This window comes from Microtetraspora sp. AC03309 (assembly GCF_020826795.1).
Taxonomy (GTDB): domain Bacteria; phylum Actinomycetota; class Actinomycetes; order Streptosporangiales; family Streptosporangiaceae; genus Microtetraspora; species Microtetraspora glauca.
The window spans coordinates 54251-169050 of the sequence record NZ_JADDIL010000005.1 but is presented as its reverse complement, the minus strand read 5'-3'; the positions used below and the strand labels follow the sequence as shown (position 1 = coordinate 169050).

Below are 114800 nucleotides of genomic sequence, written 5' to 3'. Positions count from 1 at the left end.
CCGCCATCCCTCCGCCATCCCCGTCTCCGTCCCGCGCCTGACTCCCGCGCCGGGACGCGACTCACCCCCCGAGTGAAGGGAAACTCCGCCATGCCCTCCAGGCGGCGAACCACGCGCGCCACCCGATGGGTCGCGCAGACCTGCGCCTTACTCCTGGCTCTCACGAGCCTGACCGTGCTCACCGTGACGATCGGCACGGCCACCCCCGCACAGGCCCACGCGGCCATCGATCCCGCCGACTACCAGCGGATCGAGCTGGCCAAGGGCGTCGCCGAGATGGGCGAGCCCATGACGATGGCCGTGCTCCCCGACCTGTCCGTGCTGCACACCTCACGTGACGGGACGCTGCGCCGTACCGACGCGACCGGGAACACCGCCGTGGTGGGCGCGCTGAACGTCTACACCCACGACGAGGAGGGCCTGCAGGGGGTGGCGGCCGACCCCGGCTTCGCCACCAACCGATTCGTCTACCTCTACTACGCGCCCCGTTTGAACACCCCGGCCGGGGACGCCCCGGTGACCGGCACCGACTTCTCCGCCTGGCAGGGCGTGAACCGGCTCTCCAGGTTCACCGTCAAGCCCGATTGGACGCTGGACACGGCCAGCGAGGTGAAGGTGCTCGACGTGGCCGCCGACCGCGGCATGTGCTGCCACGTCGGCGGCGACATCGACTTCGACGCCCAGGGCAACCTCTACCTGTCCACGGGCGACGACTCCAACCCCTTCGACTCGGCGGGCTACGCGCCGCTCGACGAGCGGTCCGACCGCAACCCGGCGTACGACGCCCAGCGCAGCGCCGGCAACACCAACGACCTGCGGGGCAAGATCCTTCGGATCAAGGTCAAGCCGGACGGTACCTACGAGATCCCCGACGGCAACCTCTTCCCGCCGGGCACTCCCAAGACCCGGCCCGAGATCTACGCGATGGGCTTCCGCAACCCGTTCCGGATGAGCGTCGACAAGGCCACCGGCGTCGTCTACGTCGGCGACTACGGCCCCGACGCGGGCAGCTCCGACCCGAACCGGGGCCCGAGCGGCCAGGTCGAGTTCGACCGCGTCACCAAGCCGGGCAACTATGGCTGGCCGTACTGCACGGGCACGAACACCCTGGCCGAGACCTACAACGAGTTCACCTTCCCGTCCGGGCCGTCGGGGCAGAAGTACGACTGCGCGGCGGGCGGGCCGACCAACAACTCCTTCCGCAACACCGGCATGGACAAGCTGCCGCCCGCGCTGCCCTCGTGGATCAAGTACGGCGGTGACGAGGGCTCCCCGCCGGAGTTCGGCGGAGGATCGGAGTCGCCGATGGGCGGCCCGCTCTACCGCTACGACGCCGCCCTGGACTCGCAGGTCAAGTTCCCCGCCGAGCTGGACGGCCACCTCTTCGCCGGAGAGTTCGGCCGCCGCTGGATCAAGGCGATCGACGTGGCCGCCGACGGGACCCGCGGCGAGATCGCGAACTTCCCGTGGACCGGCACGCAGGTGATGGACCTGGCCTTCGGCCCCGACGGCGCGCTGTACGTGCTCGACTACGGCTCGGGCTACTTCGGCGGCGACGCGAACTCCGCGCTGTACCGCATCGAGTACATCAAGGGGCGTGACCGCGCGCCGGTCGCGGTGGCCAAGGCCGACAAGACCTCCGGCAAGACGCCGCTGACCGTCGCCTTCTCCTCGGCGGGCTCCGCCGACCCCGAGGGCGAGCCGATCACCTACGCCTGGGACTTCGGCGACGGGACGTCCTCCACGGACGCGAACCCGACCACGACCTACACCGAGGACGGGGAGTACACCGCCACGCTCACGGTGAAGGACCCGGGCGGCAACGCGGGGCGGGCCAGCGTCAAGATCACGGTGGGTAACACCGCGCCGACCGTCACGATCGAGCAGCCCGGTCTCGGCCGGCTGTTCGACTGGGGCGACACCGTGCCGTTCACGATCAAGGTGACCGACCCCGAGGACGGGGACGCCGACTGCGCCAAGGTCACGATGACGTACGTGCTCGGCCACGACAGCCACGGCCACCAGATCACGTCCAAGAACGGCTGCTCGGGCGAGCTGACCATCCCCTCCGACGGCGAGCACGACGACGCGGCCAACATCTTCGCGGTGTTCGACGCCGAGTACACCGACAAGGGCGGCCTGACCACCCACACCCAGCACATCCTGCAGCCGCGCCACCGCCAGGCCGAGCACTATTCGGCGATGTCCGGCGTCTCGCAGATCAGCAAGGCGCCCGCCCATGGCGGCAAGACCGTCGGCGACGTCAACAACGGCGACTGGATCTCGTTCAAGCCGTACGAGCTGAGCGGCGCCAAGGGCGTCACCGCGCGCGTCTCCTCCGGCGGCGTGGGCGGCACGATCGAGGTTCGCGCGGGCTCGGCGACCGGCACTCTGCTCGGCAAGGTGGCCGTACCAGTGACCGGCGGCTGGGAGACGTTCGTCGACGTCTCCGCCCCGCTGGCGGGCGCCCCGGCCGGGACGACCGAGCTCTTCCTGGTCTTCACCGGCGGCTCCGGCGCGCTGTTCGACGTGGACGACTTCACCCTCCTGAAGGAGCCCCCGCCGGGCACCGGCCCGGCCATCGGCCCGATCACCGGCCCCGGCGGCCTGTGCGTCGACGTCGCGGGGGCCAACAGCGCCAACGGCACCAAGGTGCAGCTCTACACCTGCAACGGCACCGGCGCGCAGGTTTGGACGATCGAGGGGACGACCGTCAAGGCGCTGGGCAAGTGCCTGGACATCGCGGGCGGCGCCACGGCCGACGGCACCAAGGTGCAGATCTACACCTGCAACGACACCGGCGCCCAGCAGTGGACCGCCGGGCCGAACGGCGCGCTGAAGAACCCGCAGTCCGGCAGGTGCCTCGACGGCGCCGACACCGGCCAGCTCGTCATCAGGAGCTGTGACGGCGGCGCCGCCCAGAAGTTCGTCCTGCCGGCCTCGGGCGGCATCGGCGGCTCCGGCGACGTGCTCGTCTTCTCCCGTACGGCGGGCTTCCGGCACGACTCGATCCCGGCGGGCATCCAGGCGATCAAGGACCTGGGCTTCACCGTCACCGCGACCGAGGACCCGGGCGCCTTCACTACCGCCAACCTGGCGAAGTACAAGGCCGTCGTCTTCCTCAGCACCACCGGCGACGTGCTCGACGCCACCCAGCAGGCGGCGTTCGAGTCCTACATCAAGGGCGGAGGCGGCTACGTCGGCGTGCACGCCGCCGCCGACACCGAGTACGACTGGCCGTGGTACGGCAGCCTGGTCGGAGCCTGGTTCGCCTCCCACCCGGCGGTCCAGCAGGCCACGGTCAAGGTGGAGGACCGGGCACACCCGGCCACCGCGCACCTCGGCCCGGCCTGGAGCCGGACCGACGAGTGGTACGACTACCGGTCCAACGCCAGGACCACCGCCCACGTGCTGGCCACGCTGGACGAGTCGACCTACTCGGGCGGGACGATGGGCGCCGACCACCCCATCGCCTGGTGCAAGCCGTACGACGGGGGCCGGTCCTTCTACACCGGCGGCGGGCACACCGCGGCCTCCTTCGCCGAGCCCGCGTTCCGCGACCACCTGCGCGGCGGCATCGCGTACGCCATGGGCGACGCCAAGGCGGACTGCCGGCCGGAGAGCGGCTACACGCCGATCTACAACGGCGCCACGACCGGCTGGGAGCAGGCGGGGCCAGGCAGCTTCGCCAACGCCGACGGCACGCTGACCTCCCAGGGCGGCATGGGGCTGTTCTGGTACAAGGCGAAGGAGTACCACTCCTACTCGCTGAAGCTCGACTGGAAGATGAAGGGTGACGACAACTCGGGCGTGTTCGTCGGGTTCCCCGCCTCCGACGACCCGTGGTCCGCGGTGAACAACGGCTACGAGATCCAGATCGACGCCACCGATGCCCCGGAGAAGACGACCGGGTCCGTCTACGGCTTCAAGTCCGCCGATCTCGCGGCCCGCGACGCCGCGCTGAACCCGCCCGGCCAGTGGAACACGTACGAGATCCGGGTGGAGGGGGAGCGCCTGCGGATCTTCCTCAACGGCGCCCAGATCAACGACTTCACCAACACCGACCCCGCCCGCTCGCTCGAGCAGGGGTACGTGGGCATCCAGAACCACGGCGCGGGCGACGAGGTGGCGTTCCGCAACATCCGGATCAAGGAACTCGGGCCGGCGACGGGCGACGTCACCGTCCAGGCGGAGAACTGGTCGCAGGCCAACGGCGTCCAGACCTACCCGCACGCCCCCGCCCACGGCGGGACCGTGCTGGGCTACGTCAACCCGGGTGACTGGGCCGCCTACGACGACCTCGACCTGACCGGGGTCACCGGCTTCACCGCCAGGGTCGCCTCGCCCAACCCGACCGGCGGCTTCGAGATCCGTACCGGCTCTCCGACCGGTCCCGTGCACGGCCGGGTCACCGTGCCGAACACCGGCGGCTGGGAGTCGTACGCCGACGTCTCCACCACGCTCACGGACCTCCCCTCCGGGAACGCGAAGCTCTACCTGGTCTTCACCGGGGCGGACTTCGACGTGGACGACTTCACCCTGACCCGCGCGGCCGCGGACAAGGCGGCCCCGGTGACCGCCGCCGCGCTGGACCCGGAGGAGCGGCCGAGCGGCTGGCACACCGCGCCGGTGACCGTCACCCTGACGGCCACGGACGAGGGCTCGGGGGTCGCGACGACCGAATACCGCGTCGGTGACGGCGACTGGACCGCCTACACCGAGCCGTTCACCGTCAAGAAGGACGGGACGCACACCGTGTCGTTCCGCTCCACGGACAAGGCCGGCAACAAGGAGGAGGCCAAGAAGATCACGCTGAAGCTGGACGCCACCGCGCCCGCGCTGACCGTCGGAGGGCTGAACGACGACGGGAAGTACGGCGACGCCGCCGGGATCACCGTCACCGCCGAAGGCGCGGACGAGGGCTCCGGGATCGACGCGGTGACGGCCACCCTCGACGGTGCGGAGCTGAAGCTGGACGAGCGGCTCGACCTGCACACGCTGGCGCTCGGCGAGCACACCGTGAAGGTGACCGCGACCGACAAGGCGGGCAACACCGCCGAGCGGGTCAGGACGCTGACGGTGAGCGCGTCGTTCGGCGACCTGGAGAACCTGCTGGACACGTTCTCCGTCGACGGCCCGCTGCGGGCGCAGCTCGGCAACTTCCTGAAGGCGGCGAACCACCAGGACGTCAAGGAGCACCCCGAGCAGGCGATCCACCATCTGGAGAAGTTCAGGGACGGTGCCGCCGAGGTGGCCGACGAGACCGCCCGCGCGGTCCTCGTCCGGGACGCGGAGGCGCTGATCGCGGGGCTGCGCTGAGGGCGTGAACCCTGTTTAGCCGATGTGGTGCACGAGGGTATAGACCCGAAGGTATAGACCCGAAGGTCCCCCCGAACGGACAGAGCGACGAACCGTGAAGGGGGACCCGTGCACAACGAGGACGCCGTCGAGAAGGACGAGAAGCAGCGGCAACTCGACCAGTACCGCGTCGACCTGGAGGGCACCCGGCTCACCACCGACCAGGGCGTGCTGATCGACGACACCGACAACTCGCTCCGGCCCGGGGAACGGGGGCCGACCCTCCTGGAGGACTTCCACTTCCGGGAGAAGATCACCCGATTCGACCACGAGCGCATCCCGGAACGCGTGGTCCACGCGCGCGGCTCCGGCGCGTACGGCCAGTTCCGCGTGTACGAGTCGCTCGCCGAGTACACGGTGGCCGACTTCCTGTGCGATCCGTCGCTGGTCACACCGGTGTTCGTGCGCTTCTCCACGGTCGCCGGCTCGCGCGGCTCGGCCGACACGGTGCGGGACGTACGGGGGTTCGCGACCAAGTTCTACACCCGCCAGGGCAATTACGACCTGGTCGCGAACAACATGCCGGTCTTCCCCATCCAGGACGGCATCAAGTTCCCGGACTTCGTGCACTCGGTCAAGCCGGAGCCGCACAACGAGATCCCGCAGGCGCAGTCGGCGCACGACACGTTCTGGGACTTCGTGCAGTGCCAGCCGGAGACCCTGCACTTCGTCATGTGGCTGATGTCGGACCGGGCGATCCCGCGCAGCTTCCGGATGATGCAGGGGTTCGGCGTGCACAGCTTCCGGCTGGTGAACGCCGAGGGGCGTGCCACGTTCGTGAAGTTCCACTGGAAGCCCCTCCTCGGGACGCACTCGCTGCTCTGGGACGAGGTGCTGCGGATCCAGGGCAACGACCCCGACTTCAACCGGCGTGACCTGTGGGAGGCGATCGAGCGCGGCGCCTTCCCCGAGTGGGAGCTGGGCCTGCAGCTCGTGCCCGAGTCGGACGAGCACGCCTTCGACTTCGACCTGCTCGATCCGACGAAGATCATTCCTGAGGAGATCGTGCCGGTGCGTCCGGTCGGCCGGATGGCGCTCAACCGCAACCCGGAGAACTTCTTCGCCGAGACCGAGCAGGTGGCCTTCTGCACCGCGAACGTCGTGCCCGGCATCGACTTCAGCAACGACCCGCTGCTGCAGGCCAGGAACTTCTCCTACCTGGACACCCAGCTCATCCGGCTGGGCGGCCCCAACTTCCCGCAGATCCCGGTCAACCGGCCGGTCGCCCCGGTGTACAACGACCAGCGCGACGGTTACAACCAGCGGATGATCCACCAGAGCCGGACCAGCTACTCCATCAACTCCATCAGCGGCGGCTGCCCGATGTCCGGGATCCTGAGCGGCGACATGTCCGGGGTGTTCCAGCACTACCAGGAGCGGGTGGACGGCCGGACGATCCGCAAGCGGAGCCCCAGCTTCGAGGACCACTACAGCCAGGCCACGCTGTTCTGGAACAGCATGTCCTTCTGGGAGAAGCGGCACATCGTGAGCGCGTTCCTCTTCGAACTCGGGCATGTGGAGCGGCGGTACGTCAAGGAGAAGGTCGTCGACCACCTCGTCCAGATCGACCTGGAGCTCGCCACCCAGGTCGCCATCGGTCTCGGCATGCCGGTGCCCGCGGCCGGCCCGCCCAACCACGGCAGGTCCTCGCCCGCGCTGAGCCAGGCCAACTCGGCGCGTGACTCGATCGCCACCAGGAAGATCGCGGTTCTGGTCACCGACGCCACCGACGCGGGTGCCCTCACGCCGGTCAAGGAGGCGCTGGAGGGCCAGGGCGCGATCTGCGAGCTGCTCGCGCCGCACGAGGGGACGGTCGCCTCACTGCCCGTGGACCGTCAGCTCACCGCGGCGAACTCCGTCCTCTACGACGCGGTCCTGCTCGCGGACGGCGGTGTGCTCGCCGAGAACGGGCACGCCGTCCACTTCGTCCGCGAGGCGTACAAGCACGGCAAGGCCATCGGCGCGTTGGCGGGCGGCGCCGCGCTGCTGGAGGCGTCCCGGGTGCCCGGGACGCAGGGGGTGGTCGGGCCGGACGCGTCGGGCGACACGTTCGTTCAGACGTTCGCCGACGCGATCAGGGTCCACCGGCACTTCGACCGGGACGTGGCCGCGTTCTCGGCGTGAGCCGGTTTCGAGCCCGGCATGTGGGGGCGGGGACGCGGCGGGGCACCCCGGGAGCGCCCCGCCGCCCCGCCCTGGCCGCGCGGCGGTGAGAAAACGCTCTCCCGCGCCGTTCCCTATGAGGTCGCCGTTCCCCAGGTGAACGAGGGTGCCGTCGAGAGAGCGCTCTCAGACTCTTGACCGGCGGCCTCGCCGGGGTCAGGATCTGCGCAACGCGACGGCCCGGCAGGGCCGCCACGAACGCCGTTGCCGCCTCTTGAGAACGGACCCCCCATGAGCAGACCGTTCGCCCGGTTACGGGCGCGTCGACGCACCTCCGCGGTTCTGGCGGGCTTCGCCGTACTCGCGGGGAGCCTCGCCGGAGTGCCCGGCGCGAGCGCCGGGGCGGGCAAGGGCCCCGCCCAGCCGGTCGTCGGAGCGCCCGCCCTGGGCCGCGACGGATGCGCCCGCGTCGACGGGAACCTCGCCACGCTCGCCGACTGGCCGAAGGTCACCAGCCGGATCAAGCGGAACCCCGCCGACGAGAAGCGGGTGGCGAAGATCCTCGCGGGCATGACGCTCGCCGAGAAGGTCGGGCAGATGACCCAGCCGGAGATCGGCGCCGTCACCCCCGAGGAGGTCCGCCAGTACGGCATCGGCTCGGTGCTCAACGGCGGCGGCTCCTGGCCCGGCCGGGACAAGCACGCGTCCACGCGGGCCTGGCTCGACCTCGCCGACGCGTACTGGGCGGCGTCCGTCGGCACCCGGACCAAAATCCCGGTCATCTGGGGCATCGACGCCGTGCACGGCAACAACAACGTCTACGGCGCGACGCTCTTCCCGCACAACATCGGACTCGGCGCGGCGCACGATCCCTGCCTGGTCAGGGACATCGGGGCGGCGACCGCCGCGCAGATCCGGGCGACCGGCCAGGACTGGGCGTTCGCGCCCACGCTCGCCGTCGTCAGGGACGATCGATGGGGCCGGACGTACGAGGGCTTCAGCGAGGACCCCCGGATCACCCGGGCCTACGGGTACGAGATGGTCAGCGGGCTGCAGGGCGACCACCCGCGCCGCATCGGCGAGCGCGGCGTCATCGCCACCGCCAAGCACTTCATCGGCGACGGCGGCACCCTCAAGGGACAGGACCAGGGCGTCAACCCGTCGTCCGAGGCCGAGATGATCAACATTCACGGGCAGGGCTACTACGGCGCGCTGGCCGCGGGCGCCCAGACCGTGATGGCGTCCTTCAACAGCTGGACCAACGCCGACCTCGGCATCGACGAGGGCAAGTTGCACGGCAGCGAGCGGGCGCTGACCGGCATCCTCAAGAGCAAGATGGGCTTCGACGGCGTCGTCGTCTCCGACTGGAACGGCATCGGCCAGGTGGCCGGGTGCACCAACGCGAGCTGCGCGCGGGCGATCAACGCCGGCATCGACGTCGTGATGGTGCCGAACGACTGGAAGGCGTTCATCACGAACACCGTCGCGCAGGTCGAGGCCGGTGACATCCCGATGGCGCGGATCGACGACGCGGTGACCCGCATCCTGCGGGTGAAGCTGCGGGCCGGCCTGTTCGACGCGCCGAAGCCGTCCGCCCGCGCCGGGGCCGGGTCGGCGTCGGCGCTGGAGGCGAAGGCGCTGGCCAGGAAGGCCGTGCGCGAGTCGCAGGTCCTGCTCAAGAACAACGGCGGGGTGTTGCCGCTGGCCGCGGGCTCGAAGGTCCTGGTCGTCGGGAAGAGCGCGGACAGCCTGCAGAACCAGACCGGCGGCTGGACACTCACCTGGCAGGGCACCGGCAACACCAACGCCGACTTCCCGGGGGGCACGACGATCCTCGGCGGGCTGCGCGAGGCGCTCGGCGCCGCGAAGGTGACCTTCGCCGAGACGGCGGACGGCGTCGATCCCACCGCGTTCGACGCGGTCATCGCGGTGATCGGCGAGACGCCGTACGCCGAGGGGGTCGGGGACATCGGGCGGCGCTCCCTGGAGGCGGCGAAGCTCTATCCGGGCGACCTCGCCGTCCTGGACAAGGTCGGCGGCAAGGGCGTTCCCGTCGTCACCGTGTATGTCACCGGCCGCCCGCTGTGGGTCAACAAGGAGCTGAACCGTTCGGACGCGTTCGTCGTCGCATGGCTGCCCGGCACCGAGGGCGGCGGCGTGGCCGACGTGCTCGTCCGGTCCCGGCAGAGCGTGGGACAGGGCGGGGGAAGGCCCGGCGGCGGATTCACCGGCACCCTTCCGTACTCCTGGCCGAAGACCGCGTGCCAGACCCCGCTCAACGCGGGCGACGAGGGGTACGACCCGCTCTTCCCGCTCGGGTACGGCCTGCGCGACGGGCAGGCGGGCTCCGTCGGGACGCTCGACGAGACCGCGCCCGCGGCCGGATGCTCCGGCAACGGTGGCGGCGGCACCGCGACCGAGGACCTGGAGATCCACAACCGGACCGACGTCGCGCCGTACCGGAGTTTCATCGGCTCCGCCGACAACTGGGGCGGCACCGAGATCGGCGTGGACGGCGAGGCCGCGCACTCCGTGATCAACGTGGTTCCGGCCGACGTCAACGTGCAGCAGGACGGCCTGAAGGTGACCTGGACCGGAGGCGGGCCCGCGCAGATCTACATGCAGGACCCGGCGGGCGGCACCGACCTGCGCGGCTACCTGAACGCCGACGCCGCGCTCGTCTTCGACGCGATCGTGCACCAGGCGCCGGCGGCGCGGACCGTGCTCGGCGTGCACTGCGTCTACCCGTGCATGTCCGAGGTGGCGGCGACGTCGCTGTTCCAGCGGCTGCCCGCGGGGACCAAGGCGACGGTCAAGGTGCCGATCGCCTGCTTCGCGGAGGCCGGGCTCGACCTGGAGGTGGTCAACACACCGTTCCTCGTCTACACGGACGGGGCGTTCTCCGCGTCGTTCGCGAATGTCCGCTGGGTGCCCGGCGCCGCCAAGGACGCCGACGCACAGACCTGTTCCGGGCTCACCTGAGCCGCCCGCCCGGCCCGGCCGGGGTAAGGATCGCCGCCGTGGGCAGTCTCGGACTATGGCCGGAACCGAGGCCGGAGCCGAGGTCGACGCGGTGGTGGTGGGGTCCGGGCCGAACGGGCTGACGGCGGCGGTCACCCTCGCCCGTGCCGGTCTGTCCGTACGCGTGTACGAGGCGGCGGCGACCGTCGGCGGCGGGGCGCGGACCGGCGAGCTGACGCTGCCCGGCTTCCGGCACGACATCTGCTCGGCGGTCCATCCGCTGGGCGCGGGTTCGCCCGCGCTCAGCGCGCTGCCGCTGGCCGAGTACGGCCTGACCTGGGTGGAGCCGCCGCTCCCGCTCGCCCATCCGTTCCCCGACGGGTCGGCGGCGACGCTGGCCCGTTCGGTGGAGGAGACCGCGGGCTCGCTCGGCGAGGACGGCGACGCCTACCACTCGCTGGTGGAGCCGTTCCTGGGCCGGTGGGCCGACCTCGCGCCGGACGTGCTGCGCGCCCCGCTCGACGGGCTGCCCTGCCACCCGGGGCTGCTCGCGCGCTTCGGCCCCCCTGCGATGGCGCCGGCCGCGCTGCTCGCCCGCCTCTTCCGCGGCGAGCCCGCCCGCGGCCTGATCGCCGGGCTGGCCGCGCACGCCATCGCGCCGCTCGGCTCGCCCGCCACGGGCGGGGTCGCGCTGCTGTTCGCGCTCGCCGCGCACGACGTGGGCTGGCCTTTCCCGCGCGGCGGTTCACAGGCGTTGGCGGACGCGCTGGCCGGCTACCTGCGCGCGCTCGGCGGCAAGATCGAGACCGGGCGTCCCGTCGGGAGCCTCGCCGAACTGCCACCCGCCCGCGCCTACCTGCTCGATGTCATGCCCGAGGATCTCGCCGCCCTGGCCGGGGACCGGCTGCCGGAGCGGTACGCGGCCCGCCTGCGCCGCTACCGGCACGGCCCGGCCGTCTTCAAGATCGACTATGCGCTGTACGGGCCGGTGCCGTGGACGGCCGAGGACTGCGTACGCGCCGGCACCGTGCATCTCGGCCCGTCGATCGAGGAGATCGGCGCCGCCCTGCGCGCCGCCTGCCGCGGCTCGGCGCCGCGCACGCCGTTCCTCATCGCCGCGCAGCCCAGCCTGTTCGACCTGACAAGGGCGCCGGAGAACCGGCACGTTCTGTGGGTCTACGGGCACGTGCCGAACGGCTGGCGCGGCGACCTCACCGAGGCGGTCGAGGACCAGATCGAGCGCTTCGCCCCCGGCTTCCGCGAGCACGTCCTGGCCCGTGCCACCGCGGGCCCCGCCGAGATCGAGGCCCGCGACCGCAACAACATCGGCGGTGACATCGCGGGCGGCCGGTGCGACCGGCTGCGGCTGATGTTCCGCCCCGTCCTGGCCCGGGTGCCGTACGCCACCCCGGATCCGGCGATCTACCTGTGCTCGTCGGCCACGCCGCCGGGGCCGGGGGTGCACGGCATGTGCGGGCATCACGCGGCGCGCACCGCGCTGCGCCGGGTCTTCGGGGTCACGGAGTAGGTCATGGACTGGTTCACCGCACCCGACTACTGGCTGAGCCGGCTGGTCTTCCAGCGGGGCCTGGCCGCGATCTATCTGGTCGGGTTCCTCGTCGCCCTGAACCAGTTCCCCGCGCTGCTCGGCGCGAACGGGCTGACACCGGTGCCCGCGTTCCTGCGCCGGGTGCCGTTCCGCCGCGCGCCGAGCGTCTTCCACCTCCGCTACTCCGACCGGCTCTTCGCCCTGGTCGCGGGAAGCGGCGCGCTCATGTCCGCCGCCCTTCTGGCCGGGCTCGCCGACCTGGTCCCGTTATGGGGCGCGATGCTGATGTGGGCGTTCCTGTGGGTCCTCTACCTGTCCATCGTGAACGTCGGCCAGGTATGGTACTCGTTCGGCTGGGAGTCGCTGCTGTGCGAGGCCGGGTTCCTCGCGATCTTTCTGGGCAACGCGGGCACCGCCCCGCCCGTGCTCGTGCTGTGGCTGCTGCGCTGGTTGCTGTTCCGGCTGGAGTTCGGCGCCGGCCTCATCAAGATGCGCGGCGACCGCTGCTGGCGGGACCTGACCTGCCTCCACTACCACCACGAGACCCAGCCGATGCCGGGCCCGCTGAGCTGGTACTTCCACCGGCTCCCCGGACCGGTGCACCGGGTGGAGGTCGCGGGCAACCATGTCGCCCAGCTCGTCGCGCCGTTCGGGCTGTTCGCCCCTCAGCCGTACGCGAGCGTGGCGGCGGGCGTCATGATCGCCACCCAGTTGTGGCTGATCCTGTCGGGGAACTTCGCCTGGCTGAACTGGATCACCGTGGTGCTCGCCGCGTCGGTGGTGTCCTGGGGGGACCTGGCCGCACTGCTGGGATTCGCGCCGCCGCCGCACCACGCCGCCGCGCCCCCGTGGTTCGTGGGAGTGGTGCTGGCCGTGACCGTGCTGATCGTCGCGCTCAGCTACTGGCCGGCCCGCAACCTCGTGTCGCGGCACCAGATGATGAACGCCAGCTTCAACCCGTTCCACCTGGTCAACACGTACGGCGCGTTCGGCAGTGTGACCAGGACCCGCTACGAGGTGGTGATCGAGGGCACCCGCGATCCGGAGATCACGCCGGAGACCGTGTGGCGGGAGTACGACTTCAAGGGCAAACCGGGTGATCCCCGGCGGCGGCCGCCCCAGTTCGCGCCCTACCACCTGCGGCTGGACTGGCTGATGTGGTTCGCCGCCTTGTCCGCGGCGTACGCGCACCCGTGGTTCATGCCGTTCATGCGCAAGCTGCTGAGGAACGACCGGGCGACGCTGCGGCTGCTGCGGGACGACCCGTTCCCGGACGCCCCGCCGACCTTCGTCCGTGCCCTCCTCTACCGCTACAGCTTCACCACGCGGCGGGAGCGGCGCGCGACCGGCGCGTGGTGGGAGCGCGAGCTGGTGGAGGAGTACCTCCAGCCGGTCAGGCTGGGCTCCCGTCACTAGCTCTCCGCATTCCGGCGAGCGGCACATCCGGCTACAAGCGGGCGAGATCGGCGGCGATGGCGCGCATTGTCTCCCGGGCGATGAGCCCGTACGCCAGGTTCGCGATCTCCAGCAGCGACAGGGGCAGCGCCTCCGGAAGCAGCGGGCTGTCCATCAGCGGGCCGAGGTGCGCCCGCAGGACCGCCTCGGCGGCTGGCTCGGCGATCAGCTCTCCGACGGGCGTGTCCACGGAGAGGCGCGCGTCGGGGAAGTCGTCCCGGCGCGGCGACGGGAGCGCCGCCGCCTCGACCTGCGCCCACTGCTCCCGCACCAGCAGCCGGGGCGGACCGTCACCGGTGAGGCCGAGCCGCTCGTACTGCTCCGGAGGGGCATCCGACGCGCGCAGCAGCTCCACCATGAGCACCGCCATGCGGGTCTCCAGCGCGTCGTCGATCAGCGGGTTCCGCTGGTCCGGATCGCTCTCCAGGTCGTACAGCAGGCTGCCGAAGGCGTACGGGTCGGTGTAGGCGTGACCGGGCACGCGGAGCGTGGAGACGCCCTTGGTGAACGAGAACGGCGTGGCGAGCACCGCCTCACGCAACGTCTCCACGGGGAACCGGCCGCGCATCAGCGTGGGCATGAGCGTGTACTCCGCCAGCGGCCGGTTCCCGGGTTCCGCGCAGGCGCGCATGTAGACGTAGCGGCCGTCGGTCACGCTGACGTGCCCGCCGAACAGGCCGAACAGCCCGGCACGGCGAACCGGCGTGTCCGCGGCGATCGTCTCCCGCAGCGGCACCCCCCGCATGTCGGGCGTGCGGTCCACCCCGAAGAACTCCAGCAGGGTCGGCGCGAGGTCGATGGTCTGCACCAGGCTGCCGCGGCGTTCCCCGGCGACCCGGCTGCGGGGGTCCCAGACGAACAGCGGGAGGTGGATCGTCTCGTCGTAGAAGGGGGGCGCGTTCTTCCCCCACCAGTCGTGCTCGCCCAGCAGCAGGCCGTGGTCCGTGCAGACGATCAGCATGGTGTCGTCCCACATCGCCAGCTCGTCCATCAGGTCGAGCACCCGTCCGAGCGAGCGGTCGCACATGGAGAGCAGCGCGGCGTACTGGTTACGGAGATGCTCGACCTGGGCCGGCGTCTCGGTCACCTGCTTGTAGTCCGGCCAGTCGAAATGCGGCCCGTCGTAGTCGTCGGGATAGAGCTTCCGATAGTCCTCGTACGAGAAGAACGGCTCGTGCGGGTCGAAGGTCTCGATCTGCAGGAACCAGCGGTCCTCCGCGTGGTTCGTCCGCATGAAGTGCAGCCCCGCGTCGAACGTCAGCGTCTGCGGGTGGTCGGCCTCCTCGGCCATGTAACGCCGGTTGATCCAGTCCTGCCGCCGCAGGTCCGCGTTCGTCGCGTACGGGACGGTGTCGGGGACGACGGGGTAGGCGACGTGCCCCTTCCACTCGTCGCCTTCCTGGCCGCGGAAGAACTCGAACGTGTTGAACCGCGGATGATAGGTCGCGCCGCCGTCTCCCCAGTAGTGCTGGTGGTCGGTGACAAGGTGCGTGTAGACGCCCTCCCGCTTCAGCATCTCGGGCGCCGAGTCGTCGAACGGCTCCAGCGGGCCCCAGGCGCGGTGCAGGAAGTTGTAGCGGCCGGTGTGCATCTCCCGCCGGGCCGGCATGCACGGCATGCTGCCGCCGTAACAGGTGTCGAACGTCGCGGTCCGCTCGGCGAGCCGCCGGAAGTTCGGCGCGTGGGTCCAGGAGGCGCCGTACGGCGGCAGGAACCGCCGGTTGAGGCTGTCGAACATCACCACGATCGATCTCATCGGACCCCCTTGATCCGGTACACGGCGGCCGAGCCGACCAGCATGATGAGCGCCGCCACGGCGTACAGGACGCGGTAGCTGGCGACCGTGGTCAGGACGAGCCACCCCAGCATCGGCGCGATGGGGACGTTCTGCGCCGCGTTGATGATGCCCACGTCGCGGGCGCGGCTGCGCCGGTCCGGCAGGACGTCGGTGACCAGCGCCTGGTCCACCGAGAGGAACGCGCCGTACCCCATGCCGAGCAGCGCCGCCGCGACGATGGCGGCGGGCCAGCTCGGTGCGAGCGCGAGCAGCAGGGCGGACAGCGCCTGCAGCCCGCCGGACACCGCCACCAGTACGCGCCGCCGGGCCAGCCGGTCCGACAGGACGCCCCCGAGGAACCCGAAGGCCGAGCAGAAGACCAGGTAGACCAGGGTCAGGACGAGCAGCGCCTCATCCGGCCGCGGACGGTGCAGCACGTCGGAGAGGAAGTAGAGCAGGTACGCCGTACCCGCCGCGTTCCCCGCGTTGATCGCCACCCGGCAGAACAGCGCCCAGTAATAGTCCGGATGGCTGCGCGGGCGGGGGATCGGCAGGCGCGTGCCGCGTACGGGCACGTCGGCCGCGGGCGGCTCGGCTCGGCCGAGCAGGAACGGCAGGGCGCAGACCACGCCGACGAGCCCGGTCACCGCCCAGCGCGCCGGCATCGACTCGATCAGCATCGTGACGACGACCATGCCGACCGCGAGGGAGACCACCTGCGGCACGCCCATCGCCGCCGACGCGGCGCCCCGCTGGCCCGGCGGCACCTGGTCCGCGATCATCGCGCTCAGGGCGACCAGCGTCATCGCGTTGCCCGCCGCCACCAGGGCCATCAGCGCGGCGACCGCCCGCCAGTCCGTCTGCAGGCCGATCAGCGAGAGCGCCGACCCGGTGAGCAGCAGCCCGCCGAGGGCCCACGGCCTGCGGCGGCCGAACCTGCTCCGCGTCCGGTCGCAGGCCATCCCGGCGAACGGGATGCAGACGAGGGAGACGACCGCACCCTCGATGAGCAGGAAGGACAGCACGTCCACCTTGTGCTCCGGCGCCACCGTCTCGATGAGCTGCGGCGTCAGGAACTGGGGCGGCAACATCACCGTCAGCCAGTAGCCGAACCAGGCCAGCGCGAAGGTCCAGATCCACCCCTTGCCGACCGGCGTCTGAGGCTCCGCGGTGGCCGCCGACGCTTCTCCGGAAGGCGCGGAAGGCTCACCCGGGTCGGCCAGGACATCGCTCATGACGGCACCTTCCTGAAGACGACGAGGTCGCTGCGGTAGTCCGGACCGACGATGAACCAGGAGGGAACGGCGACGCCGACCGCCATCAGGGCCGCGCCGTGCCAGCGTGCCCCCTTGAGCGGGTCGTCTCCCTCCACGACCTCGTAGACGGCGTCCGGGTCGAGACCCGCGAGGCGCAGCCGCCGCGGCCCGCGCTTCCCGGTCGCGTACGGGTTGTAGGCGAGGACCACCACCAGGTCGTCCAGCGTGTACTGCAGGGCGGACCGGGTCACGCCCGGGTCACCGGTCAGCCGGTGCAGGGTCCCGTGCTGGACGACCGGCCGGATCGCCTTGTATCGGGCGACCAGCTCGCGGGCCTCGTCCGCGTCCTCCTCGCTCCACCGCCGCACGTCCGCGCCGACCGCGAGGACTCCCGCCATGGCCACGTGGAAGCGGTAGCGCAGCGGCACCTCCCGCATCGTGATCGGGTTCGGCGCGTCGGTCACCCAGGCCGCCATGACGTTCGCGGGATAGACGTGCGACATGCCGTGCTGGATGCCCTGACGGTCCCGCGCGTCGGTGTTGTCGGACGTCCACACCTGGTCGGCGCGGCGCAGTATGCCGAGGTCCACCCGGCCGCCGCCGCCGGAGCAGGACTCGATCCGCAGGCCGGGGTGGCGCCGCCGCAGCTCGTCGAGCACCGCGTAGACCCCTCGGGTGTGCTCGATCCAGAGCATGTCCGAGCGCTCACCAGGCTGGCCCGCCTGCGTGAAGCCGCGGTTCATGTCCCACTTGAGGAAGGCCAGGCGGTGCTCGCCGACCAGCCGGTCCAGCCAGCCGAGCGCCCAGTCGCGTACGTCCTCGCGGGCGAAGTTCAGGACCAGCTGGTCGCGCAGGGTGTCGCGACGCCGGCCGGGATAGTGCAGCACCCAGTCGGGATGTGCCCGGTAGAGCTCGCTGTCGGGATTGACCATCTCCGGTTCCACCCACAGACCGGCCGCCATGCCCAGATCCCGTACGCGGTCGAACAGGCGGGTCATCCCCTCGGGGAACTTGGCGCGGTCGGGCCACCAGTCGCCGAGCCCCCGGTCGTCGGAGTCGCGGCGGTGGAACCAGCCGTCGTCCACGACGAACAGCTCGACGCCGATCGCGCCCGCGCGGCGGGCCAGGTCGAGCTGTCCCTCCTCGGTGACGTCGAAGGCCGTGGCCTCCCACGAGTTGTAGAGGACGGGCCGGTCCTCACGCGGCGCCGGCGACACGTGCTCGCGCGTGTACGCGTGCCAGGCCCGGCTCGCCGCGCCGAACCCTCCGGTCGTGTGGAGGCCGAGCACACGCGGGGTCTCCAGGGACTCGCCCGGCGCCAGCCGCCAGCGTGGGCCGTCGTGGCCGAATCCGGCGGTCACCGCGAGGTCGCCCTCGGGCCGGTGCTGCGCGGTCAACCGCCACGAGCCGCTCCAGGCGAGCGCGACGCTCCAGACCTCGCCGTGCTCCTCGGTGGCGTCGCCGGCGTCGATCATGATCCACGGGTTGGCGCGGTGACTCGTCGTGCCGCTCCTGCTGGTGAACGTCGTCTCACCGACCGGCAGCTCACCCCGCTGGACCTGGTTCTCCAGCAGCTGCGCGCCGTACACGCCCGTGTAGCGGTACGCGTCCCGCTCGGGGATCTCCCAGTTGCCCGAGTCCAGCCGGCCCACGGCCACGGCGCCGGGCGCGGAGGCGTCGAGCCGCAGGGTGGTCCAGCGTTCGATCACCTCGCCGACCGCCTCCACGTGCAGGTCCGCCTCCAGGCCGAAGGCGTCGTCGCGCAACGTGACGGTGAGGCGCTCGCCGTCCATCCGCGCCGACGTGTAGCGGAACTCGACCGAGCGGATGTCGCCGGGATAGGTCACCTGCAGGGACGGCACGCCCCAGCGGGTGCCTCCCTCCACCGGCAGCAACTCCGCGGTGTCCCGGGGGTCGAAGAAGCTGCTGTCCACCCGGGGCGGAGCCGGGGGCAGGGGAGCGGCCAGTGCGTCGCCGGGCAGCCGCGGCCCCCAGTAACGCTGGAGCACCCGGGCCTCCCCGGTCGCCGGGTCGCTCTCGACGGCGACCACGTACGCCGTGGTCCCGGTGACGACGGCCCAGGTGTCGGGCCGCGTACCGGCGCGAAGGACGGGCATCGGCGGATCCTTACGTTGTCGAATCCCGGTCGAACCGCTGTCCCCGGCGCGCGCCGCCCCCACGGCACCGCGGTCCGCGGTCGCACCAAAAGGTGATTGGGGCTCATGTTATTGCGGAGCGTGGGCGGCCAGTCAAGGCACGATTGGGCATCGGCGCTTCCTCTCGGACTGCTCGGGACCCGCGACCCCCTGGCCGGCACGCTCCCGCCGAACTCAGCGCGGGTCGAAGAGCCCCGCACTCGACGCGGCGCGTGCGGCCGCCTCGGTCACGATGGGCATCAGGCGCTCCGCGTCGTCGTGGTCGTAGTCGGCGTGCTTCCGCTTGCGCACGCCGTACAGATCGAGCCGCACGTGCTCGTCGGGAGCCACGTCGTGGCGGCGCAACGCGGCGAGCACACAGGTGAGGGGACAACCGTCCAGCGCCAGGATCGGCCGGCCGGAGGTGGCGACCCGGACCAGGGAGCTGACGTCCCCGCCGACCCCGGCGATGCACGACATCTCCGCGAGCCCTTCGCGGTCCAGACGGAGGGCCAGGTCATTGGCCATCTGCGCGGCGCTCGAACAGCCGGAGCAGGAGTAGACGAGCGGTAACTGCGCTCTGCTGGGCCTGGGCACGATCCTCATCCCCTTCGTACGGGCAACGTGGTGAGCATGATCCACGTTGTCACAGGCGCCGAGGTCCGCACGCGGGACCTTCAGCCCGAATCTCCGGGGCGAAGGGCCGTTGCCGCCGCGGACCGGAGTGCCGGGGACGGCGGCACCCGGAGCGGGGCGAGGCGATGCCGGCTCCGCCCGCGGCGACCCCGCCTGACCTGCCGGTACGGCGGCTCGCGGCCGGCGGCCGTCGCGTACGCACCGCCTCCGGAGGCATGGCAAGGGGTCGTCGTCGTTTTCGATGCTCAGGGCCGTAAAGCGTCACGGATATTGGGGTTGTGCTTTGTGATCGTCAGCATTCCCTCCACACAATGCATGCCGAACGACCCAGGAGACAATCAATGGGGACAGGCAACTCGCGGCGCGGGCTGGCGGCTCTGGCTGTCTGCGCGCTGAGCCTTTCGCCGGTGGCGGGTGCCGCCGCCTTCGCCGCGCCCGCCGCGGCATCGGCCGCGTCCGCGCCGCAGGAGACCACGCTGAGAGTGAAGATGTCGGGCTCGGGCGTCGACACGCTCAACCCGTTCCTCGCCTTCTTCGACGGCGCCTACGACATTTTCGCCGGGATCTATCCCACGCTGAACTCGCTGGACGAACACGGCGAGCCGGGCCCCTATCTGGCCGAGTCGTGGACGCAGTCTGAGGACAAGCTCACGTGGACCTTCACGCTCAGGGACGGCCTGAAATGGAGTGACGGCACGCCGATCACCGCTGACGACGCCGCCTGGACGCTGAACCTGATCATGACCGACGCGGTCGCGGGCACCGCCAACGGCTCGCTGGTCAGCAACTTCGAGTCGGTCAGCGCACCCGATCCCACGACGCTGGTCGTCACGACCAAGGAGCCGCAGGCCAACGTCACCTACGTGAGCATCCCGCGCAGCGGCATCCCGATCGTGCCGAAGCACATCTGGGAGTCCCGGGCCAAGGACCTCAAGGACGTCAAGAACGACACCTTCCCCATCGTCGGCTACGGCCCGTGGACGCTCACGGACTACAAGCCCGAGCAGTACGCGAAGTTCGACGCCAACAAGGACTTCGTCCTCGGCAAGCCCGGCTTCGACCACATGATCCAGCAGAGCTTCAAGTCGGTGGACGCCGCGGTCGCCGCACTGCGCAGCGGCCAGCTCGACTACATCAACAGCATCAACCCGACCCAGTTCAAGGCGCTGCAGGCGGACAAGAACCTGCTGACCATCCAGGAGGTCGGCAACGGCTGGACCGGCCTGGAGATCAATTACAACGCCCGCACCCGCACCGGAAAGAAGATCGGCACCGGCCACCCGGCGCTGGGCGACCCGGTGCTGCGCCACGCGATCGCGCTCGCCACCGACAGGAAGACCCTTGCCGCCAAGGTGCGCGACGGCCTGGCCGTGCCCGGAGCCGGGTATCTGCCCCCGGCCTGGCCGCAGTGGAGCTGGAAGCCGGCCCCCGGCGAGGAGACGCCGTTCGACCTCGACCAGGCGAACAAGAACCTCGACGACGCCGGCTACACCAAGGGCGGCGACGGCGTCCGCGTCGACCCCAAGAGCGGCAAGCCGCTGGAGCTGCGCCTCGGCATCCACGCCGACGACACGGACGACGCGGGCATCTCCAACTACCTCAAGGGCTGGCTGGAGACGGTCGGCATCAAGCTCAAGATCCAGACCCTGAGCATGAGCGCGCTCAACAGCGACCTGGCCAAGGGCGACTGGGACCTGCTGATGGACGGCTGGACCACGGGCCCCGACCCGACCTTCCTGCTCGGCATCCAGACCTGCGCCGCGCTGCCCAAGGACGACGGCACCGCGGGCAACACCGACTCGTTCTTCTGCGACGAGAAGTACGACGAGCTGTTCAACAAGCAGCGCACCATGTTCGACCCGGCTGAGCGGGCCAAGGTCGTCGGTGAGATGCAGAGCATCCTCTACAAGGCCGACGTCAACCAGATGCACTTCAACATCAACCACCTCGACGTGGCCCGTGCCGACACCGTGACCGGGATAGTCATCGGACAGCCGGACGCGCAGGGCATGTACCCGGCGCAGAGCTACTCGTTCTGGGGCTACCTCAAGGCCACGCCGGCCACCGCCAAGGTGACCGCGGCCAAGGAGGAGAGCGGCGGCGGCAGCGCGCTGTGGATCGGCGGCGCCGTCCTGCTCGTCGTCCTCGTCGGCGGCGGGATCGTGCTCAAGCGTCGCTCGAGCGCGGACGACCGTGAGTAGCCTCACCGCAGCGGGCCCCGCCAAGGCCAAGGGGCAGGGGGTCAAGCGCTCCGACCTTCTGCCCTATCTCGGCTCCAAGCTGGCCGCGGCCCTGGTCAGCTTCATGGTCACGCTGGTCATCGGCTTCGTCATCTTCAGCCTGATGCCGGCCGACCCGGTGCGCACCCTGACCAGGGGCCGCCCCACGAGCGAGGCGCAGCTCGTCCAGATCCGCCTCCAGCTCGGCCTGGACGACCCGATCTGGCAGCGGTTCCTCACCTTCGTCGGCAACACGCTCAAGGGTGAACTCGGCTACTCCTGGCAGTTCCAGCAGTCGGTCTCGTCACTGGTGCTCGACCGGCTCGGGCCGACCCTGCTCCTCATGGGCACGGCCGCGGCCCTGTCGATCGCGCTCGGCCTGTGGCTGGGCATCCGCAGTGGCTGGCGGCACGGAAGCCTGTTCGACCGGATCGCGTCCAGCACCTCGCTCGCCCTGTGGTCGGTGCCGACGTTCTGGCTCGGCATGATCCTCCTGATCGCCTTCAGCGTGGGCGTCGGCCCGATTCCGAGCCTGCTCCCCGCGGGCGGGATGAGCGACCCCTCGCTGCCGCAGGAGGGCTGGGCCCACGTCGTCGACGTCGCCAAGCACCTGGTGCTGCCCTGCCTGACCATGGTGCTGGTGGTCTTCGCCCAGTACGTCACCGTGATGCGCTCCTCGATCATCGACGAGATGGGCAGCCCCTACCTGCTGACCGCGAGAGCCAAGGGCCTGACCGACGACGCCGTACGGCGGCGCCACGCGGTGCCGAACGCGCTGCTGCCCTCGGTGACCATGATCTTCATGCACCTCGGCATCCTGGTCAGCGGCGCGATCACGGTCGAGTCCGTCTACTCCTGGCCCGGCCTCGGCTACCTGACCTACGAGGCACTCAGGATCCCCGACCTGCCCCTGCTCCAGGGCACCTTCATCGTCTTCAGCGCGAGTGTGATCATCATGAACCTCCTGGCGGACGTGGTCTACCGCTTCCTCGACCCGAGAGTGCGGGCCCAATGAGGCGCCATGACCGAGGCGGTGCCCGATGACCGCGGCCACGTACACCTCGGCCGCTCCCGAGGCCCCGCGCCGGCACGCGTTCAGCCGGTTCTGCCGCGCCTACGCCAAGCGGCCCGCCGGGCTGGCCGGGCTCGGCCTGCTCATCGCCTTCGGCGCGCTCGCCCTGGCGGCGCCGCTGTTCATCGGCGACGACCAGCTCAACGTGATCAAGGTGGACGGACCGCAGCTCTCGCCGCCCGTCGACGGGTACCCGCTCGGCACCGACCAGGCGGGGCGCTCGATCTTGCTGCTGGTCATCTGGGGCGCGCGCGAGTCGCTCAGCATCGGCCTCATCGCCACCGCGCTCACCGTGGTCCTCGGCAGCGCGGTCGGCCTGCTGGCCGGGCACTACCAGGGCTGGGTCGGCAAGATCCTGATGCACGTGACCGACTGGTTCATCGCGCTGCCCAGCCTGCCGCTGGCCATCTCGCTCTCCGCGGTGCTCGGCCAGGGCGCGGCGTCGATCACGATCGCCATCGCGGTCACCTCGTGGACCGCGACCGCCCGCCTCGTACGCGCCCAGACGCTCGCCGTCGAGGCGCGACCCTTCATCGAACGGGCGAAGGTGCTGGGCGCGGGGAACACGCAGATCATGATCAGGCATGTGCTGCCCAACGTCATGCCGCTGATCCTCGTCTCCAGCACGCTCACCGTCGCCTCGGCGATCCTGTCGGAGGCCACGCTGACCTTCCTCGGCCTCGGCGACCCGACCAGCGTGACCTGGGGCTCGATGCTCGAGGCGGCGTTCCTGGGCGGCGCGGTCACGGCGGGCGCGTGGTGGTATCTGATGCCGCCGGGCATCGCGATCCTCATCGTCGTGCTCGGTTTCACGCTCGTCGGCCGCGCCGTCGAGCACGTGCTCAACCCGAGGATGGTGGGCCGATGACGGCGCACGAGCGGACCACGGCACCGGAGGGACAGGCCGCCCCCATGCTCGACGTCCGTGACCTGCGGGTGAGCTACCGGAGCGGCGAGCAGACCGTGCCCGCCGTACGCGGCGTGAGCTTCACCCTCGACCGCGGCCAGACCCTCGGCATCGCGGGGGAGTCCGGTTCGGGCAAGTCCACGATGGCGCTCAGCCTGCTGCGGCTGCTGCCCGCCTCCGCCCAGGTGAGCGGCGAGGTCCTGTTCAAGGGAGAGGACCTGCTGACCGCCAGGTGGGCGCGGCTGCGCGCGGTGCGCTGGTCGGCGGCCTCCGTCGTGTTCCAGGGTGCGATGAGCGCACTCAACCCGGTGCGCACGATCGGCGAGCAGATCCGCGAGCCCATCCTGCTGCACGACAAGATCGGCCAGAGGGCGGCACGCGAGCGCGCCGCCGAGCTGCTCGACAGCGTGGGCGTGCCCTCGCGGCGGCTCGAGTCCTACCCGCACGAGTTCTCCGGCGGCCAGCGCCAGCGCATCATGATCGCGATGGCGCTAGCCTGCCGTCCCGACCTGATCATCGCCGACGAGCCGACCACCGCGCTCGACGTCATGGTCCAGGCGCAGGTGCTGAACCTGCTCGGCGAGCTGGTACGCGAGGCGGGCATCGGCGTCATCATGATCAGCCACGACCTGTCGGTGCTGTCGCACATGTGCGAACGGCTCGCCGTCATGTACGCCGGACGGATCACCGAGATCGGCCCGTCCAAGCAGCTCATCGCCGAGCCCCGGCACCCCTACACGCGGGCGCTGGGCCGGGCCTTCCCGACGATCGGCGACCCGGCCTCACGGCTCGCGCCCGCCGGGCTCCCCGGCGACCCGCCCACACCGTCCGAGCTGGCCAGGCTCAGTGAGGGCAGGGGCTGCGCGTTCGCACCGCGCTGCTCCGAGGTCATGGACGCCTGCCGTACCGACACCGTGGAACTGTGGCCGAGCGGTCCGCGGCGCGAGGCCGCGTGCCTGCACGTGCTGGAAGGGAGCGGGACGTGAAACCCGTGCTCGAAGTCCGCGACCTGACGGTCACCTATCCGGCGCGCAGGGGAGCCGCGCCCGCGCGCGCCGTCGACGGGGTGAACCTGCGGGTACGGCAAGGCGAGATCGTCGCGCTCGTCGGCGAGTCGGGATGCGGCAAGTCCACGCTCGCCAGAGCCCTGGTCGGGCTGGTGAAGCCGACCGGCGGCCAGGTGCTGAGCGACGGCGAGCCGCTCGGCTACTCCGCCGCCGCGCTGAAGGCCTACCGCCGCCACACCCAGCTCGTCCTGCAGGACCCGGGCGGCGCGCTCAACCCCAGGCAGAACGTCTTCGACGCCGTCGCCGAAGGGCCCAGGCTGCACGGCCTGACCGACCGGCTCGACGAGCGCGTGCACACCGCGCTCGCCAAGGCCGGGCTGCGGCCGCCCGAGCAGTTCGCGGGCCGTTTCCCGCACGAGATGTCCGGCGGCCAGCAGCAGCGCGTCGTCATCGCGGGGGCGCTCGCGCTCGAACCTTCGGTGATCGTCGCCGACGAGCCGGTGGCCTCGCTCGACGCCTCGGTCAGGGGCGAGATCCTCAAGCTGATCCTGGAGCTGCGCGACTCGCTCGGCCTGTCCGCGCTCGTCGTCAGCCACGATCTCGGCCTCGCCTGGAACATCGCGGACAGGGTCGCCGTCATGTATCTCGGCAGGATCGTCGAGACAGGTACGGTCGAGGAGGTCCTGCTCCGTCCCAAGCACCCCTACACCAGGGCGCTGCTGTCGGTGCTGCCCGACTCGGGCGAGCCGCCCGTGCTGCTCACCGGCGAGCCGCCGGACCCGACCTCCGTACCCGGCGGCTGCCGTTTCCACCCCCGATGCCCGCTCAGGGCGGCCGAGCGGGACCCGCGGTGCGACGGTGAGGACCTGCCCGTCCTGACCGGCGACCCGTCGGCGTCCAGCCTCGCCGCCTGCCACCTCGTCCAGTGAAGGAGACTCCCTCTGTGACCGCTTTCCTCCGTCCGCCCGCCCTGCGACCCGGCGCCCGTGTCGCCGTCGTCGCCGCCAGCAGCCCGCCGAACCAGGCCAACCTGGACCGCGGCCTGGCGGCGATGGAAGAGGTCGGCCTCAAGCCCGAGGTGTTCGCCTCCTCGCGGGTCGGCGGGACCGAGTACGACTACCTGGCGGGCGGCGACGCCCTCCGGGCGGCCGACCTGACCAAGGCGCTCGGCGACCCGGCCTTCGACGCGGTCTTCTGCGCCGGCGGCGGGTACGGCATGCAGCGCACCCTGGAACTGGTCGACTGGTCGGCGATCGACGCGGCCAGACCGAAGGTCGTGGTGGGCTACTCCGACGTGACCGCACTGCTGGAGGCGATCGCGGTCAAGCTCGGCTGGGCGTCCCTCTTCGGGCCCATGGTCGCCTGCGACGGCTTCTACCAGGGACCCGGCGAGTACGACTTCGACGAGCTGATGAAGCTGCTGTTCCACCCGGAGACGGTGACCGAACTGGTCTTCCCCGACGCCAGGACCGTCGTGCCCGGCGTCGCGGAGGGCCACACGCTCGGCGGCACGGCCACGCTGCTGGCCGCCTCCCTCGGCACCGACACGTCCCTGCCCGCCAGGGGGGCGATCCTCTTCCTCGAAGACGTGGACGAGGAGCTGTTCCGGATGGACCGCTACATCACCCAGCTCCGCCGGGCCAGCTACAGCGACGGCGTGGCCGGCATCCTGCTCGGCACGTTCACCAACTGCGGCGAGCCGCGCGACGTGGAGCGCATGCTGGTGGAGCGGCTGAGCGACCTCGGAGTGCCGGTCCTCGCCGGGGCGGACATCGGGCACGGCATCTCGATGCAGACCTACCCCATCGGCGTCCGGGCCCGGCTCGACACGGAAGCGGGCAGGTTGCGCTTCCTGGAGCCGGTGCTCACGTCCTGATATCTCCGCTGCCTGATCCTCTCCGCCCCGAGCCGGTCTCAACGTCGCACCGCCGTAACCGGCACCTCGCGCACGTCGACCGGCTCGGGGCCGCTCAGGCGATGGGCCCCGGGCCGGCGGCGCCGATGTGGGGGCGGGCGCATGCGTCCCGGCTCTGGTCGGCGCCGAGCGGGAGCACGGCCTCGACGATCGTGCCGCCACCGGGCGCAGGCCCGATCACGCAGATCCCGCCCAGCTCCGCGGCGCGTTCGCGCATCGACGCGAGCCCCATTCCCGACCCCGTCGGCGGCTCCGCGCGGAGCGTTCCAGAGGCGGGCCCGGCCGCCGGGCCGCGGCCGTCGTCGGAGACCCGCACCACCAGGCAGGAGGGGTCGCGCCGCAGCGAGACCAGTACGGAAAGGGCGCCCGCGTGCTTGCGCACGTTGGTCAGGCACTCCTGCACGATCCGGTAGGCAGCCAGCTCCACGGCCGAGGGCAGCTCCGCCGACTCGCCCTCGGTCCGTACCACCGCCGGCGGCGAGCTCCCGGCGGCCAGTGCCCGCACCGCGCCCACCAGGCCCAGCTCGTTCAGGACCGGCGGGCGCAGCCCGCGCGTCAGCACCCTGATCTCCTGGCTCACCGCGTCCATGCCGCTGCGCAGGCCGAGCAGGAGCCGGTCGGCGGACGCCGGGGTGGTCAGCAGGCTGATCCGGGCCATGTTGATCGACATGGCCATTCCGGCGAGCGCATGCCCGAGCCCGTCGTGCAGGTCCCGGTACAGGCGGCGGCGCTCCTCCTCCCGCGCGATCTCCAGGGCGGCAAGGACCCGCTCGTGCGAGCGGCGCAGTGCCGCGGCCAGCCGTACGGCGTGCGCCGCGTCGGCGACGTACGGGGTGAGCGCGGCCAGCGCCCGCTCGCCGCGACCGGCGGATATCCGGCGGCCGAGCAGCAGGAGGCCCACCCGCTCCCCGTGCCAGATGAGAGGCACCTCGCGGGACACGCCGCCGAGCTCACCCGCGACGGTCAGGGTGCCGTCCACGTCCACGTCCACGTCCACGGCCGCGCCGGAGACGGCCAGCCCCTCGCGTACGGCCTCGAGCACGGCCATGAGCGCGCTCTCCGGCTCGGCGGAGGACATCGCGTGCCGGACCCGCCGGGTCAGCTCTGCCAGATCGCCGGTGCCGCGAGACGTCGATCGCGGCCACCGCCACCGCGGCAGGCGAACGGATGGGACTCCGGCGATCCAGGTCACGCGGTCACCGTTCGGGCGTCGTCGCCGAGCAGCAGCAGGTAGCCGTCCTCCATGGTCGGCTCGCCCATCCGGGCGCCCTCCGGGGCGGAGCCGATGTTGCGGAACAACCCGTCGCCGGTGCGCCACGAGAGCACGCCCGCCCGCTGCTCCGAGAACCAGACCCGACCCTCGGCCAGCGCGCGCACGTCCTCCGGAGTTCCCTCGAACTCGCACCGGCCCGCCTTGACCACGACCACGCGGGTGCACAGGGCCGCGACGTCCTCGGTCTGGTGGGTGGACAGGACGACCGTCCGGCCCGCGCCGATCGTCAAGATCAGCTCGCGGAACCGCAGCCGCTGCTCGGGGTCCAGCCCGGCGGTCGGCTCGTCGAGCAGCAGCAGCTCGGGATCGCCGAGCAGCGCCTGCGCGATGCCGAGGCGCCGCCGCATCCCGCCCGACAGGGTCCGGATACGCCTGCCGCTGACCGGCGCGAGCCCGACCTCCTCGATCACCCGGCGCACCTCGTCGTGCCGGGCCCTCCGGTCGGTCATCTCCTTAAGGATCGCCACGTAGTCGACGAACTCGAACACGGTGAAGCCCCGCTGGTATCCCGGCTCCTGCGGCAGGTATCCCAGCCGCCGCCGGATCTCCAGCCGGTCCTTGGCCGGGTCCCGGCCGAGCAGCCGCAGCTCGCCCCGGTCCGGCGCGAGCACGGTCGCCAGCATCCTGATCAGCGTGGTCTTGCCCGCGCCGTTCGGCCCGAGCAGGCCGGTGACACCCGGGCGCGCGGTGAAAGTGAACCCGTCCAGGGAACGGGTGCGGCCGAACGCCTTCACCAGGCCGATCGCCTCGATCATCGAATCTCCTTGAGCATGGAGACCTCCGCCTTCAGGCGGGGGAGGACACGCGTCACGACGCCGCGCGGTGGATGCGAACAAACGTGCGATGGCGAAGCTGATCGCATGGTAGAACGTGAGGTGTGACGCAGCTGGTGAAGCGGGCCTACAAGTTCCGCTTCTATCCGACTCCCGTGCAGGCCGATGAGCTTGCCCGGACGTTCGGTTGTGTCCGTCTCGTCTACAACAAGGCATTGGAGGAGCGGACCCGCACCTACCGGCAGGAGAGCCGTCGCGTCTCCTATGGGGAGTCCTCGGCCGCGCTCACCGCGTGGAAGCGCACCGATGAGTTGGGCTTCCTGAACGAGGTGTCGGCGGTTCCGTTGCAGCAGGCGCTCCGCCACCTTCAGGCGGCCTTCGCGGGCTTCTTCGCCAGGCGGGCCAGGTATCCGACCTTCAACGCCAGGGTGAAGGTGGCTCGGGTGTACGCGCGGATCACCGATCGCCGCCGGGACTATTTGCACAAGGTCACCACACGGCTTGTTCGCGAGAACCAAGTGATCGCCGTGGAAGACCTGACCGTCCGCAACATGCTCGGTAACCACTCGCTGGCCCGTGCCGTCTCCGATGCGTCGTGGCGGGAGTTGCGTTCGATGCTGGAGTACAAGGCGGCGTGGTATGGGCGGGAGCTGGTGGTGGTCGGCCGCTGGTTCCCCTCCTCGAAGCTGTGCTCGGCGTGCGGGACCGTGCACAAGGCGATGCCGCTTTCCGTCCGGGAGTGGGTGTGCGCCTGCGGCGCCGTCCACGACCGGGATGTGAACGCGGCCAGGAACATCCTCGCCGCCGGGCTGGCGGAGAGGTGAAACGCCTGTGGAGCTGGTGTAAGACCTCAACGGATTCCTCTCCGGGCGGGCGACCGGCGGTGAAGCAGGAAGACCGACCTGCGAGGGCTGGAATCCCCTCCCTTCAGGAGGGGAGGATGTCAAGAGAACTCCTTGCGGCGTACGACGAGAAGGGCGACGGACGCGACGGCGACGACCGCGTAGCCGGCCTGGCTCGCGGCCCCGAACAGTACCGGATTCGGCTCGTGCAGGTTGGTCACGACCACCCCGGCCAGCCAGACCGCCCCCACGGCGATTCCGGAGTGGCGCGGGTCGAAGCGGCTGGACAGCGCGAGGGTCACCCCCGTCAGGGCGAGCGAGGGAAGCAGCCACGCGGCCATTCGCCACTCCCCGGCCCGGCCGCCGTCCAGCACGGCCCATCCCGTCACGAACGCGAGCACCGACGAGGTGCCGAGCACCAGCGCGGCGCGCATCAGCATCAGCCGGAACATCGAGTACGGCGCGGCCAGGCCGATCTCGTGGGCCGGATCGCCGTACGGGCCGAAGGCCAGCGCGACCCCGGCGACCGGCAGGATCGGGGCGATCGCCAGATAGGCGAGCAGCCCCCACCGGGTGGTCTCGCCTGAGGCCAGCGCGGCGAACAGCAGCGCCAGCGAGGAGGCCGCGATCCACTGGAGGCGCAGCGAGGACGCAGCGGACAGCAGCCGGGCCGTGTGCCCGCGCATCCCGGCCGCGCGTAGCAGCCGCTCGAGCGGTCCGGGCACCGGCGCGTCCACCGCGTCGGCGACGCCGGCCCACACCCGGTCCAGGCGGCTCACCGGCACGTGCGGCGCGAGCAGGTCCCGGCACCGGTCACAGGCGAGCAGGTGGGCCTCGACCGACGCGGCAAGCGTCGGCCCCATCTCGCCGTCCAGGTACGCGACGGCCATCGCGCCGTCCATGTGCCACGCGTTCACGCCAGCTCCTCCCTCAACATCGTCCGGGCGCGCATCATCCGGGTCTTGACCGTCCCCGCCGGGATGCCGAGCAGCCGCCCGGCCTCCCGGGTGGTCAGCCCGTCAAGCACGGTCGCCTGGACGACCGCGCGCAGTTCGGGGGAGAGCCTGTTCATCGCCTGGCCGAGTTCGCCGTACTCGATGCCGAGCAGCACCTGCTCCTCGGCCGAGATCATGACCTGCTCGTACGCGGGGAGCGGCACCGCCGGGCGGCGGCGGAGCTGGTCGAGCAGCCGGCGGATGCCGATGCCCCAGATCCACGCGGCGACCTCGCCCTGGCCCTTCCATTTGCCTGCCGTACGCCAGACGGCCACGAAGGTGTCCTGCACCGCCTCGTCCACCAGGGCGGGGTCGGCGCACCGGCGGGTCAGCCGGATGACGAGCCACGGTGCGTGCCGGGCGTACAGGACTTCGAGGGCCCGGCGGTCCTGGTCGGTGACGGCGTCCACCAAGCGGGCGTCCGTCCAGGTCTCGTGCTCGTTCATGAGGGCCCGTCCGTCTGCCTGGCCGTCTGCCTGTCCATCGGTGTCACGCCTCTTTGTCGCATCCCGGGTCCCCGGCGGTTCACGAACCAGGTGCGGCATTTTTACCGACAAGCGGGACATGATGCGAAGAAGGCTGATCCCGCTAATTGTCCTGTCCGCGCTGTCCGTGATGTGCGCGGTGACATCGTGCTCGGCCGGCACGCCGCTCGACGCGCCGCCCGGCACCGGGAAGATCATCATCGACGCCGACATGGGCGAGCTCAACGACGACGCCCAGGCACTGCTCCTGCTCGCCGCGACTGCGGACGTCGAGGTGCTCGGCGTCACCACGGTCGGCGGCAACACCTGGCCGGAGGAGGGCACCGCCTACGCGCTGCGCCAGCTCGAACTGATCGGCAGGGCCGACGTCCCGGTGGTGACGGGGGAGGCCGGCACGCCCGCGCCCAGGCAGGGCTACCGGGGCGCCCTGGACCGGGCGCGGCCGAGGTCCCACCGCGCCCTGGCCGCCCCGCCGTACGGCGGATACGCGAAGGCGGAACCCACCGGGGGGAGCGCGGCGGACTTCATCGCCGACCAGGTGAGGCGGCACCCCGGCGAGGTGACCGTCTTCGCGCTCGGCCCGGCGACCAACCTGGCCCGCGCCGTACGCGAGCACCCCGACATGGTGCCCCTGGTCCGGCAGATCGTCGTACTCGGCGACGACGCGGAGAGCGAGGAGTTCAACCGCTGGTTCGACCCGGCGGCCTCGCGTGTGGTGTTCGACGCGCCGTTCCGGCGCAGGCTGGTCGTCCCGCTGGAGGTGGCGGAGCGGATCACCATGGGCCGGGACACCTACGATCGGGTGGTCGCGGCGGGGGACTCCCCGGTCGCCCGGCTCTTCGCGGCGGTCGAGGGGCCCCGCTTCGCGGCGGATCCCGGCCACCGGATGTTCGTCTGGGACGCGGTGGCCGCGGCCGTCTTCCTCCGCCCGGAGATCGTCCCGGACGCCGAGACCGACGCCGGCGGCTCGACCGTGCTCGACATCGACGAGGACCGCTTCTGGGACCTCTACACCACGCGGATCACGGGGATCACCCGGAACGGCGGAGAGCCGGCCCGGAGTCCCGGACCGGCTCGTTGAGGGCCGGCGTCCGGTCAGCGCGTCCCTTCTTCACTGCAGGTGGCTCAAGGTTCCGGTGCGCAGGTCGAGCAGGCATGTGCCGCAGGTGGAGCTGACGATCACCGCATCGGGACCTGCCCAGGCCCGTACGTTGTCGAGGCCCTCGACGGGGAAGCTTCGGCGCACCTTTCCCGTCGCCGAGTCGACCAGGTCGACCTTGTCGTTCTCCGCGAGCGCGGCGATCGTCCGGCCGTCGGGGGACGTCCTGCCGTCTCCGTAAGGCTCGTAGGGAAGGGTGCGCGCGATGGAGCCGTCGAGTCTCGTCACGGTCGTCTTCCCAACGCTGAAGGAGACGACGCCGTCCCGGCTCCAGCCGCCGAACCTGCCGCACGGAAAGCTCTCGACCTGGTCGTCACGCTGGAGGTCGATGACAACCGCGTCCTCGTCCAGATGTGGGGCGCAGGCGGCCAGGTAGCGGCCGTCGAGGGAGAAGCCCGACCAGGCGAGCAGTTTGTCGAATCGTTCCGGGAGACCTGTCACGTCGCCGGTGGCGACGTCCCTGACCACCGCGTGCTCGTGTTCGTCGCTGTAGTAGGCGACCTTCCGTCCGTCGGGGCTGATCACGAAATCGCGGGCGGCCCCGCCCGAGTCGCGGAGGACCCAGCGTCTCCCTGACGTCGTGACCACGTGCCACCGGTACTGGTCGCCGGTCTCGTCGAAGGGGTCGTCCAACTGGTAGGCGTACCGGATGGCGTCGTCGAGCAGCGGCGGCAGGTCCTCCGCTCTGGGCGGGGGCTCGTAGGAGATCGGGGGCGAATACCGCCCGGTGAACGAGGTGATCACCGGGGCGGTCCGTACGAGGATCGGCGCCAGGACGGTGACCGTCGCCACCAGGCAGGACAGCAGGATCGTCCGCCGGACGCGATACCGCTTCGTCAGGATGGCCAGCCGGGAGACATCCGGGACGGCTGGCTCTACCGCCAGCGACTGCCGTGCGTCGGCCATGCGCAGGACCTTGGCCTGGGACCAGCCGAACAGGTCGGCGACGTCTCCCTCCGACCACCCGTCGTGATCCAACGCGACCGTGATGGCACGGCGGCCGCGCGAGGGACGCAGCGGCGACAGGAAGCGGCGGTAGAGCGTGAAGTAGGCGTCCTTTCACGATCAGAGGGAGCGCGCGGTGGAACGGCGTGGTTCCTGGGAACCGCCTACGCCCGAGGCGAGCGGGCTGTGGCCCGCCGAACCGGGCGGTTGGCGGCGGATGCGCCCGATGGCCCTCGACAGGAAGCGCACGTCGTCGAGCGGGCGGTCGAGCGGGCGGTCGATCGGCTGAAGAGTCTTCCAGCCGTTGCCACCCGCTCGACGAGCGCGTCTACGTCCACCTCGGCACCGTGACCGTGGCAGCCCTGGTGATCCGGGTCCGTACGTGATCCGAGCAAGCGGCTCTAGACGGTCGTCTTCTTGGGGATGGCGTCGTCGTAGGGCGCGTCGCTCCGGCCGTAGGTCCGGTGCACCAGCATGTACACGGCGCCGATCGCGATGACGACCGCCCCGGACAGCGGCACGATGTAGTTGTCGTACCAGGGGGCGTCCGGCGTGCGGGGCCAGGACATGTTGACCATCGCGATGACGCCGTAGACGAGGGCCGCGATGTTGACTGGCAGGCCCCAGCGGCCGAGGCGGTACTTCCCGCTCGGCTGCCAGCCCTTGAGGCGGGCGCGCAGCGCGGCCAGGACGACCATCTGGAAGGCGAGGTAGATGCCGAGCGCGGCGAAGCTGATCACCTTGGCCAGGGCGTTCTCCGACGCTTTCGAGCCGATGACGATCACGGCGGGCACGACGGCCGCGACGAGCAGCGCGTACGGCGGCACGTGGCGCTTCTGGGAGAACTTCTTCAGGAACCGGCTGCCCAAGATCATGTCGTCGCGGCCGTAGCTGTAGGCGAGTCGGCTCGCGGCGGCCTGCAGGCTCATCGCGCAGGAGAGGAACGAGATCAGCACGATGGCCAGGACCATCTTGGAGGCGACGGGCCCGAACGCCTGGTCGAGCAGGGTGGTGACCGGGTCGGTGTCCTGGCCGGCGATCACCGCGGGGATGTCGGCGACGGAGAGCACGAGAGCGAGGCAGACGAACGTGGCCGCCGCGCCGCCGATGTAGATCGTGCGGCGCATGGCCTTGGGGATGAGCCGGCCCGGGTCGGGCACCTCCTCGGCCACGTCGCCGCACGCCTCGAAGCCGTAGTACTGGTAGACACCGATGAGGCCGGCCGCGGCGAAGGCCCACATGTAGCTGCCGCCGCCGCCCGCGCCGAAGGAGTCGAACAGCACGCTCAGGTTGTGGTTGCGGTGGGTGAGCAGCAGCCAGCCGCCGACCGCCAGCGCTCCGATGATCTCCGCGGTGAAACCGATGATGGCGGCGGTCGCCAGGACCTTGGTGCCCATGAAGTTCACGATGGTGGCAACGGCCAGGATGGCCAGGGCGCAGATGATCGTGGTGTCCACGGTGGGTGTGAAGCCGAACATCGTGGCGATGTAGGGGCCGGCGCCGTAGACGACCGAGGCGATCGTGACGAGCAGGGCGACGAGGTACACCCACCCGGTCATCCAGGCGTACCGGCGGCCCCACAGGCGCCGGGCCCACGGATAGACGCCGCCGACGACGGGGTACTGGGCGACGACCTCGCTGAAGATCAGCGCGACGAGGAACTGACCGACGCCGACGATGACGAAGCTCCAGATCATCGGCGGGCCGCCGGTCGCCAGGGCGTAGGCGAACAGGGAGTACACCCCCACGACGGGGGACAGGTAGGTGAAGCCGAGGGAGAAGTTCGCCCAGGGAGTCATGTCCCGCTTGAACTCGGATTGGTAACCGAGCGAGGCCAGGTGGGCGGCGTCGCTGTCGTTTCGCTCCGGTGAGATCGACGTACTCATGGGGGCTCCGATGTCTGTGCGGAGAAGGCGTGCGATAGGCGGACCCGGACGGCGGTACGGGGAAAAGGACCGGCAGGTGGTCCGTATGATTGCGGCTAGCCTCGTGGGGCCGGATGGTCGGAAAAACTACAATTTCATTTGTTATCGCACAAGTGTCACGAGGTAATTCCTTGTTCATCTCTGGCCGACGGAGGGAGTGAGAGGGTGCGGCGCGCGTCTGCGCCACGGGCGGCCCTGCTCTCCCCGCTGACCACCGCGGGCCGGGCCGACGAGGTCGTCCACCGGGTCGGCAAGGCCATCGAGCTCGGGCTTCTGGTCGACGGCGAGCAGCTCCCCACGGAGGTGGAGTTCGCCAACCAGCTCGGGGTCTCGCCCATGACCCTGAGAGAGGCGCTGGCGATCCTGCGCCGGCAGGGCCTGGTCGAGACCCGCCGGGGCCGGACCGGAGGCACCTTCGTACGTCACCCGGCCAACCCGCCCGTCGAGGAGATGGCCGAGCGGTTGCAGGCGATCCCCGTCTCGGCGCTGCGCGACCTGGCGGACGAGCAGTTGGCGGTGTCGGGGCTGTCCGCCAAGCTCGCCGCGGAACGGGCGTCGAGAGCGGGCGTTCGCCGCCTGCTCACGCTCGTCGACCAGCTCGCCTCGGCCGGCGGCCTGGGAGCGCGCATCCGCGCCGACAGCCGCTTCCACATCGAGGTGGCCATCGCCTCCCAGTCCGAACGGCTGACCCGCCTCGAGATCAACCTGCAGGCCGAGACCGCGGGGATGCTCTGGCTGCCGTACGGGACGGAGCCGCGGCTGGGCGACGTGGTCGCCGACCACCACGCCATCGCCACGGCCATAGCCGAGGAGGACGGCGAGCAGGCGAGGCTGCTCGCCGAGCGCCATGTGCAACGCAACCTGCGCAGGCTCACCGAGCTCCACCTGTTGCTTGCCGAACGAGGTTCAACGGAGGGCGAGATTGACTCCTGAAAGCCTTTCACCGCCGAGCGGTCCGGAGAACGGCGGCGCCGAGCGCGTGGCCGAGCGGATCAGGGCGCTGCTCGGAGGGGTGTTCGACGCGCTCGACGAGCTCGGCGCCGAGGTGGTCCGGCGGCGGCGCGCCCTGCTCGACGAGGGCCGCCGGCTGAAGGAGGCCCACCTCGGCATGCTGGAGCCCTTCATCAAGGAGGAGCTGGCCAGGAGGCCGATGGCCGACGGCCTGGGCTTCCTCGCCGCGCCGGACGTCATCGGCGGTGTCGAGCGCTACATCCACTGGTGGCACCGCACGGGCGACGCGGTCGCCCGGATGCGGCTGAACTTCGATCCGACCAGTGTCGACCTGTACGACTACCTCCAGATGGACTGGTTCGTCGCGGCCAGGGACCGCGGGGAACACGCGGTGTTCGGTCCGTACGTCGACTACACGGGCGCCAACCGCTACGTGCTCACGCTCACCGTCCCCGTGTCCGACGAAATCTTCCTCGGGGTCGCCGGCGCCGACCTGGCCATGAGCGACGTCGAGCCGGCCCTGCTGAGGGCCCTCCGCTCGGCCGGGCGGGACGCGTTGCTGGTCAGCGCCGAGCGGCGGGTCGTCGCGGCCAACACCCCGCGTTGGGTGGTCGGCTCCCGGCTGCCGTCGATGCCGCGCCCCCATGAGGGGGAGTTCGTTGAGGTCTGCCCGGTGGGCCTGGACAGCGGCTGGGTCGTGGCGCTCGCCGAGAACGAGTAACCCTCCAGGTCCCCCGACGTCGTCCGGGGCCGAGCCGCGCCCGGACTCCTTTACCGCCCCGATCGTGGGCGACCTCTTGACATAAAGACTCTAGTTTTAGAGTATTTCGGCCAACCTTGCTCGTCCAACGGTTTGGAGAGTCCATGACGGTCACACCGCCTGATGCCGCCCCACGGCTGGACATCGCCGATCCGAGCTTCTCGATCACGTCGGACCTCGTCCACGAGGCGCGGGAGCGCAGCTGGTACGCCCGGACCAACTACGGGATCGCGATCCTGCGCTACGACGAGGTCAGCCGGTTGCTCAAGCACCCCAAGCTCCGCCAGGGCAGCGCGGCCTGGCCGGCGCACAACGGCGTCACCGAGGGGCCGTTCGCCGACTGGTTCGCGAGCTGGGTGCTGAACAAGGAGGGCGAGGAGCACCACCGCCTGCGCCGCCTGATGAACCCGGCGTTCTCGTCCAAGCTGATCGGCGGCCTGGTCCCCAGGTTCCAGGCGCTGGCCACGGAGCTCATCGACGGGTTCGCCGAGCCCGGCCGTTGCGAGTTCGTCGCGGAGTTCGCCGAGCCGTACGCGGCCCGGGTCATCGCGATCATGCTCGGCCTGCCGGAGCACGAATGGCCGATCATCGCGCGGGAGTCCGCGACCATCGGCCTGGCGATGGGGATCACCCTGCGCCAGGACCTGCCCAAGATCGAGGAAGCCCTGCGGAGCCTCTACGCGTACGCCGACGCGCTCATCGCCGACCGGCGCGGGGCTGAGCGTGACGACTTCGTCTCCGCGCTGGTCAAGGCCAACCGCGACTCCGACAGGCTCAGCGACGCCGAGCTGCGGGACGCGCTGGTCCTGCTCATCTTCGGCGGCTACGACACCACCCGGAACCAGCTCGGGCTGGCCATGCAGACCTTCATGCGGCATCCCGACCAGTGGAGGCTGCTCGCCGAGCGCCCCGAACTCGGTGGAAAGGCGGTCGAAGAGGTCATGCGGGTCAACCCGACCGTTCGCTGGGTCACCCGCGAGGCCCTGGAGGACTTCACCTTCGCCGGCCTCGACATCGAGGCCGGTACCACCGTGCACCTCTTCAGCGAGTCGGCCGGCACCGACCCCCGGGCCTTCGGCGAGAGCGCCTTCGACATCACCGCCGAGCGCAAGCCGCACGTCGGATTCGGCGGCGGAGCCCACCACTGCCTCGGCCACTTCGTCGCGCGCAGCGACATGAGCGAGGCACTGCCGCTCCTGGCCCGCCGGATGCGCGACCCCCACATCGACGGGCGGGACGAGTGGTTGCCGGACTCCGGCAACACCGGCCCGATCCGCCTCCCCATCGCCTTCACCCCGGCACCCTGAACCGTCCACGTCCCAAGGAGCACACCATGCGGATCATCGTCGACCTGGCCACGTGCCAGGATCATGGCCAGTGCGCCATCGCCGCCCCCGCCGTCTTCCAGATGGACGACGAGGGCAGGCTCGTCTACGAGGGCGACCCCGACGAGTCCTACCGCTTCGAAGTAGAGGAGGCCGCGGACGTCTGCCCCGTCCAGGCCATCCTCATCGAGGACTGACATGTCCGCCCGCGTCGCCGTGGTCGGCGCCTCCCTGGCGGGTCTGCGCGCGGCCGAGCAACTGCGGTCGGCCGGATTCGTCGGACCTGTCACGGTCTTCGGCGAGGAACCGTATCCGCCCTACAACCGGCCGCCGCTGTCCAAGGAGGTGCTGTCCGCCCCGGGGGACGCAGACCCCCACCGGCTGCACGGCATGGTGGCGTTCCGGCGCCGCGCCGCGGTCGGCGACGTCGACTTCCGGCTCGGCCGGAGGGTGGTCGGATCCGACCTGGCCGGGGGAGTGCTCCGGCTCGGGGACGGGTCGCGGGAGACCTTCGACGCGCTGGTGGTGGCGACCGGGCTGCGGCCGCGGCGGCTGCCCCTGCCCGGTCCCGCGGCCGGCCGGTTCGTCCTCCGTACGCTGGACGACTGCGTCAGCCTGCGCGTCGCGCTCCTGCCCGGTGCCCGCGTCGTGGTGATCGGAGCCGGATTCATCGGCTGCGAGGTCGCCGCGACCGCGCTGGGCAAGGGATGCCGGGTGACCGTCGTCGAACCCGCCGGCGCGCCGATGAACCGCGTGCTCGGCGAGCGACTCGGCCAGGCGGTCCAGCGGCACCACGAGCGCGCCGGGATGACGTTCGTCATCGGCCACGCGCCCGCCGCCTACCTCGGCGACGCGGCGGTGAGCGGTGTCGAGCTCGACGACGGCCGCGTCCTCGACGCCGATCTCGTCATCGAGGCCGTCGGCTCCACGCCCAACGTCGAGTGGCTGGACGGCCACCCGGGACTCGACCTGTCCGACGGCGTCCTGTGCGACAACCGCCTGGCCGTCGTGGGCGCGGACGTCGCCGTCGCCGTCGGCGACGTCGCGCGCTTCCCCAACCCCCTCTTCGACGACGTGCCCCGCCGCGTCGAGCACTGGTCGATCCCGACGGACACGGCCAGGCGCGCGGCGGCGACCCTGACCGCCCTGCTGGCCGGGACGGAGCCGGACCCGGCACCGTTCACACCCATCCCGTCGTTCTGGAGCGACCAGCTCGACCTCCGCTTCCAGAGTTACGGCTCGCCCGGCCTGGCCGACGAGGTACGCGTCCACGAGGGCGACCTCGACGACGTGCGAGCCGGGCTCCTCGCCACGTTCCACCGGCGGTCGGCCCACGTGGGCACCGTCGCGATCAACCTGTCCCCCGCCCGTCAACGCGAGCTGCGCGAGGCGTTCACCGTGCTCGCCTCCGCCGCCTGACCCACGAACCTCGAGGCATCCATGACGGACATCACCACTCCCACCGCACTGGACCTGCACCGGCAGCGCAACACGGCCACCGGTGCCCTGGACGAGATCCGCGGCCTGATCGCCGAGTCCGGCGTCGAGTACCTCTACTACCAGGCGGTCACGATCACCGGCCGCGTCGTCGGCAAGGTCGTCCCCGCCAGGCACCTGGCCCGCAACGCGGAGAAGGGGGTGCAACTCCACCGCACGGCCGTCGCGAACCTCCAGGCCGACCGAGCCGGCAACCTCCTCGGAGGCGGCGCCGAGGCCGCGGAGTTCACCGCGCTCCCCGACCTCGACACGTTCGCGGTCCTTCCGTGGGACACGTCGATCGGCCGCTTCTTCTGCCGGCTGTACGAGCCGGACCACCGGCCCGGCGTCGGAGGGCAGCCGCTCGCCACGGACGTGCGCGGGAACCTCATCCGCCTGCACGCCGACTTCACCGAGCGGACCGGTCTGGAGCTGCGCTCCGGATGCGAGCCGGAGATGACCTGGACCGGCCCCGGCCTCGACGCGCGGTTCCGCCCGGGGTCCAGCCCGGCGTACCACGTGGACCACCTGGAGCGGTACCGCCCCATCTACCAGAAGGTCATCGCGTACGCGCAGGCGCTGGGCCTGGACATGATCGAGGGTGACTACGAGGACCCGGGACAGCTCGAACTCAACTGGATGTTCGACCACGCGGACCTGACGGCCGACCGGCTCGTCGTCTACCGGCAGATCTGCCGCCAGGTGGCCCGCGAGCTCGGCGTAAAGGCGAGCTTCATGCCCAAGCCCGCGACCGGGATGATGGGCAACGGCTGCCACCACAACCTCAGCCTCTGGCGCGGCGACCAGAACGTCCTGGCCGACCCCGGCGTCACGGAGCTGCACCTGACCGAGATCGGCAGGCACGCCCTGGGCGGCATCCTGACGCACGCCGCCGGTTCCATGGCGATCATGGGCTCCACCGTCAACTCGTACAAGCGTTACTGGGACTCCGGGCAGTTCGCCCCTTCGCAGATCAACTGGGGCATGGACAACAAGACCTGCACGGTCCGCCTGTCCGCCAACGGCCGCCTCGAGTTCAAGCTCCCCGACGCCATGGTCAACCCGTACCTCTCGCACGCCGCGTTGCTGGCGGCGATCGACGACGGCATCGCCAACCGGATCGACCCGGGGCCCGCCCAGAGCGGTTCCAGCTACACCGGCGAGACGGGATTCGCCAGGCTTCCGCTGACCCTCGGGGAGGCCCTCGACGCGTTCGAGGCCGACCAGGTCGTCAAGGAGGCCCTCGGCTCCGAGCTCGTCGAGCTCTACAGCCGGTTCAAGACCGACGAGTGGGCCCGGTTCTGCGGTGTCGTCACCGACTGGGAGCACACGATGTACTCGGAGGACGCGCCGTGAGCGAGCGACACGAGACCCTGCGGCTGGCCTGCATCGACTCCGACGCGCCGCCGCTGTTCCTCCTGGACGATCCGGTCCACGGACGCCGGGGATACGAGCCCGCGGTCGGCGAGCTCCTCGCGGCGGAACTCGGCCGCACGCTGGAGTGGGTCTACCTGCCCTGGAACGACATGATCCCCGCCGTCCGGCGGGGAGACGCCGACGGCGTCCTGTGCGGCCAGGGGATCATCCCCTCCCGCCTGGAGCAGGCCGACTTCACCCGCCCGTACGCCGTCTTCCACGAGTCCGTGCTGGTCCGCCGCGGCGATCCGATCTCCTCGCCCGAGGACCTGCGCGGCCGCCGCGTGGCCGCGATCTCCGGCAGCACGAACATGGCGCTCCTGAAGACCTTCGAGGGAGCCGTTCCCGTCGAGTTCGGCGACTCCGACGACGTCTTCGGCGACATGCTGGCCGCGCTCAGGTCCGGCGAGGTGGACGGCGTCGTCGACGACGACGTGGTGTTCGTTCCGCTGGGGCGGCACCCCGACTTCGAGCTGGCCTTCACCGTACGCACGGGGAACCGCTGGGGCATCGCCGTCTCCAAGAGCCGGCCCGAGACGCTGGCCTCCCTTGACCGGGCGCTGGGCGCGGTCATCGGCGACGGCCGCCTGGCCGCGGTGTGGGCGGAGTGGCTGCCCGACCTGGAATACCCGTTCGCCGCGGGAGGCGTGGTCTGATCATGCGTCCCCTCGTCGCCGTCATCGGTCGCCGGGCCACGACGGTCTCCGGCCTGCGCTTCACCGGGACCGTCGCCGCCGAGGCGATGTGCGAGGCGGTCTTCTCCGCGGGCGGGGAGCCTCTCGTGCTGCACGGGACCGTACGGCACGCGCCCGCCGAGCTCGCCGGGAGGCTCCGCCGCTTCGACGGGGTCGTCCTTCCCGGAGGCGGCGACCTCGGCCCGGAACGCTACGGCCAGGCCCGCGGGCCGGAGACCGAGCAGCCCGACGAGCTGCAGGACGACCTCGATCTGGCCGCCGCGGCGGCGGTGATCGCGCAGGGCATCCCCACGCTCGCCGTCTGCCGCGGGCTCCAGGTGCTCAACGTCGCCTGCGGCGGCACCCTGACCCAGCATCTCGACGAAGGGGCCATACCGCACCGGGACGCCCTGCACGAGGTCACGGCGGCGCCCGGGTCGCGGCTGCGGGGAGTCGTCGGCGCCGACGTGTTCCCCGTCTCCTCCTACCACCACCAGGCCGTCGACCGGCTCGGGCGCGGGCTGCGCGTCACCGCCCGGTCGGCCGACGGATGCGTCGAGGCCCTGGAGCACACCACGGCGGACGTGCTCGCCGTGCAGTGGCACCCGGAGGACCTGTTCGCGACCTCCGCGCAGGACGCCGCCCTGTTCGCCGACCTCATCGACCGAGCACGCAACCGGAAGGACGCCGCAGCATGACCACGATCACGGATGCCGAGGCTGCTCCGGTGGTGCGGAGGAGCGAGGTCGACCCCGGCCTGCCCCCGCCCGCGCGGCCCGGCGCCCACATCGCCGTCCTGGTCTCGCTCAACTTTCCCGACCTTACGGACCCGGTCGCGGACCTGGTCCGCCGGTTCACCCGTACGGCGTTGCGCACCCTCGTCGAGGCCGGCGCGACGTACGAGCTGTTCGACACCTCCGAACCGTCCTCGTCTCCCGAGCGGGCGGCGGAGGCCGACGGCGTCCTGCTGCTCGGCGGGGGCGACATCGACGGCGCGATGTACGGCTGTCCCGGCGTCACGGCCCCGAACTCCTACGGAGTCGACGCCCGCGCCGACCGGGACAGCGTCGCGGCCGTCCACGCCGCCGTCGCGGCAAGCCGGCCGGTGCTGGGGATCTGCCGGGGCTCGCAGCTGATCAACGTCGCCTTCGGCGGGACGATCCTGCCCGACATCGAGGACTACCGGCTGCACCGCGGGGGACCCGGGGAGCCCATGTTCCTCGACGAGCGTGTGAGCGTCATCGAGGGGACCCGGCTCATGGAGCTCACCGGCGGCCGCGACCTGGTGGTGCGGTCGGGCCACCACCAGGCGGTGGACCGGCTCGGCGACGGCCTGCGCGTCGCCGCCCGCGCCCAGGACGGGCTGGTCGAGGCGGTCGAGCACACCCGGCACTGGGTCGTGGGCGTCCAGTGGCACCCCGAGGACCCCGACGGGCCGCCGGCCGACCGGGACCGCCTCTTCCGCGGCTTCGTCGGCGCCGCGGCCCGCGCGGGCGTCCGTACCGGATCGGAGGAACGATCATGACCCGGCCGCTCGACGGCGTCCTGGTGGCCGACTTCAGCCGCGTGCTGGCCGGGCCGCTGTGCACGATGACCCTGGCCGACCTCGGCGCGACGGTGGTCAAGGTGGAGCGGCCCGGCGCCGGTGACGACACCCGCTCCTGGGGCCCGCCGTGGTCGGAGACGTCCTCGACCTACTTCGAGAGCGTCAACCGTTCCAAGCTGAGCGTGGCCCTCGATCTGGCCGACGAGGCGGACCTCGCCCTGGCCAGGGAGCTGGCCCGCCGCGCCGACGTGGTCATCGAGAACTTCAAGCCGGGCGCCCTGGACAGGAAGGGCCTCGGGTACGAGGACGTCGCGGCGGGCAACCCGGGCGTCGTCTACTGCTCGATCACCGGCTTCGGCGCGGGCGCGGGCGCGGACCGGCTGGGCTACGACTTCATCGTCCAGGCGCTGGGCGGGCTGATGTCGATCACCGGCGACGCCGGCGGTGAGCCCACCAAGGCGGGAGTCGCCCTGGTGGACGTGCTGACCGGCAAGGACGCGACCATCGGCGTCCTCGCCGCGCTGTCCGCCCGCGCGCGGACCGGCGCCGGCTGCCGGGTCGAGGTGAACCTGCTGTCCAGCCTGCTCGGCTCGCTGGTCAACCAGGCGCAGGGCTTCCTGGAGACCGGCCGCGCCCCCGGCCGCATGGGCAACCGGCACCCGTCCATCGCTCCGTACGAGACGCTGCGGTGCCGGGACGGGCTGCTCGCGGTGGCGTGTGGAAACGACGGCCAGTTCGCCCGGCTGGCGACGGTCCTCGGCGACCCCGGGCTCGCCCGCGACGAGCGCTTCGCCACGAACACCGCCCGGGTCGGCCATCGGGACGCGCTCGTCGCCGCGCTCGAAGCGCGTCTGGCCGCCGCGGACGCCGCGGACTGGGAGGCCCGGCTGACCGCCGCGCAGGTCCCCGCGGGCCGGGTCGGCGACATCGCCGAGGGATTCGCCCTGGCCGAGCGGCTCGGGCTCGGCCCGACCGTCTCACCCGGCCCCGATCACGCCCCGCAGGTGCGCCACGCGGTGACGTACTCGGCGGACCTGGTGCGTCCCGCCGGACCGCCGCCGCCTCTCGGAGCCCACGGGAGCGGCATCCGGGCCTGGCTCGCCTCCGGCTCCGCCTCGTTGTCCGACCTCGACCCCACCAGCACAGGACAGGTTTCATCATGACCAGCGCCCACCACAAGCCCCGCCCCACGCTCGACCCGATGGACCTCGCCGGCATCGACGACCTGCTCAGCGATGACGAGAAGGACGTTCGCGGCGCCGTACGCGAGGTGTGCGCCGCGCTGGTCGACCCGTACGTCGCCGAGTGGTTCGAGTCCGGGGACCTGCCGGGGATCCGCGAGCTGACGAAGGAGCTGGGCACCCTCGGCGTCCTCGGGATGCACCTGGACGGGTACGGCTGCGCCGGCATGAGCGCCGTCGCGTACGGGCTGGCCTGCCTCGAACTGGAGGCCAGCGACTCCGGCCTCCGTTCCCTGGTCTCCGTCCAGGGGTCGCTGGCGATGTTCGCGATCTGGCGGCACGGCTCCGAGGAGCAGAAGCGGGAGTGGCTGCCGCGGATGGCGGCGGGGGAGGCGATCGGCTGCTTCGGGCTGACCGAGCCCGACCACGGCTCGGACCCGGGGAGCATGCGCACCCGCGCGCGCCGCGACGGCACCGGCGACCGCGCCGACTGGATCCTCGACGGCGCGAAGATGTGGATCACCAACGGGTCCGTCGCCGACGTCGCCGTCGTGTGGGCCCAGACGGACGAGGGTGTGCGCGGGTTCGTCGTCCCGACCGGCACGCCGGGCTTCTCGGCGCCGCTGATCAAGCACAAGCTGTCGCTGCGCGCGTCGGTCACCAGCGAGCTCGTCCTTGACGGCGTCCGTCTCCCGCATGACGCGGTGTTCCCCGAGGTCCGCGGGCTCAAGGGGCCGCTGTCCTGCCTGAACGAGGCGCGCTACGGCATCCTCTGGGGTGCGATGGGCGCGGCGCGCAGCGCGTTCCAGGCGGCGTTGGAGTACTCCACGCAGCGCAGCCAGTTCGGCAGGCCGATCGGCGGCTTCCAGCTGACCCAGGCCAAGCTCGCCGACATGTGCGTGGAGCTCACCAACGGCACCCTGCTCGCGCTGCACCTCGGGCGGCGCAAGGACAGCGTCGGGTTGCGCCCCGAGCAGGTCAGCCTCGGCAAGCTCAACAACGTTAACAAGGCGCTGGAGATCTGCCGCACCGCACGCACCATCCTCGGAGCGAACGGGATCTCCCTGGAATACCCCGTGATCCGGCACATGAACAACCTGGAGTCCGTCCTGACCTACGAGGGCACTCCGGAGATGCACACCCTCATGATCGGCCAGGCGCTCACCGGCCACGCCGCCTTCCGCTGACAGCTTCTGGCGGGTGAGGGGCCGCGGTTCCGGAAACGCTGAGGGGGCGTGCCCATCAGGACACGCCCCCTCCGGCGATCGGTCATCGCGTGATCGGAAGGTCAGGGTCCGTACGCCTTGACCTCCAGGAGCCCGACGGAGGAGGAGCCGTTACCGGTGAGCAGCACCCGCAGCCGGGTGGTGCTCGTGGCGGTGAAGGTCACCGTGTTGTACTGGTTCTTCGTCAACGTGTACGAGCTCGCCCCGGGCATGTCGACGTAGGCACTGCCGTTCCAGTACTGCAACTTCCACGACGCGGGCATGTCGATGCCCTGGTCGTCGTCGAAGAAGTACACCTCGGCCTTGTTCAGGGTCCGCGCCGAGGACCAGGTCAGGTCCACCCACTGCTCGCCCGTCTGCGGCCAGCAGCCCCAGCGCGGGTTCACGGTGTCGTTGGACGACGGCGGGTCGATCCCGTCGTTGACCGCGGCGACGCTCTCCCAGGAGGAGGTGTAGGACGCCGACGGTGTCGCCGACTGCGCCAGGTTGCTCGGCGGCTGCACCCCGCCCCGGTTGTAGATCGTGATTTCGGTGAGGCCGGTCTTGGCCCCGGAGGCGTTGGTGGCGAGCACCCGCACCCGCTGCGCGCTGACGGCGGGGAACTGCACCACGTTGTAGTTCGCCCGTGGTGCCGAGGGCGTCTTGGCCTGGCTGGGCACGCTCACCCAGGAACCGCCGTTGTAGTACTGGATGTCGTACGCCGACGGAGCCCGGTACGTCGCGCTGGCCGGGCGGCTGTCCTTGAAGTGGAGGCGCACCTCATTGAGCGTGCGGGACGTGCCGAAGTTCACCTCGTACCAGTCCTGGCTGGTGCCGGTGCCGCCCCAGAACGGCTCGTTGATCGGGAAGCCGTCGGCCGCGCCGGCCACGCTGGTGCCGGATGCGGTGGAGGAGGCCGACACGGTCGCCCCCGCGGCGAGGTTGGTCAGGTCCGCGGTCAGGTCGACGCCCGCCTTGGCCAGCAGGTCCACCATCCGGGCGCCGCTGTGCACCACCTGGGTGGGGGACTGCAGCCCCGGCACGGCGGTGTTGTACGTGACGGTCCCGGTCGTGGTGACGGCGCCGGTGGCCGGGTCCCAGGTGAAGGGCACCAGCGAGCCGACAGTGGCGGCCCGGTTGCCGTTGATGTAGATCGAGTAGCCCTCCGGCACGCCGGGGTAGCGCACGATCCCGTCGGCCGGGTCGTCCCACACGATGGTCAGGTCGGCGTTGCGGTAGCGCAGGTTGTTGACGGTGAAGTGGGTCCACCCGATGTTGATCGGCGACAGCTCCACCTTCGCGTCGTTGCGCGGCCGCAGCCCGGCGACGTCCTCGATCACGGTCCAGTTGCTGCTGCCCAGGATGTTGTGGTGGATCCAGGAGCGGTAGGCGATGGACGAGCCGTTCCAGTCGGCCCAGAACTCGTTGGCGTCCGGCCACTGGGTGTTGCCGCCCACGTACTGCGCCCAGGCGTTCCAGTAGAGCAGCTTCTTGTAGTCGGTCGCGCTCATCCAGGCGTTGGGGTAGTTGCGCAGCACCGAGGAGTAGAGCCGGAACTGCACGGTCGAGTTGATGGTGGAGAAGTTGTTCGACCCCGGCGAGCCCGCCGCGGCCGCGGCCGCCTTGTCCACTTGGTTGGCGGTGTAGAAGGGGAAGATCGGATACTGGGCCGGGTCGTCGTACAGGCGCAGGGCCTGCCGGTACGTCGCGGTGGTGGGGACGGCGCCGACCGAGAACGGGTAGTAGTTGTTGATCTCCTTCCAGGGCACCCACTCGCCCGTCGACTTCAGCCGGTGCTCGAAGAGCTGCCGGTTGGGGTTCCACAACACGTCGACGATGGCGTTCTGGATCTGCGTCGCGAGTGTGCGCAGCTCGGTGGCCTTGGCGGTGTTGCCGATCGCCTCGTACGCCTGGGCGGCGGCGAGCGCGCCGCTGTACTGGTAGGCCGACTCGGCGCGGTCCATGTTGCCGCTCTTCCAGTGGAAGGAGACGGCGTCGGCGTCATTGCCGGTCAGGGCGCCCCAGTCGTACTCGATGAGCTTGTTGTTGTCGTGGTCGTAGTAGGAGAGCTGGCCCTTGACGTCCTGCTCGGCGTAGTGCGCCAGGTTGGCGGCGATCGCCGGCTGGCCGCCGTGGATCTGGTAGCTCTTCCACGCCGCCTCACCGATGTACTGGGTGTAGCTGTTCGACCAGTTCTCCGGATCGCCTGGATTGTCGAGGAAACGGCCGTTCTTGGAGATCTGGCCGACGCTGAGCCAGTCGCCGTACGCGTAGATCGGATTGCGCAGATACTTGAGGTCGTCGATGTGCATGGGCTGGGTGAGCGCGATGGCGTTGTTGTAGCCCAGCACGCCCTCGGTCGAGGTCGGGAACTGGAAGGTCTGCCCGGGGATGTCGGCGTCGAGGTTGTTGAAGCGCATCAGCCACCAGCGGTAGTAGATGTTCTTCTTGATCGCGGGCTCCGGCACGTCGATGTAGGGCACGTTCTGCGCCCACCACAGGTTGTACGCCCGCACGTGTGTGGCGAACGCGACCGCGTTGGTGTAGCCCGCGTAGGCGTTGTACTCCGTCAGCGAGTCGGGGATCTCGTTGGTGACGAAGCCCATCACCACTTTGGCCGTGACGGTCGCCCCCGCGGCGATCGTGACGGACCTGTTGAGACCGCCGCTGGAGACGGTGAAGCCGTCACCCGTGAGCCGCGGGTAGATCGTGGTGAGGTTGTTGTACGCGTTGACCTGGCCGGTGAGCTCGCTGCCGCTGCCGGACGTGGCGTACGGCGAGGTCACCCGCAGCTGCAGCGTCGTCGAGCCGGTACCACCGTTCGTGATCGACAGGTTGGTCACGGCGACGTTGTTGTTGGTGATGAACTTCGTCTGGTTCACCGTGATCGAGCCGCTGGTGTGCACGCTCTTCCAGTGACTGGGCGCCTGCCAGCGGGAGCCCACCTGCTCGGTGAAGGTGCCGGGGCTGATGGCCACGGCGTACGCGTTGGTGTTGCTGATGCTCTCCCAGTAGGCGACCTGGCCGCCGAAACCGATCGTGGCGGGATTGTGGGTCTTCATGAAGAGGGCCCGGCCACGGGACATGAGCCAGGTGCCCGCCGGGTCGTCGCCGGAGCGGGCGAGCAGCCGGTCCATCCAGAAGTCGGTGCCCGAGCTTTCGGCGTCGTAGATGGCCTGCATCATGCTTCCGGGCGTGTAGGAGCCGGGCGGGGCCGGGATCGCCGGGCCGCTGAACGTGGGGAATCCGATGGTCTGCGTGGCGTTCGCCGGAGCACCGGCGACGATTAACCCCGCGACGAGCAGCAGGGCCGTGAGGATTCGTCTCATCGAATCTCCTTGAGCGTGGAGACTTCCGCCCGGGGGCGGTGGAGGGAGCGCGGGACGGTTGTGAGAACGGGGGCCGCGCCGCTGGACGTCGGGGATTCCTACGCCTGGAAGGCCATCCACTCCAGCACGCCTGTCGAGAACCCGGACTTCGAGGTGATGTTCATCCGCAGCCGGGTCGTGCTGACCGCGGTGAACGTGGTGACGTTGTAGGTGTTGCCCGCCACGCCACAGGCCGACTGGCCGGGCACGTTGACGTAGGCGCTGCCGTTCCAGTACTGGACCTGGCAGGAGGCGGGCAGGTCGATGCCCAGGTCGTCGTCGAACCAGTAGGTGGCCACCCGGTCGATGTTCCGCGCGCTCGGCCACTGGTACTCGATCCACTCCGTGCCCTGGTGGTTCCAGTTGCCGTAGGCGCCGTGGGAGTGGTCGGCCGAACTCGTCGGGACGAACCCGTCCTTGATCGCGCCGAGGGTCTCCCACGAGGAGACGAAGGAGGTCGAGGCCGTGGCGCTCGACGCCAGGTTGGTGCCCGCCGGAGGCTGACCGCCCCCCGAACCGGTGGTCTGTACGACCTTCTGCATGGTGCCGTCGGCGTTCCAGTAGAGCTTGTCCAGCGTCACGGAGCGCCGGAAGTTGCCGCCGCCCGGGGCTCCCGCGTTGTGGTAGACCATGTACCACTGCCCGTTGAACTCGATGATCGCGGGGTGGTTGGTGGTCGAGCTGACCTGGTCGAGCACGACGCCACGCTGGGTCCACGGGCCGAGGGGGTTGCTCGCGGTGGCATAGCGGACGCAGGCGTAACCCGAGGCCGCGCAGCCTGAGTCGTTGGCCGCGTAGGCCAGGTAGTAGGTGCCGTTGCGCTTGAACATCCAGGGCGCCTCCCAGAAGTTCGTCACGCCGCTCGGGGTGATCACCGATCCGTTGATCGAGATCATGTCGGAGTTGAGCTTGGCGGCGCGCAGGCCGTAGTAGGAGCCCCAGTACATGTAGACCTGGCCGTCGTCGTCGGTGAAGACGGTCGGGTCGATGTTGAGCGGCGAGGAGCCCGGGGTGCTGTCGCTGATCAGCGGCCCGCCCTTGGCGTCGGTGAACGGGCCGAGCGGTGTGTCGCCGACCGCGACGCCGATGTCCATCCAGCCCGCGCCGTTGCCGTTGACCGGGACGTACCAGTAGTACTTGCCGTTGTGCGGTTCGACCTCGCCCGCCCAGGCGTCCGCGCCCGCCCAGGGGAAGGCCGACAGGGAGAGCTTGGCGCCCTGGTCGGTGAAGGTCGTCGCGTCGGTCGACGTGAACACGTGCCAGTCGCGCATGACGAAGTTGGTGCCACCGGCGGGCGCCTCGTCATGGCCGGTGTAGAGGTAGAGGGTGTCGCCGACGACCAGTGCGGCCGGGTCGGCGGTGTAGATCGCGGTGGTGATCGGCGCGGCGGCGGACGCCGGGCCGGTGGTGGCGAGGACGAGCAGGAGGGCTGCGGCGAGGGTGGTCACCCATCGTCGTCTCATGGGGGGCTCCTACGTAGAACCTAGCGATTGCTTGTGTTAGCGTTAACATTCGCCGCGCGGAGCGACGGCTGGGGATTCGGCGGAGACGGCGGCGGCCCCAAGGGGGCCGGTCGCGCCCGCTCATGCGCTGGTCTGCGGGAACGCTCGTACGGCACCGCGTCCAGGTGCCGGCCTGATCAACCTCTCATGATCTCCTCCTTCGCGGGTCCGAGGAGTGTTGAAACTCATATAAAAGGTTTTCGGAGAGAAACGCAATACAGAGAGGCCATGGATGATCGCGAGTGGGAGGCCTGCTCACCCTTCCTCGAATTCCCCCTGTACGCTGCGGAAACGCGCCGATGATTGATCGAATGGAGCGATCCCATCCGGAGGAAACGGTTTTCGACGGTGATCGGCTCGGCCCCCGGCGCCGCTCGGCTCAGAAGGAACTCCGCGGCGCCGTGGAGTCCCGGATGACGAGGCGGCAGGGCATGCGGTGAACGCCGGGTGTGGCCTTACCGTCGATGGCGGCGAACAGATGCTGCGCGGCCGTACGGCCCAGCGTCTCCAGGTTCATGTCGACCGTCGTCAGCGCCGGGCGCGTCTCGGTGGAGAGCACCTCCCAGTTGTCGTAGCCCACGACCGCGATGTCGTCGGGCACCCGGCGACCCCGCTCCCTGGCCGCCTCGATGAACCCGGCCGCGATCTGGTCGCTGCCGCAGAACACCGCGTCGACCTCCGGTTCGCTCATCAGCAGCATCTCGGCGGCGTGCCGTCCCCACCGCTGCGACCAGGCGCCTGACAGCGTCTCGCCCACCTGTGGGAGGCCGGCGTCCGCCAGCGCGAGCCGCAGGCCCTCCGCCCTGTCCCGCGCGGCCTTGTAGTCCGTCGGTCCGGTGATGTGCGCGATCCTGCGGCGCCCCATCGCGAGCAGGTGACGGGTGGCGAGCCCGGCGCCGTCCACGTCGTCGGGCACGAACGACACGTCGTCCGGGCTGTCGGACGCCGCGTACGCGTACACGACCGGGATCGGCAGGTCGCGGCTGATCGACGGGCGGGGATCGGTGCTCTCGCCCACCACTATGAGACCGTCCACCCGCCGGGACAGCAGGGTCCTGAGGTAGTGCTGCTCGCGGATGGCGTCGCCCCGGGCGTCGCAGAGCATCACCGCCATCTCGCCGGCGCCGAACGCGCCCTCGGCTCCCAGCAGCACGGGAATGCCGAACCTGCCCACGCTGTCACTGGTCAGCAGTCCCACCGTGCGGGTCTGACCGGACAGCAGCCCCCTGGCCAGCGCGTTCGGCTGGAAGGACAGCTCCTTGGCCGCGGCGAGCACCCGGCTCCGCGTCTCGGCTCGTACGTCGTCCTTGCCGTTGAGCGCCTTGGACGCGGTCGCGATCGACACTCCGGCCAGGGAGGCCACGTCGCCGATGGTCACCGCGCGCGAACGCCTACCCGCCATGTATCGAAATCCTTCTCGCTCGACTGATCAGCTGGTCCCAAGCATAAGTCATTGACAGTCCTAGAGGTTTCTTTTATGTTTCCGAAAACCTTTTATTCAGCGTGCGCCGCGGGGGAACGCCGGAAGGGGAGCGTCATGAATCCAGGTTCGTCCGTACGCCGTAGAGGCTGGGCGGCTCTGCTCGGCGTGTTAGCGCTAACAAGCATGTCCGCCTGCGGTGGCGGCGACAGCGGCGGCAAGGGGAACGAGCCGACGGGAGCCGGTGGGGACGCGGGTGTCACGATCAGCATGTGGACCCGCGCGGCCACACAGGCGCAGAGCGAGCGGCTGGTGGAGGCCTACAACAAGAGCCACAAGAACCAGGTGAAGCTGACCGTCATCCCGACGGACAACTACCAGCCGCGCATCGCGGCGGCGGCGGGAGCCAAGCAGCTGCCCGATGTGTTCGCGGCCGACGTGATCTTCGTGCCCAACTACACGTCGCAGGGCCTGTTCCTGGACATCACCGACCGCGTGAACGCCCTGCCGTACAAGGACAAGCTGGCGCCCTCGCACATGAAGCTGGGCACGCTGGACGGCAAGTCCTACACCCTCCCGCACACCCTCGACCTGTCGGTCTGGTTCTGGAACAAGGACCTGTACAAGAAGGCGGGGCTGGACCCGGAGAAGGGCCCGACGACGCTGAAGGAGTTCGCCCAGCAGGCCACCACGGTCCAGGAGAAGCTCGGCAAGGACGGCAAGGTCCACGGCACGTTCTTCGGCGGAAACTGCGGCGGCTGCTATGTCTTCACCTTCTGGCCGTCGGTCTGGGCGGCGGGTGGGCAGGTCATGAACGCGGACGGGACGGAGTCGCTGAACGACCGGTCGCCGATGACCGACGTCTTCTCCATCTACCGCGGGCTGTACGAGAAGGGCGCCACCGGCCCGACCGCCAAGGAGGAGCAGGGCCCGACCTGGACCGGCTTCTTCCCCAAGGGGGAGATCGGCGTCATGCCGATGCCGTCCACCACGCTCGGCTCCATGCCGGCGGACATGAAGATCGGCGTCGCGCCGATCGCCGGGCCCGACGGCGGCGAGTCCACGTTCGTGGGCGGTGACTCGGTCGGCATCTCCTCGACCACCGAGCACGCTGACGCGGCGTGGGAGTTCCTGTCCTGGACGGTCTCCGACGAGGCCCAGGTGGAGGTCATGGCCAAGAACAAGGACGTGCTCGCGCGCACCGACCTGGCCGACAACAAGTACTCGGCGGAGGACCCCCGAGTGGTGTTGATCAACTCGCTGGTGGGCAAGGGCCAGACGCCGTACGCGCTGCGGTTCGGCCAGACGTTCAACGATCCGCAGGGGCCGTGGCTGCGCCTGGCCCGCGAGGCGGTGTTCGGTGACACCGGAAAGGTCTCCCTGCTCAACACCGAGATCACCAAGTCGCTGCAGCAATGACGATGACGCTCACTCGTCCCGAAGGGAAGGCGGTGCGCGGCGCCGGCGCGCCGCCTTCCTGGTGGCGCACCCGCCGGGCACAGGGCTGGCTCTACGCGGCGCCGACCGCGCTGATCGTCTGCGTGCTGTTCGTGGCACCGCTGGCGCTGGTCGTCTGGATGTCGCTGAACCGGTGGCCGCTGCTGGGGGAGCCGCGGTTCAACGCGCCGGACAACTACACCAAGATCTCCGACAATCCGCTGTTCCTCGACGCGGTGACCTTCACGCTGAAGTACACCGTCATCACCACGATCCTGCTGTCGGCCCTCGCTCTCGGCCTGGCGCTGCTCGTGCAGGAGCGCAGGCCCGGCGTCGGGTTCTTCCGCACCGCGTTCTTCCTGCCCGGCGCGGTGGGCTTCGCCGCCGCCGCGCTGCTCTTCTACGGCATGCTGAACAACGACTTCGGCCCGATCGACCCGATGCTGCGCGCCCTGGGGATCACCGGCGAGCCGGTCAAGTGGATCGGCACGCCGAACATGGCGCTGTTCTCCACGATCGCGCTGGTGCTGTGGCGGTTCGCCGGGTTCAACATGCTCATCCTGCTCACCGGCCTGCAGTCCATCCCGATCGCGGTGTACGAGGCGGCCAGGACGGACGGCGCCACCCGGTGGCAGGTCTTCACCAAGATCACGCTGCCGCTGCTGCGTCCGACGCTCGCGCTCATGCTCATCCTCAGCGTCACCGGCTCGCTGCTCGCCTTCGACCAGTTCTTCATCTTCACCAACGGCGGGCCGGACAACAGCACCGTCTCGATGGTGATGGTCGTCTACCGGGACGCGTTCTTCCGCTTCGACCTCGGCGGCGCGGCGGCGCTGTCGGTCGTGCTGCTGATCGCCCTGGTCGTGCTCAACGTCCTGCAGATGCGGGTGCTGAGGAGATCGAAATGAGGTACTACACCACGATGTCGGCCCTGGCCGTGCTGTTCCTGTTCCCCCTGGTGTGGAGCGGCTGGTCGTCCCTGGAGGACCCGGGCAACTACGTCGAGATGGCCCGCTTCGGCGAGGGCGTCGGCGTCTACCTGACCAACAGCGTGCTCGTCTCGGTGATGACCGTCGCCGGGACGCTCGCGGTCTCCGCCCTCGGCGGCTACGCCTTCGCCCGGTTCGACTTCCCGGGCAAGAATCTGCTGTTCCTGACCACGCTGGCGATCCTGATGGTGCCGTACGCGACCATCCTGATCCCTCTCTACGTGCTGCTCGGCTACATCGGCCTGCAGAATTCGCTGGTCGGGCTGGCGCTGGTCTTCGTGATGTTCCAGCTCCCGTTCGCGTTGTTCATGATGCGCAACGCCTTCGAGGCGATCCCGAAGGAGCTGGAGGAGGCCGCGCTCGTTGACGGCTGCGGCACTTTCCGGGCCTTCTCCCGCATCCTGCTCCGCGCGGTGCGGCCGGCCCTGATCACCGTGGGGCTCTTCGCGTTCCTCGCGTCGTGGAACGACTTCTTCGCGCCGCTCATCCTGCTCAACGACGGCGCCAGCTTCACGCTCCCGGTGGCCGTGGTCAGCATGACCCAGCGCACGTTCGGCGCCATCGACTACGGCATGTTGCAGGCCGGCGTCATGGTCATGGCCGTGCCCTGCCTGATCCTCTTCGTCGTCCTGCAGCGCCACTATGTGCGCGGATTCATGTCTGGAGCTCTGCGTGGCTAGTCCCGTCCTGCCCTCGTCGGGTGTGCTGTCCCCCCTCGGACTCGACGCCGTACGGCTCGCGCCCGGGTTCTGGGGCGACCGTGCGACGCTCAACCGCGAGGTCATCATCGCCCACTGCCAGGAGTGGATGGAGAAGGAAGGCTGGATCGGCAACTTCCGGGGCGAGCGCCCCCGGCGGGGGCGGGAGTTCAGCGACTCGGAGATCTACAAGATGCTGGAGGCGATGGCCTGGGCGGACCATCCGGGGTTGGCGGAGCTGGCCGACACCGTCGCCGCCGCCCAGGAGGAGGACGGATACCTCAACACCCGGTGGAGCGGAGACCGGTACACCGACTTCGAGTGGGGGCACGAGCTGTACTGCTACGGCCACCTGATCCAGGCCGGGGTCGCCCGGCTGCGGATGCACGGCGAGGACCGGCTGACCGATGTGGTCCGGCGGGCGGCCGACCACATCTGCGGCCGTTTCATGGACACCACCGAGACCTGCGGGCATCCGGTGGTGGAGATGGCCCTGGTCGAGCTGTACCGGGCGACGGGCACGGAACGCTACCTGGAGATGGCCCAGCGGTTCGTCGAGCGCCGCGGCCTGCCCGCGCTCGGCGACATCACGTTCGGTCGCGCGTACTTCCAGGACGACCTGCCGGTGCGCCGGGCGGAGGTGTTCCGCGGCCATGCCGTGCGCGCCGTCTACCTCGCTTCGGGAGCGGTAGACGTCGCGGTGGAGACCGGGGACACCGAGCTGCTCAAGGCGATCGAGGCCCAGTGGGAGCGCACCATCGCCAGGCGCGTCCACCTGACCGGAGGGCTGGGGTCGCGCCACTCCGACGAGGCGTTCGGCGACGACTACGAGCTGCCGCCGGACCGGGCCTACGCCGAGACCTGCGCGGGCATCGGCTCGATCATGCTCGCGCACCGGCTGCTGCTGGCCACCGGTGACGTCCGCTATGCCGACCTGGCGGAACGGACCATGTACAACGTGCTGGCCACGTCCCCCGCGCTCGACGGCCGCTCGTTCTTCTATTCCAACCCGCTGCAGGTCAGGGTGCCCGCCGCACCGCCCGAGGGGGTCAACCTCGGGTCCAGCGGAGGGCTGCGCTCGCCGTGGTTCTCCGTGTCGTGCTGCCCGAACAACATCGCCCGCACGCTGGCGTCGCTGCCCGCGTACGTCGCGACGTCCGACGCGGCGGGGGTCCAGATCCACCATTACGGGACGGGCGAGATCCGCCACGGCGGGCTCGTCCTCGATGTCGAGACGCGCTATCCGTGGTCGGGCGAGGTGACGGTCCGCGTGGTGGAGGGCGGTGACGGGCGGATCTCGCTTCGGGTGCCGCCGTGGGCGACCGGCGCGACGATCACCCACAGGGCACCCGGCGAGTCCGCGACCGCGACCGGGCCCGGCGGGGACGCGCGGGTCTCTCGCGAGGTGGAGCCCGGGTACGCGGTCGTCGAGGGCGCATGGCGGACCGGTGACGAGATCCGGCTGGACCTGCCGATGGCGTCCAGGTGGACCCTGCCCGACCGTCGGATCGACGCGCTCCGCGGCAGTGCCGCGGTCGAGCGTGGACCGTTGGTCTACTGCGCCGAGTCCGTGGCCGGCGAGCCCTCGCTGGCCGACGTCTCCGTACGCCCGTCGACCGGGCACGCCGGGCACGCCGGGCACACAGAGCGGGTCGTGGACGGCGTCGTCGAGATCGACGTCGAGGTGATGCTGACGGAGCAGGGCTCGGACGCCTGGCCGTACGGCAGCCCGCGCGGTGCCGCGCCTGAACCCGCTGTCGCGGACGTGGACGCCGACCCTCAGGACGGCACGGCGGCCGCGGGCACCGCGAAGGCGGTCCTGCGGCTGGTGCCGTACCACCGATGGGGCAACCGCGGTCCCGCCGCCATGCGCGTCTGGCTGCCTGTGTCCGACTGACCCGCCTTACCCGCCAGAACGCCCCGGGACCGGCCGGCGACCTGATCCGGGCCGGTCGCCGATATTCGCGGTCCGGCCACGTAGTGAAAGGAGCAGCCCGGTGGGATCGATCCGGGACCAGCGCGCGCCGGTCATGGCCGATGTGGCCAGGGAGGCCGGCGTGTCGCACCAGACGGTCTCGCGTGTGCTCAACGCTCACCCCAGCGTGCGCGGTGAGACCCGCGCCCGGGTGCTGGCCGCGATCGACAAGCTCGGCTACCGGCGCAACCCGGCGGCGCGGGCGCTGGTCACCAGGAACTCGCGGACGTTCGGCGTGGTCAGCGTCGACACCACGTTGTACGGCCCGGCCAGCACGGTCTACGGCATCGAGCGGGCGGCCAGGTCGGCCGGATACTTCGTCAGCATCGTCAATCTCACCTCCGTCGACACGACCGGCATGCGCGACGCCCTGGACTTTCTGGCCGACCAGGGTGTCGACGGCGTCATCGTGCTCGCGCCGCAGCGCTCGGCCGCGCAGGCGCTGACCGACCTGCCGATCGGCATCCCCGCGGTCGTGATCGAGGGCGGTCAGGCCGGTGACGTGTCCGTCGTCTGCGTCGACCAGGTCGCGGGCGGCAGGCTCGCCACCGAGCACCTGCTCTCGCTCGGGTACGAGACGGTCTGGCACGTGCGCGGTCCGTCCGACTGGCTGGAGGCCGAGGGGCGGATGGCCGGATGGCGGACCGCGATCGAGGACGCGGGCCTGGAGGCGCCGGAACCGCTCGCCGGAGACTGGAGCCCCCACTCGGGTTACGAGGCGGGGGCCGCCCTGGCGCGCGAGCCGGACGTCACCGCGGTTTTCGTCGCCAACGACCAGATGGCCCTCGGCGTGCTGCGGGCGTTCAGCGAGCGCGGGATCAGGGTGCCCGAGCAGGTGAGCGTGGTCGGGTTCGACGACATCCCCGAGTCGGCGTTCTTCTCGCCTCCGCTCACCACCGTGCGGCAGGACTTCGGCGCGGTGGGCAGGCGCAGCATCGAGATCCTGCTGCGGCGGATCGAGGGAGAGGGCCCGGGCGAGCGGCTCGTGGTGCCGCCGTCGTTCGTTCATCGGAACAGCACGGCCCGCCCTCGCCCGCCGGTGTGAGTCTCTCGGCCCGCCGATGGCCACGCCGCCGGACCCGCACCGGCAGGATGAGACTTCTCCCCGGGCCGCCCGGCGACGCTGCTCGCGTCACCGGGCAGAATGAGCGGATGTCCCGACGCAGCGCACGCTCCCAGTCCCGTCCCGCTCCCGCCTCCTCCTGCCCCTGCGGGGCGGCGGCGCCGTACCGCGACTGCTGCGGACGGCTGCACCGGGGAGAGGCGGCCGCGACGACCGCGGAGGCGCTGATGCGGTCGAGGTTCAGTGCCTTCAGCGTCGGAGACGCCGACTACCTCCTGCGCACCTGGCACCCGTCGACCCGTCCGGAGCGCGTCGACCTCGGCCGCGGGACACGGTGGACGCGCCTGGAGATCTTGGAGACCACGGGCGGCAGCGCCATCCACACCGAGGGCACGGTGCGGTTCCGCGCCCACTACATCGACCATGGAATACCGGGCGAGATGGAGGAGCACAGTCGCTTCGTCCGGCACGCCGGCGCCTGGACGTACGCCGGAGCGATCTGACCGGCCACTGGGCGCGCGGCGTGCGAGGTCGAGGGAGTTCGCGTCGCGGGCGGCCGAGGCCGATCGGCGAGCCCCGGAATCGTCACCGCTCTGTCAGCCGTCGCCTTCGCCGCGCGCGGCGAGCGCCTCGCCCAGCTCGTCGGCGTGCCGCAGCGTCCTGACCAGGAACGGCACCGCGAACGCGGTCACCGAACGCTCCGCGCCACGTGCCTTGGCGGCCTCCCGTACCTCGGCGGCGACTCCGGACAGCGTGGCCACGGCCTGCAGGGTGAGCCCGATGAGCAGTCCGATCCGGTCCGGCCGGACCCCGAACCGGGCGAGCGGCCGCAGCGCGCGCTCCACCGCGGACACCACGTCGTCCACCCTGGTGGTGATGGTGAAGAGGTTCGCGGCGGCCAACGCGGCCACGATCCGCAGGCACACCACCAGCGCCTGCTCCGCGCCGAGCAGCCACCACTGCAGCGCGAACACGAACACCGCCAGCGGCCCGAGCGTACGGGCGAGCTGCCCGCAGCGCCGGAGCGAGACCCGTGCCACCGCGTACCCGAGGAGTACGGCGGCGCAGATCCCGCCGAGCCAGATCGGCGACCGTAGGACGAACACCACCGCGGCCAGTCCGAGAAGGACCAGGAACTTCGCGCCGGCAGGGGTCCGGTGCAGCGGGCTCGACCCCGGCTCGTACCACCCGCCGATCATCATGTGACGAGCGACCGGTAGTGGCGCAGCGCGGGCTCCGGCTCGTCGTCGGCCACGACGCGGCCGCCGTCGAGCACGATGACGCGGTCGAACGCGCCGAGCAGGTCGAGGTCGTGCGTGACCAGGACGACCTGCTGCTTCAACCCGGCGAGCAGGTCGACGAACCGCCGCTTGTTGCGCAGGTCGAGCAACGTCGTCGGCTCGTCGCAGACCAGCACGTCAGGGTCGAGCACGAGCATCGCGCACAGCGCGAGCAGCTGCTTCTGGCCGCCGGACAGCTGGTGCGCGGGATGGTCGGCGTAACCGCCCAGCCCGTATTCGGCCAGCACCTCGGCCGCCCGCTCGGCGCGCTCCTTCCTCGACAGGCCGCCGCGCCGCAGCGAGAACGCCACGTCCTCGCCCGCGGTCGGCATCACGATCTGGCTGTCCGGGTTGGTGAAGACGAACCCGACCCGGCGTCGTACGGCACGGCCGTCACGGCTCGGGTCGAGCCCGTCCACGAGTACGCGCCCGGTGGTGGGCTGGACCAGTCCGTTGATCATGCGGGCCAGGGTGGACTTGCCGGAGCCGTTCGCACCGACGAAGGCCACCCGCCGCTCGGGCAGCCGAAGGTCCACATCCGACAGCACGACCCGCTCGCCGTAGTGGTGCCCGACACCCTCGAACTCGATCACGACACCGCCTCCCAGGCTGTCGCCACGCCGACGCCGCCGCCCGCGGACAGCGCGGCGAGACCGGAGCCGGAGCCGCGGAGCCGTACCAGCGTGGCGAACAGCCGGACCACCAGCACGGCGCCCGACGCTCCCCACGGATGCCCCAGCGCTATCGCGCCGCCGTCGGGGCTGACCGTGTGCTCGTCGATGCCGGCGCCGTCGAGGCAGGCGAGCGTCTGCCCGGCGAACGCCTCGTTGAACTCGACCACGTCCGGTGTGCGGTCGAGCACCGATCGCATCGCCGGCACCGCGCCGAGGCCGAGCCGGTTCGGGTCGACGGCCGAGGTGGCCGAGGAGAGCAGCCGCAGGCCGGGCAGTCCGTGCCGGCGGCGCAGTGTCTCGTTCACCAGCAGCACGGCCGCCGCGCCGTCGCTGATCCCGCACGAGTTGGCCGCGGTGGCGGTGCCGTCCGAGGTGAAGGCGGGCGGGAACCTGGCCAGCCGTTCCATGGTGAACCCGGCGCGGGGCCGTTCGTCCCGCTCGACGCCGCCGATCGGCACGAGTTCGGCGGCGAACCGGCCGGTGAGCTGCGCCCGCACCGCCCGGGTGTGGCTGCGTACGGCGAAGGCGTCCTGCCGTTCCCGGGAGATCCCGGCCTCGGCGGCGACGAGGTCTGCGGCCGGGCCCATGTCCGGGTCGCCGATCTCGGCGGGCGCGAACGGTGCCCGCGTGTAGTAGCGCGGCGGTTCCCCCGCCCCCTCCGGGCGCCACGCGCGCAGCGGCGCGGTCGAGGCGCTCTCCACCCCTCCGGCGAGGTACGCCTCGCCCTCCCCGGCGCGGATCATCGCGGCGGCCAGCGTGATCGCGGCCAGGCCGCTGGCGCACTGCCGGTCGATCGTCACCCCCGGCACGCTGTCGGGGAGACCGGCGCGCAGCGCCGCGATCCTGGCCGGGTTGCCGCCCGGCCCGAAGACGTTGCCGAGCAGGACGTCGTCCACCGAGTCCAGCCCGGCGTCGTCGAGCACGCCCCGCAGCACCGGTGCGGCGAGTTCGTCGACGGTGAAGTGGCGCAGCGCGCCGCCCGCGTTGCCGATCGGGGTCCGCCTTGCCGCCACGACGACCGGTGTCAGGTCGGCGTTCACCGCATCGGCTCCGCGGCGAGCGTGCCGTCCCGCAACTGCTCGGCGACGGTGGCGCGGGCGGGCTTGCCCGAGGCGGTTCTGGGCAGCGCCTCGGTCGCCAGCCAGCGGCGTGGCCGTTTGCCGGGTTCGAGACCGGCCCGCGCCGCCGCGCGGAGTTCACGTAGCGTGGGCGGGCCGTCCGCGGTGGTCTCGATCACGGCGGTCACGATCGCGCCGAGCGTCGGATGCGGCGTTCCGGTGACCAGCACGTCAGTCACCGCGGGTACGGTGCGCAGCACCGCCTCGACCTCTTCCGCGGCCACCAGCTTGCCGCCGCTGGACACGACCGCCCCGGCCCGGCCCCGTACGGTCAGGGCGCCGGTGCCGTCCAGCTCGACCTGGTCGCCCACGGTGGACCACTCGTCTTCGGCCGGGTGGAGCGTGCCGCCGCGAAGCCGGCCGCTGAACGCCAGTGGCGAACTGACCCACAGCAGGCCGTCCCGGCTGTCGAGCCGTACGCCGGGGACGGGGCGCAGGCCGTCCGTGCCGCGCCGCAGAGCGATCAGCGAGTGCTCGGCCGAGCCGTAGTACTCGATCAGTTCGGCTCCGGGCAGCAGCCGGGCGAAGCGCTCACGCGTGTCGCCGCCGAGGTGCGCGCCGCCGCAGACGACCGTCCGCAGGGCGCAACCCTCCCGCAAATCGGGCCTCCGCTCCAGTACGGCGAGCAGCCCCGCCAGCATGGCGGGGACCAGGTGGACGGTGGCGGCCCGCTGTGCGGCCAGAGCGGCGCTCTCCGGCTCCCAGCACGACAGCGACTGGACCCCGTGTCCGCACCACAGAGCGTGAAGGGCGCCGAACAGGAACAGCGACGAGCTGAGCGGGCCGGGGATCAGCACCGGGCCGGGAAGCGGGCCGAGCGCGGCGAAGCTGCGCAGCCACGACCGGCGGGTACGGATCAGGACCTTGGGCCGTGCGCTGCTGCCCGAGGTGGTCGGCAGGTAGAAGAAGGTGCCGTCGTCCCCGGCCGGCGCGACGCCGACGTCCCCGACGTTCCCGGTATCCCCGGCGTCCCGGGCGGACGCGCACGCGACGGATTCCGGGAAGGTTTCCGGGAGGGGTTTCGTGACGCCGGTGACGACCAGGTCCGGGCGCGCGTCCGCGAGAACCGCGTCACGCTCACGTGGCGTCCACGTGGGCTCGGCCACCAGGCAGGCCGCGCCGAGCAGATCCGCGCCGAGAAACCAGGGCAGCGGGTCGGGTGAGTCCACCGCCACACGCGACCCCTCGGCGATCCGGTGCGCGGCCAGCCACCGGGCGGCCCCGTGTGCCCGCGCGAGCAGATCGGCGGGTACCGCACCGGGGCCGACGATCGGCGGTATGGCGAGCGTCATGCGGACCGTTCGGCCGATCCCGCCAGCCGGCCGGGCAGGGCGCGGTGCAGTACGGCGGCGATCAGCGCGGCGGCCACCACCTTGGCGATGTCCCCGGGCAGGAACACCAGCGACTGGACCGCGGCGGCCGGCAGGTCACCGGTGTACACGCCGAGGAACGGGACGCCGATCAGATAGTCGGCGACCAGCCCGGCCGCGTTGGCGAGCAGCAGCACCGGCAGCCGCGGACGCTTCGCCCGAGCCACGATCAGACCGGTGACCAGGGCGGAGAGAATCCATCCCAGCAGAAACCCGCCGCTCGGGCCCACGAAGGGGCCGACGCCGCCCCGCCCGCCGGACAGGAGCGGCAGGCCGATCGCGGTCAGTGCCAGGAACAGCACGACGGACATGGCGCCACGGCGGGGGCCCAGGATGCCGCCGGCCAGCAGTGGCCCGGCGTTCTGCAGCACGATGGGCACGCCGGAGCCACCGACGTAGAGCCCGGGAAAGATTCCAAGCACCGCGATGAAGGCCGCGAAGACGACCGTCTGGGCTAGGCCGGTGGCAGGGAGGGGGGCACGGGAACCTGACACAGCAGACACGATATCCCCCGGTCCCGATAGGAAAGACGGCTGGTCCGGCTGTGCTCCGATCCCGTGTCGCTGCGGCGTCGTGCCTTCGTCACGGCGAGACCGCGACGTTACGCCCTGAGCCTGCTCGCGAAGACGCCCACGGCCACCGGCGTAGCCGTGGGTGGAAGTACGCGGGCTCGACTCGGTCAGTGGCCCTGGATGTAGACATGAACCTTGGCGAAGTCACGCGCGGCCAGGTGATCCTTGCGGATGCCCCAGATCAGGTACGCGCCGTCACCCCAGACCATCCCGGTCCTGGTGTCCTCGGCCACCTGCAGCAGCGTGACCCACTGTCGCGCCTCTTCCTGGAAGGCCGGATCGCCGTACGAGCCGGTGCCGGCGGCATGTGCCACCACGGCCTCGACCGGGCTCTGGAGCGCGTCGGAGTACCCGCCCACCTGATGCGGCGGCCCGGCCTCCCACGCGCCTTCGTACATCGTGAGTTCCTGGGCGAAGGTCTCGCCGGTGGCCTCGTCCAGCACGTGGTCCCACACCGCCTCCTCCGCCGCTTCGAGGCTCCCGAAGACGTCCACCAGAGCCGGATGGTTCCGCTCCGGCCAGCTCGGCTCGGTGGACGCGGCGAGCGGCAGCTCGGAGTACACGTGGGCGCGGTCGTCGGGCGCGGCCCGCTCGGCGACGGCGGTCCCCGACGGCACGTAGATCACGTGGGACTCCTCCATCTCGGCCGCGACGAAGAACAGCAGCGTGCCGGTGTCGGGAAGAGCGATGTCCACCTCGTAACCCGCCAGCTTTCCGCAGTCGAGCTCGGCGACGAACGACATCGGCCAGGCTCCGTTCGCGCGCGACGGCCAGGCCATGCCGTCCGGCAGCTTGGCGACGCCCCCGAGCCGCCCGACCACGATCTCCCCGTCCTCAGCCGCCGACAGCCGGATGGCGGGCCGTAACAACCCGATCAGCCGCTCCGCTGTCGCCGAGGGCAGCTCCTCTCGCGCGAACTCCGCGACGTCACCGCTCCAGTCCGTCATGCCGCCATCCTGCCCCACGGGTACGACACAACCTTCGTGCCGCGAGCGGCGTCCTGACGCGGGCCGTCGCGGGCCGTCGCGGGGCGGTGGCGAGCCGCCGCGCGACGGCATCGCGCTCGTCAGCCCCGCTTCGGAGGACGCGTGCGCATGGGGGCCGCGATGCGGTTCCACAGATTGATCTGCGCCACCTGGGCGACCAGGTACGCGGCCTCCTCCGGCTTGAACGCGGCGGACACCGCGTCCCAGACCTCATCCGACACGCCGTCCGGCTGCTTCGTGACGGCCTCGGTGTAGGCCAGCGCGGCCCGCTCGGCGTCGGTGTACAGCTCAGACTCCCGCCAGGCGGACAGCTGGTAGATCCGATCCTGCGTCTCGCCGAGTCGCAGCGCCTCGTGGACGTGCATGTCGACGCAGAAAAGGCAGCCGTTGAGCTGCGAGCCGCGGATCTTGACGAGCTCGCGGACCGTGGCGGGTAGCGGCCCCTCCTGGATCGCCTGCTCCGCCTGGAGGAACGCCTTGTACATCTCGGGCGCCGACTCTGCGATGTTCAAGCGTGACATCGTGTTTTCGCCTCTCTCAGTCTCTTTCCGGTTGTCGCCAGGAAGACGAGATGGCGCCCGCCGATGTGACGGCCGTCGGCAGAAAAGATTCGCGAAGATTCAGCGCGTCGGGCCGATTTGCGGGAGTTTGTCCGGATTCAGCACCCGCCGGATCGCCAGGATCCGGCCGTCGGCCGCGACGTCGAAGGTGTCGACCAGCGTGATCCGATTGTCTCGGTACGCCACCAGCGCGGGCTCTCCGCCCACCTCGCGGAGAACGAGAGGAAAGAGCCCAAACCCCCACCGCCGGGACACGCGGGACAGCACCATGGCGATCCGCTCACCACCAGAAATGATCTTACGTGCGGCGGAGACCTTGCCGCCGCCGTCGGTGACGTACACCGCGTCGGGATGCAGCAGCTCGACCAGGGCCTTCAGATCGCTCTCCTCGTACGCGGCGCGGAACGCCGCGAGCACCCGCTCCTGCTCCGAGCGACTCGCGCGCGGCCGCTGCTTCACCGTGACCACCCGGCGCCGCGCCCGCGAGGCGAGCTGGCGGCCGGTGGCGGGGGTGACGCCGAGCACGGCGGCGATGCGCTCGAAGGGCACCTCGAAGACGTCGTGCAGCACGAACGCGACCCGCTCGGGCGGCGTGAGCTGATCCATGACGACGAGCATCGCCATGCTCACCGACTCGTCGACGAGCACCGGCTCCGCGGCGTCCGGGCCGGTCAGCAACGGCTCCGGCAGCCACGGACCGACGTACGTCTCACGCCGCACCCGCGCCGACCGGAGGATGTCGTAGGACCTGCGGGCGGCGACGGTCACCAGCCAGGCGCGCAGATCCTCGACCCCGGACAGGTCGGCGGCGGCCGCGCGCAGCCAGACGTCCTGCGCGACGTCCTCGGCGTCGCTGACCCCGCCGAGCAGCCGATAGGCCACCCCGAAAACCGCCGGCCGGTGCCGGATCCACTCTTCCTCGGTCACGCACAGACCGTACAAGCGGTGCCGGACAGGCGCGCCTACGGCCTGAGGGGCGTGGCGGCGGAGCGTTCGGCCAGGAGGTGGACCGCGAGCCCGGCGAGCACCGTGCCCATGATGTAGCGCTGGACGCTCAACCACCTCGGCCGCCGGGCCAGGAAGGCGGCGACGGTGCCCGCGGTCAGCACGATCAGCCCGTTGACCGTCAGCGCGACGCCGATCTGCGTGAGCCCGAGCAGCAGGCTCTGCACGGCGACGTGGCCGCGCCCGGGATCGACGAACTGCGGAAGCACGGACACGTACACGATCGCGATCTTGGGGTTGAGCAGGTTGGTGACCAGCCCCATCGTGAACAGCCTGCGTGGTGGGTCCACGGGCAGCTCCTTGGGCGCGAAGGCGGACACGCCGCCGGGGCGTACCGCCTGCCAGGCCAGCCAGAGCAGATACCCGGCGCCGGCCAGCTTGATCGCGGTGTACAGCACCGGCACCAGCGTGAAGACGGCCGCGATGCCCGCCGCCACCGCGGTGACGTACACGAGGAACCCGGCCGCCACGCCCGCCAGCGAGATCAACCCGGCGCGGCGTCCCTGAGTGATCGAGCGGGAGACCAGATAGATCATGTTGGGTCCCGGTGACAGGACTATCCCGAGTGCCACCGCGGCGATGCCCGCGAGAGCGGTGCTGCTGACCATGTCGCTCGCTTTCCCCGGATATCCGGCCCGTCGATGATCCGAGGCTATGGTGCGAGCAATTCCGCGTGCAATAGTTATATTGTTCTCGGTGCAATCTTGTAAATGTAGTGAGGTGTGATGGAGGAGTACCGGGTCGTCGCCGACGAGGTGGCAGCGGAGATCGCGGCGGGCCGCCTGCGGCCCGGAGACCGGCTGCCTCCCCAGCGCGCGTTCGCGCGGCGGCGCGGCATCGCGAACTCGACCGTGAGCCGCGTCTACAGCGAGCTCGCCAGGCGCGGTCTCGTCGTGGGCGAGGTCGGCCGCGGCACCTTCGTACGGGCGGCGCGGCCGCTGCCCGGTCCCTCGCTCACCGAGCCCGCCACGGCCAGGATCGACCTGGAGCTGAACTATCCCGTGGTGCCCGGCCAGTCCGCGCTGCTCTCCCAGGGGCTCGGTCCGCTGCTCCGGCCCGAGGTGCTCGGGGCCGCGTTACAGCCGCTCGGGGCGGCGGGAACGCCCGCGTTCCGTGAGGCGGCCGCCGGATTGCTCGGCCGGGCGGGATGGGAACCGGACCCCGCCCGCGTGCTGTTCGCGGGCAACGGACGACAGGCGATCGCCGCCGCCGTGGCCGCTCTCGTGCCCCCGGGGGAGCGTCTCGGAGTGGAGGCGCTCAGTTATCCCGTGGTGAAGGCCATCGCGCACCGGCTCGGCGTGACGCCCGTCCCCCTGGCGATCGACGGTGAGGGGCTGTGCCCCGACGCGCTCGCCGCCGCGCATCGCGGCGCCCCGCTGCGCGCGGTCTATCTCCAGCCGACCCTGCACAACCCGCTCGGCGTCACCATGCCGGGTACACGGCGCGAGCAGGTCGCCCGTACGCTGCGCGAGCTGGACGTGTCCGCGATCGAGGACGGCATCTGGGCGTTCCTTGACGACGGCGCGCCGCCGCCGCTCGCCGCTCTGGCCCCGGACCACGTGATCCTCATCGACAGCCTCTCCAAGCGGCTGGCGCCCGGTCTGACCGCGGGCTTCGCCGTAGCACCCGCGGGGCACGCCGACCGGGTCGCCGCCGCGCTGCGTTCGGGGGCCTGGACCGCGTCCCGGTTCGCCCTCGACGCGGCCGTCCGGTGGGCGGCCGACGGCACCGTGGCCGCCGTCGCCGAGGCCAAGCGGGCCGACGCGGCCGCGCGGCGGCGGGTCGCGGAGGAAAGACTCGCCGGTTTCACCGTACGAGCCGACCCGCATGCCTACTTCTGCTGGTGGGAGCTGCCGGAACAGTGGCGGGCCGAGACCTTCGTCGCCGCCGCGGCGCGAAGGGGGATCGCCGTCACACCCGCCGCCTCGTTCGTCGTCGGGTCGAGGAGCGCGCCCAGCGCCGTACGGCTCGGCCTCGCCTCCCCGCCCGTGGAGACCCTGTCGTACGCGCTGGACGTGTTGGCCGGGCTCGCTCGCGGTACCCCCGAGGACGCGATGGATGACTGAGCCCGTTCCAACCCATCGGTCCGGCGTCGCGGCCCGCCGGCTCAGGCGACGATAGGGGTCAGGAAGATCCAGATGTGGCCGAACGGGTCACGAAGCATCGACTGCCGGGCACCGTAGGGCATGTCGGTCGGAGAGGAGAGAAGTTCGGCCCCGGCTGCCACGGCCTGGGCGGTCAGCGCGTCCACGTCCGGCACGTAGACGTGCAGGGCAACGGACGCGCCGCCTTCACCAGTGGGCGTGAACGGCGCGTCGGCGTCACCGAGCATGAGAGTGGAGCCCTGGACGCTGATCTCGGCGTGGACGATCCGCCCGTCATCCCCGTCGAGCCGGAAGAGTTCGGAGGCACCGAACGCCTTGGCGTAGAACGTGATCGCCTCCGCGGCCCCGTCGACCATGATGTGGGGGATGACCGCGTATTTGTAATGCTCGGGAATCTCCATGCGGCCATGCTAGGAACGCTTCGATCGACCCGGCATCGGGCGAGGGACCCCCTTCGCACTCCGTCGATAGCCCTAGGCCGAGCGAAAAGGCTCACTGATTTGGGCCCGGGCGAGCGCGTTCACGTCGCTCAGGCCACCCGTGAGCATGGTGACCACGGCCTTCGGCGCGATCTTCGCGGCGCCGAGGTCGACCGCGCCGCGGACGGCCGCGTCCTCGCCGCCTTCTGTGACCAGGCCTTCCATCTCATCGTGGGGGCTCCTCCGAGTGACGTTAGCGTTCGCATTCCGAGCATGATGGAGTCAGCGCCGACAAGCGGGAATCGGCCCTCAGTCAAGGCGTTGGGCGTAGCCACGTCAATAGGCGTTACGTCCGTGTTTCGGTGTAACCGGACCGTGACCCGGGGCCATCTTGACGGTGGATCGTGTTAACGCTCACAGTCTTTTCCAAGTCGTTGAGAGGAGTAACCGGTGGGACCGAACGCCGAGCAGCGCCCGCCCGTGATGGCCGACGTGGCCAAACTGGCGGGGGTGTCGCACCAGACGGTCTCGCGCGTCCTCAACGACCATCCGAACGTCCGCGCGGAGACCCGCACCCGGGTCATGTGGGCCATCGACGAACTCGGTTACCGCCGCAATCTCGTCGCCCGGGCGCTGGTGACCAGGCACTCGCGCACGCTGGGCGTCGTCAGCTTCGACTCGACGCTGTACGGCCCGGCGAGCACGGTCTACGGCATCGAGCAGGCCGCCAGGGCCGCGGGCTACTTCGTGAGCATCGTGAGCCTGCGGACGATCGACCGCGCCGGGGTGACCGACGCCATCGGCTACCTGGCCGAGCAGGGCGTCGACGGCGTCGTCGTGGTCGCGCCGCAGCGCTCGGCGGCCCGGGCGCTCGACGACCTGCCGGCGGGCATGCCCGCGGTGGCCGTCGAAGGCGGTCACGCGGGCGACGTCCCGGTGGTCAGCGTCGACCAGGTCGAGGGTGCCAGGCTGGCGACCCTCCACCTGCTCGACCTCGGGCACGAGACGGTCTGGCACGTCAGCGGGCCGGCCGACTGGCTGGAGGCCGAGGGGCGGACCGAGGGCTGGCGCGCGGTGCTGACCGCGGCCGGGCGGCCCGTCCCCGAAGTGCTCGCCGGCGACTGGAGCCCCCGATCGGGCTACCGGGCGGGCAAGCGCCTGGCCGCGATGGCCGACCGTGTCACCGCGGTGTTCGTCGCCAACGACCAGATGGCGCTCGGCGTGCTGCGCGCCCTGACGGAGGAAGGAGTGAAGGTCCCCGAGCAGATCAGCATCGTGGGCTTCGACGACATACCGGAGTCGGAGTTCTTCTCCCCGCCGCTCACCACGATCAGGCAGGATTTCGGGGCGGTCGGCAGGCGCAGCATCGACCTGCTGGTCCGGCAGATCCAGTCAGGTGGTCCATTGCACGAGCGTCTCGTCGTGCCTCCCCAATTCATCGCCAGGGCCAGCACCTCGCCCTTGCGCTAGCCGTACGGAATCGAGAAGAAGCGCTCTACCGGCTGTGTGGTGTTAGCGCTAACAGCAAGAAAGGACCCCCCAGTGTTGAAGAGGATCTCGGCACTGTTCCTGGTCGGTGCCACCGCGTTGACGATGGCCGGGTGCGGGAGCAGCGGCGGTTCGGGCGGCTCCGGCGGCTCCGGAGACGGCAAGATCACCATGGGCTTCGCCCAGGTCGGCGCGGAGAGCGGCTGGCGCACCGCCAACACCAAGTCCGTCCAGGAGTCGGCGAAAGAGGCCGGCGTCACCCTGAAGTTCTCCGACGCGCAGCAGAAGCAGGAGAACCAGATCAAGGCGATCCGCTCCTACATCCAGCAGAAGGTGGACGTCATCGCCTTCTCGCCGGTCGTCGAGTCCGGCTGGGACACGGTGCTGAAGGAGGCCAAGAACGCGAACATCCCGGTGATCCTCACCGACCGCGCGGTGGATTCCAAGGACACCAGCCTCTACAAGACCTTCCTCGGCAGCGACTTCGTGGAGGAGGGCCGCAAGGCCGGTCAGTGGCTGGTCGACGAGTACAAGGACGGCACGGACACCGTGAACGTCGTCGAGTTGCAGGGCACGACCGGATCGGCGCCCGCCAACGACCGGAAGGCGGGCTTCCAGGAGGTCGTCTCCGCCGATCCGAAGTTCAAGATCATCGCTTCGCAGACCGGCGACTTCACCCGCGCCAAGGGCAAGGAGGTCATGGAGGCCTTCCTGAAGTCCAACCCCAAGATCGACGTGCTCTTCGCGCACAACGACGACATGGGCCTCGGCGCCATCGAGGCGATCGAGGGCGCGGGCAAGGTGCCGGGCAAGGACATCAAGATCATCACGATCGACGCGGTCCACGACGGCATGCAGGCGCTCGCCGACGGCAAGATCAACTACATCGTCGAGTGCTCCCCGCTGCTCGGCACCCAGCTGATGGACCTCGCCAAGAAGGTCGTCAATGGCGAGCAGGTGCCCGCCCGCGTGGTGACCGAGGAGACCGCCTTCACCCAGGAACAGGCCAAGCAGGCTCTGCCCACGCGCAAGTACTGACCGGACCCGGGCCGTCCCTCACCGGACGGCCCGGCCGTCGTGATCGCCTCCGCGCGAGGCGGTCCGGCCACGAGGACGAGAGGGGCGCCGCATGGCCGTACCCGCGCCGATCCTGCGGATGAACGGGATCGGCAAACAGTTCCCCGGCGTGAAGGCACTGGACGGTGTCGACTTCCGGCTTCTGCCGGGCGAGGTCCACGCGCTGATGGGGGAGAACGGCGCCGGCAAGTCGACACTGATCAAGGTGCTGACCGGCGTCTACGACATCGACGCCGGCGAGATCGAGCTGGAGGGACGGCGGGTCGCCTTCTCCAGCCCGCTCGCCGCCCGGCACGCGGGGATCAGCACCGTCTATCAGGAGGTCAACCTCTGCACCAACCTCTCGGTGGCCGAGAACATCTTCATCGGCCGGGAGCCGCGCCGCCTGGGTCGCATCCAGTGGACGACGATGCGCCGCCGGGCCGCGGAGATCCTCGCCCGACTCGACCTCCACATCGACGTGTCGGCGCCGCTGGCGTCGTACTCGCTGGCGATCCAGCAGATGGTCGCGATCGCGCGGGCCGTGGACGTCGACGCGAAGGTGCTCATCCTCGACGAGCCCACCTCCAGCCTGGACGCCGGCGAGGTGGCCCAGCTCTTCCGGGTGATGCGCCGGCTGAAGGACCAGGGCATCGCGATCCTGTTCGTCTCCCACTTCCTCGACCAGATCTACGAGATCTCCGACCGGATGACCGTCCTGCGCAACGGGAAGCTCGTGGGGGAGTACCTCACCCGCGAGCTCGGCCAGGTCGACCTGATCGGCAAGATGATCGGCCGCGAGCTGGCCGACCTCGAACGTCTGGAGGGCAGGCCGCTCGCCCGCCAGAGCGAGCCTCTGGTCGAGGCCGCGGACCTGGGGCGCGCCGGGTCCGTCCAGCCGTTCACGCTCACGATCCACGAGGGCGAGGTCGTCGGCCTGGCCGGGCTGCTCGGCTCCGGCCGCACCGAGGTCGCCCGGCTGCTGTTCGGCGCCGACCACGCGGGCAGCGGCTCGATGAAGATCGGCGGTGAGTCCGTCAACCTGCGTACGCCCCGCGCGGCGGTGCGGCGCAAGCTGGCCTTCTGCTCGGAGAACCGGCGGGCCGAGGGACTGATCCCCGACCTCACCGTCCGGGAGAACCTCGTCCTCGCCCTCCAGGCGGCGCGCGGCTGGACCAGGCCCATCCCGCGACGCAGGCAGGACGAGCTGGCCGACAAGTACATCGCCGCGCTGAACATCCGGCCGGCCGACCCCGACCGGCTCATCAGGAACCTCAGCGGCGGCAACCAGCAGAAGGTGCTGCTGGCGCGCTGGCTGATCATGGAACCTCGCCTGCTCATCCTCGACGAGCCCACCCGCGGCATCGACGTCGGCGCCAAGGCCGAGATCCAGCGCCTGGTCGCCGAGCTCTCCGACGGCGGGATGGCCGTGCTCTTCATCTCGGCCGAACTGGAGGAGGTGCTGCGGCTCAGCCACAAGGTCGGCGTGCTGCGCGACCGCCGGCTCGTCGCCGAGCTGGACAACGACGAGGCGCTGACGACCGACACCCTGACGGAGACGATCGCGAGCGGAGCCCGATCATGAGCCGGTTCCTGAGACACCGCCTGTTCTGGCCGGCGGTCATCCTGGCCGCGCTGCTGCTGCTGAACCTGGTGTTCACCGACCACTTCTTCAGCGTCGAGATCAAGGACGGCCACCTCTACGGCAGCCTGGTCGACATCGTCCGCTTCGGCGCGCCGCTGATCCTCGTCGCGCTCGGTATGACGCTCGTCATCGCCACCGGCGGCATCGACCTGTCGGTCGGCTCGGTCGTCGCGATCTCCGGCGCGCTGGCCTGCCTGCGCATCAGCGACCTCGGCGACCAGAACTCGACCGGCGGTGTGCTGGGGGCGGTGGTTCTCGCGCTGGCACTGTCGCTGGTCCTCGGCGCGTGGAACGGCTTCCTCGTCGCCGGGATCGGCATCCAGCCGATCATCGCGACGTTGATCCTGATGGTCGCCGGTCGCGGCCTGGCCCAGCTCGTCACCGACGGGCAGATCATCACCGTCAACAGCTCGCCGTACAAGCTCATCGGCGGCGGTTACTGGTTGACGCTGCCGTTCGGGATCATCATCGTGGCGGCGGTGCTGGCCCTCACCGCGTTCCTCACCCGGCGGCTGGCGCTGGGCCTGCTGATCGAGTCGGTCGGCGGCAACGCCGAGGCGAGCCGCCTCGCGGGCATCAGCGCGCGCGGCGTGCTCATGATGGTCTACGCGTTCTGCGGGTTGTGCGCGGGCGTCGCCGGCCTGATGATCAGCTCGAACGTCTCCAGCGCAGACGGCAACAACGCGGGCCTGTGGATCGAGCTCGACGCGATCCTCGCCGTCGTCATCGGCGGCACCCCGCTGGCCGGTGGCCGGTTCTCCCTCAGCGGCACGGTGCTGGGCGCGCTCATCATCCAGACGTTGACCACCACCATCTACTCGATCGGCGTCCCGCCGGAGACGACGCTGCTGTTCAAGGCGCTCGTGGTGACGATCGTCTGCCTGCTCCAGTCCCCGGCCTTCCGGGAGAAGGTGTTCCACCGCCGCAGGCGCCCCACATCGGCGCGCCCGGCGGCCGAAGAGAAGGCGACGGTCACGGCATGACGAGCACCACCGGCCCGCTTGCCGGACGCCGTACGCTCCCGCGGAAGTACATCCCGGTCCTGGTGACCGCGGCCCTGTTCGTGGCGATGTTCGTGGCGGGCGGCATCCGCTACGACGGTTTCGCCACCGGGCAGATCATCCTCAACGTCTTCATCGACAACGCCTTCCTGCTGGTGGTCGCCGTCGGGATGACGTTCGTGATCCTCACCGGCGGCATCGATCTGTCGGTCGGTTCGGTGGTCGCGCTCGCCACGATGATCTCGGCCGTGCTGCTGCAGCACGGCTGGCCGGCGTACGCGGTGATCGCCCTGGTGCTCGCCATCGGCGCGGTGCTCGGCCTGGGAATGGGCGCGATCATCCACTACTTCGAGATCCAGCCGTTCATCGTGACGCTGGCGGGGATGTTCCTCGCCCGCGGCCTGTGCTACACGATCGGCACCGACTCGATCTCGATCGAGGACGCGACGTTCACGGCGTTCGCCCAGAGCCGGATCGAGTTCGGCGGCGGCATGTGGGTCTCGCCGAGCGTGCTGATCACCGCCGTGGTCGTGCTGGCGGCGGCGTACGTGCTGCACTACACGCGGCTCGGCCGCAACGTCTACGCGACCGGCGGCAACGAGCAGTCCGCGCTGCTCATGGGTTTGCCGGTGGCCCGGACGAAGATCGCCGTCTACACGATCAGCGGCTTCTGCTCCGCTCTCGGCGGCCTGCTGCTGTCCTTCTACATGTTGTCGGGGTACGGCCTGCACGCGGTCGGCATGGAGCTGGACGCGATCGCCGCCGTCGTCATCGGCGGCACCCTCCTGACCGGCGGCACCGGATACCTGCTCGGCACGGTGCTCGGCGTGCTCGTACTCGGGCTGATCCAGACGATCATCAGCTTCGAGGGCACGCTGAGCTCCTGGTGGACCAAGATCTTCATCGGTCTGCTGCTGTTCGCCTTCATCCTGCTCCAGCGCTTGATCGGCGCCCGCCGCAGGTAGCGGGCGCTGCGGCAGGTACCTCTCCCTTCTCCCGTTTTGGAGTGATGTGTGAACGCTAACAGCGAGCGCTGTGTCGTCGGCGTCGACTTCGGCACGCTGTCCGGCCGCGCCGTCGTCGTCCGCGTCGACGACGGCGCCGAACTGGGCGGCGCGGTCCACGAGTACGCCCACCGGGTGATCGAGGACGAGCTGCCCGGCGGCGCGCGGCTCGGCCCCGACTGGGCGCTCCAGTCGCCGGGCGACTGGATCGACGTGCTGCGCAAGGCCGTGCCCGAGGCACTGGCCGCCTCGGGAGTCGACCCGTCGCGGGTCGTCGGCATCGGCACCGACTTCACCGCCTGCACGGTGCTGCCCGCGACCGCCGACGGCACCCCGCTGTGCGAGATCACCCCCGAGCGCCCGCACGCCTGGCCGAAGCTCTGGAAGCACCACGCGGCCCAGCCGCACGCGGACCGGATCAACGCGCTGGCCGCCGAGCGCGGTGAACCCTGGCTGCCCCGATACGGCGGCAGGATCTCCTCGGAGTGGCAGTTCGCCAAGGCGTTACAGGTCCTCGACGAGGATCCCGAGACGTACGGCAGGGCCGAGCGCTGGATCGAGGCGGCCGACTGGATCGTCTGGCGGCTGACCGGTGTGGAGAGCCGCAACGTCTGCACGGCCGGGTACAAGGGCATCCACCAGGACGGCGCCTACCCCTCCGAGGACTTCCTGGCCGCGCTGAACCCCGCCTTCGCCGGTTTCACCGGCAAGCTCGGTCAAGAGCTCGCGCCGCTCGGCGGTCTCGCCGGTCGGCTGACCGCGCGGGCCGCCGGGTGGACGGGACTGCCCGAGGGGATCGCGGTCGCGGTCGGCAACGTCGACGCGCATGTCACCGCCGCCGCGGCCGACGCCGTGCGGCCCGGCCAGATGGTCGCCATCATGGGCACCTCGACCTGCCACATCATGCCGTCGGACCGGCTCGCCGAAGTGCCGGGGATGTGCGGGGTGGTGCGGGACGGCATCGTGCCCGGCCTCTGGGGTTACGAGGCGGGCCAGTCCGCCGTCGGTGACATCTTCGCCTGGTTCGTGGAGAACTTCCTGCCCGCCGCGTACGCCGAGCGGGCCGCCGAGCGGGGGCTCGGCCCGCACGAGTACCTGACCTCGCTCGCGGCCGAGCAGGAGGTCGGGCAGCACGGGCTGGTCGCGCTCGACTGGCAGGGCGGTAACCGCTCGGTGCTGGTCGACCACGACCTGTCCGGCGTGGTCGTCGGCCAGACGCTCGCCACCCGGCCGGAGGACGTCTACCGGGCGCTCATCGAGGCCACCGCGTTCGGCGCCCGGATCATCGTGGAGACGTTCGAGGCCGCCGGAGTGCCGGTGGAGGAGTTCGTGGTCGCCGGTGGCCTGCTCAGGAACTCCTTCCTCATGCGGACGTACGCCGACGTGCTGCGCCGCCCGCTGTCGGCGATCGGCAGCGACCAGGGGCCGGCCCTCGGCTCGGCGATCCACGCCGCAGTCGCCGCGGGCGAGTACGCCGACATCACGACCGCCGCGGCGGCCATGGGCAAGCGGCACATCGGCGCGTACGTGCCCGATCCCGAGCGGGCCGACGCCTACGACCGGCTGTACGCCGAGTACCGCCGGCTGCACGACCACTTCGCGGACGGCGGGCTGCTGCACCGGCTCCGCGCGATCAGGAACGAGGCCGGCGCATGATGATCAGGGAATTGCGGGAGACCGTGTGCCGCCTGCACGCCGAGCTGGTGCGATACGGCCTCGTCGCGTGGACGGCGGGCAACGTCTCCGGCCGGGTGCCCGGCGAGGACCTGTTCGTCATCAAGCCCAGCGGGGTGTCCTACGACGACCTGACGCCGGAGTCGATCGTGGTGTGCGACCTCGACGGCGTCGTGGTGGAGGGCACGCTCTCGCCCTCCAGCGACACGGCCGCGCACGCGTACGTCTACCGGTACATGCCGGAGGTGAACGGCGTGGTGCACACCCACTCCACGTACGCGTCCGCCTGGGCGGCCAGGGGAGAGGCGATCCCGTGCGTGCTCACCGCGATGGCCGACGAGTTCGGCGGTGAGATCCCCGTGGGCCCGTTCGCGCTGATCGGGGGCGACGACATCGGCAAGGGTGTCGTCGAGACGCTGTCCGGCCATCGGTCGCCCGCCGTGCTCATGCGCAACCACGGTGTCTTCACCGTCGGCGACTCGCCCAGGTCGGCGGTGAAGGCCGCCGTGATGTGCGAGGACGTCGCCCGCACCGTGCACGTGGCCCGGCAACTCGGCGATCCGCTGCCGATCGCGCCCGAGGACATCGACCGTTTGCATCACCGCTACCAACACGTTTATGGACAGAGGAGTCACCTGTGAAGCTGTGGTTCTTGACCGGTAGCCAGGGCCTGTACGGCGAGGACACGCTGCGGCAGGTGGCCGAGCAGTCCATGCGGATCGCCGCCGCGCTCGGCGAGGCTCTGGGGGAGACGTCGTCGTACGAACTGGAGTGGCGGCCCGTGCTCACCGACGCCGGAGCCATCCGGAGGGTGTGCCTGGAGGCGAACGCCGACGACGAGTGCGGCGGCCTGATCGCATGGATGCACACGTTCTCCCCGGCCAAGATGTGGATCGCCGGGCTGGACGCGTTGCGCAAGCCGCTGCTGCACCTGCACACGCAGGCGAACGTGGAGTTGCCGTGGAGCTCCATCGACATGGACTTCATGAACCTGAACCAGGCGGCGCACGGCGACCGGGAGTTCGGCCACGTCCAGTCCCGGCTCGGCGTACCGCGCAAGACCGTGACCGGGCACGTGAGCGACCCCTCCGTGGCCGCGCGGGTCGGGGCGTGGGCGCGGGCGGCGGCCGGCCGGGCCGAGGTGGGCTCGCTGAAGCTGGCCAGGTTCGGCGACAACATGCGCGACGTGGCGGTGACCGAGGGCGACAAGGTGGAGGCGCAGCTCCGGTTCGGGGTCTCGGTGAACACCTACGGGGTCAACGAGCTGGTCGCGGTGGTGGACGCGGCCTCCGACGCCGACGTGACCACGCTGACACGCGAGTACGACGAGCTCTACCGGCTCGCGCCCGAGCTGCGGGAGGGCGGTGAGCGGCACGCGTCCCTCCGGTACGCGGCGCGGATCGAGCTCGGCCTGCGGCACTTCCTCGACGGCGGCGGGTTCCGGGCCTTCACCACCAACTTCGAGGACCTGGGCGGGTTGCGCCAGCTCCCCGGCCTCGCCGTACAGCGCCTGATGGCGGACGGGTACGGCTTCGGCGGCGAGGGCGACTGGAAGACGTCGGTGCTGCTGCGGACCCTGAAGGTGATGTCGGAGGGGCGGCCGGGCGGCACCTCGTTCATGGAGGACTACACGTACCACCTGACACCGGGGGAGGAGCTCATCCTCGGCGCGCACATGCTGGAGGTCTGCCCGACGATCGCGGCGGGCACGCCGTCGTGCGAGATCCACCCGCTGGGCATCGGCGGCCGCGAGGACCCGGTGCGGCTGGTGTTCGACGCCGAGCCCGGTCCGGCGGTCGTGGTGGGGCTGGCCGACATGGGCGACCGGTTCCGGCTGGTGGCCAACGAGATCGACGTGGTCGCCCCGCCGGAGCCCTTGCCGAGGCTGCCGGTGGCCCGCGCGGTCTGGCGCCCCCGGCCCGACCTGCGCACCTCGACGGAGTCGTGGCTGACGGCCGGCGCCCCGCACCACACCGTCCTGTCGGCGGCGGTCGGCGCCGAGGAGCTCACCGACTTCGCCGACATGCTCGGCGTGGAGCTGCTCGTCATCGACGCAGACACCACGCCCCGGCAGTTCGCCAAGGAGCTGCGCTGGAACCAGGCCTACCACCGCCTCGCCCGCGGCCTCTGACACCGGACGGCGTCGCCGGCACCCGGCCGTCAGCGTGCTCGCCTTCCGATGAGGCAGGTGAGCACGGCCGGCACCGGCCCCGTCAGGTGGCGGGGGCCGGTGCCGTCCTCCCGGTGGTGCCGGTGCCGATGGCGTCGAGAAGGTCGAGGCCGATGGACCGCACCTGCGCCACCACGACATGGGTGGACAGCCCGGACGAGTCGGTGAGCGCGGCGCCCACCGACTCGGCCGCCGCGACGGCGGCCGCCCGTGCGTCTCCCGGCGGCCTGGTCCCGGCGAGCTCGTCCTGCAGGAGGCGGACCGCGCTCGTCATGAGACGCAGCCCCTCGACCACCTCTTTCGGGACCTGTTCACCGTCGATCAGCGCTCTGAGGGTCCGGCGGGCGAGCACTCTGGAGTTCCGCAGCGCGTAGTCGAGCGGCGCGCGCGCCCCGACGTAGCGGTCGAGCGCCCGGCGGCTTCTCCATCGGATGGGCGAGATGATCGAGATCTCCGTCCCGGTCTCCAGCGCCTTCTCGAACGCCTCGATGGACGTGTGCGTGCCCCGTACCGCCTCCAGGGCGTCCGCGGCCTGCGTGGGATCGCGCCTCTCGATCGCCTCGGCGGTCGCGAGCAGGGTGCCGGCGAGCGCGTCGAAGATCGCGGCGGCGTGGTATCGGGCGAGAGCGACCGGGTCCGCGGGCAGCAGGGCGACCATCGCGATCCCGATGAGGCCGCCGGTCAGCGCGTCGATCATCCGGTGGAAGCCGCCCGTCCCGCCGGGAGGCAGCAGGGTGGCGACGAGTACGGCGGACGAGCCCGCCTGCAGGACGATGACGGAACCGGTGTCCAGGAAGACCGCGGTGGCGAGGGCCAGGGCGACGACCAGAGCTATCTGCCAGGGACCGGAGCCGATCTGCGAGATCAGCAGGTCTCCGACGCCCACCCCCACGGTGACCCCGATCACCATCTCCGCCAGGCGGCGGAGCCGCTGGCCGAGCGAGATGCCGACGCAGATCACCACGGCGATCGGCGCGAAGAACGGCCGCGGGTGTTCCAGCACGTCCTTCGCCACGCTCCACGCGAGAGCGGCGCCCGCGGCGCACTGCGCGATGGGCGGTGCCATGACCACCAGCCGTCGCCACCGCTTGCGGACCCCTGTGCCCGCCCTGGCTCCACTCCATTTCACGATGTAGACCCTTATATCCCTTTCATTGCGATATGCGTGTCAAAAGTAGTGTTCGCCGGAGGCGTGTCGAGACGGTAAGGCGGACTTTTCGCCCGGGTTACGGGTGATCCCCGGTCGGGCGACGGCGCCGGATCTCGGCGCGCTGCTCGCCGCCGAGGCGCCGTCGTGACGGATGTTCTCGATTGTCGGTGGGACACGGCACGATGTGCGCATGACTGACGCACTCCATGCCACGCCGCTCGCCGACCAGGCCGCATACGCCCAGGCCGTGCGTGACGCGGTCGACGCCGCCGCCGCTTACTACGGCGCGGGCGACTCCGCTCTGGACGACGACGCCTACGACCGCCTGGTGCGCGGCATCGAGGCGTACGAGGCGGCCCACCCCGAGCACGTGCTGCCCGGCTCCCCCACGGGGAAGGTCGCCGGCGGGGCCGTGGTCGGGGACGTCCCGCACACCGTCCCGATGCTGAGCCTGGACAATGTCTTCTCCGCCGAGGAGCTGGCCGGGTGGGCGGCCGGGCTGGAGCGGCGGCTCGGCCGCCCCGTCGAGATGTGGAGCGTCGAGCCCAAGCTCGACGGGCTGGCGGTGTCCGCCCGCTACCACGGCGGGCGGCTGGTCCAGCTCGTGACGCGCGGCGACGGCGTGGCGGGGGAGGACGTGTCGCACGCGATCGGCACCGTCGTCGGCCTGCCAGAGACGCTGTCGGAGCCGGTGACCGTGGAGATCCGCGGCGAGGTGCTGATGACCGCCGCCCAGTTCGAGGAGGCGTGCGCCAAGCGCACCGCCCATGACGGCACCACGTTCGCGAACCCGCGCAGCGCCGCCGCCGGGACGCTGCGTGCCAAGGACCGGCCCTACCGGTGCGAGATGACGTTCTTCGGGTACGGCGCGCTGCCGTTGCCGCCCGACGACGCGAGCGAGCTGGCCGGTCGGCTGCGGGAGCTGCCGCACAGCCGGATCATGGACCTGGTCGCCGGCCTCGGCGTGCGGACCACCGGCGCGACCCCCGTCGGCGTGATCGCCGTCGCCACGGTCGAGCAGGTCCAGACCCGCGTCGAGGAGATCGCCGCGGTGCGCGCGGAGCTGCCGTTCGGCATCGACGGCATCGTCGTCAAGGCCGACCTGGCCACCGACCAGGAGCAGGCCGGGTTCAGCTCACGGGCGCCCCGCTGGGCCATCGCCTACAAGCTGCCCGCGGTCGAGAAGATCACCAAGCTGGTCGAGGTGGAGTGGAACGTCGGCCGCACCGGCATCATCGCGCCGCGCGCGGTGCTGGAGCCGGTACTGCTGGACGGCAGCGTGGTCACCTACGCCACGCTGCACAACCCGGCGGACATCACCCGGCGCGGCCTCATGCTCGGCGATCACGTCACCGTCTACAAGGCGGGCGACGTGATCCCGAGGGTGGAGGCGCCCGTGGCGCACCTGCGGACCGGTGACGAGCGGGTGATCACGTTCCCGGACGTCTGCCCGAGATGCGGCGGCGAGATCGACGCCAGCCAGCAGCGCTGGCGGTGCGCCCGCGGCCGGGCCTGCCACGCCGTCGCCTCGGTCAGCTACGCCGTGGGCCGCGACCAGCTCGACATCGAGGGCCTGGGGGAGACCCGCATCGTCCAACTCGTCGACGCGGGTCTGATCGCCGACTTCGCCGACCTGTTCACCCTCACCCGCGAGCAGATCCTCGGCCTGGAGCGAATGGGCGAGACCAGCACCGACAACCTGCTGGCCGCCATCGAGCGGGCCAAGGAGAAGCCGCTGAACAAGGTGTTCTGCGCGCTCGGTGTCCGGGGGACCGGCCGCTCGATGTCGCGGCGGATCGCCCGCCACTTCGGCTCGATGGACGCGATCCGCGCCGCCGACGCCGAGGGGCTGCAGGCCGTGGACGGCATCGGACCGGAGAAGGCCGCCGCCCTGGTGGAGGAACTGGCCGAGCTCGCACCGCTGATCGACCGGCTCGTGGCGGCCGGGGTGACGATGACCGAGCCGGGCGTGACCGGGTCGGCCGCGACCGGGCAGGGCGCCGCCGGATCGGATGGCACGGCCGAGGCGGACACCGGACCCGCCGTGGAGCTCCCGCTCACGGGGATGGCCGTCGTCGTGACCGGCGCGATGAGCGGCCCGCTGGAGGCGCTGTCCCGCAACGAGATGAACGAGCTGATCGAGCGCGCCGGGGGCAAGGCGTCCTCCAGCGTCTCGGCCCGCACCTCCCTGCTCGTGGCGGGAGAGAAGGCCGGGTCCAAGCGCGACAAGGCCACCACCCTGGGCGTGCGCATCGCCACCCCCGAGGAGTTCGCCGCCATGGTCCACGCGTTCATCTGAGGACGGGTGAAAGCGATGATCACTCGCATCGATCGGTGTTGAATACCGGGATGACCGTGTACGACGTCGCCGCGAGGCTGCCCGAGATCCCCGCTCTGCGGGACCACTGCCGGGCGCTGGCCATGCTGGACGCCATCCTCAGCCCCGAATGGGAGTCCCGATATCACTCCTTCGACGCGCACTGGAGGCCGGGCGAGGAGATGGCCTCGATGTCCAACGGATCCGGGGACGCGTACAGCATCGTCTTCACCTCGGCCGGGGCGTACATCCGCGGCTTCGACCACGAGTCGCCGATGAGCCCGTGGGGGAACGACGACCTGGAGGTCTGGCCGGGGGTGCTCGACACCGTGCCGGAGGTCTTCCGGACCCAGGTCGCCGAGCCCGCCTTCACGAGGGACGGCGTACCCGACGTCACCGCCTGCCTGTGGCGGACGGCGACCGGAACCCGCTGGCAGACCGGTGAGATCGACTTCGCCGGTCATTCCGACGGCGCCGACTGGTTGTTCGGCCTGCTCACCGAGCGATCCGCCGATGCCTATCGGACGTGGGCGTGCGACTACTTCGAGACCGAGGTGCCTCTCGCGGCGGTCGAGCACGTCCACGCGCTGCGGCCGCTGACCGGAGACATCATCTGGGCGCTCAACGCCGACGTAAGTCTCGCGGATCTCGCCGACGACATCGCCGAGATCGGCTACCCGACCGACTGATCCTTTCGTTTCCACCCCCTGACTGGGGCCGGCTGCCCGCGAGTGGTGGCGGGTTGTCGACGCAGGAGTGGGGCGGCGTCGTCGAACCCGAGGTTGTCATCGTGGCTTGGCCCGGAACGCCCGTCGGGTGATTCCGACGGTGGCCGATCGAGTGGTTCGGACGGCGCTGAAGCCGGCGCTGGAACATCTTCGAGACCGAGACCGAGACCGAGACCGAGACCCGAGCCGGCCGCGGCTTGACGTTCACGTGCTGCCTCGCTGACGCTTGCAGGAGCAGGTGTCGCGACCTCGGCGGCCACAGAGGCTGTACGGGCTGAAACGTCGACTCTTCACGAAGGGATGACGTGGATGCACCCCATGCTGCGACGGCTCGACGACCTCGCCGCCCACCTGGCCACACGCGGTGACGCTCTCGCGCTGCTCGGTCTCGGCTCGGCCGGCGCCGAGCACGACCGGCTCGACGAGCACTCCGACCTGGACTTCTTCGTCGTCGTCGAGGACGCCGCCAAGCCCCGTTACCTGGAGTCCATCGACTGGTTGCAGGCACCTTGCCCGGTGGCGTACAGCTTCGCCAACGACCGGAACGGACGCAAGGCGCTGTTCGCCGACGGGATCTTCGTGGAGTACGCGGTCTTCACGCTTGGGGAGTTGGCCCGGGTCCCCTTCCACGGCGCGCGGGTCGTCTGGCAGCGCGACGACGCGCCCGCTGGCCTGGCGGAGGACGGAACGCCACCCGTCGGCCCGTCGTACGACACGGTGGAGTTCCACCTGAACGAGGCCCTGTCCAACCTCTACGTCGGCCTGCACCGCGAGTTGCGCGGCGAGCGGCTGACCGCGGCCCGCTTCATCCAGTCATTCGCCGTCGACCGGGTGATCGCACTGCTGCACCTCACTTCCGCTCGGGCGCACCACCGCCGTGACCCGTTCGAGCCGAGCCGGCGTGTGGAGCAGGCGTATTCGCCGGAGGTGTTGCCGTTGGCCGAGATGGTCCCCGGTTACGCGCGCAACAGGCAGGCCGCCGCGGTAACCCTGGCCTGGCTGGAGGAGCGGTTCGCGGTCGACCTCGTGATCGCGGACGCCATCAGAGGGCTTCTGTCCGGTCCTCGGTAGGACCCCGCCCCCATGAGGGCCGCACTGGTCCCCGCTCCTCGACCCGGCCATGTTGGGCGACGCCGCGGTGGCGCGGGGGCTCGCCGGAGCGCTGTGCGGGTACCTCGTCATGTTCGGGGCCGCCGGTGCCGATCCCGCAGGTGGATCACGGTGACAGTGCCGCGGGGGCGGGCTGTCGGCCCGCCCCCCGGGTCGTGGCCCTGGTCAGCCGTTCGCCGCGGCGAACGCGGCGGCTCCGCCGACGATCGGCAGCATGACGGTGCTCTTCGTCGTGTCGAGAGACAGTGTCGCGCCGGGGGCGGGCCGGATGGTGTAGTCGTAGTCGCTGGACAGCAAGACGACGCCGAGACGGTGTCCGGCCGCGAAAACGTAGTCGTGGGGCTGCAGGTCGAAGTCGAGGCGGTAGGGCGTGCCCGGCTTGACCGGCTCGGTCCGCGAGATCGACTTACGGTTCTGCGGATCCACCCAACCCCGAGTGATGATCTTCGCCTTGCCGTTCTGGTCGTAGTCGACGAGCAGCGCCGTGACGTTCGCGGCCGGCTGGCCGAAGGACATCCGCAGCGAGACCCGCGGCGTGCCGCTGAGCCGGACCGCGCCGGTCAGCGTCCCCGACAGGTAGGCGAGGCGGTTGGGAGACGTCGCGGCATCGGCGAGGGTCTGCGCCCGCTTCGACGCGTCGTCGACGATCGTCTCGGTCACCGGCTTGCCCTGGCGGGTCTTGTCGTCGGTGAGGACGCCGGCGGCTCCGTTCGTGCCGGGCGCCAGATTGAGCTCGGTGTCCGCCGCGGCAGGCTCGGGCCACTCGGGATACTCCACCAGCGTCCTGTCCTCGCGCTGGATCAGGGCCCGCGGGTCGTTCTCCACGCCGTTCTCGTAACCCCACAGGTAGCGGGTGAACCAGCGGTTGAGCACGTTGACGCTGGGGGAGCCGCCGTGCCCGCCCTGGTGCAGATAGATCTTGTGCGGCACCCCGCGCGCCTTGAGCGCCTCATACCACTGCGCGGCGTGCTTGGTCTTGACGTTCCAGTCGTTGAGCCCGTGCGCGACCAGCACGGCGGCGTGGACCCTGCCGACATCGTTCATGTAGTTGCGCTCGTCCCAGAAGGCGCTGTAGTCGCCGGTGACCCGGTCCTGTGCCTTCGCGAGCTCCTCGATGACACTTCGGCAGATCTGCTTGTCCGCGCGGGTGTAGACGTACTCCGCGAGTACATCGGCGTCCTCGCCCTGGTAGCCGCCCGGGGCCACCACGGCGCCGTTCGCGCGGTAGTAGTCGTACCAGCTCGAGATCGCCGAGATCGGCACGATGGCCTCGAGACCATCGACACCGGTGCTCGCGACGGCGTTGGGCAGGGTTCCGTTGTACGACGTGCCGATCATGCCGACCTTGCCGGTCGTCCACGTCGCGTCGACTTCCCTGCCGATGGCGTCGTATGCCTTGGCGCGGCCGTTGAGCCAGTCGATGACGGACGTCGCGCCGATGGTCTCGTTCCGCCCACCGGTGGTGGGACAGCCGTCGGACTTGCCGCTGCCCAGCGACTCGGCGTGGACCACCGCGAAACCGCGCGGCAGCCAGTTGGACTCGTGGCTGGTGCTGATGGCGGGCTGCGGCCCGGTGCCCGCAGCAGAAGCGTCGGCCCCGTCGGCCGTGTCGGTGGTGGCGGCGTTGAGCCGCTCGTCGGACGCCGGATCCTTCAGCGAACCACCTCGGTTCATCCAGCCCTTGCCCGGGCGGAGCGCCTGGTTGAGCTCGTGATCGACGTTGTGGTTCGTGACCGGATTGCCCCCCGCGTAGTAGGGGCTGGCCTCGTACACGACGGGCGACTTCAGGCCGGCCGTCTCGGTCTCTCTGAGCCGGGTGACCTCGGCGTGCACCCGGTCGTTCCGGCCGTCGCCGTCACTGTCGACGGGAGTCTCGATCCACACTTCCTCGCGGATCCAGTCGTTGCGGTTCGACGAGAACACCGGCTGGGCCATGCCGTCACTGAAGACCGGTCCCACGGACGGGGCGGCGGCCGCGCCGACGGGTGTCGAAGTCGCCGCGATCCCGGCGAGGGTCATGCTGGCGGCGAGACCCAGCGCGGCCGCGCCGCGACGTACGGATTTCGGACTGCGGAACGCGGTTGGTGCGACAGGGCCCGTCACCTGGCGGGGCATCGACATCGGCAAACCTTCCCGAACGATCATCGCGGGGCCGGAAAACGGCCCCAAAAAGGGGGCACGGGACCGAAAAGGATGGCCCCGGGAAGGCTCGATGCTAGGGGCACAGGTGCGGAATGTCTTCGGACGGCTGCCTTATCTCGATCGCGGTATTTCCGACAAATGTCGAGCAAGGTCTCGGCGGCGGTCGACCACCGCGCGCCCGGCGCCAGCCACCGGTGGCACCCCCGGGACGGCCTGTCCCTCTCTGGGGGAGGATCGGCCGTCCCGAGAGCCCCGGTTCGTACGGACTCCCGTCAGGGGGCGCACCGGGCACCCCGCGCCGGCGCCGGCTTCCACGTCTCCTGCATGAACAGCGTGTTCCACGGTCGGCCGGGCGTATTAGGGGGTGAGCTGAACCGGGACGCCCTGGCGGAAACTCCCCGCCAGGGCGTCCTCGTGGCTCACTTCGTGAAGGCGACGCTGATCGCGTGGCTGTCCTCGTGCATCCGGTAGCCGGTGATCCTGCCGTCGGCGACGGTGAAGTGCAGGGCGAACTCGTTGGTGAACGGCTTCCCCGTGGACACCACGCCGAAGCGGCTGCGACCGGTGACCACGGCGTGCCCGTCCTCGATCACGGTGGCGTCGATCGTGAACTCCTCGGCCGGGGTGAGCTCCTTGCCGAGCAGGGTGAAGAACTCGGCGATCTCGTCCTTGCCGGATCGGGCCCCGGTCCAGGGCACGTTCGGCGCGCCGGGGACGAGGAAGTCCACGCGGTCCGCGAACAGGTCGAGCAGGCCGGGCAGGTCCCCCTCCGCGAAGCGGGCGAAGAAGGCGTCGACGATCTCGGGTGTGGTCTGGGGTGCGACGGTCATGTCCGGTTCCGATCTCTCGTGGGACGCGCGCGTCTCAGGGGGAGGCGCACGGCGAATTTCCAACTGAATGGTTGGAGTATGGCACGCCCAGGATTGGATTTCCAACCAGTGAGTTGGAGTCCGGTAGTCTTGCCGCATGGCATGGGACACCGCGAAGACGAGACGGCTCCTCCTCGAGGCCGCCGTGGAGGAGTTCGCCGAGCACGGCCCCCAGGGCGCGCGGGTGGACCGCGTCGCCGCCCGCGCCGGAGTGAACAAGGAGCGGATCTACCAGTACTTCGGCGGCAAGCAGCAACTCTTCACCGCGGTGCTGGAGGCCGAGCTGGCCAAGGTCGCCGCGGCCGTGCCGCTCACCGACGACGAGGTCGCGCACCTGGGTGAGTACGCGGGGCGCGTTTTCGACTATCACTGCGCGCACCCGCACTTCCTCCGGCTTCTCGCCTGGGAGGGCCTGCAGGACGACCAGGTCACGGTGGCGGCCGAGGACGAGCGGGCCGCGCACTACGCGGACAAGCTCGCCGCGTTCGCCAAAGCCCGGCACGAGGGGACGATCACCGGCGAGGTGGACGCCGCGCACCTGCTCTACGCGGTGTACGCGCTCGCGACCTGGTGGTTCACCGCCCCGCAGGTCGTACGGATGATGATGGCCGGAGCCGACGACGACACCCAGGAAGCGAGGCGGGCCGGGCTGGTCCGGATGGTGAACCGCCTGACCTCCTGAGACGGCCCTCCTCCGGCGAGGGGCGGAACGGCCGACGAGCGGGTGCGGTTCGTCCGACCGGACCCGGGCGGGGCCACACCGGGCCTGCCTCCGGCTCCGGCTGGCCCCGGGAACATCCCGGAGACCAGCCCGACCCGACGACCGTCACCGGCGCCGAACGGGCCGGCGTCGGAGACGCCACGCCGTGACGGCTGCCGGGATGAAGACGGCCGGCCGTCAGGGAAGGTTCAGCTGCCAGGAGACGCCGAAGCGGTCGTTGGTCCAGCCGAAGCGCTTGCTGAAGCCGTAGCAGTCGAGCGGCATCAGCGGCACGCCGTCCTGCGACAGCGCCGCGTACAGGCGCTCGAGCTCCGCTTCCGACTCACACTGCACGTACAGCGAGATGGACGGGGTGAAGGTGAAGGCGTGCGATACGTGGCTGTCGATGGCCATGTACTCCTGGCCCGCCAGCGTGAACACGGCGTGCTGCACGGTGCCCTCCGCGCCGGGCCCCTCGGAGCCGTAGCGGACCAGGCTGAGGACCTCGGCGTCGTCGAACAGCGACGTATAGAAGGTGATCGCCTCCTCGGCGACGCCCTCGAACATCAGGAACGTGGTGATCTTCTGCGCCATCGGATGGACTCCTGTCAGCGGTGTGGAAGGTGACGGCATTCGTGTCTCGCGGAGTATCCGGCCCGAACGGAACCCTCTGATCGGCCGAGGAGGCGGAGGCGGCGGACGGTCCTCGCGCGAAAGTCAGGAAGGCCGCGCGCACACCGAGGAGGCGCGTACGGATCACCTGCCGGTGGTCTCCAGGTGCCGGACGACCTTCCTGAGGGACTCGGCGAGCCCGCGACGCTGTTCGCTGTCCAGCTCCTTGACCACGAAGGCCTCCTGCCGGTTGAAGTCGGGGAACAACGAGCGCATCAGCCGCTCTCCAGACGAGGTCAGCTCCAGCATGACACGGCGCCCGTCCGTCGGATGGGGGAACCGGCGCAGGTGGCGATAGGACTCCAGGGTCTTGAGCACGCCGGTGAGCGTGCTCTTGGAGATGCCCGCCTCGGCGGCGACGTGCCGGGTCTCACTCTCGCCCCAGATCCACACGACCCACATGACGACGAAGCCGGTCCAGGTGAGCCCGGTGTCGCGGAGCACGGTCTGCTCCAGGTGGTTGCGGATCGCCGAGGACGCCCGGTAGATGTTCGAGACCGCCCACATCGCCTCGAAGTCGACATTGAGTTCGCCGAGACGGTCGCCGATGGCGTCCTCGGTCTGGCGCAGGGTGTGGTGTCCGGTCATGGGCAGCACGTTACGGCCGGTTGGCGTATTCAGCGAAATATCCCCAACCACGTGGTCGGGACGGTGCCGGCCGTCGACCCCGCCCCAGATGCCGGACGATCTCCGGCCGTGACCTGCCGGCGCCGGTGCGCTGGGCGCGTGAGGCGGAGGACGCCGGATTCGGACTCGGTCATGATCAGCGAATGGCCGCCGCGGCGATCCCGGCTCCGCCGCCGCCCTGGGCGTGCCGGGTGGAGGCGCTCACCTCCTGACCCGAGCCCGTTCTGTTCGCGGCCGTCCGGATCACCCCTCCGCGAGGGCCAGCAGCCTGGTCACCGTGTTCCAGTTGCGTGCCGTGGCGGTGACGTTCAGCCTCTTCTCCAGCAGCGGTTGCAGCCGGGTGCGGCGCAGCCCTTCGGGGAAGTACATGTACAGCTCGCGCCTGCCGACGCGCATCTCCTCCGGTGCGTAGGCGGCCGGATCGATGCCCTCCAGCAGCGCCGGGTCGGGCGTGCCGGCCAGGAACATCACCGCGAACCTGGCCGGATCCCGCACGTCCAGCGGGTTGTCCTCGACCACCTGGCGCAGCTCCGCGGCCGTCCGCACGATGACGGGGACCGTGAGGCCCAGCTGCCCGGTGATCTCGCGTTCGATGAGGGACGCGATCCGCTCGGGCCGCTCGTCGGCCGAGGTGAACATGGCGTTGCCGCTGCGCAGGTGCGTCCGCACCTCGGTGTGCCCGAGCTTCTCCAGCAGCGCCCGCAGATCGGCCATGGCGACCGTGGTGCCCGGATTGACGTTGATCCCGCGCAGCAGCGCCACGTACCGCATCAAGCTCCCCCTTCGTCTCCTTCGATGACGAGGAAAACGCTACGGCGGGTACCTGCCGGGCCCTGTCATGTATCTGCCGCCATATTCCGCCCCCGAGCTCTGCGTGGTCGGCCGGCGGGGGAGCGCCCTCACGACCTCGTGGCGAGGGCCTGCCGGTAGGGGGCGAGCCGGTCCAGCCACTCGGTCAGCGCCCCGGACTCCTCCCACAGGTCGTACAACTCGTTGTCGTCGGGGCGCGCCGCGCGGTCCAGCGTCGCGTGGGCGAGGTCGCGCAGCGGGGCGGTCACGGCGAAGGGATGCCGCTCCAGCCACCGCGCGGCGTTGACGTCCGGCTCGGAACCGACCAGCCGCGCGCCGATCAGGCAGGCCACGGCGACGGCCGCGGACAGCTCCGGAGCATCGACATAGTCCTCCTCGGCGAGGATCTCCCTCATGGTCGAAGCCAGCCCTCCGGGCAGGTCCTCCACGTCGCCGAGATGGCCGAGAGCGTCGAGCGCCCCATCGTTGTCGAACGGCCCCATGTCCCACGCGCCCACGCTGAACCTCCGGAATCTGGTCGGTCGCACGCGAGCCTAGTGATCGCCTCCGACAAGATGATGAAGTACTTCGCCGGGTCGAGCGCCATGCCCGCGCCGATGAGCCATTCGTTGTCGTGTGCTGGCCGGAGTACCACGTCGGATAGACGATCGCGTTGGTCCTGGCCTCGTTGAGTTCGCCGTACGTCTTGTACGCCAGCTTCGCGTCGGGCAGCGTGATGCCGCAGGGAGCCGGATGTCACCCAGGGCGAAGATCTCGTAATCCATGGGGCCTCCTCGCCGACCGGGCGGTCTCGCCCGCCCGATCTCTCCCTTGATGTCCACTGGTGTCCACGTTAACCCGGTATGTCCGTGGCGTCCCTGGGCTGACATCCGCCCGCTCGCCCCGCCCCGTCCTGTGGCGTACGGCTGTGGGCGTGCCCGAGGCGTGGTCCGGGAGCGGAGCATCCGCGACAGGGCGGGGTGAGCGAGATCAGTGGTGGTAGGCGTGGACGACGGCGTGCCCGAGGCCTCTGCCGATCAGCCAGCGGTTGATCGGCACCGTCAGCACGAACGCGAGGGCGAGGGAGAACGCCAGGGCCGCCCAGAAGAGCACGGTCGCGAGACCGGCGTCCATCGCGCCGGGCACGGCGACCATCACCGTGTTGTCGATGACCTCCATGACCGCGATCGATACGGTGTCCGCGGCCAGGGCGACCTTCAGGGCCCGGCGCATTCCGACGCCGGCCCTCAGTACGCCGCGCATCGTCAGCGCGTACCCGAATACGAACGCGAGCGCGATCGACAGGGCGACGGTGACGCCGCCGTGCAGCCCGGCCGCGGTGCCGATGATCATGCCGAGGACCTCGCCGATGGCGCAGCCGGTGAGGCAGTGCAGCGTCGCCTGGGCGGCGGTACGCCAGGAGGTGCTCCCGTGGCCCGCGCTGCCGTGTCCGTGCGCGTCGTGTCCGCTGTGCGCGTGCGCGTCGTGTCCGTGTCCGCTGTGCCCGTCGTGCTCGTGTCCGTGTCCGCTGTGCCCGTCGTGCTCGTGTCCGTGTCCGCTGTGCCCGTCGTGCTCGTGCTCGTGCCCGCTGTGTCCGTCGTGCTCGTGCTCGTGCGCGTCGTGTCCGCCGGTCGAGGGGGAGTGGGTGGAATGGGCGGAGTGGTCCATGGCGTGTCGTATCCCTTCCTGCGGAGGCCGTCCGGCCCCGTCGCGCACGCCAACGATATACCCCCATGGGGTATTCCGCGAGTGGCGTCCGCCTCCGGAACGGTCAGGACGGGGCGGTACTCGCGGTCCTGCGGTACTCCCGGGGGCTGACGCCGCGAACCCGCTTGAAGGCCGTGCTCAGCGCGAAGGCGCTGCCGTACCCGACCTGTCCGGCCACCGCGCCGATGGTGGCGTCGGACTCCCGCAGCAGGTCGGCGGCCAGGGCCAGGCGCCAGCCCGTCAGGTACGCCATGGGCGGCTCGCCGACCAGCTCGGTGAAGCGCCGGTAGAGCGCGGCCCGCGAGCCGCCCACTTTCGCGGCCAGCGCGGACACCGTCCACGGGTGCGCGGGATCGCCGTGCAGCAGCCGCAGCGCCGGGCCCACCAGCGGATCGCCGGACGCGTGGTACCACCCTGGGGTATCCGCCTCCGGGCGGGAGAACCAGGACCGCAGCACGGTCACCAGGAGCAGGTCGAGCAGCCGGTCCAGGACGACCTCCTGGCCGGGGTCGTCCCTGGAGATCTCCTGTCCCAGCAGCGCGATGAGAGGGCTCTCCCACGCGTCACCGGGCCGGGCCAGCAGCGGGGGCAACGCGTCCAGCAGCCGCCTGCTGATCTCCGAGCTCGGCCGGTAGGTGCCGACGAGCAGCACGACCGGGCCGCCCGGGCTGTCTCCCCAGGTGCGTACGCCCAGGTGCATCGCCTCGGACAGGTCCTCGCCGTCGGGCGTGGTGCAGCGCTGCCCCGGATGGATCACCACCCGGGGCGGCGTGGCCGGGTCGTCGGCGAAGGTGTACGCGTCGGGGCCGCGCGTGATCGTGACATCTCCCGGGCGGAGCCGTACGGCGTCGCCGTGGTCGGGGACCACCCACGCCTCGCCGCGCACGACGGCGACCAGGGACAACGGCGCCCGGTCCTCGATCCGCACGGACCACGGTGGGGTCATGATCGTCTGGAGCAGGAACGCGCCTCGGGCTCTCGGGCCGTCCACCAGTCTCGCGAGCGCGTCCATGCCCTCACTGTAGACGCTTGAACATGAAATCGAGCTTCTGAGCCATGTAATGTCTCGGCGCGTCCTGGTTGAATCGGATCACCGCAAGGGGAACGGCCGCGGGGCCGAGATCCGGGCACGACCGAAGGAGCAAGGATGTTGTTCGCGCTGACAGCCGTCTCGGCGGCCGTGGCACTCCTCCTGACCGGCGCGATCGCCGGTCTCTTCTACGGGTACTCGGTGTCGGTGATGCCCGCGTTCGACGGGATCGCCGCCGAGCAGGCCGTCGCCGCGATGCGCAGCGTCAACGAGAAGATCCTCAACGGGCGGTTCTTCGCCTCGTTCCTCGGCACGCCCCTCGCGTCCGCGGTGACGGGCGGGTTGCTCCTCGCGCTCGGCGAGACCACGGCGGCCGTCCTGTTCTTCGCCGCCGCGGCGACGTACGTGCTGGGCGCGTTCTTTCCCACCGCCGTCGTCAACGTGCCGATGAACCGTGCGCTCGCGGCGGCGACCGTACCGGCCGACCCGGCCGAGGCCGCGCGCCTCTGGGCGGAGTTCTCCGGGCGGTGGACCCGGTGGAACACCATCCGTGCCGTGTTCTGCCTGGTCAGCCTGCTTCTCGTCGGCCTCGCCGTGTTCCTCTGGGCACGATCCTGACCGGAGAACCGGCGGGCTCAGCCGTGGGGAGGCCGCCGCGTGCGGTCGGACGTGCCGGGTGTGACCAGCCCCGACTCGTACGCGAAGACGACCAGTTGGGCGCGGTCACGCGCGCCCAGCTTCGTCATCGACCGGCTGACATGGGTCTTGGCGGTGGCGTGGCTGATGACCAGATGCCCGGCGATCTCCTCGTTGGACATGCCCGCCGCGACCAGGCCCACGACCTCGCGTTCCCGGTCGGTCAGCCGTTCGAGCCCGGGTAGGGCCACGGGCCGTGGCGGGGTGGAGACATACTCCTCGATCAACCGCCGGGTCACCGACGGCGACAGCAGCGCCTCACCCTCGGCCGCCACCCGTACCGACCGGAGCAGCTCGGCGGGCTCGATGTCCTTGACCAGGAAGCCGCTGGCGCCCGCGCGCAGCGCGGCGAAGACGTACTCGTCCAGCGCGTAGTTGGTCAGGATCACCACGCGCACCCCGTCGAGCTCGGGATCGGAACCGATGCTCCTGGTCGCCTGGATCCCGTCGAGGAAGGGCATCCGGACGTCCAGCAGCGCCACGTCCGGCCGTAGCGCGCGGGCCAGCTCGACCGCCGCGCCGCCGTCGCCGGCCTCACCCACGACCGTGATGTCCTCGGCCAGTTCGAGCAGCGCGCGGAATCCCGCGCGGATCAGCGGCTGGTCGTCGGCCAGCAGGACCCGGATCACGGCCGTCCCACCGAAGGGAGCTCAGCATGCACATGGAACCCGCCCTCCGGACGCGGTCCGGCGGTGAGAGATCCGCCGAGCGCGACGACGCGCTCGCGCATTCCGATCAACCCCATTCCGTGGCCGGCGGCGCTCCCGCCGGACCGCCCGTCGTCCACCACACGGACGACGATCTTCTCCGGATGGTATTCGGTCGTCAGGGTGATCGACGCGGGGCCCGCATGGCGCAGCACGTTCGTGAACGCCTCCTGCACGATGCGGTAGGCCGTCCTGTCGATCTCGCCGGGCAGATCGCGGCGATCTCCGACGACGACGCTGCGTACCGGAAGGCCCGCCGCCTCGGCTCTGGACACCAGCCGGGGCAGCCGGGCGAGCCCGGCCTGCGGGGTGTCCTGGTCGGCCTGCCTGAGCACGCCGAGCGTGGCGCGCAGCTCGTGCATCGCCTCGCGGCCGGACTCCTTGATCGCGGCCAGCGCCTCCCTGGCCCGCTCGGGCCGCCGGTCCAGGAGCTGCATGGCGACGGACACCTGGACGTTGATCACCGAGATGCTGTGCGTGAGCGAGTCGTGCAGCTCCTGGGCGATCCACAGCCGCTCCTCGCCCGCCCGGCGCAGCGCCGCCTCCTCGCGGGTGCGTTCCGCCTCGATCGCCCGTTGCTCCACCTCGTGCAGGTAGGCGCGCCGGTTCCGCGCCACCTCGCCGAGGACCACCATCGCCACCAGCCACCCGCCGAGCAGGTTGAAGCCGTCACCCGGAGCGGGATCGGAGTCCGACAGCGCGATCAGGCCGTAGACGCCCGCGTCCATCACCACGGCGAGGACGATCGCCAGACGGCGCCGGCCGAGGGACGCGGCCGTGTAGATCGCCGTCAGGGCGGGCGCGGCGGCGAAGATCCCGGGATAGCGGCAGGCGTAGTAGGCGACGGCGCACGCCACCGTGATCACGCCGACCGGCAGCGGGGCGCTCCGCCGGAAGGCGAGCGCGGGCGCGGACACCGAGATCAGAGCGATGCCGAGCGTGTCCAGGGGCCGTTCGAACGGGCCCGAGCTCGACAGGCCGCCGTACGTGCCGCCGACGATCCCCGCCAGCGCGGCGACCGCGATCAACGCGTCGATCTTCCGGGCTTCCATCCTCGACACACTAGGCCAGCCGTTCCGGGCGGCCGACACCCACGCGACGCAGATCGCGCGTACATCCCCCGTGGTACGCCCGGCCCGGGAGGGCGCGGCCTACAACGAACGATGTACGGCGAAGTGCCTTCCCACGGGGGACGATCTTGCGAGATCCCGGGGAGATCATGAACCGCATGAACAACCCACCCCTCGTGGCCGAGCGATCGGCCGAAGCCTCTTGTACCCGCGCGCCGGCCTGGATCGTCTGGTGGCTGCGGATCGCCGCCACCGGCCATCTGGTCGGGGTGCTCGGGCAGGCCGTGCTGGCCGGGCTGTTCGTCACCGGCAATGTGGACATGCTGACGCAGCACCGCGACAACGCCGGGGTCACCCACGCCATGCTGTACCTCCAGCTTGTCGCCGCGATCGTGCTGTGGCGCCCCGGCAGGGGGCCGAGCTGGCCCGCCTGGGCCGGCGCGGCGCTCGTCGCCCTGGAGACGGCGCAGGTCGTGTTGGGTCAGAACCGCATCCTCGCGGGACACTTCCCGCTCGGTGTGACGATCTTCGGTGCCTCCGCCGTGATGGCCGTCTGGACCTGGCGGAGCCTGCGGGTCCGGCAGGGGAGCGGCCAGGGGAGCGGCGCATGACCTCGCGGAAGACCCTTCCGTCCCTTTCCCGGCGGGGCTTCCTGGGCGTGCTCGGCGGCGGCGCGCTCGCCGTCGCCGGGTGCGGCTCGCTCGGCGCCGAGACCGCGGGCCGGAAACTCGCCAGCACCCTGCCGCTGCCCGCGCCGTTCGCCGTGCCGCTGCCGATCCCCGCGGTCGCTCGGCCGGTACGGCCCGGCTTCTACGAGGTGGTCCAGCGCCTCGCCAAGGTGGAGATCGTCCCGGGGACGACGACCGAGGTGTGGGGATTCGACGGCACCTTCCCCGGGCCCACCTTCGACCTGCGGCGCGGAAGCCGCACCGTCGTCCGGGTACGCAACGAGCTGCCCGTCCCGACGTCCACCCACCTGCACGGCGGGGTCACCCCGGCGGACTCCGACGGCTATCCGACCGATCTGGTGGTGGCCGCCGGGCGGGGGTTCCGGCCGACCGGCGGGCACTCCCCCGCCGGCATGCGCGTCGATCCGGACCAGTGGACGTTCCATTCGGGGGAGAGGGAGTACGTCTACCCCCTGGAGCAGCGGGCGGCCACGCTCTGGTACCACGACCACCGGATGGACTTCACCGGACCGCAGGTGTGGCGCGGGCTCGCCGGATTCCTGCTGGTACGCGACGACGAGGACGACGCCCTGCCGCTGCCGAAGGGCGACCGCGACATCCCGCTGATGATCTGCGACCGGGCCTTCGACGAGGACGGCGCCTTCCGCTATCCGTCGCTGGATCCCAGCCTGCTGGTCCGGGCCGGCGTCGACGACGCGTACATGGAGGGCGTCGAAGGCGACGTGATCCTGGTCAACGGTGCTCCCTGGCCGGAGCTGGAGGTGGACGCGGCCCGCTACCGGCTGCGGCTGCTGAACGCGTCCAACGCCCGCCGGTACCGGCTGGAGCTGCACCCGGGCGGCCGATTCGTCCAGGTCGGCAGCGACGCGGGGCTGCTGGCCGCGCCGGTGGAACACGACGCGATCACGATGGCTCCCGCGGAACGGTTCGACGTGGTGGTGGACTTCTCCGCCTATCCCGTCGGCAGCCGGGTGACGCTGGTCAACACCCTGGGCGCCGGACCGGCACGCAATGTGATGTGCTTCCGCGTGGCCCGCAGGGCCGCCGACGACAGCGCGGTCCCGGCCCGGCTCTCGAGGCTGGAGCCGGTCGACCGTACCGCCGCCGTCGCCACGCGGGTCTTCGACTTCCGCAAGTCCGGGCAGTGGGCGGGCGCGTGGACGATCAACGGGAAGGCCTTCACGCCCGGCACTCCGCTGGTGCGGCCCCGGCTGGGGACCACCGAGGTCTGGCGCCTCACCAGCGACTTCCACCATCCGGTGCACGTCCACCTCGCGCACTTCCGGGTGCTGACCAGGAACGGCAAGGCGCCCGCGGCCACCGACGGGGGCTGGAAGGACACCGTGGACCTGCGCCCGTACGAGGTGATCGAGGTCCTGGTGCGCTTCGAGGGCTACCGCGGGCGCTACATGATGCACTGCCACAACCTCGAACACGAGGACATGGCGATGATGGCCGACATCGAGGTGGTCTGACCGCCGCCGTGCCGCGTACCCGCCCAGATGCCCGAACCGAGGTGGTCTGACCGTGTATACGGGTGCTTCGCGTACGGGGTGCTCCGGCGCGTGGGAGGACGCCCCGAGCCACCGCGCGGGGGTCTCCGGTGGCGGCTTCCGTCACCATGCGGGAGAGTGATCGCGTGATTCGCCGATTCGTGACCGCTTTGTCGCTCGGGCTCCTGGTCGTGGCGGGTGCCTCCGGTTGCGGGACCGGTGCGCCGCTCAGCCAGGCCCTGGTGGACCGGGCCCAAGGCCAGGGCGCGGCCCCGGACCTCATCTACGTGGTCGAGATCCCCGGCTTCGAGCTCGCCGAGCAGTCCGTCGGCGTCGTCGGAGATGAGGGCTTCGGCAGCTTCTACGTCTCGCCGGAAGGCGGGCAGGTGGAGCTCCGCGTCGATCGCGGCACGTTCGGCGACGCCCTGTGCGCGGAAACGCCGCTCGCGCAGGCGGAACCGGGTTCCGTGGTCACGTGTGACCACGACGAGGCGGGCTGGTACCGGTCCGGGGGTGACCGGCACGAGTACGTCGCGGTCAGAGGCGATCACCTCATCCGGATCGGCGGCCGTACGGGCGAGGTGGACCGCGCCGCGCTGAAGTCGGCGGTGGCCGGGGCGCGCAACGCGGTCGGTGACGGGGACGGAGCCGGACCCTCCCCGGCGGACGGCGGCCGCCCCTCCGGGCCGATCGAGCGGGGCGACCTGCCGACCAGCGGTGACGGCGCGCCGAACAACGACGTCGGCGTGGGCGGCTGACCCCCTCCCGACTCGTGCGGACCCTGGTCGGAGCTGTGGCGGGGCGGGGCTAGATTCTGGTGGGCCCCCGCGTGGAAGGCGGCCGACGCCCCGGAGGCTGTGCGACCACTCGTGCGATCAGCTGGGCGATCAGCTTGGAGACGGCTACAGGAGGCCGGGCCGCGGCTCGTGCCGTTCGCCAATGGTTCGGTCAGACGTGGGCTGATTTCCTGGAACCGCACTGATTGTCGCTTTAAAGGTAAAGAGGGGGGCCGGTGGCCGTCGAGCAACGCGGCATCGAGTTGGTTTCGCCGCAGGAGAGGTACGGCAGGCCCCGTGACCTGCTCTTCCTGTGGTCGGGAACCACGCTCGGCATCTTCACCCTGGTCTACGGCACGGTCGTCGTGTCGCTCGGACTGAGCTTCCCGCAGGCCGTGGCCGCCATCGTCATCGGCAACCTGCTGGCCTTCCCGCTCGTCGGCCTGACCAGCCTGCAGGGACCGGCGGTCGGCACGTCGACGATGGCCGTCTCCCGCGCGGCCTACGGTCCCAAGGGCGCCCGCGCGCTCGGTTTCTTCGGCTGGCTGAACATGGTCGGATTCGAGGCGGGCGGCATGGTGCTGATCACTTTCGCCGCGCTCGCGCTGCTCGACAAGGCGGGCGTCCACGACCAGGGCATCGGGCTGAAGGTCGCCGTGATCCTGGTCGCCGCGCTGATCCAGCTCGTGCTCCCCCTCGTGGGACACGCGGCCGTGATGAAGGCACAGAAGTACTTCACCTGGGTGTTCGTCGCCATGTTCGCGATCATGGCGGTGCTGGTCGGCCCGAAGGTCGAGGTCGCCGCGACCGGAGGCGCCGACTTCGCCACCTTCACGGTCGCGGTCGCGTTGGTCATGTCCTGCGGCGGGCTCTCGTGGGCCCCGCTGGGCAGCGACTACTCCCGCTATCTCCCCGCCGACGCGAGCAGGAAGGCGGTCTTCGGCTACGCCGCGCTCGGCGGCTTCGTGCCGTACGTGCTGCTGATGACGCTCGGGGCGGCGGTCGCCACCGTGGTCACGGACGCGGGGGACCCGATCTCGGGCCTGCCCGGCGCGCTGCCCGGCTGGTTCACGGTGCCCTACCTGGTGCTCGCCATGGTGACGCTGTTCGCGGTGAACACCACCGACCTGTACTCCTCCGGCCTGAACCTGCAGGCGGCCGGGATCAACGTCAAACGCTGGGTCGCGGTTGTGGCCGACCTGGTGATCTGCGTCGCGATCACCTACGTGGCCGTGGTGTCCGACTCGTTCAACACGATGCTGAACACCTTCCTCGGCCTGCTGATCATCTGGCTGGCTCCGTGGGCCGGCGTCTACCTGTCCGACTGGTTGCGCCGCAGGGGCGGCTACGACGGCTCCGCGTTGTTCGACGAGAGCCCGGCGAGCCCGTACTGGGGCAGCGGCGGCGTGCGCTGGTCCGGCGTCGCGGCCCAGGTCGCGGGCATGATCGCCGCCGCGCTGTGGATCAACTCCACGGCGTTCGTCGGCCCGATCTCCCAGGCGACCGGCGGCACCGACTTCAGCATCTTCGCCGGCGTCATCGTGGCGGGCATCACCTATCTGGCGCTGGAGCGGCGTACCGCCGTGCAGCCCGCCCCCGCCGCCGCCTGACAACGCCGCCTGAGAACGAAAGGCACGACATCCCATGGCAGACCGCCACCTGCTCGACGTCGCCTACGGGCGGCGCCCCGCCGACCGCGTCATCACGGGCGGCACGCTGGTCAACGTACTGACCGGAGAGGTCTACCCGGCCGACGTCGCGATCAGCGGCACCCGGATCGCGGCCGTCGGCGACCTGCCGGACACGCTGCGCGGCCCGGGAACCGAGATCATCGACGCCCGCGGCCGCTACCTCGTGCCCGGCCTGATCGACGGCCACCTGCACATCGAGTGCAGCAAGCTCTCGGTCACCAGCTTCGCCGACCTGGTCGTCCCGTTCGGCACGACGAGCGTGGTGTCGGGCCTGGACCAGATCCTGGTCGTGGACGGCCTCCCCGGCGTGCGGCGCTTCCTGGACGAGTCCAAGAACACCGGCATGCGGATCTGGTGGGGCGCCCCGGCCAAGGCTCCGTACACGGTGCCGGAGTCCACGGTCGGCCACACCTTCGGGCCCGAGCAGCACGCGGAGGCGCACGACTGGCCCGAATGCGTCGGCGTGTGGGAGACCGTCCAGGAGATGGTGGAGCACGGCGACCCCGCCGTCATGGACGCCCTCGACCTGGCCGAACGCCACCGGCTGCCCGTCTTCGGCTGCGCGCCGCTGTCCGACGCCCGCCGGATCAGCGGGCTGGCGGCGGCCGGCGTACGGCTCGACCACGAGTCCTATTCGCACGAGGAGATGCTGGAGAAGCTGCGCCTCGGCATCTACGCGATCGTCCGCGAGTCGTCGGTGGCGCACTTCCTGGAGGAGAACATCCAGGTCGTCTCCAAGGTCGGCGCGCGGCGGGTGGCGTTCTGCACCGACGACGTACACGCGGCCGACGTGCTGGCCGGCGGCCATATGGACAAGCTGGTCCGGATGGCCGTGAAGGCGGGCGTCGACCCGGTGACCGCCATCCAGATGGCCACGATCAACTGCGCGGAGATGTACCGGATCGACCACCTGGTCGGCAGCATCGCCCCCGGCCGCTTCGCGGACGTGCTGATCGTGGACTCGCTGGACGACTTCCGGGTCCGCGAGGTCGTGGCCGGCGGCACGCCGGTCGCACGCGGAGGCGCCATGATCACCCCGACCGCGCCGCCGGAGCGCGGAGACGTGCGGCCGTTCCCCGTCCGCGAGGTCACCGCCGCCGACCTGGCGCTCCGTGCGCCCGAGGGCGCCTCGCGAGTGAACGTGCTGACCATGAACATGACGCCCGAGCAGGTGTTCGTGCGCAAGCGCCGCGACGTGACGCTGCCCGCCTCCGGCGGCCTGGTCGAACCCTCCGTGGCCGACGACGCGCTGCTGGTCACCGTGGTCGAGCGGTACGGCAAGACCGGCAACATGCCGGTCGCCATGGTCAGCGGCATGGGTCTGCGCGAGGGCGCGATCGCGACCAGCGCCGCCCCCGACGACAACAACATCATCTGCGTCGGCGCCTCGCGCTCGGACATGGCCGTCGCGATCAACGAGGTCGTCAGGGCCGGCGGCGGTCAGGTGGTCGTCGTGGACGGCGAGGTCAAGGCGCTGCTCCCGCTGCCGGTCGGGGGGATCGTCTCCGACCTGCCCGCCGCCGAGATGGCCGCCGCCGAGACCCGGCTCGACGACCTGGCGCGGGAGCTGGGCTGTACGCTGCCCGCCCCGCTGATGTACCTCTTCTTCCTGTCGATCACCGCGATCCCCGACTACGCGATCACCGACCTCGGTCTGGTCGACTGCGTGGAGCTGACCGTCATCGACCCGATCATCTCGGAGGCCTGATCATGAAGGACTTCATCGCCGGACTGCCCAAGTGCGAGCTGCACCTGCACATCGAGGGCACCCTGGAGCCCGAGCTGAAGTTCGAGCTGGCCAAGCGGAACAACCTGGACCTGCCGTACGCCACGGTCGAGGACATGCGCGCCGCCTACGACTTCGACGACCTGCCGTCGTTCCTGTCGGTCTACTACGAGGGCATGAACGTCCTGCTCACCGAGCCGGACTTCTACGACCTCGCGATGGCCTACCTGCGTAAGGCCGCCTCCCAGAACGTGCGGTACGCGGAGATCTTCTTCGACCCGCAGGCGCACACCTCGCGCGGCGTGCCGTTCGACATCGTGATCCGCGGCCTGCGCCGGGCGCTGCTCGACGCGGAGCGGCAGCTCGGCGTCCGCGCCCAGCTCATCATGTGCTTCCTGCGCGACTTCCAGGCGGAGTACGCGATGGCGACGCTGCTGGAGTCGCTGCCGTACCGCGAGTGGATCGCCGGGGTCGGCCTGGACTCCGACGAGAAGGGCAATCCGCCGGCCAAGTTCGCCGCGGTGTTCGCCCGGGCCCGCGAGGAGGGCTACCTGCTGACCATGCACTGCGACGTGGACCAGGAGAACTCGACCAAGCACATCCGCCAGTGCGTCGAGGAGATCGGCGTCGACCGGATCGACCACGGCGTCAACGCGCTGGAGGATCCGGCGCTGGTCGAGGCCATCAAGGAGCGCGGGCTCGGCCTGACCGTGTGCCCGATCTCCAACGGGTACGTCACGGACTCGATGAAGGCCGACGCCATCCGGCGGATGCTCGACCTGGACCTGCGCGTGACGATCAACTCCGACGACCCGGCGTACTTCCTCGGTTACGTCCAGGAGAACCTGGTCGCGATCCAGGAGGCGCTGGACCTGTCCCGTGAGGAACTGGTCCGGCTCCAGCGCAACGCCTTCGAGATCACCTGGCTGCCCCGCCAGGTGAAGGACGCCTACCTGGCCGAGCTGGACGCCTACGCGGCGTCCTGAGACGGGGCCGCTAGCGCATTCTGAGGGCGAGCAGGAAGTCCACCCGCTCGTCCAGCGAGGTGAGCGACCGGCCGGTCAGCTCCTCGATCCGCTTCAACCGGTATCGCAGCGTGTTGACGTGGACATGGAGCCGATCGGCCGTCGTCGCCCACCCGCCCGACTCCTCCAGGAAGATCTCCAGCGTCTCGACCAGGTCCGTCTGGTTCGCGGCGTCGTACTCCTCGAGGCGGCCGAGCAGCCGCGCGCGGAACGAGCGGCGCAGGTCACCGGGGATGGCCGCGAGCAGCGACCGGTGCGAGCTGACGTCGTCGGCGGTCATCGCGCTCACCCGGCCCTGTCCCAGAGCCGCCAGCCTGCGCGCGTGCCGCGCCTCCTCGATCAGGCTGCTCAGCCCGGCCGGGCCGGTGGTTACGCTGCTCAGGCCGAGCGTGATCCGGGCGTCCCGGAGACCGGCCTCCAGCGTCCGCGCGCCGCGCAACACGTGCTCGGCGACCTCGGAGGCGGTGTTCCCCGCCAGGGGTACCAGCGCGACCGCCTCGCCGCCCTCGGGCGCGGTGGCCACCCCCGGCGTCAGCGGCCGGAGCAGCTCGTCGAGTACGGCGGAGCCCACCTCGTCCGCGCGTTCCACGCCTTCCACCTGGAGCGCCGCCGCCAGCAACCCGTGCTCGGTCTCGACGTGCAGCGTGTGCAGCCGTGAGACGACTCCCGGCAGGTCGGCCTCCCCGGAGCCGAGCAGGTTCAGCAACTGGTCGAGCACCCGCCGCTCGATCCGCTGCGCCGCCTCCAGGCGGGACCGCTCCAGGGCGACCAGTGCGGCGAGCTCCACGATCAGGTCCTCGTGCTCGCCGCCCGCCCCCACCTGCTCTCCGGCGTAGGCGAGGAACCAGTTGGCGATGCGGTGCGGCGCACCCTTGCTCACCGGGAAGACCGACAGCACCGTCCCGTCCTCGCGGGTGGACATCCCGGGCAGGAACCGCGCCGACAGGAACGTGTGGGCCAGCCGTGTCCGGTCCTCGGGCGTGAGCGGCTGCGATCCCACGATCACCCGGCCGGTGGCCGACATCACCCAGCACGGCACGTCCAGCTCTCCGGCCACGGCGGTGACCAGCTTGTTCAGGCTGCCGCCGTCCACGAGGACGCTCGCGAGCCTGCGCCGCGAGCCGGGCCGGTGGCGCGGGGCGCTGCCCAGCTCGTCGATCAGGCGGCGCAGGACGTACTCGGTGACGGCGCTGAACGGCACCTCCACCGACAGGCAGAGCAGCGGCAGGCCGGCCTCGGCGCAGGCGTCGATGAGATCGGCGGGCGGCAGTTTCAGCGCGGTGCCCGAGCAGAGCGCGGTCACCCCCACCTGGACGAGGGTGGAGACGAACCGCCGCGAGGAGTCGGGCCCCCGATGCCAGGTCAGCTCGGTGAGGACCAGCTCTCCCGGCTGGACGAATCTGGCCGGTTCCGGCAGGTCGGTCGTGGCCACGCCACGGACTCGCCGATCCAGCAGGTCGTGCCCGGTCAGGACCTTCAACCCCAGATGGTCGACCTGGCACAGGTCCCGCAGCCGCATCTCTCCCGATCCCGTAGCCGTTCGAATCCCCCATCGAGGGTATCGGCAGCTCAGACGGGCCAGTCCTCCCGCCGCCAGGCGGCGTCCCAGAACATCCATTCGTACCGCGCCGTGGTCGTCGCGTTCGCGAGCAACCGCCCGCACTCGTCGCCGGTCAGGCCCGCCGCGACCTCGTCGAGCAGGTCGAGCACGCCCGCGACGGTCTCCTGGTACTCCTCGCCGCCGTACGTCTCGATCCACCACGCGTACAGCGGGTCGGGGGAGGAACGGTCGAGCAGGGCCTGCCCGACGCGGGCGTAGATCCAGTAGCACGGCACGATCGCGCCGAGCGCCTCGGCGAAGGTGCCGAGATGGCAGGCCCGCAGCAGGTACGAACCGTACCCGAGCGCGGTCGGCGGCGCGGGGTGGCGGCGCGCCTCCGCTTCTCCGATGCCGAACGCGTTGAGCAGTTCCACATGCAGGCTGTGCTCCACCTCGACCGTACGGGCGGCGTCCGCGGCGAACCGCTGGACCGAGGCCGGGTCGGGCGCCTTGACCGCGCACGCGGCCAGCGCGCGAGCGTAGTCGGGCAGGAAGTGCGCCTCCTGGAGCACGAAGTGCCGGAAGACCTCCTTGGGCAGGGACCCGTCGGTCAGCCCGGTGAGGAACGGGTGGGCCAGGATCTGCTGGTAGATCCCGTCCATCGCCCGCCACAGCTCGTCACGGAAGGCACGCATCCGCCGATGCTATCCAGCGGGGAGTCGGGCGGGCGCGCCGAGGATGGGGGCACAGCCAGCCGGTACCTGGATCGCGGCGCAACGGCAGGCGTATGCGAATGGTCTCACCACGCCTGCCACTTGATCGCCGGCACATCCCGTCGATGTAGAACTGCTCCCATGAGCCGACAGTGGGTGACCGGGCGCGAAGCATGCCGTCATCACCCCCGGCGTAATTCACCTCCGCTGTGACGTAAAGACCTGTACCCCTAGACCGTATGGTGCACAGGTCTGGGCCGATTGGCCGCGGTGCTCCAGGCGGCCGACGTGATCGACGGGTCTCCCGCTACACGAGAATTCGGGGGGAAGCCCCGGACAGGCGGCCCGGATCCATGGACAGGACGGCCGGGCGAAGAACGCACGAGCAGGAGGAACCCTTGGCCGGCACACGCGTACGGCCGCATCTGGCGTCGATCATCGAGCGGACCGACACCGTGTTCCTGGTCTTCGACGGCGTGGTGTGCGACCTCTTCGCGGGCGTGGACACCAGAGCGATCGCCGACCGCATCCGCGACCGGCTCTTCGCGATGGGCTACCGGATGTCGCTCCTGACCTACCTGATGTCTCCGCTGGAGATGCTCTGGTACGCCTGTGACCTCGGCACCGAGCCGTTTCTCGAGGTAGAGCGAATCCTACGAGAAGCCGAGGAAGCATCTCGCCGGTACCGGCCGCGCGGTGGTCTCCTCGTTGCCGAAGCTGGCCGCCGCGCTGATGGCCGTTCCGCCCGCTTCAGCCCGTTGAGTGGCGGACGCCTGATTTGGGGGTGTCCGCGCCCGCCCGGTCGGGCGTGCGCACGTGCTCGGGCAGGATGCCGTACACCATGATCCGCACCAGGAGCTGGGACATGAGCCGGCGGGCGCGCTCGCCGCTGAGGATCGCGGGCATCCGCGGTTCCTCACCGTCCAGGATCCGGCCGACGAGCCGGCGCTGGGCCAGCAACTGGACGAACTGGGTGCCGACGGTCGGGATCATGCGGCGCCGCTGCACCCGCTGTACGAGCCGGGGGTTGAGCGTCTTGTCGAACCTCGCCGGATCGGCCTGGGCGCGATGGAGCGGCTCGGCCAGCAGGTTGGCGGTCGCCACCGCGTCCTGCACGGCGAGGTTGATGCCCACACCGCCGATCGGCGACATGGTGTGCGCGGCGTCGCCGATCGCCAGGAGGCCGGGCCGGTCCCAGCGCCTGAGCCGGTTCACGCCGACCTCCAGGAACGCCACCTTCCCCCAGTCGTCGATCTCGTCCACCCGGTCGGCGAGGAACGGCAGCAGGCGGGCCAGACGTTCGCGGAGCCCCTCCAGGCCCTGGGCGCGGATCTCCTGGTAGGAGCCCTTGGGGATGAGGAAGGCGATCTGCCAGTAGTCGCCGCGGTCGATCGCCGCCGCCATCTCTCCCTTGCCGATGTGACCCGCGAGGCCGCCGCCCTCGTCGTCGTCGGGACGGCGCGAGACGCGCAGCCACAACACGTCCATCGGCGCCCCGAAGTCGAGAGGGATCATCCCCGCGGCCCGCCGCAGGTCGGAGCGGCGGCCGTCGGCGGCCACGGTCAGCACCGCGCGCAGGTCGTGCTCGCCGCGCGCGTCGCGGTAGCGCAGGCCGCGGATCGCTCCGCCGTGCTCGATCGGCCCGAGGGTCTCGGCGTTCATCAGCAGCCGGAACGCCGGATAGCGGCGGGCGTGCTCGACCAGCAGGGTGAGGAAGTCCCACTGCGGGATCATCGCGATGTGGCGGTATTTCCGGGTGGACGGGAACCGCCGAAGATCGGCGTCCACCAGCGTGCGGGTGAGCGTGCTCATGCGAAGCGTCGTCAGGTTCCGGTGGGGGATGCGCTCCAGGTCCTCCACCAGCCCCAGCTCGTCCAGGAGTTGCAACGTCGAGGGATGCACGGTGTCCCCGCGGAAGTCGCGCAGGAAGTCGCCGTGCTTCTCCAGGACGGTCACCTGGACTCCGGCGCGGGCCAGCAGCAGGCCCAGCATCACCCCCGCCGGGCCGGCACCGGATATGGCGCAGGTCGTGCTCTCGGATTCCGGCATTCGTCAGCTCCCTCTCGGTCGGACGAGCACGGTTCGTACTGGCAGTACATGTCCGTTCCCGGCCGAAATCCAGGTCATGCCGACGGACGCGCACACATTCGGGGGTTTCCACACCCGGAGAATCCGCCACGTCGTCGGTGGCCGCTACGGCGGTCCGGTCCGCGGTCGCCGGTGGATTCCGTCAGGAGCGCAGGCCGGCGGTGAGCTCGTCGGTACGGGCACGGCTGCCCCAGAACCACTCCACGTGCGCGTGTCGCCGTTGCTCGGCCAGCCAGTCATCGAAGACCCGCCCCTCGACCAGCCTGCGGGTCACCTCGTCGAGCACCGCCGGTTCCACGGCCAGTACGCACACGACGCAGAAGCCACCGTCCGGGAGCCGCGCGGGTCCGAGCACCTGACCGGCCCGAGCGTCCACCACCGCGGCACCGAAGAGCGCGACCAGGTCGCCCCTGCTGTTCGCCTCCATCCGGCAGGTGGCCACGCCCGCCAGCATCTCCTCGGCCGCCAGCGCGACGGGGTCGGTGTCCTTCTCCATCCCGTCAGGCGGCACCGCCCCGACCCGCAGGCGATCGGCGACGGCGGCGGCGCGATCGGGGTCCGCGTACCGCAGCCTGACCACGCGCAGCCGGTCGAACTCCTCGCCATGGGCGGCGAAGAAGTCCTCCACCCGCCCTTCGACCACCTCTCGGCGCAGCTCCGCCACCGCCGCCTCGCTCGCCACGACCTCCTCAAGGCGGGCGTGGTTCAGGCCGCGCTCGGCCATCCACTGCAGCGTCGCCTGCGGGGTCATCAGTCCCCGCGCGCGGCGGAAGGCGTCCATGGCCTTCTGGAGCCGGTCGGCGGACAGGTCCGTGTGCCGCGTGGCCAGGGCCTCCTCGACCAGGGCGGCGTTCACCAGCCGCCTGGCGAGGCCGGTGTCCGCCCACAGCACGTCGAGGATCGAGACGGCCCGCTCCATCGTCATGTCGACGCCGTTGACGCGCAGGACGAGCTGCTCGCCGGAGCGCTGACCTCCCCGTAGCGGCCAGGGGATCACCCGGTCCGGCGCGAAGGCCAGCGAGACGCTGCCTTCGGGCGAGGGGAACAGCAGGTCGTAGTGGTACTCGCCGGTGGCGGCCTCGCGCTGCCACAGCAGCCGCATCCTCACCTCCGGATAGCGGCCACGCAGGTCCGACAGCAGCTCGCCGGCGCGTTCCGGCCGCACACCGTCCAGCCCGCGCAGCCATTCCAGGGCGTCGCCGAGGAGATCGGGGGGCACCACAAGGGACACGTCAGGCTCCTTCCAGCAGCAGGTCGCAGAGCGCCTCGCTGATCGGCAGACCGGTCAGCTCCTCGACCCACAGCCACTGGCCGTTGGGGTTGATCTCCAGGAACACGTACCGGCCGTCCGGGGTCAGGACCAGGTCGAATGCACCGAAGACGAGTCCGAGACGGTCTGTCATCGCCAGGCACCGGTCGGCGACCTCGTCCGGAAGCCGGTGCACGCCGTACGGTGTCACCTCGAGGTTGTACCGGCGCCAGTCCACCCTCGACCGGTTGCTCTCCTGGGAGTGGATCTCGGCCGCGAACACCCGCCGGCCGACGACGGTGACCCGGAGTTCCAGCCGCTTGGGCACGTACTGCTGCGCGATGACCGGGCAGAACCGCAGCGCCTCCGCGTACGCCAGATCTCGGGCCGAGACGAACTCGCACTTGCGGACGACCGTGTGGCCCCCCGCGAGGTTCTCCACCCACGGCATGCCCATGGGCTTGGTGATGATGTGACCGTCATGGCGGTTGTGGAAGTCCCACAGGGCGTCCGCCTGGGTCGCGATCAGCGTCTCCGGGATCTCGAACCCCAGCTCCGCGGCCAGCATGAGCTGGGACGGCTTGTGCGCCGCCCGCCGGTACGCCGACTCGCGCGCGGGCACCATACGGCAGGGCAGATGCTCCCAGAGGTCGGTGAGCAGGTCCACGCTCTCCTTGGCCGTGTAAGCGGCCACCGATGGGTCGGTGATCGCCGGGTGGGCCTCTGGCGGTCTCGGGCGTCGCCACCACACCGCGGTCAGGGAGTCCAGGTCGAGCGTGCCGTCCTCGGTGTGCAGCAGCCGCCGGGCGAGCCCGCGAGCGGTGTACGCCAGCTCGACGTGGGCCCGGGTGAGGTAGTCCCGGTTGTCGAAGACGGTGGTACGGGCGCCGCGTCCGGCCAGCAGGTCCCGGACGTGGTCGGCGTGCGGGTCCTGGTCACGGGTCAGGACGAGTACATGCGGGGGTGACACGGATCTCCTTGGAGAGCGGGCCCGCCGCAGGTGATGGGCCACCGGGGAGAACAGGCCGCTCCGGACTCGGGACGGCGGGTTCGCCGGATGTGGGGACGGCGCGCGTCCCCAAATCCGGCGAACATCGGCCCCAGCCGCCGTTCCCTCGGGCGGGAGGGCGGCTACGGCCGACTACGCGAGCGACTGCTCACGAGTCGGGGCAGCAGATGCCGGGCGGGTCGTAGTACTCCCCTGTCACGACCGACGGCTGACCGCCGTTGATGCCGCTCAGCGCGCTCTCGTCGAGCTCGGCGCCGGCCGGGGTGATGTCCCCGAACTCGGTGCGTGGTGTCGCGTTCATGGAACGTGCCTCCTTTTCGCTGTGGAAAAGCGATCTCCTGACCAATGCTGCGGATCGTGACTTGGAGCCGACTTGGAATCCCGGGCGCGCGGCCGAGCCCCTCGAAGGGGTGCTCGCCGGGCCTCCCACGCCCTCCAGCCGTCTGGCGCGCGGTGCGTACGGCGGCACGGGCTCACAGGGAACCCGTCGGGAGTTGCGCCTGGGCGAGGCGCGTGTACAGGCCGCCCGAGCGGATCAGCGAGTCGTGGGCGCCGCTCTCGACGACCCGGCCGCCGTGCAGTACCAGGATCAGATCGGCGTCCCTGATCGTGCTCAACCGGTGGGCGATCACGATGCGCGTCTGGGGAAGGGCGCCGAGGTTCGCGCTCAACGCCGCCTCGGTGTCGGTGTCGAGGTGGCTGGTGGCCTCGTCAAGCAGCAGGATCTCCGGCCGGGCCAGAATCGCTCTGGCCAGGGCGATGCGCTGGCGCTGACCGCCGGACACCCCCCCGCCCTCGGTCAGCACGGTGTGGTACCCCAGGGGCATCGCGGCGATGTCGTCGTGGACGCAGGCCAGCCGGGCCGCCTCCTCCACCTCGCCGGGGGAGGCGGCGGGACTTCCCAGCGCGATGTTGTCCGCGATCGAGCCGGTGAACAGGGCGGGCTCCTGGGTGACCACCCCGAAGCGGCGCCGTAGCCGTCTCGGATCCAGGCGGGACACCGGCACCCCGTCGTAGAGGATCTCGCCCTCGACCGGCGGAAATAGCCCCAGCAGGAGCCGGGCGAGGGTGGTCTTGCCGGACCCGGACCTCCCGACCAGCGCGACCTTCTGCCCGGGGACGACGCGCAGATCGATCCCGCGGACGATCCACGGGCTTTCGGGCGCGTACCGGAAGCCGACCGCCCTCATCTCGATGCCGCTCCGCCGCGTTCCGCCACCGGTACGGCCGGCGGACACGGTAGGGGCGGAGGATTCCGGAGCCTCGCCCTCGTCACCCACCGCACCGGTGGGGCCGGGCTCGGGGGCGGTCTCCCAGATGTCGGCGAGCCGCTCGGCCTGGGCGCGGGCGGTCTGGAGGCCCCGCAGGCTGGCCGTCAACGAGGCCAGCGGCGCCAGGGCGGCGGCGGCCAGGCCGAGCACGCCGAGCATGGCGCCCGTGGTGAGCCGGTGATCCACCACCTGCCACGCACCGGCCCACAACAGAGCCAGCGGGGCGGCGAACCTCAGCGCTCCCAGCACGGTGTCCTGCATGCCCTGGGCGGACGAGCTCCGCCGTACCTGCTGCGTCTGGACGTGCAGCAGACCCGTCCAGCGTTCGAGAACCTGGTTCTCCGCTCCGGACGACTTGATCGTCTCAATGCCCTTGACGGATTCGATGAGCTGCCCCTGCGCGTCGTTACGCGCCTCCTGCTCGCGGTGGACCAGGTCGCGGATCCGCTGCCGGGTGACGAGGAGCACGAGGAACTGGGCCGCCGCCAGGACGACGAGCACCACGCCGAGCAGCGGCGACCGTACGGTGACCGCGACGAGATACCCGATGGCCAGAGGGCCGTCGAGCAGCGCGGACAGCACCTGACCGGTGAGGATGTCCCGCAGCAGGCCGGCCCCGCTGATCCGCGAGACCAGATCGGCCGAGCCCCGATGAGCGAAGAAGCGGAACGGCAGGGCGAGCAGCCGCCTGGCCAGATCGTCGAGCAGCGCGGTGTCGGCCCGGGCCCGCAGCACGACCAGCGCCCAGGCCCGCAACCCTCCGGCGGCGAGGTGGGCGACCACCGCCACGATCGCGGCCAGTCCCAGCAGCGGGAGCAGATCGACCTCACCCCGCCCCAGCACCCCGTCCACGATGCTCTCGGTGGCGGCGGGCAGGACGAGCCCGAGCCCTTGCAGGATGAGGCTGAGCAGTACCAGGATGGCCAGGAGGCCACGGTGGCTCAGCACGCTGAAGCGGATGTAGCGCGACCACCAGGATCGCCGCTCACCGAGGTGTCCCCGCTGGAAGTCCGGGCCGGGGGCGAAGGTGAGGATCACGCCGCTGTAGTCCCGCGCGAACTCCTCCCAGGTGAGTCTCAGCCGTCCGCTCGCCGGGTCGACGATCGTGATTCGCTTCCCGGCCGCCCGCTCCACCACCACGAAGTGCCTGGCCCGCCAGTGGGCGACAGCCGGAAGATCGATCTCGTGTACGTGCGCCGCCGGCAGGGAGAAGGCGCGCGTGGTCAGCCCGCGCGCCCGCGCGGTGCGTACCAGGGTGAGCGCGCTGACGCCGTCCCGGCCTACGCCCATCTCCCCGGCCAGCGTGCGCACGGAGGTGTGGTGCCCGTGCGCGCCGAGGATCATCGCGAGGCAGGCGGCCCCGCATTCGACCAAGTTGTGCTGGAGTGTGACTGGAACCCGCATGGAGCGGTAGTCTCCGCCCTTCCGCTTTGAATCTGATTGTGAATGACAAGGGGAGCCGCGCAGAGGGGGCTCGCCATCCGCGACTGCACCGCGCCTCGCGGTCCCGTCTGATCTGCCCGGCTGACCGTGGACCTGATCGGACCCGGCCGGAGGGGGTAGCGTGAACCCCGCCCCCGGCGGCCGGAAGGCCCGCCGTGTCCGACCACCGACCGGCCCGGTGAGGTTGCCCGTGTCTCCCGCGAAGGACCTGCCCGTCATCGAGTTCCCGTCCGGCGACGCGTTCGAGGAATGGCTCGAACAGGAGCACGATCGGTCGGACGGACTCTGGGTGAAGATCGCCAAGAAGGATTCCGGCATCGCCACCGTGTCGTACGGCGAGGCGCTGGACGTGGCCCTGTGCTTCGGCTGGATCGACGGGCAGAAGGCCGCCTTCGACGAGACCCACTGGCTGCAGCGGTTCACCCCGCGCAGGGCCAGGAGCAGATGGTCGAAGATCAACTGCGACCGGGTCGTCGGGCTGGCCGAGCTCGGTCTGGTCCGGCCCGCCGGACTGCGCGAGATCGAGCGGGCCAGGGCCGACGGACGGTGGGACGCGGCCTACGTGTCGCAGCGGACCGCCACGGTCCCCGACGACCTGCGGGTCGCCCTCGACGCCAGCCCGGCGGCCGCCGAGTTCTTCGCCACGCTCGACAGCAGAAACCGGTACGCCGTACTCCACCGCGTCGGCGACGCCAAGAAGCCCGAGACCCGGGCGCGGCGCATCGCGAAGTTCGTCGCCATGCTGGCCGAGCAGCAGAAGATCTACCCCTGACCCGGGGAGTTCCCGCAGCGTGACGGCGGGGACAATGGCCGGGAGGGGGGATGCCCTATGCGCGTCGCGGTGCTCGGAATGGGCAGGATGGGGCGGGCGCTGGCCGAGCGGCTGCTCGAACGGGACTTCACGGTCACGGTGTGGAACCGCACCCCGGGGCGGGCCGGCGAGGTGGTCGCCCGTGGCGCCGCCGAGGCGGGAGATCCGGCGGAGGCCGCGCGCGACTCCGACGCCGTGCTGTTCTCGCTCGCGGGGGACGAGGCGGTGCGCGAGGTCATGCTCCGGCTCGCCGGGGTGGAGGGGCCGATCGTGGCCGACATGAGCACCGTCTCCCCGGACACGTCACGCGCGCTGCGCGAGGCCGCGCCGGGAGGCCGGTTCGTGGCCGCGCCCATCATCGGGGGGCCGCAGGCCGTCGCCTCCGGGCAGGCGTTCACGCTGGTCGGGGGCGACCGGCAGCTCGTCGACGATCTGCGGCCCGTCTGGTCGGAGGCGTTCGCGGCCTACCGCTACTGCGGAGGCGACCCCGGCGACGCGGTCGTCTTCAAGCTGCTGAACAACTATCTGCTCATGTCGAGCGTCGCCGTGGTCGCCGAGGTGGTCGCCATCGGCCTGGCGACGGGCGTGGACGACATGCTGCTGCGGGACTTCCTCTTCGGGTGGCCGACCGTCCCGCCCGCGGTGCACAACCGGATCGACGATATCCTCAGCGGTGATCATCGCGGCTGGTTCACGACCCGGCTCGGTGCCAAGGACGTGCGGCTCGCCGTCGACGTGGCCCGCTCCGCCGGGATCGACCCGCCGATCGCCCGGCTGGTCGAGCGGCGTTACGAGGAGGCGGCCGAGCTCGGCTGGGCGGACGCCGACATCGGCGCCGTCGTGGAGCTGCTCCGCGAGGCGCGGCATGCCGTACAGGGCGAGAAGTAGGGCACCTGGGTCGTCCCGGCAGAGGGCCCGGACACGGACGCGGACCGGCCGCACGCGATGACGACGGATGAGGAACAGAGGAGCGTTTCCGTGTCTGACATGTCATACCGCAGTCTCGGCGATTCCGGTCTGGTCGTCTCGGCGGTCGGTCTGGGGGCGAACAACTTCGGCCGGCGGATCGACATCGAGGCAACCCGCGCGGTGGTGGACGCCGCCTTCGACGTGGGGATCACCTTCATCGACACCGCCGACATCTACGGCGAATCCGAGGAGTTCCTGGGCGAGGTGCTGCAGGGGCGGCGCGACGAGGTGGTCCTCGCCACCAAGTTCGGCGGGGACACCGGCGGGGCCAACGGCCCCGACTGGGGCGCCCGCGCCTCGCGGCGCTACATCCGCAAGGCGGTCGAGCGGTCGCTGCGCCGGCTGCGCACCGACTGGATCGACCTCTACCAGCTGCACTTCCCCGACCGGGTGACGCCGATCGAGGAAACCCTCGCCGCGCTGACCGAGCTGGTGCGCGAGGGCAAGGTGCGCTACATCGGATCATCCAACCTCGCCGGATGGCAGGTCGCGGATGCCGACCACATCGCCCGCGCCGCGGGATACCAACGCTTCGTCTCCGCGCAGAACGAGTACAGCCTGCTCAATCGGCGGGTCGAGCAGGAGCTCCTGCCCGCGGCCACGCACTACGGCGTCGGCGTGCTGCCGTACTTCCCGCTGGCGAACGGGCTGCTCACCGGCAAGTACCGGCGAGGCGCGACGCCCCCGGAGGGCACCCGCCTCGCCGCACGGCCCGAGTACCTCACCGACGCCCGGTTCGACACGGTTGAGCGGCTCGCGGAGTACGCGGAGCGGCAGGGCGTCGGCCTGCTCGACATCGCGATCGGCGGCCTCCTCGCACGGCCCGCCGTGGCCTCGGTGATCGCGGGCGCGACCCGGCCGGAGCAGATCAGGGCCAACGCCGCCGCCGGAACGTGGCGGCCCGACGCGGAGGCGCTGGCCGAGCTGGACGAGATCGCCTCCTGATTACGGGCGGCGGCCGGAGGCCGGCCCGGTGGCGGCCCTCCGCCAGATCCGGGTCGGCTTTCGTTCCCCGCCCTACGACCCCCGCACGTGCTCCACCACCAGCCGCGAGGTGAGCTCCGGCGCCTCTTCCGAGATCCAGTGGCCGATTCCCTCCAACGCCACGAAGCGGTACGGGCTGGTCACCCATTTCGCCGTCAGGTCGGCGGTGCGGCGCCGTACCACCGGGTCGCCGTCGCTCCACACATACAGACTCGGCACCCCTATCGGGCCGATCGCCACGTCCGCCGGATCTTTGGCGGCGAACCAGCTCAACACCGCTTTCAGCGCCTCGGGGTGGCTCAGCCGCCTCACGTACTCCTGTACGTGTTCCGCGGGGATCGCCGATCCCAGCGCATCCCGGATCCAGGTGAGATCATCACGTAGCATCGCTTCCGCGCCGTCCGGCGTGAACGTCCGATGGTAGTCCGGCACCGCCTGCGCCCCTTCCCGCACCGCGTCGGCGAAAGCACGCGGATGCGGTGTGGAGAACGAGGTGAGCGTCGCCACCCGTTCGGGACTGGTGAATGCGGTGCACCACGCAACAGAGCCGCCCCAGTCGTGCCCGACCAGGTGGAATCGATCGGCGCCCAGCGCGTCCGCCACGTTCAGTACGTCCTGCACCAGGTGCGGCATCCGATACGCCTCCACCTCCGCCGGGCGTGCGCCGGGCGAGTACCCGCGTTGATCCACGGCCACGGCCCGGTACCCCGCCTCGGCGAGCGCTGCGACATGTGCCGTCCACTGCCGAGAGTTCTCCGGGAAACCGTGAAGGAGGATGACTGGTTCCCCATCCGGCGGGCCGTCCACCAGCGCGTCGAAACTCAGCGAGCCTACCTTGATCGTTGATTCCGGCACGGGACTCTCCCTTTGTCGCGGTGACTGGTGGACGAAAGACCGCCATGGGCATCGGCTATGTGCGCGATCCGCTGTCGGCCGGCGAATTCCGCTCCCTCCGGTGCCGCGGCGCCGCGATCACCGGACGTAGGGCTTCGCCTTTCGGTGCGGGGACGAATGGTTTCAAGATGCTACCAACTCTTGGACCGGCTGAGGTCGAACCCCGGCCGTCGAACCCCGGCGTGGGCTCAGTGCCGGTTGCTCAGTGCCGGTTGAGGATTCGGCGTGCCCCGTACAGGAGGCCGCCGATCACCA

At 70.9% G+C, this 114800-nt stretch carries 97 protein-coding genes (1 of these 97 cut by a window edge); 53 read left to right on the top strand and 44 right to left on the bottom strand.

Annotation, left to right across the window (positions count from 1 at the left end; genetic code table 11):
- The first annotated feature begins 90 nt into the window (after window positions 1-90).
- The 5 genes from IMZ11_RS04675 to IMZ11_RS04655 all read left to right on the top strand — a co-directional run bounded on the left by IMZ11_RS04675 (window position 91) and on the right by IMZ11_RS04655 (window position 13387).
- The gene (locus IMZ11_RS04675; protein ID WP_228637814.1) at window positions 91-5319 is read left to right on the top strand and encodes a ThuA domain-containing protein; all 5229 of its coding nucleotides are present in this window, start codon (window positions 91-93) and stop codon (window positions 5317-5319) included.
- Window positions 5320-5427: 108 nt separating this feature from the next.
- Entirely contained in the window at window positions 5428-7482 is a 2055-nt protein-coding gene (locus tag IMZ11_RS04670) for a catalase (RefSeq protein WP_228637812.1), read from the top strand.
- A gap of 270 nt (window positions 7483-7752) precedes the next feature.
- A complete protein-coding gene (locus tag IMZ11_RS04665) occupies window positions 7753-10443 on the top strand; it encodes an exo 1,3/1,4-beta-D-glucan glucohydrolase (RefSeq protein WP_228637809.1) in 2691 nt (896 codons plus the stop codon).
- Between the two features lie 55 nt (window positions 10444-10498).
- Window positions 10499-11950 (top strand): NAD(P)/FAD-dependent oxidoreductase, encoded by a 1452-nt coding sequence (locus IMZ11_RS04660; protein WP_228637807.1) that lies wholly within the window; start codon window positions 10499-10501, stop codon window positions 11948-11950.
- Between the two features lie 3 nt (window positions 11951-11953).
- Entirely contained in the window at window positions 11954-13387 is a 1434-nt protein-coding gene (locus tag IMZ11_RS04655; RefSeq protein ID WP_228637805.1) for a lipase maturation factor family protein, read from the top strand.
- 31 nt (window positions 13388-13418) lie between these two features.
- Here IMZ11_RS04655 and IMZ11_RS04650 read toward each other — a convergent pair whose 3' ends face one another.
- From IMZ11_RS04650 to IMZ11_RS04635, 4 genes are all read right to left on the bottom strand, one after another.
- Window positions 13419-15182, bottom strand: a complete 1764-nt coding sequence (locus IMZ11_RS04650; RefSeq protein ID WP_228637803.1) for a sulfatase — start codon at window positions 15180-15182, stop codon at window positions 13419-13421.
- A complete protein-coding gene (locus IMZ11_RS04645; RefSeq protein ID WP_228637801.1) occupies window positions 15179-16438 on the bottom strand; it encodes an MFS transporter in 1260 nt (419 codons plus the stop codon). Before IMZ11_RS04645 ends, IMZ11_RS04650 begins: the two co-directional genes overlap by 4 nt.
- Window positions 16435-18576 carry an alpha-galactosidase gene (locus IMZ11_RS04640; protein ID WP_228637799.1) on the bottom strand — a complete coding sequence of 714 codons (2142 nt, stop codon included), beginning with the start codon at window positions 18574-18576 and terminating at the stop codon, window positions 16435-16437. The genes IMZ11_RS04645 and IMZ11_RS04640 overlap by 4 nt, the downstream gene beginning before the upstream one ends.
- Window positions 18577-18789: 213 nt before the next feature.
- Complete coding sequence (locus IMZ11_RS04635) at window positions 18790-19191, bottom strand: putative zinc-binding protein (protein ID WP_228637797.1); 402 nt, start codon at window positions 19189-19191, stop codon at window positions 18790-18792.
- 380 nt (window positions 19192-19571) lie between these two features.
- On the opposite strand from IMZ11_RS04635, the gene IMZ11_RS04630 reads away from it, so the two are divergent.
- The 6 genes from IMZ11_RS04630 to IMZ11_RS04605 are packed head-to-tail and all read left to right on the top strand — an operon-like array spanning window position 19572 to window position 26311.
- Window positions 19572-21431, top strand: coding sequence for an ABC transporter substrate-binding protein (locus IMZ11_RS04630; RefSeq protein ID WP_228637795.1), 1860 nt, complete (start codon window positions 19572-19574; stop codon window positions 21429-21431).
- Window positions 21424-22464, top strand: a complete 1041-nt coding sequence (locus IMZ11_RS04625; protein ID WP_228637793.1) for an ABC transporter permease — start codon at window positions 21424-21426, stop codon at window positions 22462-22464. The genes IMZ11_RS04630 and IMZ11_RS04625 overlap by 8 nt, the downstream gene beginning before the upstream one ends.
- 25 nt (window positions 22465-22489) lie before the next feature.
- On the top strand, window positions 22490-23389 hold the full coding sequence (locus IMZ11_RS04620) for an ABC transporter permease (protein ID WP_228637791.1): 900 nt from the start codon (window positions 22490-22492) through the stop codon (window positions 23387-23389).
- On the top strand, window positions 23386-24414 hold the full coding sequence (locus IMZ11_RS04615) for an ABC transporter ATP-binding protein (RefSeq protein WP_228637789.1): 1029 nt from the start codon (window positions 23386-23388) through the stop codon (window positions 24412-24414). Before IMZ11_RS04620 ends, IMZ11_RS04615 begins: the two co-directional genes overlap by 4 nt.
- Window positions 24411-25364 (top strand): ABC transporter ATP-binding protein, encoded by a 954-nt coding sequence (locus tag IMZ11_RS04610; RefSeq protein ID WP_374462095.1) that lies wholly within the window; start codon window positions 24411-24413, stop codon window positions 25362-25364. The genes IMZ11_RS04615 and IMZ11_RS04610 overlap by 4 nt, the downstream gene beginning before the upstream one ends.
- Window positions 25365-25378: 14 nt before the next feature.
- On the top strand, window positions 25379-26311 hold the full coding sequence (locus IMZ11_RS04605; protein WP_228637787.1) for an LD-carboxypeptidase: 933 nt from the start codon (window positions 25379-25381) through the stop codon (window positions 26309-26311).
- 94 nt (window positions 26312-26405) lie between these two features.
- Here IMZ11_RS04605 and IMZ11_RS04600 read toward each other — a convergent pair whose 3' ends face one another.
- Complete coding sequence (locus IMZ11_RS04600; protein ID WP_228637785.1) at window positions 26406-27542, bottom strand: ATP-binding protein; 1137 nt, start codon at window positions 27540-27542, stop codon at window positions 26406-26408.
- The gene (locus IMZ11_RS04595) at window positions 27539-28378 is read right to left on the bottom strand and encodes an ATP-binding cassette domain-containing protein (RefSeq protein ID WP_228637783.1); all 840 of its coding nucleotides are present in this window, start codon (window positions 28376-28378) and stop codon (window positions 27539-27541) included. Before IMZ11_RS04595 ends, IMZ11_RS04600 begins: the two co-directional genes overlap by 4 nt.
- A gap of 122 nt (window positions 28379-28500) precedes the next feature.
- Between IMZ11_RS04595 and IMZ11_RS04590 the strand changes: the two genes are divergently transcribed.
- Window positions 28501-29220 carry a transposase gene (locus tag IMZ11_RS04590; RefSeq protein WP_228637780.1) on the top strand — a complete coding sequence of 240 codons (720 nt, stop codon included), beginning with the start codon at window positions 28501-28503 and terminating at the stop codon, window positions 29218-29220.
- Window positions 29221-29339: 119 nt separating this feature from the next.
- Here IMZ11_RS04590 and IMZ11_RS04585 read toward each other — a convergent pair whose 3' ends face one another.
- Both IMZ11_RS04585 and IMZ11_RS04580 read right to left on the bottom strand, forming a co-directional pair.
- A complete protein-coding gene (locus IMZ11_RS04585; protein WP_228637778.1) occupies window positions 29340-30155 on the bottom strand; it encodes an anti-sigma factor in 816 nt (271 codons plus the stop codon).
- Window positions 30152-30679, bottom strand: a complete 528-nt coding sequence (locus IMZ11_RS04580) for an RNA polymerase sigma factor (protein ID WP_228637776.1) — start codon at window positions 30677-30679, stop codon at window positions 30152-30154. The genes IMZ11_RS04585 and IMZ11_RS04580 overlap by 4 nt, the downstream gene beginning before the upstream one ends.
- A 118-nt stretch (window positions 30680-30797) precedes the next feature.
- On the opposite strand from IMZ11_RS04580, the gene IMZ11_RS04575 reads away from it, so the two are divergent.
- Entirely contained in the window at window positions 30798-31799 is a 1002-nt protein-coding gene (locus IMZ11_RS04575; protein ID WP_228637774.1) for a nucleoside hydrolase, read from the top strand.
- Between the two features lie 30 nt (window positions 31800-31829).
- Here the strand turns inward: IMZ11_RS04575 and IMZ11_RS04570 are convergent, their stop codons facing one another.
- Window positions 31830-32855: a hypothetical protein gene (locus IMZ11_RS04570; RefSeq protein WP_228637772.1), complete on the bottom strand. Its 1026-nt coding sequence runs from the start codon at window positions 32853-32855 to the stop codon at window positions 31830-31832.
- Between the two features lie 368 nt (window positions 32856-33223).
- On the bottom strand, window positions 33224-34708 hold the full coding sequence (locus tag IMZ11_RS04565; RefSeq protein ID WP_228637770.1) for an APC family permease: 1485 nt from the start codon (window positions 34706-34708) through the stop codon (window positions 33224-33226).
- A gap of 204 nt (window positions 34709-34912) precedes the next feature.
- Here IMZ11_RS04565 and IMZ11_RS04560 point away from each other — a divergent pair, with 204 nt between their 5' ends.
- The 11 genes from IMZ11_RS04560 (at window position 34913) to IMZ11_RS04510 (ending at window position 45263) form a co-directional block, all read left to right on the top strand.
- Window positions 34913-35680 (top strand): FadR/GntR family transcriptional regulator, encoded by a 768-nt coding sequence (locus tag IMZ11_RS04560; RefSeq protein WP_228637768.1) that lies wholly within the window; start codon window positions 34913-34915, stop codon window positions 35678-35680.
- A complete protein-coding gene (locus IMZ11_RS04555; protein ID WP_228637766.1) occupies window positions 35670-36419 on the top strand; it encodes a cache domain-containing protein in 750 nt (249 codons plus the stop codon). Before IMZ11_RS04560 ends, IMZ11_RS04555 begins: the two co-directional genes overlap by 11 nt.
- A gap of 143 nt (window positions 36420-36562) precedes the next feature.
- The gene (locus tag IMZ11_RS04550; protein ID WP_228637764.1) at window positions 36563-37765 is read left to right on the top strand and encodes a cytochrome P450; all 1203 of its coding nucleotides are present in this window, start codon (window positions 36563-36565) and stop codon (window positions 37763-37765) included.
- A gap of 26 nt (window positions 37766-37791) precedes the next feature.
- Entirely contained in the window at window positions 37792-37980 is a 189-nt protein-coding gene (locus IMZ11_RS04545; protein ID WP_228637762.1) for a ferredoxin, read from the top strand.
- A gap of 1 nt (window position 37981) precedes the next feature.
- The gene (locus tag IMZ11_RS04540; RefSeq protein WP_228637760.1) at window positions 37982-39202 is read left to right on the top strand and encodes an NAD(P)/FAD-dependent oxidoreductase; all 1221 of its coding nucleotides are present in this window, start codon (window positions 37982-37984) and stop codon (window positions 39200-39202) included.
- Between the two features lie 21 nt (window positions 39203-39223).
- Entirely contained in the window at window positions 39224-40615 is a 1392-nt protein-coding gene (locus IMZ11_RS04535; RefSeq protein ID WP_228637758.1) for a glutamine synthetase family protein, read from the top strand.
- Window positions 40612-41331, top strand: coding sequence for an ABC transporter substrate-binding protein (locus IMZ11_RS04530; RefSeq protein ID WP_228637755.1), 720 nt, complete (start codon window positions 40612-40614; stop codon window positions 41329-41331). The genes IMZ11_RS04535 and IMZ11_RS04530 overlap by 4 nt, the downstream gene beginning before the upstream one ends.
- Before the next feature lie 2 nt (window positions 41332-41333).
- Complete coding sequence (locus IMZ11_RS04525) at window positions 41334-42047, top strand: gamma-glutamyl-gamma-aminobutyrate hydrolase family protein (RefSeq protein ID WP_228637753.1); 714 nt, start codon at window positions 41334-41336, stop codon at window positions 42045-42047.
- On the top strand, window positions 42044-42874 hold the full coding sequence (locus IMZ11_RS04520) for a gamma-glutamyl-gamma-aminobutyrate hydrolase family protein (RefSeq protein ID WP_228637751.1): 831 nt from the start codon (window positions 42044-42046) through the stop codon (window positions 42872-42874). Before IMZ11_RS04525 ends, IMZ11_RS04520 begins: the two co-directional genes overlap by 4 nt.
- Window positions 42871-44058, top strand: a complete 1188-nt coding sequence (locus IMZ11_RS04515; protein ID WP_228637749.1) for a CaiB/BaiF CoA-transferase family protein — start codon at window positions 42871-42873, stop codon at window positions 44056-44058. The genes IMZ11_RS04520 and IMZ11_RS04515 overlap by 4 nt, the downstream gene beginning before the upstream one ends.
- On the top strand, window positions 44055-45263 hold the full coding sequence (locus IMZ11_RS04510) for an acyl-CoA dehydrogenase family protein (protein ID WP_228637747.1): 1209 nt from the start codon (window positions 44055-44057) through the stop codon (window positions 45261-45263). Before IMZ11_RS04515 ends, IMZ11_RS04510 begins: the two co-directional genes overlap by 4 nt.
- 101 nt (window positions 45264-45364) lie before the next feature.
- Here IMZ11_RS04510 and IMZ11_RS04505 read toward each other — a convergent pair whose 3' ends face one another.
- The 3 genes from IMZ11_RS04505 to IMZ11_RS04495 all read right to left on the bottom strand — a co-directional run bounded on the left by IMZ11_RS04505 (window position 45365) and on the right by IMZ11_RS04495 (window position 51553).
- On the bottom strand, window positions 45365-48610 hold the full coding sequence (locus tag IMZ11_RS04505; protein ID WP_228637745.1) for a hypothetical protein: 3246 nt from the start codon (window positions 48608-48610) through the stop codon (window positions 45365-45367).
- A 98-nt stretch (window positions 48611-48708) separates the two neighbouring features.
- Window positions 48709-50112 (bottom strand): glycoside hydrolase family 43 protein, encoded by a 1404-nt coding sequence (locus IMZ11_RS04500; RefSeq protein WP_228637743.1) that lies wholly within the window; start codon window positions 50110-50112, stop codon window positions 48709-48711.
- A 418-nt stretch (window positions 50113-50530) separates the two neighbouring features.
- On the bottom strand, window positions 50531-51553 hold the full coding sequence (locus IMZ11_RS04495) for a LacI family DNA-binding transcriptional regulator (RefSeq protein ID WP_228637741.1): 1023 nt from the start codon (window positions 51551-51553) through the stop codon (window positions 50531-50533).
- Window positions 51554-51757: 204 nt separating this feature from the next.
- Between IMZ11_RS04495 and IMZ11_RS04490 the strand changes: the two genes are divergently transcribed.
- The 6 genes from IMZ11_RS04490 to IMZ11_RS04465 all read left to right on the top strand — a co-directional run bounded on the left by IMZ11_RS04490 (window position 51758) and on the right by IMZ11_RS04465 (window position 58236).
- Window positions 51758-52990, top strand: coding sequence for an ABC transporter substrate-binding protein (locus IMZ11_RS04490; RefSeq protein ID WP_228637739.1), 1233 nt, complete (start codon window positions 51758-51760; stop codon window positions 52988-52990).
- Between the two features lie 2 nt (window positions 52991-52992).
- A complete protein-coding gene (locus IMZ11_RS04485; RefSeq protein ID WP_228637737.1) occupies window positions 52993-53916 on the top strand; it encodes a carbohydrate ABC transporter permease in 924 nt (307 codons plus the stop codon).
- Window positions 53913-54677: a carbohydrate ABC transporter permease gene (locus tag IMZ11_RS04480; protein WP_228637735.1), complete on the top strand. Its 765-nt coding sequence runs from the start codon at window positions 53913-53915 to the stop codon at window positions 54675-54677. Before IMZ11_RS04485 ends, IMZ11_RS04480 begins: the two co-directional genes overlap by 4 nt.
- Window positions 54670-56592, top strand: a complete 1923-nt coding sequence (locus tag IMZ11_RS04475) for a beta-L-arabinofuranosidase domain-containing protein (RefSeq protein WP_228637733.1) — start codon at window positions 54670-54672, stop codon at window positions 56590-56592. The genes IMZ11_RS04480 and IMZ11_RS04475 overlap by 8 nt, the downstream gene beginning before the upstream one ends.
- 133 nt (window positions 56593-56725) lie before the next feature.
- Window positions 56726-57715, top strand: coding sequence for a LacI family DNA-binding transcriptional regulator (locus tag IMZ11_RS04470; RefSeq protein ID WP_228637826.1), 990 nt, complete (start codon window positions 56726-56728; stop codon window positions 57713-57715).
- Window positions 57716-57822: 107 nt separating this feature from the next.
- Window positions 57823-58236 carry a YchJ family protein gene (locus IMZ11_RS04465; RefSeq protein ID WP_228637732.1) on the top strand — a complete coding sequence of 138 codons (414 nt, stop codon included), beginning with the start codon at window positions 57823-57825 and terminating at the stop codon, window positions 58234-58236.
- A 93-nt stretch (window positions 58237-58329) separates the two neighbouring features.
- On the opposite strand, the gene IMZ11_RS04460 is transcribed toward IMZ11_RS04465, so the two are convergent.
- From IMZ11_RS04460 to IMZ11_RS04420, 9 genes are all read right to left on the bottom strand, one after another.
- The gene (locus tag IMZ11_RS04460) at window positions 58330-58935 is read right to left on the bottom strand and encodes an energy-coupling factor transporter transmembrane protein EcfT (RefSeq protein WP_228637731.1); all 606 of its coding nucleotides are present in this window, start codon (window positions 58933-58935) and stop codon (window positions 58330-58332) included.
- Window positions 58932-59606, bottom strand: coding sequence for an energy-coupling factor ABC transporter ATP-binding protein (locus tag IMZ11_RS04455; protein ID WP_228637729.1), 675 nt, complete (start codon window positions 59604-59606; stop codon window positions 58932-58934). The genes IMZ11_RS04460 and IMZ11_RS04455 overlap by 4 nt, the downstream gene beginning before the upstream one ends.
- Window positions 59603-60727 (bottom strand): thiolase family protein, encoded by a 1125-nt coding sequence (locus IMZ11_RS04450; protein ID WP_228637727.1) that lies wholly within the window; start codon window positions 60725-60727, stop codon window positions 59603-59605. Before IMZ11_RS04450 ends, IMZ11_RS04455 begins: the two co-directional genes overlap by 4 nt.
- A complete protein-coding gene (locus IMZ11_RS04445) occupies window positions 60724-62097 on the bottom strand; it encodes an AMP-binding protein (RefSeq protein WP_228637725.1) in 1374 nt (457 codons plus the stop codon). The genes IMZ11_RS04450 and IMZ11_RS04445 overlap by 4 nt, the downstream gene beginning before the upstream one ends.
- Window positions 62094-62669: a biotin transporter BioY gene (locus IMZ11_RS04440; protein WP_228637724.1), complete on the bottom strand. Its 576-nt coding sequence runs from the start codon at window positions 62667-62669 to the stop codon at window positions 62094-62096. The genes IMZ11_RS04445 and IMZ11_RS04440 overlap by 4 nt, the downstream gene beginning before the upstream one ends.
- Window positions 62670-62854: 185 nt before the next feature.
- The gene (locus IMZ11_RS04435) at window positions 62855-63694 is read right to left on the bottom strand and encodes a DUF1963 domain-containing protein (protein WP_228637722.1); all 840 of its coding nucleotides are present in this window, start codon (window positions 63692-63694) and stop codon (window positions 62855-62857) included.
- A 119-nt stretch (window positions 63695-63813) separates the two neighbouring features.
- A complete protein-coding gene (locus IMZ11_RS04430; protein WP_228637720.1) occupies window positions 63814-64254 on the bottom strand; it encodes a carboxymuconolactone decarboxylase family protein in 441 nt (146 codons plus the stop codon).
- A gap of 99 nt (window positions 64255-64353) precedes the next feature.
- The gene (gene sigJ, locus IMZ11_RS04425; protein ID WP_228637718.1) at window positions 64354-65220 is read right to left on the bottom strand and encodes an RNA polymerase sigma factor SigJ; all 867 of its coding nucleotides are present in this window, start codon (window positions 65218-65220) and stop codon (window positions 64354-64356) included.
- 35 nt (window positions 65221-65255) lie between these two features.
- Window positions 65256-65906 (bottom strand): LysE family translocator, encoded by a 651-nt coding sequence (locus tag IMZ11_RS04420; protein WP_228637716.1) that lies wholly within the window; start codon window positions 65904-65906, stop codon window positions 65256-65258.
- Window positions 65907-66023: 117 nt separating this feature from the next.
- Between IMZ11_RS04420 and IMZ11_RS04415 the strand changes: the two genes are divergently transcribed.
- A complete protein-coding gene (locus IMZ11_RS04415; RefSeq protein WP_228637714.1) occupies window positions 66024-67364 on the top strand; it encodes a PLP-dependent aminotransferase family protein in 1341 nt (446 codons plus the stop codon).
- A 41-nt stretch (window positions 67365-67405) separates the two neighbouring features.
- Here IMZ11_RS04415 and IMZ11_RS04410 read toward each other — a convergent pair whose 3' ends face one another.
- Entirely contained in the window at window positions 67406-67804 is a 399-nt protein-coding gene (locus IMZ11_RS04410) for a VOC family protein (RefSeq protein WP_228637712.1), read from the bottom strand.
- A gap of 72 nt (window positions 67805-67876) precedes the next feature.
- A complete protein-coding gene (locus IMZ11_RS04405) occupies window positions 67877-68047 on the bottom strand; it encodes a hypothetical protein (RefSeq protein WP_228637710.1) in 171 nt (56 codons plus the stop codon).
- Between the two features lie 258 nt (window positions 68048-68305).
- Here IMZ11_RS04405 and IMZ11_RS04400 point away from each other — a divergent pair, with 258 nt between their 5' ends.
- The 8 genes from IMZ11_RS04400 (at window position 68306) to araA (ending at window position 77821) form a co-directional block, all read left to right on the top strand.
- Window positions 68306-69292, top strand: coding sequence for a LacI family DNA-binding transcriptional regulator (locus IMZ11_RS04400; protein ID WP_061258153.1), 987 nt, complete (start codon window positions 68306-68308; stop codon window positions 69290-69292).
- Between the two features lie 72 nt (window positions 69293-69364).
- Complete coding sequence (locus tag IMZ11_RS04395; RefSeq protein WP_228637708.1) at window positions 69365-70348, top strand: ABC transporter substrate-binding protein; 984 nt, start codon at window positions 69365-69367, stop codon at window positions 70346-70348.
- 91 nt (window positions 70349-70439) lie between these two features.
- The gene (locus IMZ11_RS04390; protein WP_228637706.1) at window positions 70440-71951 is read left to right on the top strand and encodes a sugar ABC transporter ATP-binding protein; all 1512 of its coding nucleotides are present in this window, start codon (window positions 70440-70442) and stop codon (window positions 71949-71951) included.
- Entirely contained in the window at window positions 71948-72994 is a 1047-nt protein-coding gene (locus IMZ11_RS04385; RefSeq protein WP_228637704.1) for an ABC transporter permease, read from the top strand. Before IMZ11_RS04390 ends, IMZ11_RS04385 begins: the two co-directional genes overlap by 4 nt.
- The gene (gene yjfF / locus IMZ11_RS04380) at window positions 72991-73977 is read left to right on the top strand and encodes a galactofuranose ABC transporter, permease protein YjfF (RefSeq protein ID WP_228637702.1); all 987 of its coding nucleotides are present in this window, start codon (window positions 72991-72993) and stop codon (window positions 73975-73977) included. Before IMZ11_RS04385 ends, yjfF begins: the two co-directional genes overlap by 4 nt.
- Before the next feature lie 48 nt (window positions 73978-74025).
- Complete coding sequence (gene araB / locus IMZ11_RS04375) at window positions 74026-75672, top strand: ribulokinase (RefSeq protein WP_228637700.1); 1647 nt, start codon at window positions 74026-74028, stop codon at window positions 75670-75672.
- Window positions 75669-76331: an L-ribulose-5-phosphate 4-epimerase gene (locus tag IMZ11_RS04370; protein WP_228637698.1), complete on the top strand. Its 663-nt coding sequence runs from the start codon at window positions 75669-75671 to the stop codon at window positions 76329-76331. The genes araB and IMZ11_RS04370 overlap by 4 nt, the downstream gene beginning before the upstream one ends.
- A complete protein-coding gene (gene araA / locus IMZ11_RS04365) occupies window positions 76328-77821 on the top strand; it encodes an L-arabinose isomerase (RefSeq protein WP_228637696.1) in 1494 nt (497 codons plus the stop codon). The genes IMZ11_RS04370 and araA overlap by 4 nt, the downstream gene beginning before the upstream one ends.
- An 82-nt stretch (window positions 77822-77903) precedes the next feature.
- Here araA and IMZ11_RS04360 read toward each other — a convergent pair whose 3' ends face one another.
- A complete protein-coding gene (locus IMZ11_RS04360; protein ID WP_228637694.1) occupies window positions 77904-78989 on the bottom strand; it encodes an aromatic acid exporter family protein in 1086 nt (361 codons plus the stop codon).
- Window positions 78990-79200: 211 nt separating this feature from the next.
- Here IMZ11_RS04360 and ligA point away from each other — a divergent pair, with 211 nt between their 5' ends.
- From ligA to IMZ11_RS04345, 3 genes are all read left to right on the top strand, one after another.
- Entirely contained in the window at window positions 79201-81309 is a 2109-nt protein-coding gene (gene ligA / locus IMZ11_RS04355; RefSeq protein WP_228637691.1) for an NAD-dependent DNA ligase LigA, read from the top strand.
- A gap of 50 nt (window positions 81310-81359) precedes the next feature.
- On the top strand, window positions 81360-82016 hold the full coding sequence (locus IMZ11_RS04350) for a hypothetical protein (RefSeq protein WP_228637689.1): 657 nt from the start codon (window positions 81360-81362) through the stop codon (window positions 82014-82016).
- 348 nt (window positions 82017-82364) lie between these two features.
- Window positions 82365-83126 carry a hypothetical protein gene (locus IMZ11_RS04345; protein ID WP_228637687.1) on the top strand — a complete coding sequence of 254 codons (762 nt, stop codon included), beginning with the start codon at window positions 82365-82367 and terminating at the stop codon, window positions 83124-83126.
- A gap of 204 nt (window positions 83127-83330) precedes the next feature.
- Here IMZ11_RS04345 and IMZ11_RS04340 read toward each other — a convergent pair whose 3' ends face one another.
- On the bottom strand, window positions 83331-85286 hold the full coding sequence (locus IMZ11_RS04340; protein ID WP_228637685.1) for a Xaa-Pro dipeptidyl-peptidase: 1956 nt from the start codon (window positions 85284-85286) through the stop codon (window positions 83331-83333).
- Window positions 85287-85726: 440 nt separating this feature from the next.
- Window positions 85727-86137 carry a nuclear transport factor 2 family protein gene (locus IMZ11_RS04335; RefSeq protein ID WP_228637683.1) on the bottom strand — a complete coding sequence of 137 codons (411 nt, stop codon included), beginning with the start codon at window positions 86135-86137 and terminating at the stop codon, window positions 85727-85729.
- A 136-nt stretch (window positions 86138-86273) separates the two neighbouring features.
- On the opposite strand from IMZ11_RS04335, the gene IMZ11_RS04330 reads away from it, so the two are divergent.
- Window positions 86274-86858 (top strand): TetR family transcriptional regulator, encoded by a 585-nt coding sequence (locus IMZ11_RS04330; RefSeq protein ID WP_228637681.1) that lies wholly within the window; start codon window positions 86274-86276, stop codon window positions 86856-86858.
- A 216-nt stretch (window positions 86859-87074) separates the two neighbouring features.
- Here IMZ11_RS04330 and IMZ11_RS04325 read toward each other — a convergent pair whose 3' ends face one another.
- The 6 genes from IMZ11_RS04325 to IMZ11_RS04300 form a co-directional block, all read right to left on the bottom strand.
- The gene (locus IMZ11_RS04325) at window positions 87075-87470 is read right to left on the bottom strand and encodes a VOC family protein (RefSeq protein ID WP_228637679.1); all 396 of its coding nucleotides are present in this window, start codon (window positions 87468-87470) and stop codon (window positions 87075-87077) included.
- 162 nt (window positions 87471-87632) lie between these two features.
- Complete coding sequence (locus tag IMZ11_RS04320) at window positions 87633-88136, bottom strand: MarR family winged helix-turn-helix transcriptional regulator (RefSeq protein WP_061258155.1); 504 nt, start codon at window positions 88134-88136, stop codon at window positions 87633-87635.
- 282 nt (window positions 88137-88418) lie between these two features.
- Entirely contained in the window at window positions 88419-88946 is a 528-nt protein-coding gene (locus tag IMZ11_RS04315) for a DUF1697 domain-containing protein (protein ID WP_228637677.1), read from the bottom strand.
- A gap of 128 nt (window positions 88947-89074) precedes the next feature.
- Entirely contained in the window at window positions 89075-89482 is a 408-nt protein-coding gene (locus IMZ11_RS04310; RefSeq protein ID WP_228637675.1) for a DUF4259 domain-containing protein, read from the bottom strand.
- A gap of 472 nt (window positions 89483-89954) precedes the next feature.
- Window positions 89955-90632, bottom strand: coding sequence for a DUF4396 domain-containing protein (locus tag IMZ11_RS04305; RefSeq protein ID WP_228637673.1), 678 nt, complete (start codon window positions 90630-90632; stop codon window positions 89955-89957).
- A 103-nt stretch (window positions 90633-90735) separates the two neighbouring features.
- Window positions 90736-91683, bottom strand: coding sequence for an AraC family transcriptional regulator (locus IMZ11_RS04300; RefSeq protein ID WP_228637671.1), 948 nt, complete (start codon window positions 91681-91683; stop codon window positions 90736-90738).
- A 135-nt stretch (window positions 91684-91818) separates the two neighbouring features.
- On the opposite strand from IMZ11_RS04300, the gene IMZ11_RS04295 reads away from it, so the two are divergent.
- Window positions 91819-92319, top strand: coding sequence for a DUF1772 domain-containing protein (locus IMZ11_RS04295; RefSeq protein WP_228637669.1), 501 nt, complete (start codon window positions 91819-91821; stop codon window positions 92317-92319).
- Window positions 92320-92336: 17 nt separating this feature from the next.
- On the opposite strand, the gene IMZ11_RS04290 is transcribed toward IMZ11_RS04295, so the two are convergent.
- Both IMZ11_RS04290 and IMZ11_RS04285 read right to left on the bottom strand, forming a co-directional pair.
- Window positions 92337-93026, bottom strand: a complete 690-nt coding sequence (locus IMZ11_RS04290) for a response regulator transcription factor (protein WP_228637667.1) — start codon at window positions 93024-93026, stop codon at window positions 92337-92339.
- Window positions 93023-94156, bottom strand: a complete 1134-nt coding sequence (locus tag IMZ11_RS04285) for a sensor histidine kinase (RefSeq protein ID WP_228637665.1) — start codon at window positions 94154-94156, stop codon at window positions 93023-93025. Before IMZ11_RS04285 ends, IMZ11_RS04290 begins: the two co-directional genes overlap by 4 nt.
- Before the next feature lie 176 nt (window positions 94157-94332).
- Between IMZ11_RS04285 and IMZ11_RS04280 the strand changes: the two genes are divergently transcribed.
- From IMZ11_RS04280 to IMZ11_RS04255, 6 genes are all read left to right on the top strand, one after another.
- Entirely contained in the window at window positions 94333-94785 is a 453-nt protein-coding gene (locus IMZ11_RS04280; protein WP_228637663.1) for a hypothetical protein, read from the top strand.
- The gene (locus tag IMZ11_RS04275) at window positions 94782-96338 is read left to right on the top strand and encodes a multicopper oxidase family protein (protein ID WP_228637660.1); all 1557 of its coding nucleotides are present in this window, start codon (window positions 94782-94784) and stop codon (window positions 96336-96338) included. Before IMZ11_RS04280 ends, IMZ11_RS04275 begins: the two co-directional genes overlap by 4 nt.
- Before the next feature lie 164 nt (window positions 96339-96502).
- Entirely contained in the window at window positions 96503-97114 is a 612-nt protein-coding gene (locus tag IMZ11_RS04270; RefSeq protein WP_228637658.1) for a hypothetical protein, read from the top strand.
- A gap of 254 nt (window positions 97115-97368) precedes the next feature.
- Window positions 97369-98742 (top strand): cytosine permease, encoded by a 1374-nt coding sequence (locus IMZ11_RS04265; RefSeq protein ID WP_061258019.1) that lies wholly within the window; start codon window positions 97369-97371, stop codon window positions 98740-98742.
- A gap of 34 nt (window positions 98743-98776) precedes the next feature.
- Complete coding sequence (locus IMZ11_RS04260) at window positions 98777-100531, top strand: adenine deaminase C-terminal domain-containing protein (protein WP_228637656.1); 1755 nt, start codon at window positions 98777-98779, stop codon at window positions 100529-100531.
- A gap of 2 nt (window positions 100532-100533) precedes the next feature.
- Window positions 100534-101535: an adenosine deaminase gene (locus IMZ11_RS04255; protein ID WP_228637654.1), complete on the top strand. Its 1002-nt coding sequence runs from the start codon at window positions 100534-100536 to the stop codon at window positions 101533-101535.
- Between the two features lie 10 nt (window positions 101536-101545).
- On the opposite strand, the gene IMZ11_RS04250 is transcribed toward IMZ11_RS04255, so the two are convergent.
- The 7 genes from IMZ11_RS04250 to IMZ11_RS04220 form a co-directional block, all read right to left on the bottom strand.
- Window positions 101546-103093 carry a PucR family transcriptional regulator ligand-binding domain-containing protein gene (locus IMZ11_RS04250; RefSeq protein WP_228637652.1) on the bottom strand — a complete coding sequence of 516 codons (1548 nt, stop codon included), beginning with the start codon at window positions 103091-103093 and terminating at the stop codon, window positions 101546-101548.
- A 50-nt stretch (window positions 103094-103143) separates the two neighbouring features.
- On the bottom strand, window positions 103144-103809 hold the full coding sequence (gene tenA, locus IMZ11_RS04245) for a thiaminase II (RefSeq protein WP_228637650.1): 666 nt from the start codon (window positions 103807-103809) through the stop codon (window positions 103144-103146).
- Window positions 103810-104577: 768 nt separating this feature from the next.
- Window positions 104578-105876, bottom strand: a complete 1299-nt coding sequence (locus tag IMZ11_RS04240) for an FAD-dependent oxidoreductase (RefSeq protein ID WP_228637648.1) — start codon at window positions 105874-105876, stop codon at window positions 104578-104580.
- Between the two features lie 181 nt (window positions 105877-106057).
- Window positions 106058-107146 (bottom strand): TIGR04500 family putative peptide maturation system protein, encoded by a 1089-nt coding sequence (locus IMZ11_RS04235; protein ID WP_228637646.1) that lies wholly within the window; start codon window positions 107144-107146, stop codon window positions 106058-106060.
- Window position 107147: 1 nt separating this feature from the next.
- Window positions 107148-108134, bottom strand: a complete 987-nt coding sequence (locus IMZ11_RS04230; protein ID WP_228637644.1) for an MvdC/MvdD family ATP grasp protein — start codon at window positions 108132-108134, stop codon at window positions 107148-107150.
- Between the two features lie 187 nt (window positions 108135-108321).
- Window positions 108322-108474, bottom strand: a complete 153-nt coding sequence (locus tag IMZ11_RS04225; RefSeq protein WP_228637642.1) for a hypothetical protein — start codon at window positions 108472-108474, stop codon at window positions 108322-108324.
- A 172-nt stretch (window positions 108475-108646) separates the two neighbouring features.
- A complete protein-coding gene (locus IMZ11_RS04220; RefSeq protein ID WP_228637640.1) occupies window positions 108647-110848 on the bottom strand; it encodes a peptidase domain-containing ABC transporter in 2202 nt (733 codons plus the stop codon).
- 229 nt (window positions 110849-111077) lie between these two features.
- Between IMZ11_RS04220 and IMZ11_RS04215 the strand changes: the two genes are divergently transcribed.
- From IMZ11_RS04215 to IMZ11_RS04205, 3 genes are all read left to right on the top strand, one after another.
- Window positions 111078-111659 (top strand): YdeI family protein, encoded by a 582-nt coding sequence (locus IMZ11_RS04215; protein WP_228637638.1) that lies wholly within the window; start codon window positions 111078-111080, stop codon window positions 111657-111659.
- Window positions 111660-111716: 57 nt separating this feature from the next.
- Window positions 111717-112586 carry an NAD(P)-dependent oxidoreductase gene (locus IMZ11_RS04210; protein WP_228637636.1) on the top strand — a complete coding sequence of 290 codons (870 nt, stop codon included), beginning with the start codon at window positions 111717-111719 and terminating at the stop codon, window positions 112584-112586.
- Between the two features lie 99 nt (window positions 112587-112685).
- The gene (locus IMZ11_RS04205) at window positions 112686-113612 is read left to right on the top strand and encodes an aldo/keto reductase (RefSeq protein WP_228637824.1); all 927 of its coding nucleotides are present in this window, start codon (window positions 112686-112688) and stop codon (window positions 113610-113612) included.
- 72 nt (window positions 113613-113684) lie between these two features.
- Here the strand turns inward: IMZ11_RS04205 and IMZ11_RS04200 are convergent, their stop codons facing one another.
- Complete coding sequence (locus IMZ11_RS04200; RefSeq protein WP_228637822.1) at window positions 113685-114458, bottom strand: alpha/beta fold hydrolase; 774 nt, start codon at window positions 114456-114458, stop codon at window positions 113685-113687.
- Window positions 114459-114747: 289 nt separating this feature from the next.
- A protein-coding gene (locus tag IMZ11_RS04195) for an APC family permease (protein ID WP_228637633.1) crosses the window boundary here: on the bottom strand, window positions 114748-114800 show its end. 1213 nt of this gene lie beyond the right edge of the window; only the last 53 of its 1266 coding nucleotides appear in the window; its start codon lies beyond the right edge, outside the window — the gene reads right to left on this strand; it ends in the stop codon at window positions 114748-114750.

Coding starts and splice junctions, on each gene's coding strand:
- IMZ11_RS04675 (WP_228637814.1), top strand. CDS start 91: ATGCCCTCCAGGCGGCGAACCACGCGCGCCACCCGATGGGTCGCGCAG.
- IMZ11_RS04665 (WP_228637809.1), top strand. CDS start 7,753: ATGAGCAGACCGTTCGCCCGGTTACGGGCGCGTCGACGCACCTCCGCG.
- IMZ11_RS04660 (WP_228637807.1), top strand. CDS start 10,499: ATGGCCGGAACCGAGGCCGGAGCCGAGGTCGACGCGGTGGTGGTGGGG.
- IMZ11_RS04655 (WP_228637805.1), top strand. CDS start 11,954: ATGGACTGGTTCACCGCACCCGACTACTGGCTGAGCCGGCTGGTCTTC.
- IMZ11_RS04650 (WP_228637803.1), bottom strand. CDS start 15,182: ATGAGATCGATCGTGGTGATGTTCGACAGCCTCAACCGGCGGTTCCTG.
- IMZ11_RS04645 (WP_228637801.1), bottom strand. CDS start 16,438: ATGAGCGATGTCCTGGCCGACCCGGGTGAGCCTTCCGCGCCTTCCGGA.
- IMZ11_RS04640 (WP_228637799.1), bottom strand. CDS start 18,576: ATGCCCGTCCTTCGCGCCGGTACGCGGCCCGACACCTGGGCCGTCGTC.
- IMZ11_RS04630 (WP_228637795.1), top strand. CDS start 19,572: ATGGGGACAGGCAACTCGCGGCGCGGGCTGGCGGCTCTGGCTGTCTGC.
- IMZ11_RS04620 (WP_228637791.1), top strand. CDS start 22,490: ATGACCGCGGCCACGTACACCTCGGCCGCTCCCGAGGCCCCGCGCCGG.
- IMZ11_RS04615 (WP_228637789.1), top strand. CDS start 23,386: ATGACGGCGCACGAGCGGACCACGGCACCGGAGGGACAGGCCGCCCCC.
- IMZ11_RS04595 (WP_228637783.1), bottom strand. CDS start 28,378: ATGATCGAGGCGATCGGCCTGGTGAAGGCGTTCGGCCGCACCCGTTCC.
- IMZ11_RS04580 (WP_228637776.1), bottom strand. CDS start 30,679: ATGAACGAGCACGAGACCTGGACGGACGCCCGCTTGGTGGACGCCGTC.
- IMZ11_RS04575 (WP_228637774.1), top strand. CDS start 30,798: ATGATGCGAAGAAGGCTGATCCCGCTAATTGTCCTGTCCGCGCTGTCC.
- IMZ11_RS04565 (WP_228637770.1), bottom strand. CDS start 34,708: ATGAGTACGTCGATCTCACCGGAGCGAAACGACAGCGACGCCGCCCAC.
- IMZ11_RS04550 (WP_228637764.1), top strand. CDS start 36,563: ATGACGGTCACACCGCCTGATGCCGCCCCACGGCTGGACATCGCCGAT.
- IMZ11_RS04545 (WP_228637762.1), top strand. CDS start 37,792: ATGCGGATCATCGTCGACCTGGCCACGTGCCAGGATCATGGCCAGTGC.
- IMZ11_RS04540 (WP_228637760.1), top strand. CDS start 37,982: ATGTCCGCCCGCGTCGCCGTGGTCGGCGCCTCCCTGGCGGGTCTGCGC.
- IMZ11_RS04535 (WP_228637758.1), top strand. CDS start 39,224: ATGACGGACATCACCACTCCCACCGCACTGGACCTGCACCGGCAGCGC.
- IMZ11_RS04525 (WP_228637753.1), top strand. CDS start 41,334: ATGCGTCCCCTCGTCGCCGTCATCGGTCGCCGGGCCACGACGGTCTCC.
- IMZ11_RS04520 (WP_228637751.1), top strand. CDS start 42,044: ATGACCACGATCACGGATGCCGAGGCTGCTCCGGTGGTGCGGAGGAGC.
- IMZ11_RS04515 (WP_228637749.1), top strand. CDS start 42,871: ATGACCCGGCCGCTCGACGGCGTCCTGGTGGCCGACTTCAGCCGCGTG.
- IMZ11_RS04510 (WP_228637747.1), top strand. CDS start 44,055: ATGACCAGCGCCCACCACAAGCCCCGCCCCACGCTCGACCCGATGGAC.
- IMZ11_RS04505 (WP_228637745.1), bottom strand. CDS start 48,610: ATGAGACGAATCCTCACGGCCCTGCTGCTCGTCGCGGGGTTAATCGTC.
- IMZ11_RS04500 (WP_228637743.1), bottom strand. CDS start 50,112: ATGAGACGACGATGGGTGACCACCCTCGCCGCAGCCCTCCTGCTCGTC.
- IMZ11_RS04495 (WP_228637741.1), bottom strand. CDS start 51,553: ATGGCGGGTAGGCGTTCGCGCGCGGTGACCATCGGCGACGTGGCCTCC.
- IMZ11_RS04490 (WP_228637739.1), top strand. CDS start 51,758: ATGTCCGCCTGCGGTGGCGGCGACAGCGGCGGCAAGGGGAACGAGCCG.
- IMZ11_RS04485 (WP_228637737.1), top strand. CDS start 52,993: ATGACGCTCACTCGTCCCGAAGGGAAGGCGGTGCGCGGCGCCGGCGCG.
- IMZ11_RS04480 (WP_228637735.1), top strand. CDS start 53,913: ATGAGGTACTACACCACGATGTCGGCCCTGGCCGTGCTGTTCCTGTTC.
- IMZ11_RS04470 (WP_228637826.1), top strand. CDS start 56,726: ATGGCCGATGTGGCCAGGGAGGCCGGCGTGTCGCACCAGACGGTCTCG.
- IMZ11_RS04465 (WP_228637732.1), top strand. CDS start 57,823: ATGTCCCGACGCAGCGCACGCTCCCAGTCCCGTCCCGCTCCCGCCTCC.
- IMZ11_RS04460 (WP_228637731.1), bottom strand. CDS start 58,935: ATGATGATCGGCGGGTGGTACGAGCCGGGGTCGAGCCCGCTGCACCGG.
- IMZ11_RS04445 (WP_228637725.1), bottom strand. CDS start 62,097: ATGACGCTCGCCATACCGCCGATCGTCGGCCCCGGTGCGGTACCCGCC.
- IMZ11_RS04435 (WP_228637722.1), bottom strand. CDS start 63,694: ATGACGGACTGGAGCGGTGACGTCGCGGAGTTCGCGCGAGAGGAGCTG.
- IMZ11_RS04430 (WP_228637720.1), bottom strand. CDS start 64,254: ATGTCACGCTTGAACATCGCAGAGTCGGCGCCCGAGATGTACAAGGCG.
- IMZ11_RS04420 (WP_228637716.1), bottom strand. CDS start 65,906: ATGGTCAGCAGCACCGCTCTCGCGGGCATCGCCGCGGTGGCACTCGGG.
- IMZ11_RS04415 (WP_228637714.1), top strand. CDS start 66,024: ATGGAGGAGTACCGGGTCGTCGCCGACGAGGTGGCAGCGGAGATCGCG.
- IMZ11_RS04410 (WP_228637712.1), bottom strand. CDS start 67,804: ATGGAGATTCCCGAGCATTACAAATACGCGGTCATCCCCCACATCATG.
- IMZ11_RS04405 (WP_228637710.1), bottom strand. CDS start 68,047: ATGGAAGGCCTGGTCACAGAAGGCGGCGAGGACGCGGCCGTCCGCGGC.
- IMZ11_RS04400 (WP_061258153.1), top strand. CDS start 68,306: ATGGCCGACGTGGCCAAACTGGCGGGGGTGTCGCACCAGACGGTCTCG.
- IMZ11_RS04390 (WP_228637706.1), top strand. CDS start 70,440: ATGGCCGTACCCGCGCCGATCCTGCGGATGAACGGGATCGGCAAACAG.
- IMZ11_RS04385 (WP_228637704.1), top strand. CDS start 71,948: ATGAGCCGGTTCCTGAGACACCGCCTGTTCTGGCCGGCGGTCATCCTG.
- yjfF (WP_228637702.1), top strand. CDS start 72,991: ATGACGAGCACCACCGGCCCGCTTGCCGGACGCCGTACGCTCCCGCGG.
- IMZ11_RS04370 (WP_228637698.1), top strand. CDS start 75,669: ATGATGATCAGGGAATTGCGGGAGACCGTGTGCCGCCTGCACGCCGAG.
- ligA (WP_228637691.1), top strand. CDS start 79,201: ATGACTGACGCACTCCATGCCACGCCGCTCGCCGACCAGGCCGCATAC.
- IMZ11_RS04350 (WP_228637689.1), top strand. CDS start 81,360: ATGACCGTGTACGACGTCGCCGCGAGGCTGCCCGAGATCCCCGCTCTG.
- IMZ11_RS04345 (WP_228637687.1), top strand. CDS start 82,365: ATGCACCCCATGCTGCGACGGCTCGACGACCTCGCCGCCCACCTGGCC.
- IMZ11_RS04340 (WP_228637685.1), bottom strand. CDS start 85,286: ATGTCGATGCCCCGCCAGGTGACGGGCCCTGTCGCACCAACCGCGTTC.
- IMZ11_RS04335 (WP_228637683.1), bottom strand. CDS start 86,137: ATGACCGTCGCACCCCAGACCACACCCGAGATCGTCGACGCCTTCTTC.
- IMZ11_RS04330 (WP_228637681.1), top strand. CDS start 86,274: ATGGCATGGGACACCGCGAAGACGAGACGGCTCCTCCTCGAGGCCGCC.
- IMZ11_RS04325 (WP_228637679.1), bottom strand. CDS start 87,470: ATGGCGCAGAAGATCACCACGTTCCTGATGTTCGAGGGCGTCGCCGAG.
- IMZ11_RS04320 (WP_061258155.1), bottom strand. CDS start 88,136: ATGACCGGACACCACACCCTGCGCCAGACCGAGGACGCCATCGGCGAC.
- IMZ11_RS04315 (WP_228637677.1), bottom strand. CDS start 88,946: ATGCGGTACGTGGCGCTGCTGCGCGGGATCAACGTCAATCCGGGCACC.
- IMZ11_RS04305 (WP_228637673.1), bottom strand. CDS start 90,632: ATGGACCACTCCGCCCATTCCACCCACTCCCCCTCGACCGGCGGACAC.
- IMZ11_RS04300 (WP_228637671.1), bottom strand. CDS start 91,683: ATGGACGCGCTCGCGAGACTGGTGGACGGCCCGAGAGCCCGAGGCGCG.
- IMZ11_RS04295 (WP_228637669.1), top strand. CDS start 91,819: ATGTTGTTCGCGCTGACAGCCGTCTCGGCGGCCGTGGCACTCCTCCTG.
- IMZ11_RS04285 (WP_228637665.1), bottom strand. CDS start 94,156: ATGGAAGCCCGGAAGATCGACGCGTTGATCGCGGTCGCCGCGCTGGCG.
- IMZ11_RS04280 (WP_228637663.1), top strand. CDS start 94,333: ATGAACAACCCACCCCTCGTGGCCGAGCGATCGGCCGAAGCCTCTTGT.
- IMZ11_RS04275 (WP_228637660.1), top strand. CDS start 94,782: ATGACCTCGCGGAAGACCCTTCCGTCCCTTTCCCGGCGGGGCTTCCTG.
- IMZ11_RS04260 (WP_228637656.1), top strand. CDS start 98,777: ATGGCAGACCGCCACCTGCTCGACGTCGCCTACGGGCGGCGCCCCGCC.
- IMZ11_RS04255 (WP_228637654.1), top strand. CDS start 100,534: ATGAAGGACTTCATCGCCGGACTGCCCAAGTGCGAGCTGCACCTGCAC.
- IMZ11_RS04250 (WP_228637652.1), bottom strand. CDS start 103,093: ATGCGGCTGCGGGACCTGTGCCAGGTCGACCATCTGGGGTTGAAGGTC.
- tenA (WP_228637650.1), bottom strand. CDS start 103,809: ATGCGTGCCTTCCGTGACGAGCTGTGGCGGGCGATGGACGGGATCTAC.
- IMZ11_RS04240 (WP_228637648.1), bottom strand. CDS start 105,876: ATGCCGGAATCCGAGAGCACGACCTGCGCCATATCCGGTGCCGGCCCG.
- IMZ11_RS04225 (WP_228637642.1), bottom strand. CDS start 108,474: ATGAACGCGACACCACGCACCGAGTTCGGGGACATCACCCCGGCCGGC.
- IMZ11_RS04220 (WP_228637640.1), bottom strand. CDS start 110,848: ATGCGGGTTCCAGTCACACTCCAGCACAACTTGGTCGAATGCGGGGCC.
- IMZ11_RS04210 (WP_228637636.1), top strand. CDS start 111,717: ATGCGCGTCGCGGTGCTCGGAATGGGCAGGATGGGGCGGGCGCTGGCC.
- IMZ11_RS04205 (WP_228637824.1), top strand. CDS start 112,686: ATGTCATACCGCAGTCTCGGCGATTCCGGTCTGGTCGTCTCGGCGGTC.